Genomic DNA, 111,225 nt, shown 5'->3' with positions numbered 1-111,225 from the left:
TAGGGTATTTATGGCGCCGTCGAGAATGTCGGGATGGTGATCCAGGCCCAGGTACGACGTCGTGCAGAAATGATGAAACGCGCGCCCGTGCTGATCGAGCATTCGGTTGGCACTTTTGATTTCGACGTTAATCCCCGAAATTTTCCCGGCTTCAGCGCTCTCCCAATCGTGATCGGCCAACGCGATGACTTTGCGGTAGTTGGTGTAGCGGTTTGCCGCCTGCGATGTCTGGTCCATATGAAAATGACTTTCCTTGAGTGAAACGATCCATGGAATTGTTGCAGTTCGTGTGTGTTTCCAGACTTTACAGAGCGCGGCGGAGGCTTTGAATCGGCTGTTTCCGGTACGGCTGAGTGTTACAAGAGATTTATGTGTAGGGCGATGCCTCGTGATGTTGTGGGCAATTTGCTTTGCCGAGTCGCGTAGAAACCGGGCTATCCTGCCGACTCAGTCGAACAGAAGTCATCGAGCCCTCCATGCTGGAAAAAAGCCTGATCCGCCGCCTCGACCTGATCACTCTCCAGCTGTTTGTCGCCGTTCATGAGGAGGGCACCCTGACTCGTGCGGCCGCGCGTGAAGCCATCGCCGTGTCGGCGGCCAGCAAGCGATTGATGGAGCTGGAGGAAGCGCTGGGGATCAGCCTGTTCGTTCGCCAGGCCAAAGGCATGACCCTGACGCCGGCCGGTGAAACCTTGTTGCACCATGCGCGGCAGATGCTGTTCAACGTCGAGAAAATGGGCCTCGAACTGGGCGAGCACAGCCACGGTATTCGCGGCTATGTGCGGATGCTCGCCAACCTGTCGGCGATCATTCAGTTTCTGCCCGAAGACCTGCGGGACTTTTCCGAGCGTCATCCTCAGGTCAAGACCGACCTCGAAGAGCGCCCCAGCAGCGGGGTGATTCAGGGTGTGCTGGACGGCGTGGCCGACCTGGGAATCTGCTCCAGTGACAGCGACGTCAAAGGTCTGCACAGCGTGCTTTATCGACAGGACAAACTGGTGGTGTTGATGCTGCCCGATCATCCGTTGGCGAGTCGTTCCAGCCTGGCCTTCGCCGATACGCTGGGCAGCGATTACGTCGGTCTGCATTCCGCCAGTTCGATCAATATGCGTACCCACGCGGCCGCGCGCGAGGCCGGCACAGTGCTCCGGCTACGGATTCATGTGCCGGGGTTCGACGCCATGTGCCGGATGGTCCAGGCCAACATGGGCATCGGCATCCTGCCGCAAAAGGCCTATGAGCTGTTTGGCCGGGCGCTGGGCTTGCACGCGGTGCCGTTGACGGATGACTGGTCGGATCGCGCGTTGGTACTGGTGGTGCGCAATGAAGCGGCGCTGTCGCCGGTGAGCCGGATGTTGTTCGAGCATTTGCGCGGAGCGGATTGAGCGTTCGCGTTTCGCGAACGTTCGTTGCCAACTGAAGGTTGGATTCCAGGCCCCGTGGTCCTCTAGCCTTGGCACATATTCCAAGAACAACATGAGGTACCCCGCGATGACTGCCCCCTTGAGTGCAATCAAAGTGATCGAGATCGGCACGCTGATCGCCGCGCCGTTCGCCGCGCGCATGCTTGCCGAGTTCGGCGCCGAGGTGATCAAGATCGAAGCCATGGGTCAGGGCGATCCGCTGCGCAAATGGCGCAAGCTGCACGAAGGCACGTCGCTGTGGTGGTACCTGCAATCGCGAAACAAGAAGTCCCTTGCACTGAATCTCAAATCACCCGAAGGCATTGAACTGGTCAAGCAACTGGCGACCAGCGCCGACGTGCTGATCGAAAACCTGCGCCCCGGCGCCCTGGAGAAACTCGGCTTGGGCTGGGACGTGTTGCACGCCCTCAACCCTAACCTGACGCTGGTGCGTATATCCGGTTATGGCCAAACCGGTCCGTACCGTGATCGTCCGGGATTCGGTGCGATCGGCGAGGCGATGGGCGGGATTCGCTACACCACCGGCACCCCCGGTTCACCACCGGCCCGGGTGGGCGTCAGCCTCGGTGATTCCCTGGCTTCATTGCATGCGGTGATCGGTGCCTTGATGTCGCTGCTACGGGTCAAGACCGGGCAGGGCGGTGGGCAAGTGGTCGACGTGTCCCTGGCCGAAAGTGTCTTCAACGTCATGGAAAGCCTGGTGCCGGAATACGACATGCTCGGCCATGTTCGTGAGCGCAGCGGCGGCGCCTTGCCGGGCATCGCGCCCTCCAACACTTACCTGACGGCCGATGGCGCCTACGTGGTGATCGCCGGCAACAGCGACCCGATCTACAAGCGCTTGATGGACGTGATTGGTCGCCGTGATCTGGCCGATGCGCCGGAGTTTGCTCATAACGACGGACGTGCCGCCAAGAGCAACGTGCTCGATGCGGCGATCACTCACTGGACCAGTAGCCTGCCGATCGACGATGTGTTGTCGGCACTGGAAGCTGCCGAAGTCCCGGCCGGGCGCATCTATTCAGTCGCCGACATCGTCGCCGATCCGCACTATCAGGCGCGGGACATGCTGCTCAACGCCGACCTACCCGGCGGTGCCACGGTGAAGATGCCCGGCATTGTGCCGAAAATGTCCGAGACGCCCGGTGGCGTGAACTGGTCCGGGCCTGCGCTGGGCCAGCACACCGACGGCATCCTCGCGGGACTGGGCCTTACCGGTTCGGACATCGAACGGCTGAAAGCTCAAGGGGTGGTGCAATGATCACTGATTTTTCCGAGACCCTGATTGTTCAGGAAGTCTCCCCCCGCGACGGCTTGCAGATCGAGCCGACCTGGGTCGAAACCGTCGACAAGATTGCCTTGATCGATCAGCTGTCGCTGGCCGGTTTCAGCCGCATCGAAGCCGGCTCGTTCGTGTCACCCAAGGCGATTCCGGCGCTGCGCGACGGTGAGCTGGTGTTCAAGGGCATCACCCGGCAACCGGGGGTGATTTACGTCGCGCTGATCCCCAACCTGAAAGGCGCGCAACGGGCGCTGGCGACGGGGGCCGACGAGTTGAATCTGGTGATGTCCGCCAGCCAGACCCACAACCTGGCCAACATGCGCATGCGTTGCGAAGCCTCATTGGCCGCGTTCGGCGAGATCGTGCAATACGTTCGCGGGACGACGGTGCGGCTCAACGCCAGCATCGCCACCACCTTCGGCTGCCCGTTTGAAGGCAAGGTCGATGAGGATCGCGTGCTGCAAATCGTCGAGGCTTATCAGGAGCTCGGGATCCAGGGCATTACCCTGGCCGACACCACCGGCATGGCCAATCCGCGGCAGGTTGATCGTCTGGTGCGGCGGGTCTTGCAGCGAGTTTCACCCACTGACTTGACCCTGCATTTTCACAACACTCGCGGCCTCGGTCTGTGCAACGTACTGGCCGCCTATGAGGCCGGTGCCCGACGCTTCGACGCGGCACTGGGCGGGCTCGGCGGTTGCCCGTTCGCGCCGGGTGCCTCCGGCAATATCTGCACCGAAGATTTGGTCAACTTGTGCGATGAAATCGGCATTCACACCGGCATCGATCTGCCGCTGTTGCTGCAATTGTCGCGAGGATTACCCGCACTGCTGGGCCACGAAGTGCCCGGTCAACTGACCAAGGCCGGACGCAATTGCGATCTGCATCCGACGCCGCAATCCATCACAACCTTGTAATCCCACACCAGACAACAAAAACAATCGGACACCCACGTGCAGTCCGCCTGGAGAAACATCATGAGCCTTAATGTACTGGAGGCGGGCGCGAGCCCGTCCGTTAGCCACGACGAAGAAAAAGCCCTGGTCAGCAAAGTTGCCTGGCGCCTGATGCCGTTGATCATGGTCTGCTACCTGTTCGCGTTTTTCGACCGCATCAACATCAGCTTCGCCAAGTTCCAGCTGCAGACCGACCTGAGCCTGAGCGATACCGCTTACGGCCTCGGCGCCGGGCTGTTTGTGGTCGGTTACGTGATCTTTGAAGTGCCGAGCAACATGATGCTCTACAAGGTTGGCGCCCGGCGCTGGATCGCCCGGATAATGATGTCCTGGGGCCTCGCTACTGCGGCCATGGTCTTCGTCAATAGCGAATGGCAGTTCTACGCCCTGCGCTTTGTGATTGGCGCGATGGAGGCCGGTTTTGCGCCGGGTGTGCTGTATTACCTGACGCTGTGGTTCCCGCAAAACTATCGCGGACGCATCACGTCGATGCTGTTTCTGGCGTCGGCGTTTGCCGGTCTGGTGGGTGCACCGTTCTCCGGGCTGGTGTTGCAACACCTCGACGGCTTCCTCGATATGCGCGGCTGGCACTGGTTGTTTCTGCTGGGCGGCGTGCCTTGCATTGGCCTCGGCTTGCTGGTGCTGACGTTGCTCAAGGACCGCATCGAAGACGCCCATTGGCTGACGCCGTCGGAGAAGACGCTGCTGGCCAGCCGTATCGCGCACCATGAACCGCACAAGAGTGGCGGCTCGTTGCTCGCTGCGCTGCGGATTCCGGGTTTCCTGACCCTCGGGCTGATCTACTTCCTGATTCAGGTGGCGTCCTACGGCTTGAACTTCTGGGCCCCGCAACTGATCCGCAGTGCCGGCACCGAGAGCCCGGTGATGATTGGTTTGCTGACGGCCATCCCTTACATCTGCGGCGCCATCAGCATGGTGGTGATCGGACGGTTGTCCGACTCGACCGGTGAGCGACGCAAGTTTGTCGCAGGTTTGGTTGCCGTGGGCGCGGTGGGGTTCTTCTGTGCGGGGATCTTCGCTAACCACACGACCTTCCTGATTGTCGCGCTGGGCTTGCTCGGTGCCGGGATCATCGCGTCCATCCCGAGCTTCTGGACCTTGCCGCCAAAACTGCTGGCCGGTGCTGGCGCAGGGGCTGCTGGCGGGATCGCGGTGATCAACACCCTCGGCCAGTTCGGCGGCATTGTCAGCCCGGTCATGGTCGGGCGAATCAAGGACCTGACCGGCAGCACCACGCCGGCGCTGTATGTCATCGGCGTCGCGGCACTGATCGCCGTTGCGCTGCTGATGTGGGGATTGCCGCAGAAGCTGCGCACGCTCGACAAGTTTTAAAGGTTTCGCAGGCTACGCCAGTTTCTGCATCGACCACGCATCACTGCAGGCGCTGGCGAAGGCTGCGATCAAGACGTTGCTGTTATCGCTTTTTCCAATGTGCCACCGAACTGAATCAACACCACTCCAGCCATTAACAACACCGCCCCAAACACCCGCGGCACTGTCATCTCCCGCTCCACCAACCCAAACCACCCGAAGTGATCCAGCACTAGCGACGCCACCACCTGTCCCGCCAGCGCCAAAGCAATAAACCCCGATGCCCCGAGTTTGGGCAGCAACATCAGCGCCAGCGAGATGAAGCACACCCCAAACGCGCCACCGGCCCACATCCACAGTGGCGCCTTGCTGATGAACGCCAGCGACGGCAACGGCAAACGCAGGGCCAACATAACCGGCAACAACACCACAATACTCACCAACAACGACGCGAGGGTTGCCCATAACGGATGACCCAAGCCGCGACCGAGGTTGGCGTTGATCGCGCTTTGAAAAGGCACCACCGCCCCGGCTATCACGGCCAGTAGCAACAGCCCGGCCCAATGCAACGTACTCATGATGAATCTCCAACAGGTTTTGCTGGACTCTAGAGTATTCGTCGCGCAGATTTAAATTCCAAATAGCTATCAAGAACATGCATCAGATGAATGATCTGCGCCGTGTCGACCTCAATTTGCTGGTGATCCTCGACGCCTTGCTCAGCGAGCAACACGTGACCCGTGCCGCCGAGCGCTTGCACCTGAGTCAGCCGGCCGTCAGTCATGCCTTGGCGCGACTACGTGATCTGCTTGGCGATCCTTTACTGGTGCGGGCGGGCGCAAGTCTTGTACCAACCCCACGAGCCCTGGAGTTGATGGCACCTTTGGCCGAAGCCCTGGCTCAGGTGCAATCGCTGCTGGCACCGAATACTTTCGATCCGGCCACCGCCAAGCGCACGTTTCGACTGGCGATGTCCGACTATGGCGCTGCAATCGTCCTGCCGGGGTTGATACGGACATTGCGCCGGGAAGCGCCGGGCATCGATCTGCAAATCAGCCATGCCAGTCGCGAAGGCATGCTCGAGGGAGTGCTCAACGGCGACATCGACGTGGCGGCAGGCGTCTTTCCAGAATTGCCGAACGAGTTGCGCAGCACTCCGCTGTTCGAAGAGCACTACGCCTGTCTGGTCGACCGCAACAGCCTGCCCACCGATGGCGTGCTCGACCTGCCGACTTACCTCGCCCGCCCCCATGTCCTGCTGGAAATGCGCGGCAGCGGCACCCCGGAAATCGAACGGGCCCTGACAGCCCTGCGTGAACGCCGTCGCGTGGCGATCAGCCTGCCGCACTGGAGCGTCGCCCCGGAGTTCATCAGCGGCACAGACCTGATCCTCACCGTCGCTTCCCGAGGGTTGCTCAATATCGATGAGCAGTCGTTGATCGTGGTCCCGCCGCCGTTTCAGATTCCGTCGTTTACCTTTGTGTTGGTTTGGCACACGCGGCGGGGTGGGGATCAGGCGTTGAACTGGTTGAATGGGCGGATTGAGGAGGGGATTGGACGCGGTTGAGGACGCAATACTGTTCACTTAAACGTGGTATTTCAGGTATGCCTGCATTTGTGGCAGAAAATACCCTTGAGGAAATAAAATTGCTGACAGGCCTTAATCACCTGACCTTCGCCGTCACCAACTTGAACCGCAGCGTGGCGTTCTATCACGATCTGCTGCAACTTCAGCTTGAAGCCACGTGGGACACCGGCGCCTATCTCTCGCTGCCGGGTCTGTGGTTGTGCCTTTCCCTCGATCCACTGCGCAACTCCGAATCCGCCGCCGATTACACCCATTTCGCCTTCGGCATCAGCGCATCGAATTTCCCTTTGTTCGTCGAACGCCTGCGATCCGCCAACGTGCAGGAATGGCGCGACAACCGCAGTGAGGGCGCGTCCTTCTATTTCCTCGACTCGGACGGCCACAAGCTTGAAGCCCATGTCGGTGACCTGACGTCACGGCTGGCAGCCTGTCGTGAGCGTCCGTATGCGGGAATGAGGTTCTTCGACGATCAGTAAGTCGGGTCCCGGAGACCTGAGATAGACTTGCGTGCATTCACCCCAGCTCAACAGGACTCCCCATGACCCCATCGCTGCTAATGGCCGTTCTCGCCTCGGGCTTTATCTATGGCATCACGCCGGGGCCGGGTGTGTTGGCGGTGTTCGGCATCGGTGCGGCGCGTGGTCGGAGGGCCGGTGCGGGATTTCTCTGCGGGCATTTGCTGGGGGATGTGGTCTGGTGCAGCACTGCGCTGATCGCGATTGTCGGTGCACGGGAAATCGGCAGTACCGCGTTCGATGTGCTGGGCGTGCTCAGCGGGCTGTATCTGTTCTGGCTCGGTCTGCGCGCGGTTCGCGCTCGTCGCAGCAGTGTCGAGGCGCCACAGGGGCCGGCGCGGCAGCCGTTCTGGCACGGCATTCTGTTTGGCCTGACCAATCCGAAGGCTTACCCGGTGGCGGTGGCGACGTTTACCGCGCTGCTGTCCAGCCGTGCCGAATTGCTGCATTGGTCGATGCTGCCGTGGTTGATTGTCCTGAGCTTCGTCGGTGGCCTCATGGCCTACGCTATCCTCATTGGCATTGTCGGGGCGCGGCAGGTGCGCATGTTGTACCAGCGCCATGAGCTGTTGATCACACGGTTGTGTGGGGTGATGTTTATCGGATTCGCCATCAATGCTCTGGCGCATGCATTGCCGGGGCTGGTGGCGAACAAGGCGTGAGGCTGATTGCAAGGAGGCGTCAGTTGTACTGATGGGTCAGGGAGGGTTCTTTATTGCTGCATTGGCCGGACACGCTCACCGCACTATGGCAACCAGAAATTCCGCGCCGTTGGCGAGCTTCATCGATCTCTTGCTGGACGCCGTCTGTGCGGTCGACAAACAAGGTCGCTTCGTATTTGTCAGCGCGGCGTGCGAGCGTATTTTCGGTTATACCCCCGAAGAGCTGATCGGCCAGCCGATGATCGACCTGGTGCATCCCGCCGATCGTCAGCGCACCCTCGATGCCGCGCGGGAGATCATGGGCGGCGACCCCAAGCTCAATTTCGAAAACCGCTACCTGCGCAAAGATGGCCGGGTGGTGCATATCCTCTGGTCGGCGCGCTGGTCGGAGGTCGACCAACTGCGCATCGCCGTGGCACGCGACATCACCGAGCGCAAGCAGGCCGAATCCCGGCAAGCGGCGTTGTATGCGATTTCCGAAGCGGCCCACGCGGCGGAAGATTTACTGGCGCTGTTCAAACGCATCCATTTGATCATCGGTGAATGGCTGCCGGCGTTGAATTTCTCCGTGGCGCTGTATGACGAACACTGTGCGCAGCTGAATTTCCCTTATCACGTGGACGACCTGGAGCTGCAACCCGAGCAGCCCGGAACGATCACCGGACGCCTCTGCGCCGAGGTGATTCGCAGCGGCCAGCCGATTCTGCTGACACCTGATCAGGACAATCCACTGGAGGGGTTTGAGGCGCTGGTCGCGGGCCAGCATTCGCCTTGCTGGCTGGGCGTGCCGTTGAGTTCACAAAACGGCACCATCGGTGCGCTGATCGTTAAAAGCGTGCCCGGTGGTGAGCGCTACACCGAACAGGACAAGGAGCTGCTGCAATACGTTTGCGCCCAGGTCGCCACAGCGATTGAGCGCAAGCAGTTGCATGCCAGACTGCAGCGCATGGCCCAGTATGACCAACTGACTCAACTGCCCAACCGCGAGCTGCTCCGTGACCGGCTTAAACACTCACTGACGCTGGCTCGGGCGGAGTCCGGGCGGATGGCATTGCTGTATGTCGACCTCGACCGCTTCAAAGAAGTCAACGACACCCACGGCCATGCAGTCGGCGACATGCTGTTGCAAGCGGTCGCCAATCGGCTAAAGGGTTGCGTGCGTGAAACCGATACCGTGGCGCGCATCGGTGGTGATGAATTTGTGGTGTTGTTGCACAGCATCCACGCCTCGGAAGACGCCGACAGCGTGGCGGGAAAAATCCGACAGGTCCTGGCTCAACCCCTGCGTCTGGATGGGCATAGCGTGAACATCCTGCCGAGTATCGGGGTCGCTCAATACCCCGAGCACGGCACCGAGGAAAAGCAGCTGTTCAGGCATGCCGATGAGGCCATGTATGCCATCAAGCGCGAACATCATCAGCGCCTCGGGGCTTGAAAAATCTGCCACCGTTCGTCGCGGCGATTTCAACTTTTCTAAACCTTTGCGGCGATCGAAATTCTGATTCTATGCGGGCTCCTGCTCGCCGCGCTCATCACCAAGAGGTAGAGAATCATGCCTAATTCAAGAAACTCGAACTCGGGAAACTTCGCCAACGATCGAACGAAGGCGCCTGAAACCGGTCGCAAAGGTGGGAAAACTACCACCACGACTGTCGATAAAGACCCTGCGAAACCCGATATGGGCCGCAAAGGTGGTCAGAAATCGAAGTAGCGGTGAAGGTAGTTTTGATTGAGAGGCGGGAGCGTAAGCTCCCGTTTGAATTTTTTACGAGGAGGGCGAGACCATGAGCCGGATGGCCACCCGATTACGCAATGCCGGTTTTGCCACGTTGCTGGGTCTGTGCGCCAGCAGTGCCTTTGCCCAGTCCCCCGCCGAATTCATCAACGATGCGTCGGCCAAAGGCATGGCAGATATCGAAGCCAGCCGCCTGGCGCACCAGAAAACCGAATCCAAAGAGGTCAAGGACTACACCATCGTCGTCATCAATGACCGCACCACCGCCAACCAGCATCTGGCGAAAATCGCCAAGCAACTGGATTTGCCGGTGGCTCCGCGCGAAGAGGTAGTCGATAAAGCCAAAGCCTTGATGCCGCAAGTGCAGGGCGGCACCAGCTTCGACCAGGCCTACGCGGCCAGTCAGGTGAAAACCACCCAGGAAGCCATCGAACAGCTTCAACAGGCAGCACAGACCACCGACGTGCCTGAAATCAAAGCCTTTGCCGAAGAAACGTTGCCCAAATTGCAGAACCATCTGCAAATGGCCAAGGCGCTGCAAGCCAGTCGATAACTGTCAGGTTGCGCGGGTGACCTCGGGCCGCCCGCGATCCTCCAATTAGCTTTCATTCAAATCCTGCTTACCTTTTTCCTGGACGACGGTACCGTCCAGGGAAATCGTTTCGCCCTCGCCAAGTTTCCGATACTGCTTTCTCAGCGCTTCCAGCTGCTTTAGGTCCAATGCCTCAAGCCCCAGCATCGCGTTCTGCGCCTCCTTCGTCACCCGCAGCAACTCATCGACCTTCAAGTGCAAAATGTCCGTGTCGCGGTTCTGGGTGTTCTGGATCAGAAACACCATCAGGAAGGTGATGATGGTGGTCGACGTATTGATGATCAGTTGCCAGGTGTCGTTGAAGTGAAAAATCGGCCCACTCAGACCCCACAGAAAAATCAGAATGATCGCCCCCATGAACGTCTTGGGGCTGCCCGCCCACAGGGCAAGTTTCTGAGCGACTTTTGCGAATTTCATTGCCGTGTTCCTTATAGGGATGCGCCTGATTTTCAGACAGCACGGGCATGATGAAAATTCTGATTAAATTCTGGATTCAATGAAAAGCCGGTAGCTAGTACCTCGGTATTTTGGAGGAGCTGCCGGGACTACGATCTGGCGATCTTGTAGGACGAATTGAACCGGATATGGATGGAAGAAATCTCTGTTGTTCCCAATTCTTGGTTGGATTCTTTCTTTGTGCCGGTTTGTGTCTAGTATCAAAGGCAATCAATTTGCCAGCATGCAAACACACGGATCGAACCAGATAAGAGGCCACTCATGGAATTCTTCGAAAAGTTAGCAAGCTTAGCCGCCAAAGTTCGTTTGCAAGGCGCTGCCATTAAGACGGAAGAAGCGACCAAGAACGCGTTTGTCATGCCATTTATCAGCACGGTGCTGGGCTACGATGTCTTCGATCCGACGGAAGTAACTCCCGAATTCGTTTGCGATATTGGAACGAAAAAGGGTGAAAAAATTGATTACGCAATCATGAAGGGAGGAGACGTTCAAATCCTCATCGAGTGCAAAAAAATTGGTGAGTCGTTGCACATCAATCACGCCTCTCAATTGTTTCGCTATTTCCACGTCACCAGCGCCCGAATCTCTATCCTTACCAACGGTCAGGTCTACAAGTTTTTCACCGACCTGGATGCGCCCAACAAGATGGACGAGAAGCCATTTCTTGAACTCGACCTTCTGGATATCGACGAGTATTCCGTCCCCGAATTGGTCAAGCTCACCAAGTCAGCCTTCGATGTGGATTCGATCATCAGCGCCGCAGGTGAGCTGAAGTACGTCAGCCAAATCAAAAAGGTCATTGCTTCGCAGGTCAGCAAGCCTGATGACGACTTTGTGAAAGTGTTCGCTTCGCGTGTATACGAAGGTGTGATTACTCAGAAGGTCCGTGAGCAGTTCCATGAGCTAACGAGAAAAGCCGTGGTGCAGTTTCTCAACGACCAAATCAACGACAGGCTCAAGTCGGCCATGAGCGGCGCCATTCAACCCGCGTTGGCCTCTTTACCGGTTTCTTCCAGTGGTGCTGAGCAGCCGGATTTGCGAGACGAGTCAGAGGACAAGGTTCTGACCACCTTGGAAGAGCTGGAGGGATATCACATCGTCCGTGCCGTCGTTCGGTCTGTTGTCGATGCGAAGCGGATTGTTCAGCGCGACACCCAGAGTTACTTCGGAATTTTGCTCGACGACAACAACCGCAAACCGATCTGTCGTCTGCACTTCAATCGTTCACAGAAGTACATCGGTATTTTTGACGAAGAAAAGAATGAAACCCGGCACGCAATAAATTCGATAGACGATATCTACGAATACTCGGATCACTTGAAGAAGACTGTTGGATATTACGACTAACCGAGCTTGCTCGGCGCGAAAAAAAACTGGCCATCGCGGCTAATGCCAGTCAGTTAAGCTGACTGGCATTTTTGTTTTTTATCGGATACTTCGGGGATTTAAGCCTGATAGCCCGGGGATAAACGCGCTCCTCTCGTCGATGAGGCAGAACGTAATGCAGGGCTGAAGCATGCAGCTCGGCCAGGTATGTGGGGATGCTCCCGGAACGGTCGGCCGAGACGCTGTTGATAAAGCCGAGGATCGCCCAGGTGCAGGCGGTAAAACTCATTTCACATGGGTAAATTCCGGGACAATGGCGGCTCATTTCCACCATCTGATAGCGCAACAAGTTGTAGCCCAACAACACACCCCACAACTCCTGCTCGATCATCTCGGGCGTCTTGCTGCGCAGCGTGTAACTGCTGTTGAGCAGTGTCTGTTTCATTTCCAGAAAGCCTAATTCGATCTCCCATCGCTGGCTGTAAAGGTCAACGATTTCGTCGGACGGGAAGCGCAGTGGGTCGACCATCGAGGTCAGTATCTGACACACCTTGCCCTTGACGGTTTTACTTAAGAGTCGTGCGGTCAGGCGCTCCGGCAGCCCCGGCCATTGCTTGCGGGCCTGCGGCGAAGTGCTTAATGAGGAAAACCGGTGTCGCCATGCTGGTTGCTGGCGGAGTCATAGCGCGCCCGATTTTCCGGCGTGTCGGGCGTGCGCCAGACGACGCCATCGACGCCCAACAAACGCAGACCGGCCCAAGTCGGATGACCGGCCGCCTCATGCCAACTTTTCTGGGTCAGATCGAAGACTTGTCGTACAGCTTCGCTGCCTAATCTCTGGCGGGCCTGGACTACGGCGCTGGGGGCGACCAACGGGCGCTGGCCCGGCAGCATGATGTTCATGCGACTGACCACATCCCAGGCCGACATGCGCCGGAAGAACGCCATGGAGATCACGCACCAGAGCATCATTTCCAGCGGCAAACGGCGCTTGCGCAGCGTCGCCACACCGGCCTGTTCAAGCGCCTGCTCGACCAAAGAAGGATCGAGTAAGGAATCCAATCCCTCGATGGCGTTGGGGGTAGAGGCGATGTTGTGGGTCAGTTCCAGTGCCCGAGCGAGACGCATAAAAAATCCGATGCCAGTACAGGCATCGGATTTTGATTTCTTGCGGCCAAAGGTCAAGCGAGAAGGCTTAACTGATCGGCATTAGCCCTTGAGGCCGGTTTTTTAGGCGTCCATTCACTCCGCCAACTTCACGTCCACCGACCAACTGAAGTACCCCAATGCCTCGCAACTTTTATTGATCAACATGAATTTCAGTTCGCACGACGCCACCCCAGCCGCCAATTGCGTGCAGTGCCAGTAATGATCATCGGCCGTATGGCTGCCCGGTTGGGTTGGGTTTTCGGGGTCGGGTGCGGGGACCGTCAGGTCTGTGTGGACCACCAATTCAGGCGGTGAAAGGACCCCGGCATTACCTACATGTATCTCGTAGAACACCACGCTGTGTTCGGCGAGCAAGCTGACGGTCCTGCCACGGATTTGGAAGTTCTTTCCGTTATTGGCGGTAAGCGTCATTAAGCTGTCATTAATTGTACTTTGTGTTGGTTTTGTGCCGCTGATGGCAAAGATGAAGCCTTCTTCAATCTCGGTCGGGTTTTGCGGCTCAAGACTGGGTTGTGGATAACGTGAAAGCAGTGATTCGGCATCGACGATCAGCAGCACATTATTGGCTGGCGCGATACTCGCCGAGGGGGAGGCAATCGGTTCGGAAGTCATCATGGATTCCTTTCATGATGTTGATTCAAGACGGCAGCCGCATCGGTTCAAGCAAGGCATCCCGTCCCGGCCGAAGCGGCAACGAACTCGGTAGACCCCTCGTCGCCAAGGGGCCTGGTCATCGTCAGTTACGGATGGTAATGAACGGATCCCACGAGCAGCAGCCTACGATCCTGCAGTCGCGATCAACGATCAGGAAATGGAAGTGGTAGGTCACGCTACCGCACGAAAGTGTTTCCGAAGACCAGTAATGGTTATCAACTTTCTGGCAGCTTGGAACCGACGGGTTGCTGGTGTTGGGAACGGCAACGCACGCTGTAGCCTTTCGGGGCGTGGGTGTGGAGATCAACTCGTTGCCGACGTTGCCAACAAACTTGTAGAAAATCACTGCAGTCTCGAAACTCTGCGACAGACTGGTTTCACGCCAGCGAATCAAGTCGCCTACCTGGGCTTTCAAGTTGAGTTCGCCACCGGCCTGGCCGCTGACCACGTTGTTCTGATTGGTCACCATGTACACATGATTGACGTCGATTAACGTCGGCGAGGCAGGGTTTTTGCTGATGTTCGGGTAGTTTTTCAGAATGGTTTCAGTGTCGATTGAAACAAGTACATCCGTGACTCGAGACATAGTAAAGCTCCTTGTTCATAGTGAATGCCTGGCATCTTCCAGGCACAACAACGCTTGCTTGCCTTACGGCCGTTGCGAAAACACTACGGGCGGAACCCACCTGTCACGGGCATGAGCTGGCCTTGCTCCTTGCGTGCAAACTAACGGGTTCGGGTTCCTTCCGACGGGCCGCGATTGGACTATAGATGTGAATTTTAGGCTGTCAAAATTGCTTGGCTTCTAGTTCGACGAACGGTCGATTCGGTTATGACTTCAGAAGTTTTTGCGATAAAAAATGTTCATTCAAATCCTCTTTGTACGTTTGGTACTGTGGGGATTGGCAGCGAGGGAGTTGACTGACCGCTTTCGCCATACGTCGGATAGGGTAGAGCGCACCGGTCGAGGTATCGTAGCGAATCGGTTTTCCGCCTCTTGCTACAACAACGCACCGACAGGAGAACGCAATGAGTTGGTCCGCCAAACAATACGTCGCTTTTGAAGATGAACGCACACGTCCCGCCCGTGACCTGCTGGCCGCGATCCCTGCTGTGGACGCGCGCTCGGCAATCGACATCGGTTGCGGCCCCGGCAATTCGACCGAGTTGCTGGTTGAGCGCTTCGCCAATGCCACGGTGCGTGGCTTGGACAGTTCGACCGATATGATCGACGCCGCCCGCAAGCGCTTGCCGCAGGTGCAATTCGATACGGCTGATATTGATACCTGGAACGAAAACGGCCCGTTCGATGTGATTTTCGCTAACGCGGTGTTGCAGTGGCTACCTGATCACGCGAAGTTGCTACCTGCACTGGCGAGTAAACTGGCGCCCGGTGGCAGTCTGGCGATCCAGATGCCGGACAATCTCAACGAACCTTCGCATCGCTTGATGCGCGAAGTTGCAGCCGATGGTCCATGGGTTGGCAAGCTGGCGGGCGCCGCCGGGCAGCGGACGGAGATGGCTGATGCCAGTGGTTATTACTCGATGCTGCGAGCCCACTGTTCCCGTGTCGATGTGTGGCGCACGACTTACCATCATCCACTGGCTGGCGGCGCGTCTGGTGTGGTCGAGTGGTTCAAGGGCAGCGGATTGCGACCGTTTCTTGATCCGCTGGATGAGGCGGAGCAGGCGCAGTATCTCAAGCAGTATCAGGCGGCGATCGAGCTGGCTTATCCGCCGTTGGCCGATGGTTCAGTGCTGCTGCCGTTCCCACGGTTGTTTATCGTTGCAACGCGTTGATGCGTTTATGAAAAAGGGACAGATTCCGCTCTTTTCGTCTGTCCCTTCCGCGTACCAATGGCCGAGAATTCCGTCGTAGCTAGGCGTCAATCAGCTGATCAATCAAAACCGCGTTGCTATAGATCAAGCTTCCATCACTCGCGCGATGCCCGACCAGATGGAACTGACCGCGCTCGTTGTGTATATAGACGCGCATCTGGCAGTCGGACAAGGGGGCGTATCCCTCCGGCAATTGCAATTCCAGTGTGTCCATGTCGACATCCACCATTGCTTCACGCTCATGGGTCTTCTGCAGGCGTTCTTCTGCTTGCTCCAGACCCAGATGGAGGGGGCCATCGACGTAAAAATGGATTTCACCCATCGGGGTCGACTTTTGTTCTCCGTTGACTTTGCACCAGCCTTCGATCGTCAAGGCACTCATGACGAAATCTCCGTTGTGGACGGCTGGACGCTATCGCCCTTGGCCGTCTTGTCTGACCGCTATGCATAGGCGAGGATCTTTGCGGGCGCTTTTGCCGATCTTTGCCTTCCGTAATCAGACCTAATTATAGCTGGCAACCGGGCCTCGCTTGCTCGACGTGTTGTTCCGGCGAGATGTGTTGCTTAATAGTTACAGTTATATATAGCGAATAGATTTCAAGTGATCAAGTTGTTGCTGAAGTTGGAATATCCAGGCAACAGGGCTTTTCAGGAAAAGCGCTTGTTCCTGCCATGAACTATACTTCCTGCGGACTTTGTCACAAAGATAGGTGGTATTTGTCCAGCCTGTTTTGGCGTCAGATTAGTATTGATTTGACGATGTTGTTCTGTGGCGATGCTTAGGCATACCGATGAGTAACAGGAATAGGATGAAAGCAAAATGGCAATGGCAATTATTCTTGTACTAATCGTTATTGCATCTGTGCTGTTCCATATACTTGCGCCTTGGCATGCGACACCGGCAGCTTCCAACTGGGGGTCAATAGACACCACCCTGTTCATCACCCTGATCATTAGCGGAATATTTTTCATCGCCGTCACCCTATTCATGGCGGTGGCCGTGATACGTTTCCGTCACAAGGAAGGTGTCAGGGCGGCCTACCAGCCAGAAAATAAAAAGTTGGAAACATGGTTAATTATCGTGACCTCGGTAGGTATTGCCGCGATGTTGGCGCCAGGTCTGGTTGTTTACAGTGACTTTGTCCGGGTGCCGAATAATGCTTATGAACTTGAAGTGGTCGCCCAGCAGTGGCAGTGGGCCTTTCGTTTTCCCGGCCAGGACGGGAAACTGGGCAAGTCGGATATTAAGTTTGTTGATTCCGTCAATCCCTTTGGCCTTGACCCCAAGGATCCTGTTGGGCAAGACGATGTACTTATAATAAACAATGAAGTTCGCCTTCCGCTCGATAAACCGGTGAAAGTTTTACTGCGTTCTAAAGATGTGCTGCACGATTTCTATGTCCCACAAATGCGCAGCAAGATGGACATGGTGCCAGGGATGGTGTCGTACTTTTGGTTTACACCGACTAAAACCGGAAAGTATGAAGTCCTTTGCGCTGAATATTGTGGCGTAGGTCATTACAACATGCGCGGCCATATGATCGTGGAAGAACAGGATGCCTTCGATCAATGGCTGAACAGCCAACCAACTTTTGCGCAAACATTAACGACAGCTGCCAAACCCAGTCGGGACAGCGTGCTGGAAAAAGGTCGCCTGTTGGTCGAAAAGCTCGGTTGCAGTGCCTGCCATAGCCAGGATGGCAGTGCCAGTCTCGGCCCGGGATGGAAGGGGTTGTACGGCCGCACTGAACAGCTTGCCGATGGCACCAGTGTGCTGGTCGATGAGGCCTACCTGAAAGAGTCGATCCTCGATCCGAAGGCCCGATTGGTACAGGGCTACCCGCCGGTCATGGTGACCTATACTCTCAATGACGATGAATTGGGCGCACTCGTCGCTCTGATCAAATCACTGGGTGCCGCGCAGCAAGACAATGAACCTTCTGCCAGCGAAGCGTCGGGCCCAGGTGATGACTTGGCGTCGCAGGGACAGCGGTTGGCTCAGTCGCTCGGCTGTCTGGCCTGCCACAGTGTCGATGGCAGCAAGGGTATCGGCCCCAGTTGGCAGGGCCTGTATGGCAAGACAGAAACCCTTGCCGACGGTACGAGTATCAAGGCCGATGAGGGCTATATAAAGGATTCGGTTCTAAATCCCAGCGCCAAAATCGTCAAAGGGTATGCAGCCGTCATGCCGGCCTTTACTCCGAGTGATAAGGAGTTGAACGCCCTGATCGCTTTTATCAAATCCAAAGCGATTACCGACGCTGATGCGAGCAAGGCGGAGCCAGGGAAGTAGCCGTAAAGCAGCCAGGAATACACCGAAACTTCGACAGGAGGATGACGTGATGGCCTATGCGGAGCATGCCGAAACAGAAGCACTGCACGAACCCAAAAGTTTCCTGACCAAATATATCTGGAGTCAGGATCACAAGGTCATAGCCATTCAATATTCCTTGACGGCTCTGTTCGTGGGGCTTATCGCCATCGTGTTGTCTGACTTGATGCGCATACAGATAGGCTTCCCCGGTAGTTTGGCGTTCATGGACGCCAGTACTTACTATCAGGCGATGACCATGCACGGCATGATCATGGTCATTTACCTGCTGACGGCCTTGTTCCTGGGGGGCTTCGGCAATTATCTGATCCCGCTGATGGTGGGCGCCCGCGACATGGTCTTCCCCTATGTCAACATGCTGAGTTACTGGTTCTACCTGCTTGCGGTACTCGTGCTGCTCTCCAGTTTCTTTGTCCCTGGCGGCCCCACCGGTGCGGGCTGGACGCTCTATCCGCCACAGTCCATTTCTCAGGGGACACCAGGGGTCGAGTGGGGCATCGTCCTGATGCTCGTCTCACTGGCGATTTTTATTGTCGCAGCCACCATGGGCGGGTTGAACTACGTCACCACGGTGTTGCAGGCGCGCACGCATGGCATGACATTGTTTCGCATGCCGCTCTCCGTATGGGGAATCTTCATGGCCTCGATCATGGCCTTGCTGGCTTTCCCGGCGTTGTTCGTCAGTGCGGTCATGATGCTGTTTGACAAGCTGTTGGGCACCAGTTTCTTTATGCCAGCGATGGTCTCGCTGGGGCAGCAGCTCGATCACCAGGGTGGCAGCCCAATATTGTTCCAGCACTTGTTCTGGTTCTTCGGCCACCCGGAGGTCTACATCGTTGCTCTCCCTGCGTTTGGTCTGGTCTCCGACTTGATCAGCACGCATGCGCGTAAAAATATCTTCGGCTACCGAATGATGGTGTGGGCCATTATTGCGATTGGCGTACTCAGCTTTGTGGTCTGGGCGCACCATATGTATGTCAGCGGAATGAACCCGTACTTTGGCTTTTTCTTCGCCGTCACCACCTTGATCATCGCGGTGCCGACCGCGCTGAAAGTCTACAACTGGGTGCTGACCCTGTGGCGCGGCGACATTCATCTGACCGTGCCGATGCTGTTTGCCCTGGCCTTTATCGTCACTTTCCTGGTCGGCGGTCTGACCGGCTTGTTTCTGGGCAATGTGATCGTGGATATTCCGCTCTCGGACACCTATTTCGTTGTGGCTCATTTTCATATGGTGATGGGTGTCGCACCGGTACTGGTGGTGTTCGGCGGCATTTATCATTGGTTCCCGAAAGTCACCGGGCGTATGTTGAACGACACCCTGGGCAAGCTGCATTTCTGGATTACATTTCTGGGCACCTACGCCATCTTCTTCCCCATGCACTACCTGGGTTTCCAGGGCATGCCACGCCGTTACTACGCCTATGAAAACTACGCGTTCATCCCGCAGTCGGCGCAAGATTTGAATGCCTTCATTACGGTGGTCGCATTGGCCGTCGGCGTTTCCCAGTTGCTGTTCCTGTTTAACCTGGCCTGGAGTGTGTTTAAAGGCAGGCCCGCAGGCAGTAATCCCTGGGGCGCGGCCAGTCTGGAATGGCAAACGCCGAACACCCCGCCGATACACGGTAACTGGGGAGCGAAGCTGCCGGTCGTGCATCGCTGGGCCTATGACTACAGTGTGCCGGGGATAGAACAGGATTTTGTTCCGCAAACAGTCTCCGCCGAGGAGCTGGAGCACATGCGGCAACTGAGTGCCGGAACCAAGATAGCGGACGTTAAAACATGAGCCGAATGCTATTGAGAAACGCCGATGGCGCTGACCCCGGCGGCAGTTGGAGTCGCGATCCTGAAGGTATTCAGGCCGCCGCTGATAGAAGCCAAACTGCAAGAATAGGCCTGCGCTTGTTTCTGGCCGTGGTGAGTTCGTTATTCTTTCTCTTCCTGCTCGCCTTTATCGCCCGCTCACAAATGGCCGACTGGCTACCCCTGACAGACCCCTTGGCGCCGTTAGCCAATCCATGGCCGCTGTGGGTGAATTCGGCTTTTCTGGTATTGAGTTGCATCGCACTGCAGTGGTCGCGCATGGCCGCGCGACAGGCTCGACTGGACGCAACGGTCATTGGCTTTGTATTGGGGGGCGTATTTGCAATTGCCTTTCTGGTGGGACAATTCTGGGTCTGGCAGCAGTTTGTCGCCTGGGGCTACTTTGTCGCCAGCAATCCGGCCAACAGCTTCTTCTACCTGTTGACCGGTGTGCATGGGCTTCACCTGCTGGGCGGATTGATCGCCTGGGGCAGAACTGTCGCCAAATTCCTGCGTCATGTGCCGTTGCCGCAACTCAGCGCCAGCGTAGAACTCTGTACCATCTATTGGCATTACTTACTGGGTCTTTGGTTCGTGCTATTCGCTCTGCTGACCAGCACGCCGCAAACCTATGAAGTGATCGCCAGATTCTGCGGCCTGAGGTGAAAAGCCATGGCATCGCATTCACCCGCCCCAGGCGAGTCCAGTTCATCCAATCCACCCAGCTTGCCGCCTGCAGCAGGATGGCAGGGCATCGCCAGCGACTGGTCCTCGGATAAGGAGGCTTTCAAGCAGGTCCCCTGGGGCAAGGCGATGATGTGGATATTCCTGCTCAGCGATACCTTTATATTCACCTGTTTTTTAACCGGCTACATGTCGGTACGCATGACCATCACCACCGCCTGGCCGAACCCCAGTGAAGTGTTCGCATTGACGATCGGCGGTAGAGAAATCCCGCTTATTCTGATCGCCATCATGACCTTTGTGCTGATCAGCAGCAGCGGCACCATGGCCATGGCAGTCAATTTCGCCTATCGCCGTGATCGTGCGAAAACCACTGCCCTGATGCTGGCGACCGCTGCCTTGGGTGTGACCTTCGTCGGCATGCAGGCATTCGAATGGAGCAAGCTCATCGCAGAAGGGGTGCGTCCTTGGGGGAACCCTATGGGGGCGGCGCAGTTTGGTGCGAGCTTTTTCATGATTACCGGTTTCCACGGACTGCATGTGTCAATCGGCGCCATTTATCTCAGCATTGTGGCGATGAAAGTAATGCGGGGAGATTATGAGCGCTCCGGGAACTATCAGAACGTCGAGATAGCCGGGCTTTACTGGCACTTCGTGGATTTGGTGTGGGTGTTTATTTTTGCTTTCTTCTATTTATGGTAGAGGAGCACGGGTGATGGCACATGCTCAAGGTCAGCAACATCCGATCAGCTTGTACCTTAAAATCTGGGGGCTGTTATTCGTCCTCAGTACGATGTCGTATCTGGTCGACTACTTTCACTTCCATGGTTACCTTCGTTGGGCCCTGATTATCACTTTCATGTTGTTGAAGGCAGGTCTAATTGTCTCCATCTTCATGCACATGGCCTGGGAACGGTTGGCCATGGTCTACGCCATACTGGTGCCACCGTTGTGTTTGCTGGTGCTCATCGGGCTGATGGCTACCGAGGCGGACTATGTTTTCCTCAGCCGGGTCATTTTCTTCGGCCAATGAGCAGCTTCCGGATGGCCTTCAGTCTCCAGCGGCTAACCCGATATCACTCGCTTGAACTGATGCCATTTGTGCTGCCAGGCTACCGCCCAGTGGGGGGCTGCCGCTCCCGTGCCGGCAATCTCCAGCGTTGGGTGATGTCCGATAACCCCGTCCAATACCGACTCCTGATCCGGCTCGACATCTACGAAGAAAATATGTTTTCCCTCCTCTACCACCTGTTTAAAACTGCGGAAGCGAGTGTTTGGCACCTGGATACCAAAAAAACCGCCTTCCCAGATGCAGAACCCACATACAACAATGGCAAGAAAGATAAAAGGCATCCAGCCTGCGGCGGATTCGGTCCAGCCCAGCCAATAGGCGCAGCCAAGAACCAGCGCCGCTAGTGGCACACCGATCACTGCACCAATTTCGCCAGAATGGACAACATCCTGTTCCATTAACGAGTTAACTTCGTGAAGGTGATGTTGTTCAACATCGGCAACGTGTTCACTGAGCACATGAATTTGTTCGGAATTGATGCCGCTGGCTTCCAGCTCATTTTCAACGGCTTCAAGATCGTCGAGATTGTTGCTGATGTAATAGTGTCGATTCATGCCACACCTCCCATCTCGTGCTTGCCGTAGACCTCCTTTGTCTTGCAGCTGCCAGTCGAGATTTGCAGTCGGTATCAGTACCCGTGGGCAAAGTTCCACCCTTCATTCAAGCCATAAAAAAGTATAGCACTGCATATCATTCAGGCATGGGTACGCAAGCTTGCCGTCTGATTTCCCGGTACCCCAAATCCTGGACACAAAAAAACCGGTCACAACGGACCGGTTTTTGTGTTCCTGCATCTCCCGTCAAAACCCTCCTGACGTGAGACTAAATTCGATTGGAGCGGGTGAAGGGAATCGAACCCTCGTTATCAGCTTGGGAAGCTGGAGTAATGCCATTATACGACACCCGCTCAGAGCGGCTGACTTTGTACCAGATGTGGGCGTGGAAATGAAGTTTTTCTTTGCGTGGGACGGCTTTAGCGCAGGTGAAACAAAACACAGACCGGGTGGCGGTCTATCGCGGGCAAGCCTTGCTCCTACAGGAATGCATTCTACACTGTAGGGCGGGGCCTGCTCGCGATGACGCTGTTTCAGATGGCCAATGCATGTTGGTCCTGGACGTAGTGATAACGCGGTCGACTTTCGTGTTGCGAAGGTTTCAGAAAGCCCAGCAATGCGTTGCGGCTGTCTCGGCAAGCAGCTTTGTGTTCCATGTCGAGAAAGTGGCCGGTGGCCTGCAGGGTGGTGAAAGTAGCGTGTTGCACATGGTTGCCGAACAGTTGAGCGCCGTCGGCAGCGGTGTACTCGTCCCATTCGCCGTTCATGAACAGCACCGGCACGTTGATTTTCTCCGCGGCTTTGAAGAAGCACTGGCGATCACTGTGCAGCAGATCGCTGATGTGGAAATGCATCTGCCCGTATTCATGCTCGGCCAGAGAGCTGACGTGCCGATAATTGAAACGCTTGAACAGTGTCGGCAGGTGTTTGCCGATGGTGCTGTTCACCAGGTTGCCGACCCGGTCACCGTCCCGGCTGCCGAGGTAGTCGATGCCGCGCTCCAGGTAATCGAGCATGTGCGCGTTGATCTCCGGAGAGAACGAGCTGATCACGGCTTTTTCGATGCGTCGTGGCTGGTGGGCCAGGGCGACCAGTGTCGCGGCGCCACCCCAGGAAAACGACAGCACGTGTTCGGCGGCGAAGTGGTCGATCAGCTCCAGGAGGATCTGCCCTTCGATTTCCTTGGTCAGCAATTTCTCGTGCAGGTTGTGGGCTTTCGACTTGCCCGCGTAGGGCTGGTCGTAGCAAACCACATTGAACTGCGGGTGAAGGTTTTTCACGGTTTGTGCAAACGACGCAGTCGTGGCCATCGAGCCGTTGACCAGAATAATGGTCTTCTCTGCGGCGTCTGCGCGATAGAACTCCGTGTAAACCCGATACTGACCCTGTATATCCAGCACAGCGATTTCTGGCCTCATGTCATAAGACTCCTGGCAAGCGGGTATGCGTGCAAATCAGATTGCACGAGCTTTGTGACAGGTAGGCATACGCCTGGAATTTGAGAGGCCCATGTCGATCCATTGCAGTCCGGTCGACGGGTATTGTTATTGGCGGGCAGTCTGCCGGGGGAAAGCGGAACCTGAGGGTTCTCTACCGGCAAAAAGTTTCTTGGAAGCATGTTGTGACTAGTCGGTCACATTTCGGCCGACGTCCTGATTCAAGCAGGGGTCACGTCATCGCGCAAGTATCTTTGGCAAATTGTTCGACAACTTCTGCTGAGTGGTCGCCTGCTTAGATCAATTGAATCTCTTCGGTGCGTAATGCGCGGTACTCGCCCGGTTTCAGGGCACTGTCGAGCACCAGCGGGCCCATGCTTTCACGGTGCAGGCGCAGCACCTTGTTGTCGAAATGGCCGAACATCCGTTTCACCTGATGATAACGGCCCTCGACGATGCTCAGTCGTGCGGATGTTGGTCCGAGTACGGCCAGCCCGGCGGGTTGGGTGGTGAGGTCTTCGAAGGCGAAGTACAGGCCTTCGGTGAATTTCAAAGCGTATTCCGGGCCAATCTCTTGCTCGGTCTCTACGTAGTAGACCTTGGGCAGTTTGGTTTGCGGCTGGGTCAGGCGTCGCGACCAGCCGCCATCATTGGTGATCAGCATCAGGCCGGTGGTGTTGAAGTCCAGGCGCCCGGCGATGTGCAGGTCCTCCTTGTCCGGTTCATGGATCAGGTCGAGCACGGTCGGGTGTTGCGTATCGCGGGTGGCGCTGACGCAGCCAGAAGGTTTGTGCAGCATGAAGTAGCGTGCAGGCTTGCCGACTTGCAGCAGCTCATCGTCGACTTCCACGCGGCTGAATTCCAGTACGTCGGCGTGAGGGTCGCTGACGACTTTTCCGTCGATCCTGACGCGCTTTTCCACCAACAACAGACGCACCTGCTTACGGTTGAAGCGCGGCAGGTTGCTGAGGAAACGGTCAATGCGCATGACTAGGGATCGGTAGGAAAGGGGCGCGTATCTTACGTGATCGGTTGTGCGGTTGCTTACAGCTGCGCCTCGACTTGCGCGCAGCGTGGGCACAAACAGGATTTGTCGCGCAGTTCGGGCGGCAGTGCTTCGAGCACCGCCGGGTCGATGCTGACGCCGTAGCACCAGCAGGCCCGATCGGCGGTTCGCGGGTCGGCCAGAGTGCAGTCGTTGGAGGCGCCGCAGGCCGGACAGAAATCTGGCTTATTCATATAGGGTTATTCATAACTGGAGTGAGGCATTTCCACGCAGGTGCGGTTACGACCGGCTTGCTTGGCCCGGTACATCGCATGATCGGCCCTCGAGAGCAGCGTGTGCAAGGTGTCATCGGTCTGCAGGGTGGTCAGGCCGATGCTCACGGTCAGATGCAAGGCCTTATCGTTGTAGGCATAACGCTGTTGCTCGACATGCTGACGAATTTTCTCTGCGATCATCAGACCGGTCTCACCATCAGTGTCCTTGAGCAATACCATAAATTCCTCCCCGCCCCAACGGCAGACGATGTCGGAGTGCCGCAGGCAACTCTCCAGATCCCGTGCAAAGCCGATCAGTACCTGATCGCCGGCAAGGTGACCGTAGGTGTCGTTCAAAACCTTGAAGTGGTCCAGATCCAGCAACAACGCGGTCAGCGGTTTGGGCTCGCGCTGGGCTTCGTGCATGGCTTGCGCCGCCAACAGGTCGAAACCGCGGCGGTTCGGCAATTCGGTCAGGCTGTCGAGGATCGCCTGGGCCTGGATCTTGCCCTGGTAGCGCTTGATCACCCGGTTGAGCAGGGCCAGCACAATCAGCGTGACGATCAGGCAGATCAAGAGGTTGAGGTACAGCGACTGGCGGATTTCACTGAGGGCGCCGTCTTCGCGTTTGTCGACGAACAAGTACCAGTTCAGCTCCGGAATGAAACGCACATTGAGGAAATGTCCCTGGCCCCGGACGGAATATTCGTAGCTACCGCTGTGAGGTTTGGGCAGTTGGCTGACCAGGTCCTTCATGCTGTCGAGCTCGCCGAGGGTCCGACCGATCCGCGCGCCCTCTGGGCCACCCTCGGCGCCCGTCAGTACCAGGCGCCCGAATTTGTCGACGAAAAACACGCTGCGTTGATAACGCTGCTGATACTTGTCGATCAGCTTGATCACCGCATCGACTGTCAGACCGACGCCGGCCGCGCCAATGAAACGGTTGTTGTAGTCGTAGACCTTGTAGTTGATGAAGAAGGTCAGGTTGTCCTTGTTGGCAAGGTCCGGGTCGACATTGATCTCGTAGGGATCGGCCATGTCTCGTACGCGGAAATACCACGCATCGCGGGGTTCAGTGGCTTTGACCTGTTTGAGTACGCCCTTGGCGTGGTAGTAGGTGAGGCTGGTGTTGGAGACGAAAAATGCGGTGTAGGCGCCATAGTGGGTCATGACCTCGTTGAGGTAACGGGTCATTTTATCGGGATCTTGCTCGCCGTTTACCACCCAGTCACGCATGAAGGTGTCGCGGGACATCATTGAGGAAATCAGGATCGGTCTGACGAGGTCTTTCTGGATTTCCGAGTAGACCGTGTCCGACGTCAGCGGCAGTTCGGTGTTGATGATGTTGTCGCGGATCGACGCTCGCGAGGCGTAGTAACTGAGGAAAGACGTGGCGAGAAAACCTGCACCCAGCAGCGCGATCAGCGTGAGGACCAACGAACGTTGCGAATACAGCGGCGAGCGAAGCGGCATGACGATTCCGTTGGCAGTGACCCGATGGCAGGCATTCTAATGGCACCGCCGGGAAATAACTGTTCTATGTGCAGGGCGAATGATCCGTACACACGCCCCACCGAAATAGATCATTGAGCAAGGTAACGCCGCCACCCACCCAAGTGACTGATATCCACCGCTCCCTCCAACCCATACGCCTCACAAATAAACCCACTCTCCCAACGCCCATCCGCCAGTTGCACTTTGCCCAACCCTAGTGGCGCCGCAATACCGGTCAGAAAAGAACCCAGCTCATGGCTCGGCAGTTCCCAAACCTCCACGGCAATCGCCACACCCCCGACCTTCACGCGAACCATCCCGGGACGAAATGGCGGGCCGCCGGCCAGGGCATACAGTTGATAGTCCGGCGAGCTGAACGTCGTCTCGACCAGTCGAGCCCCGCGGTGTTTGAGCTGCCAATTCAGCGCCAACCCATCCAGATGCGCGCCACACACCACCAATCGCGCCCGGTCATTACGTGCGACAGCCGACGGAAGCGGTGTCGCCAAACCTTGCTGACGCTGCAAGGCATGCGCCACACCCAATAAATACTGATCAGTAAACGCCCGTCCGAACAACGTCACGCCCCAAGGCAAACCATTGCCCATGAAACCGCTGGGCACGGCGACGGCGGCGTAATCGAGCAGGTTCATGAAGTTGGTGTAGTAGCCCAGTTCCGAATTGCGCAGCACCGGTTCGGCATCCAGTTCCGCCCGCGTGACGGGGCGGCCGATGGTGGGTGTGAGCACGCAGTCGAGGCCTTCCAGCGCCTGGTCGCACAGGGCTTTCAGCGCTTGCAGCTGGTACTGGGCGCGGAAGGTTTGCACGCCGCTCACTGCCGGTGCCTTGGCCAGCACCGCGCGAATCACCGGCAGTACGGCTTCAGGGTTTTGCTCCATCAATTCGCCGGCGACGCTGTAGCGCTCGGCCACCCACGGCCCTTCATAGAGCAACCGCGCAGCCTCAAGGAACGGCGACAAATCCAGTTCCACGGCTTCACCGCCCAACGCCTTGAGCTGATCGATGGCGTCACCAAACAACAACGGGCCTTCAGGGCAGCCGAAGAACTCCAGATCCTGAGCACGCGGCACGCCAAAGCGAAAGGGGCGAGGTGCACCAAACGCCGAGCCGTCATTCCACAACGGATTACTGCGGCTGTATTCATCGCGGGGATCAAGGTGCGCAGTGAGCGCGAGCAACTGACTGGCTTCCCGAGCAGTCGCGGTGAACGTGGTCACGCAATCGAGGGTGCGGCAGGCCGGAACCACACCCGCTGTAGAGATCAATCCTTTAGTGGCTTTCAACCCCACCAGATTGTTCAGCGCCGCCGGCACACGCCCGGAACCTGCCGTGTCCGTACCCAAGGAAAAACTCGCCACGCCGAGCGCCACCGCCAGCGACGACCCGGCGCTGGAACCGCCCGATGGATATTCCGGCAACACGCTGTTCGGGCACGCGCCATACGGTGAGCGACTGCCATTTAGCCCGGTGGCGAACTGGTCGAGGTTGGTCTTGCCCAACGGAATCGCGCCCAGCGCCAGCAATTGCTCGACGATGGTCGCCGAACGTTCCGGCACGTAGGCAAACGCCGGGCACGCCGCGGTCGTCGGAATGCCCGCCAGGTCGATGTTGTCCTTGATCGCGAACGGCACGCCGAACAGCGGCAAGCTGTCGGGGTCGCGACCGTCGAGCGCGGCAAGGTACGGCTCCAGTTCTTCAACGCTGAGTAAGTGGATGAACAGGTGATAATCCGGGTTCAGCGCCGCGGCTTTGTCGCGCAAGCTCGGCAGCAATTGACGGGGCGTGATGTTACCGATGCGATAAGCGCTGCGCAGGGCGTCGAGTTGCAGATTGATGTTCATGGCTGTAATCCTTTTCAAAATGGGTTCAGTCGATTTCCAGCACCACGACGCGCTGTCCGGCGCGCACCGCCGAACCCGGTTGCACGCGAATCTCGCGCACCACTCCGGCCATGGGTGCGAGCAGCGGGATTTCCATCTTCATTGACTCCAGAATCACCAGCACATCACCGGCGGCGACCCGGCTGCCGGTTTCAACCTGAACCTGCCAAAGGTTGCCGGCGATGTGGCTGTCGACGCTCTGTTGACCGCTGGCCAGCGGTGCGTCTTCGGTCACTTCCGGGACAAGTTCTTCACTGTCGAAATGCGCCTGGCCACTGGCGATCCAGCGCTCGCGTTCGGCGTTGAACGCGCCTTTTTGCTGATCGCGAAACGCGGCAATGCTCTCGGCTTCCTTCGTCAGGAAGGCTTGGTAATCCGCCAGATTCAGCTGACTGTGCTCGATGTTCAGATCGAAGCGCCCGAGTGGGAAATCCCGTCGAATGCGCAGCAGCTCATCGGCACTGACCGGGTAGAAACGGATCTGATCGAAGAAGCGCAGCAGCCACGGTTTGCCATCGAATGCGGCGACCTCGCGATAGCGATTCCACATCTGCAACGTGCGGCCGACGAACTGATAACCACCAGGGCCTTCCATGCCGTACACGCACATGTAGGCGCCACCGATGCCCACCGAGTTTTCCGCGGTCCAGGTGCGGGCAGGGTTGTACTTGGTGGTCACCAGACGATGACGCGGATCGAGCGGCGTGGCGACCGGCGCACCGAGGTAGACGTCGCCCAGGCCCATCACCAGGTAGCTGGCGTCGAACACCGTGCGCTGCACTTCGTCGAGGTTTGGCAGGTCGTTGATGCGGCGGATGAACTCCAAGTTGCTTGGGCACCACGGGGCGTCCTTGCGCACGGTGGTCATGTATTTTTCGATGGCCAGCTGGCAGGCCGGGTCGTCCCAGGACAACGGCAGATGGACGATGCGCGAGGGCACTTGCAGGTCCTTGGCGGCGCACACGGCGTCCCATTCGCCGGCGACGATGCCGAGCAGATCGGCCAGCGGCAGTTGTTCAGGTTGGTAGTGCACTTGCAGCGAGCGGATGCCTGGGGTGAGGTCGATGACGCCGTGCAGGTTTTGGCTTTCCAGTGCTTGCATCAGGGCGTGGGCGCGGAAGCGTAGGACGAGGTCAAGTTCGGGGGCGCCGATTTCCAGCAGCAGATGAGTGTCCCCAGACAATCTCGCCACCAGCCGCGTATCGTCCTGACCCAAATCCAACACCACAGGCGACTCAATCCCCTGTGGGAGTGGCGGTGTGACGATTCGACTTGCTCGCGAAGAGGGCATGTCAGTCGACATTGATGTGTCTGACATACCGCTTTCGCGAGCAAGCCCGCTCCCACAGGGGGTATTCCATTTCAAGGCGAGGTTGCGGGCGGTCTTCAGGTCGACGGGGAGGAACTGCACTTTGTCCCCAGCCTTGAGTTGCCCAAGCTGCCAAAGGTCGGCTTCGATCACCGTCACTGGGCAGACAAAACCGCCGAGGCTAGGGCCATCGGGACCAAGGATTACCGGCATGTCACCGGTGAAATCCACCGCACCAATGGCGTACGGATTGTCATGGATATTCGACGGATGCAGACCCGCTTCGCCACCATCGGCACGCACCCATTCAGGCTTCGGCCCGATCAACCGCACACCCGTTCGGCTGGAGTTGAAATGTACTTCCCACTGGGTGGCGAAGAAGGTGCCGATGTAGTTTTCGGTGAAGTATTCCGGCGCGCCGTGAGGGCCGTAGATCACCCGGATCTGCCGCGCCGCAGGTAGCGCGGTGACCTGTTTTTCTTCCAGTTGTTGACCCGCGCTGCGGTCGCTCAAGGTCGGTATATGCAACACATCACCAGCTCGCAAGGCGCGACCACCATGCCCGCCAAACTGGCCGAGGGTGAAGGTACTTTTGCTGCCCAGATAATCTGGAACCTGAAGGCCACCGCGCAGGCACAGATAGCTGCGGGCGCCTGCACCGGCAATCGTGCCGAGGCTCAATGTCGCCCCCCCCGGAACCCGCAGCGCGGTGTTCATCGGTACGGGTTCACCGTTCAGCGTCAATGGAATCACCGCACCGGTGACCGCCACAACCGCATCGCAATTGAAGCGCAGCAACGGGCCGCTCATGGTGATTTCCAGCGCCGCTGCACCTTCATCGTTGCCCAGCAGACGGTTGCCCGAACGCAACGCACGACTGTCCATCGGCCCCGACGGTGGCACGCCCACTGCCCAGTAACCGAGGCGGCCGGGATAGTCCTGAACGCTGGTCTGAGTGCCGGCGCTGAGCACTTCAAACGTGTTGGCCTGATACACCAAGCCTTCCAGGCAACGGGTCCACGGCTGGCCGCTGGCGAAAGGCACATCGAGCAGAATCTGCCGCAAATAATCGCGGTTGGTTTCCACCCCGTAGAGCTGGGTGTCGCCCAACGCCTGATGCAGATCGGCGCGGGCTTCTTCACGGGTCGGCGCCCAACTGATGACTTTGGCGATCATGGGATCGAAGTACGGTGGAATCTCGCAACCGGCCTCGACCCACGTGTCAATGCGCAGGTGTTTGCCATCGGCGGCTGGGAAGTTCACAGCGGTCAGCAAGCCCGGGCTCGGCTGAAATTCGCGGCCCGGATCTTCCGCATAAAGCCGTGCCTGAATCGCATGGCCGCAGGCTTCCAAACCTTGGCTCAACTCGCTCAACGGCGGCAAATCCCCGGCTCCCAGTTCCACCATCCAGCGCACCAGATCCACGCCCCAGACTTGCTCGGTGACGCCGTGCTCCACCTGCAAACGGGTGTTCACTTCGAGAAAGTAGAAACGCTGATCCTCGCTGTCGAAAACGAATTCAACGGTGCCGGCGCTGCGGTAATTTACCGCTTTCGCCAGTTTGATCGCCGCGGCACACAGCTCCTCAGTCATGCCCTCGGGCAGATTCGGCGCCGGGGTTTCTTCGAGGACTTTCTGGTTGCGGCGCTGCACCGAGCAGTCGCGCACGCCGAGGGCAATCACTTCACCCTGGCCGTCGCCGAACACCTGGACTTCCAGATGTCGGGCGAGCTGGATGTACTTTTCGATGAACACCCCGGCGTCGCTGAAGTTGTTCTGGCCGAGGCGTTTGACGGCTTCAAAGGATTCACTCAATTCGGCAGCGCTGCGGCACACGCGCATGCCGATGCCGCCACCGCCGGCGGTGCTTTTGAGCATCACCGGGTAGCCGACCTGTTCGCCCGCAATCAGCGCCGCGTCGAGGCTGTCGAGCAACTCGGTGCCTTCGAGCATCGGCACGCCGTGTTGCTTGGCCAAGGCGCGCGCGGTGTGTTTGAGGCCGAACACTCGCAGCTGCTCTGGCGTCGGGCCGATGAAGGCGATGTTGGCGGCTTGGCAGGCTTCGGCGAACGCGGCGTTTTCCGAGAGAAAACCGTAGCCGGGATGGATCGCCGTAGCGCCGGTGGATTTGGCGATGGCGAGGATTTTTTCGACGGCCAGATAGGTGCCGGTGGCTGCGCCTTCACCGAGGCTGTGGGCTTCATCGGCTTGCAGGATGTGCAAACTGGCGGCATCGGCTTCGGAGTAAACGGCAACGCCCTGGACCTGCAACTCACGCAGGGTGCGCAGGATGCGACAGGCAATGGCGCCACGGTTGGCAATCAGGATTTTTTCGAACATGGCATAACCCCCGGAGGCGATAGCGCATCAGCCTCGACTTGGGATGCGGGCCGTCCCGCAGTTTTTCGTTAGGCGCCAGGGTCGTCCCCGACGGCAAAAACAGTTCGCTTCAAACCACCGCGTAACCCTGTGGGAGCGGGCTTGCTCGCGAAGGCGGAGTGTCAGTCGACATTAATGTTGAATGTGACGGCCCCTTCGCGAGCAAGCCCGCTCCCACAGTAGATTTAGGGTGTTCTTACTGTTTGATGCACTGGCCTGAACGGGCCTGGCACAGGGCAAACAACCATCTACGTAACCGCACGAATTTCAGTTCCATACCAGCAGCTCCGCAGGGGTGGGGTTATAGGCATTGCATGGATTGTTCAGTTGCGGGCAGTTGGAGATCAGCACGATCACGTCCATCTCGGCCCGCAGGTCGACGTACTTGCCCGGCGCCGAAATCCCGTCTTCAAACGTCAGCCCGCCATCCGCCGTGACCGGTACGTTCATGAAGAAGTTGATGTTCGGCCCGATGTCGCCCTTGCCCAGTCGTCCATCGTGGACGCAGGCGCGCAAGTAGTTATCGCGGCAGCTGTGCATGTAGCGTTTCTCCAACGCGTAACGCACGGTGTTGCTCTCTTGCGCGCAGGCACCGCCGAGGGTGTCGTGACGGCCGCAGGTGTCGGCGACGATGGTCAGCATCGGCTTGCCGAGGTTGGAATAGAGCACGCTGCCGGTGCTCAGGTAGACGCTGTTCTGTCGGCGCAACGTGCGTTGCACGTCGTAGCGCTCCTTTGGGTTGGCAACGCTGTAGAACAAGGTGTCGACGGCCTGATTGCCTTCCTGGTCGAGGATGCGCAAAGTCTGGCCAGACTTGACCTCCATCAGCCACGGTTCACCGGCCGGGATGGTGGCGCGGTAGATCGCGGTTTCGGGCAGCTGTTGAGCGGTAGCGATTGCGAGTGACATGGCAGCGATCCTCAGGCGAACAGACGGGCGGTGTTGATGAAGCCGCGCTCGTTTTCCGGGCGCGAGGTGCGGCAGTGTTCGGCGACGCTGGCATCGGCGTTCATCCAGCTCAACTTCAATGGTTTCGGCGCGTACTCAGGCGAAGGGTCCATCGGATGTTGCAGGGCGGTGAGCACCACCAGCGTGTCCATCGGCGCATACAACTCGATGTAGTCACCGGCCCTGGAATTGCCTTCGACGAAGTGAAAATGCCCGGCCTCATCGACGTTCACCCGGCTGAACAAGTTTAAGGTCATCAGCAAATCGGACAGGCCCAAACCCCACTTGCCCAGCTCCACCAACAGGTTGTCGGTGCCGTTGCGGAAGAAGCCGTTGCGCAGTTCCTGATAGCGGCCCTGGCCGTATTTTTCCGCGACCTCTTCAGCGCAGAGCACACCGCCGAGGCTGTCGCTCCAGCCGCAGGTGTCAGCAGTGATGGCGGCCAGCACGCGGCCCATGTCCGAATACAGGCAATGGCCGGTGGTGAGCTTGGCGGTGTGTTGGCATTTGAGGCTGTCGGGCAGGTTCAGGCGTTCGGTTTTCTCGTTAGCGTTGAGCAGCGTCAGGCTGACGTTGGCACCCCCTTGCAGGTCGGTCAGACGCAGCAATTGACCGCGTTTCAACACGAAAGAACGATGGCCGCCGCCGGGGAGCATTTCTTCGGCGAAGGGCGGGAACAGTTGGGTCGAATCAGTCATGTGCAAAAGTCCTCTTAAGCGGTACGAAGCGTGCCTGCCAGCTCAGCCGGCAAGGCGTCGACGGCGGCGCGATGGGCGCGGCGGTCGCTGTTCAAAGGGATGTCGTAAGTGATGCGGGCGCCATAGGCACCGGGGGCATGCGGGTCGACGCGGACCTTGTCGAACACCAACAGGCGAGTGCCGAGGCTGAAGCCTTCGGACAGGTCGTGGGTGACCATGAACACCGTCAGTTGCGTCTCGCGCCACAGCTCCAGCAGCAAACCGTGCATGTCTTTGCGGATGCCCGGATCGAGCGCGCCGAACGGTTCGTCGAGCAGCAACACGCGCGGCTTCATGATCAGCGCCTGGGCAATCGCCAGTCGTTGTTGCATGCCGCCGGAGAGTTGCGCCGGGTACTTGTCCAGCGAGTGACCGAGACCGACTTTGTGCAGCAACACGGAGGCTTGTTCGCATGCGTCTTTTTTAGCGCTGCCGAACAACCGCCCGAGCAGTGGCGAACGTGGCAGTTCAAGTCCCAGGACGACGTTGTCCAGAACCGTCAGGTGCGGGAACACCGAGTAGCGCTGAAACACCACGCCACGGCTGGCATCCGGCTCGCCGGCCAAGGCCTGGCCGTCGAGCAGAATCTCGCCGCGACTGGCGCGTTCCTGGCCGAGCAACAGCCGCAGGAAGGTCGATTTGCCGCAACCTGATGCGCCGACCAAGGTGCAGAATTCACCCTCGTTGACGTTCAGATTCAGCCCTTCGAGCACCACCTGATCGGCGTATTGCTGCCAGACGTTTTTCACCGTGATGAAGCTCATGCGCGGGCCCCCTCATACCAAGGGAACGCCCGTTGGGTCAGGCGCTTCATGCCCCAATCCATCAGCCAGGCGAGCAGGGTGATCCACACCACGTAGGGCAAAATCACGTCCATCGCCAGGTAACGGCGCACCAGGAAAATCCGGTAACCGAGGCCGTCGGTGGAGGCGATGGCTTCGGCGGCGATCAGGAACAACCACGCCGAGCCAAGCATCAGCCGCAGCGAGATCAACAAGCGTGGCAGCAATTGCGGCAGCACCACACGCAGCATCAGTGTCCAGGTCGAGGCGCCGAGGGTCTGGGCCTTGATCAGCAACTCGACCGGTATTTCCCGGGCGCGTTGCTCCAGATCGCGAGCGAGGCACGGGGTGATGCCGATCACGATCAGCATCACTTTCGACAATTCCCCCAGCCCGAACACGATGAACAGAATCGGCAGAATCGCCAGCGGCGGCACCATCGACAGCACCGTCAGCAACGGCGACAACGGCGCGCCGAACAGCGGCAGCGTACCGGCGGCAATCCCCAGGCACAGCCCGGCCAGCGCGCTGATGCCGAGGCCGATGGCCAGGCGTCGCAGGCTTGAAGCGGTGTCTTGCCACAACACGTATTCACCGGTGCGGGTGTCGGCGGTGAACGCCAGGCGTTTCACCGCGTCGGTCATCTGCACGGCGCTCGGCAACAGCTTGTCATTGGGGTTGTCCGTCAGCCGCTCGGCCGAGCCCATGAAGTAGGCGAACAGCACTAGGGCGAACGGCAGGATCACCAATAGCAGGCGACTCGGGCGATCCGGGTGGCGATTGATCAGGCGCATGGCCAGGTCCTCCTGATTACAGCTTCGCGTCGGCGGCCATCTGCACGTAGGTCGGGTCGAAGCGCAGCTTGAGGTTGGTCTTGTCGCCGCTGGTCACGCCATTGGCGAACGCCATGCCGACCGCGCTGGTGTCCTTGGCGCCTTCACCGAGCAAGCCGTGCTGGAACGAGAACTCAGCCACCTTGCGCATGGTTTCCGGCAGTTGCTTGCTGGTGGAGAACGCCAGGGCTTCTTTGGGGGTGGCGAACAATTTGGTGGTGTCCAGTTGCGACTGGAAACCGGCCAGATCGGTGCCCGAGGCTTTGGCCATGTGTTCGAGCGCGGTTTTGCTGGCGGCGTTTTTGGCGTTCATCAACTCGACCACTTCGAACCAGGCGCCGGTCAATGCTTTGCCCAGCGCCGGGTTGTCTTTGAGGGTCGATGAGTTGACCACCATCATGTCCATGATTTCGCCGGGGATCTGGCTGGAGTTGAACACTTCGGTCACCGCAGGCTTGGCCTTGATGTCCGAAAGCATCGGGTTCCAGGTGGTGACGGCGTTGACCTGATCGGTGTTGAAGGCCGCCGAGATGTCGGCGTCGGAGGTGTTGACCACTTTCAGGTCTTTCTCGGTGAGATCGACCGAATCCAGCGCCCGGGCCAGCAAGTAGTGGGAAACCGAGAGTTCCACCAGATTGACGTCCATGCCTTTGAGGTCGGTGACTTTCTTGCCGTCGCCTTTGAGCACGATGCCGTCGTTGCCATTGGAGAAGTCGCTGACGATCAGCGCGGTGCTGTCGACGCCACCGGCTGCCGGAATGGTCAGCGCGTCCATGTTGGTCATGGTGCAACCGTCGAATTGGCCAGCGGTGTATTGGTTGATGGATTCGACATAGTCATTGAGCTGCACCACATCAATCTTGATGCCGTACTTCTTTGCCCATTTATCGACGATGCCTTGGCTGCCTGCGTACTCCCACGGCATCCAGCCGGCGTAGATGGTCCAGCAAACGCTGAAGTGGTCTTTCTGGGCGGCCTGGGACGAGACGCTCACGAGGGCTGCGAATGCAGCGGCGAGCAGGGCGGGTAAACGAAGCTTGAGCATGGGTGGTTCTCCAGTTGATCAAGGGCGGGCAGGAGTCAACGCGGCACCGCGAACGGTGGCTTGTCTCCCGGGCTTTTGTCCCGCCGTGTAACCTCAACTGGAGGTCGCCAACTCTCGGACCAGCCACTCGCCTTAGCGAGCCGGAACCCTAGTCAGCCATTGCAAATTGTGGTGCCGCGAACCTGTGATGACTCCTGCACGTCTTTGCTAAAGCGAGAGCCGTGCCAAGTCGGCTTGAGCGCTCTAGCGTGGGCGATTACGCAATTGGTGCGTTGGGGAGAGGTGGCGGCGTTGCCTTGTGATGGTGCGTGGGTGCACCGCAATGGATCGGGCCGGCCGCTGATCAGAAGGTCCAGGCGGCTCGGCACTCGGCGCAGCATTGCCAGTCAAAACAGGTGTCAGCCGGCCTGTTCCGGCTGTGGGTCTTTCAGGAGGCCGCCATGTTTCGTCGACTGTTGCTGGGTGTTGTTCTGGGTCTTGGGATATCCGGTGCTACTACGATGCCGGTGGACACGTCATTACGGTGGTGGATATCGCGGTGGCCACCATTAATCAGCAGGTGAATGGATGAAAAACCTTTCATCGACGACTTGTTTCAATCTGTTTCAGGAACGCACCAGATTTGAAAAACGATGTCTGATCTTTCGACAGTCACCGAATAATTGACTGTCGCCTGTCAGCGTCGCTGGTGTGGCTCACTCGCGGTCCAGGAGGCCGCCATGTATCTGCGAATTCTTCTGATTGCTGTATTGGGATTGTCTCTTGGTGCATGTGTGCCTTATTCCGATGGAGGAGCCAGCTACTACAGTTCCGAGGTCTATACCTCGCCAGCCTATTATGATGGCGGACCTTACTATTCAAGCGGCGGCGGTTATTACACGCAACCACGCCGGTACTACGCACCGCCAGCGCGGTATTACCAGCCAACACCGCGGTATTACTACCAGCCGCGGGTTTATCAACCTGCACCACGCTATTACCAGCCGCAACGAGGCGACTATCGGGCCCATCAGAATCAGGGTTGGGACGGCCGTAACCGTGGCGGTTGGAACAACGACTACCGTGGCAATGGTGGACGCAATAATCACGGCGGATGGGGCGACCACAACGGTCGCGGTGATCACGATGGCCGAGGCGGCCACCGTTAAACACTCATAAAAAAAGCGGCGCATGAAGCGCCGCTTTTTTATGCCCGGATTTCAGTATTCCTACAGATCGGCCAGAGGATGCCGGCCTTCCCAGGCCTTGTGGAAATGCGCGTCTACCACTGCATCCGGCAGATTATTGATATCTGGCCAGTGCCAATGAGGTTTTTGATCCTTGTCGATCAACCGTGCGCGCACGCCTTCGCTGAACTCAGGATGACGGCAGCAGTTGAGGCTCATGGTGTATTCCATCTGAAAGACTTGAGCCAGCGACATGTGCCGGGCGCGGGCGATCTGTTCCCACACCAGATGAGCGGTCAGGGGCGAGCCTTCGCTCATGGTTTTCGCAGCACGGCTGAGCAGCAGATCCGTGTTGTCGCGCAGCTGGCTGATGGCTTTCCAGGCGCAGCGCACGTCACTGACATCCAGCAGCTCATCGATCTGCTGGCGTCGCGGTAGCCACTGAGCTTCAGGCATTTGCTCGATCGCTTCCTGCTGCAAGGCCTTGAGCAGGCTGTTCAGTTGCATCGGCGTCTGTTCCTGCCAGTTCAACTGCAGCAGGCCTTCCATCAGCTCTTCCTGCTGTTCATCGAGCAGGAAACGGTCGGCCAGGTCGAGATCGATCGCATCGCGACCGTTCATATGGGCACCGGTCAGGCCGAGAAACAATCCGAGCTTGCCGGGCAGGCGCGACAGAAACCAACTGGCCCCGACATCCGGGTACAAACCGATACTGATCTCCGGCATCGCCAACCGGCTGCTCGGCGTAACAATCCGGATGTTCGACCCTTGCAGCAGCCCCATGCCGCCGCCGAGCACATAGCCATGCCCCCAGCAGATCAGCGGTTTAGGGTAAGTGTGCAGATTGAAGTCCAGACGATATTCCGCCGCAAAGAAATGCGCTGCCAGCGGCGGCACTTCGCCGGGATGGGCGCGACAGGCTTCCACCAGGCTGCGTACTTCACCGCCGGCGCAAAAGGCTTTGGCACCGTTGCCGCGCAGCACGACGCAGACGATTTGCGGTTCTTTGGCCCAGACGTCCAGTTGATCGCGCAAGGCGTTGATCATCGGCAAGGACAGGGCATTGAGGGAGCTTTCGGCATCCAGGCTGGCGACTCCGATGCGTGCGCCGTCGGTGCCAGTGAGTTCTTCGAAGTGCAGATTCATCGTGACCTCGATCGGGAATTTGAGCGTTCAGTATGATCGCTGTACAGGAAAGTGCCGGATCTGCGTCAGATCAATTGACAAGCGTGATGGGCTTTCCTAGGGTTCGCCCCATTGTTTTTGCCGGATGTAACCATGACTGCTGACGACCGTATCAAACTCGAACCGAGCTGGAAGGAGGCACTGCGTGCCGAATTCGACCAGCCCTACATGGCAGAGTTGCGTAACTTCCTGCAAGAGGAGCGTGCGGCCGGCAAGGAAATCTACCCTCCAGGACCGATGATTTTCAACGCGCTCAATTCGACGCCACTGGATAAGGTCAAAGTAGTCATCCTCGGCCAAGACCCGTACCACGGTCCGGGACAGGCCCACGGCTTGTGCTTTTCGGTGCAACCGGGCGTACCGGCGCCGCCGTCGCTGGTGAACATCTATAAAGAGTTGAAACGCGATCTGAATATCGACATCCCGACCCACGGTTGCCTGCAAAGCTGGGCTGACCAGGGCGTGCTGATGATCAACACCACCATGACCGTGGAGCGCGCCAACGCCAATGCCCATGCGGGCAAAGGCTGGCAACACTTTACCGATCGGATTATCGAAGTGGTCAGCGAACACCAGCCACATCTGGTGTTCCTGCTGTGGGGCGCGCATGCCCAGAGCAAGCAGAAACTGATCGATGCCACCAAGCATCTGGTGCTGACGTCGGTGCATCCGTCACCGTTGTCCGCCTATCGAGGCTTCCTCGGGTGCGGGCACTTCAGTCGAACCAATAAGTTTCTGGAGCAGAATGGCGAGACGCCGATCGAGTGGCGGTTGCCGCCAGTCTAAAAAGCATCGCGAGCAAGCTCGCTCCCACAAGGATCACGCGAACCCTGTGTGCGAGCCTGCTCGCGAATGGGGCGACTCGGTCTTTCAGACAGAATCCGGCTGCCGATTCCAATACTTGAACAACGGCTCCGCCAGAAACAACACAAACAACAGCCGCATCACCTGCATCGCCGTCACCAGCGGTACCGACAACTGCAATGTCTCTGCCGTCAGGCTCATTTCCGCAATCCCGCCGGGCATCATGCCGAGCGTCAGCGAACGCAAATCCAAATGCGTCAGCGCACTCAACCCCAATGCTGCCAACGTGGCGATCAACATGGTCAACACGGTGCCAATCAACGTCCGGCCCATGAACGACGGGGCGCGCCGGAAAAACTGCCGATTGAAGTGACACCCCAACCCGCTGCCAATCAGCCATTGCCCGATCTGGCTGCCGCCATTGGGCAAACTGATGTGCAGATCCCAGCCAATGCTCACCGCGGCACTCACCAACAACGGCCCGAACAGCCACGGATTGGGTTGACGCAGACGCTCCCAGAGCCAGGCGGCGAGGGCGCCCGCCGGAAACAGAAGCGCCAGCCAGCGCCAGTCAACGGAAGTGGCATGGGACAGCGGTGCACCATCACCCAACAAATACTTGAACGCCGCCGGCACACACAGCACCACCACCAACACCCGCAGGCTTTGCCCCGCCGCAACACGACTGAGCACCGCGCCGTTACGCGCGCCGAGGTTGACCATCTCCCCGGAGCCGCCCGGCATGCTGGAAAAGAACGCGGTGGCGCGATCTTCACCGGTACGCCGCAGCAACCAGACCCCGACTACCGCCGACAGGCTGGTGACCAACGCACCGAAGAAGATCAGACCGAAGTGGCTCAGGACCTGCTCCATCACCACCGGGGTGAAGTGCAGGCCGATGCCGATGCCGACAATCCACTGGCCGCACTTGCGGCCGCCAGGGATTTCCGCCAATTGCCAGGGTGTCAGGCAACGCACCAGGATGATCGCCAGCAACGAGCCGACCATCCACGGCAGTGGCCAGCCGATCTGGTTGGCCAGGTAACCGCCCAGCAGACCGACCAGCGGAGTTCCCCACCAGGCTTTGAAGGGTGTTCGATCAGACATCGGCGATGGCGCGACGGGCGACCGAACGTTTGCGCCAGATTCGGATGATCGGCATCAGGAGCATGATCGCGGTCAGTACCCAGCAGCCGAAGGTGATCGGGCTCGACCAGAGGATTTCCAGCGCACCATTGGAAATCGACAGGGCGCGACGCAGGTTCTGCTCCATCAGGCCGCCGAGAATGAAGCCCAACAGGACCGGCGATAACGGGAAGTCCAGCTTGCGCAGGATGTAACCGAAGATGCCGATGCCGATCATCAGGAACAGGTCGAAGGTGGTGGCGTGCACCGCGTAGACGCCGATCCCGGTAATGATCGCGATCACCGGCACCAGCGCCCAGTTCGGCACGGCAAGGATGCGGGTGAAGATGCGGATCATCGGGATGTTGAGGATCACCAGCATGATGTTGGCGACGAACAACGAAGCGATCAGGCCCCAGACGATGTCCGGTTGCTGTTGGAACAGCAGCGGACCCGGGGTGATGTTGTACAGCGACAGTGCGCCGATCATCACCGCCGTGGTGCCCGAGCCCGGAACACCGAGGGTCAGCATTGGCACCAGCGCGCCGCAGGCCGCGCCACCGATGGCGGTTTCCGGCGCGGCGAGGCCGCGCATGTCACCCTGACCGAACGTACCCTTGGCGCCAGCGATACGTTTCTCTGTCATGTAGGCCACGGCACTGGCGAGCGTCGCGCCCGCACCCGGCAACACGCCCATGATGAAGCCCAGCACACCGCAACGGATGTTCACTACGAACACCGCCGACGCTTCCTTGAAGTTGAACATCATGCGCCCGGTGGCTTTCACCGCTTCCTGACCGTGATGGGTTTTTTCCAGCAGCAGGAGGATTTCACTGATGGAGAACAGGCCCAGCACCAACACAACGAATTGAATGCCGTCGGTCAGGTGGATGTTGTCCCCGGTGAAACGGTACACGCCGCTGTTGGCATCGATCCCGACGCTCGACAGAAACAACCCGATCAACGCGGCAATAAAGGTCTTCAGCGGTCGGTCACCGGCCATGCCGCCCAGGCAGACAATCGCAAACACCATCAACACGAAATATTCGGCCGGGCCAAAGGCAATCGCCCATTTCGCCAGCAACGGGGCGAACAGCACCATGCCGCAGGTGGCGATGAACGCACCGATAAACGAACTCCACGCCGACAACGACAGCGCTACACCGGCCAGACCTTTGCGGGCCATCGGGTAGCCGTCGAGGGTGGTCATCACGGTGGAGGCTTCGCCGGGAATGTTCAGCAGGATCGAGCTGATCCGGCCGCCGTATTCACAACCCAGGTACACCGCCGCCAGCAGAATCAGCGCCGACTCCGGTGGCAGACCGAGGGCGAACGCGATCGGGATCAGCAGCGCCACGCCGTTGATCGGGCCCAGGCCCGGCAACAGGCCGACCACGGTGCCGATGAGGGTGCCGCAGAGCGCAGTCACCAGGTTGTACGGGGTCAGCGCAACGCCAAACCCTTGTCCCAAATAGCCAAGAGTATCCATATCAGTTCTCCAGAACGTCGAGCACGCCCAACGGCAGTGGCACGTCCATCACCTTGTCGAACAGCAAGTAAAGGCCGACAGCCATCAGGCTGATGATCACCACACTGGGCAACCAGCGGCCGCCGTACAGGCGCGCCATCGGGATACCGATCAGGATGCTCGCGACAATGAAACCAAGGGGTTCGAAGGTACCCGCGAACACCAGCAACAACACCACGCAGATGCCGATTTTGGTCAGGGTTTCGCGGTCCATCGGCGGTTCGTCAGGGTTGTGCTTGATCGGTGCGGGACGAAACACCATGTACAAAAGCGCCAGGCCCATCAGTCCGAGCATCAACAGCGGGAAGGCCCGAGGCCCCACCGGTTCGTAGGAAAAAGCCGCTTGGTACGGCCACGCCATCAGCGCGAGGCCAACACAGGCCAGTAACAGCACCGAAGCAAAAATGCGTTGTAAGAGCATGGGAAACTCCTGTGCCGCAGCCCCGCGCAAACGGGGCCGCAGCCGCTAGACAGAGGCGATCACTGGATCAGGCCGAACTCTTTGGCCAGCACTTTGTAGTCCGCGACCTGCTTCTTCACGTAGGTGTCCAGCTCCGGGCCGGTCATGGCGAACGGGAACAGTTCACGCTGATCGCGAAGCTTGGCGAAGTCCTCGGAGGCGAGCAGTTTGTCGAAAGCGTCTTTCCACCAGGCGTAGTCTTCGTCGCTGACCTTTGGCCCGAGGTAGAAGCCCCGAACCACTGGCCAGACGATGTCGTAGCCTTGTTCTTTGGCGGTCGGAATGTCTTTCATTTCCGGCTCGTCCAGACGCTTCTCGGAGAACACAGCCAGCAGGCGCATGTCACCGCTCTGGATGTGCGGCATGGAGTCGGAGATGTCGGTGCTGCCGACCTGGATGTGGCCGCCGAGCAGGGCGGTGGCGATTTCACCGCCGCCTTCGAGGGCGACGTAACGCAGGTCGCGCGGGTTGATCCCGGCAGCCTTGGCGATCAGCGCGGTCTGCATCCAGTCCTGGCTGCCGACGGTGCCGCCGGAACCGATCACCACTTTGCTTGGATCTTTCTTCAGCGCTTGAACGAGATCGTCCAGGTTCTTGTAAGGCGAATCGCTTTTCACCGCGATGGCGCCATAGCTGGTGCCGACGGCGGCCAGCCAGCGCACGGCGTTTTCATCGAAACGACCGAACTTACCTTGGGCCAGGTTCAACAGCGAACCGCTGGACCATGCCACCAGCGTGCCAGCGTCGGCTGGACGCTGAGCGACCACCGCGTTGTACGCCACCGCGCCGACACCGCCGGGCATGTAGGTCACGCGCATCGGTTTGGTCAGCAGTTTCTGGTTCACCAGCGCGCTTTGCGCCAGTTTGCAGGTCAAGTCGAAACCGCCGCCGGGGGCGGCCGGGGCGATGCACTCCGGGCGCTTGGGCTCGGCCATCAGTTGGCCGGCGAACAGCAGGGCGCTGGCGGTGATAGCAACTTTACGTAGTGACAAATTCATTGGATTCTCCACGGTTTTTTTGTTGTAAGGATGTGTAGGAGCTGCCGAAGGCTGCGATCTTTTTTGGTTTCGGCATTTCAATCAATTACCAAAGGGCAACGCTATAGCTCACCAGCAGACGCACTTCATCGGCATCGCGAGCGGAGTAGTTGGAACGGTAAGTGGCATTACGCAGGCGCACGGCGACATCCTTGAGCGCGCCGCTTTGTACGACGTATTTGATTTCGGTGTTGCGTTCCCACTCTTTGCCTTCGTCACCGTTCTTGAGCTTGATGTTGTCACCGCTCACGTAACGGCTCATGAAACTCAGGCCGGGGATGCCGAGTTTGGCGAAGTCGTAGTCGTAGCGTGCCTGCCAGGAATGTTCTTCGGCGCCGGCAAAGTCGTTGATCTGAACGAAGTTGACCAGATACGGGTCACTGCCATCGACATAAGGGAACGCGCTGTCGCCGGACATGTGCTGATAGCCGGCGCTGAATTTATGCCCGCTCAAGGCGTAGCTCACCAAGCCGTTGAGGGATTTGTTGTCGATCTTGCCGCCACGGGCCGCACCCTGATCGTCACTGATGGCCAGGCGCAGATCTGTGCCGAAAGTGCCGGGGCCAAATTTTTCCGATGCCACCATGCCGAGGAAGTGCTGGTTATAGACTTCATCGAGTTGTGCAAAGTGGTAACTGCCGGTGATCTTGTCGGTGAACTTGTAGTCCACGCCGCCAAAGTCGAAATGGTTGCCGGCTGCGGTGCCAGCGAAGCGGCTGTTCTTGTTGTTGAGGGCGATGTCCTCGAAGTCGGTGCTGTCGCGGTCCTTGGCTTTCTCCAGGCGCCCGCCGGTGAAGGTCAGGTTCTTGATCTCTTTAGAGGTGAGCATGCCGCCTTCGAAGGTCTGCGGCAGGATGCGTCCGTCGTTGGACTTGAGGATCGGCAGTTCCGGAATCAGGCTGCCGATTTTAAGTTCCGTGGCGGAGATTTTCACTTTGCCGGTCAGGCCAAGCTTGGAGTATTCATCGGCGGCGCGACCGTCATCGTGGGTCGGCAGCAGGCCGGTGCCGGTGCGGTCGGGGCTCGAATCGAGCTTGACCCCCAGCATGCCCAACGCATCGACACCAAACCCCACGGTGCCGTCGGTGTAGCCCGATTGCAGATTGAGCATAAAGCCCTGGGCCCACTCGTCACGCTTGGATTGTTGGGCGCTGGTGCCGCTGCGAAAGTCGCGGTTGAAATACATGTTGCGGGTTTCAAGGGTCGCCGTACTGTCTTCGAAGAAGGCAGCCTGGCTCAACGGCGAAAAGCCGGCGAGGGCGGCGGCACTGGCAAGGGCGGTGTGGCTGAGGCGGGAAAAGCGAGCAGGCGGGCAAGCCTGAAGCTGCATGGACAGCATCTTGAAGTACTCCGATTATTGTTCTTATTGGCGAAAACGCTTCGAGGCGTTTTTCGTATCGCTAGATGTGCGCTAGCGCCGGGCAGCCGAAACTGTCCGTGGCTGGACTCTAACCGGCCAACCTTTCGCTAACCTTTCAGAAGACTTTCACGGCTTTCGGGCTTCACAGCGGCGGTTGCGGCTGTAAACTCCGCGCCAAAGAATGGCGTCGACCTTTCCTGAACGAGGTAAAAATCCATGCGTGTTCTGCTCGTCGAAGATCATCTGCAGCTCGCCGAAAGTGTCGCCCAGGCGCTCAAGAGCACCGGGCTGACCGTGGATGTGCTGCACGACGGCGTGGCGGCGGACCTGGCGTTGAGCAGCGAGGAATACGCCATGGCGATCCTCGACGTCGGCCTGCCGCGCATGGATGGCTTCGAAGTGCTGGCGCGCCTGCGGGCGCGGGGCAAGAACCTGCCAGTGTTGATGTTGACCGCTCGCAGCGACGTCAAGGATCGGGTCCACGGCCTGAACCTTGGCGCTGACGATTACCTGGCCAAACCATTCGAACTGACTGAACTCGAAGCCCGGGTCAAAGCCTTGCTGCGCCGCAGTGTGCTCGGCGGTGAACGCCTGCAGCGCTGCGGTGTGCTGGCCTATGACCTGGACACTCGGCGCTTCACCCTCGGCGAAGAGTTGCTGACCCTGACCTCCCGCGAGCAGGCGGTGCTCGAAGCCCTGATTGCCCGTCCCGGTCGGGTGATGAGCAAAGAGCAGTTGGCCTCGCAAGTCTTCGGACTGGACGAAGAAGCCAGCCCCGACGCCATCGAGATTTATGTCCATCGCCTGCGCAAAAAGCTAGACGGCCAACCGGTGGTCATCGTGACCTTCCGCGGTCTCGGCTACTTGCTGGAAAGCCGCGATGCATAAGCCCAGCAGCCTGCGCTGGCGGTTGCTGTGGAATCTGGCGCTGTTGCTGGTGGTGTTGATGTTGGCCAGTGGTTTGAGCGCTTACTGGAACGGTCGCGAAGCGGCCGACACCGCCTATGACCGGACCTTGCTGGCCTCTGCGAGGACCATCGCTGCGGGCGTCTCCCAGCGTGACGGCACGCTGAGCGCCGACGTACCGTACGTTGCCCTTGACACCTTCGCCTACGACAGCGCAGGACGGATTTTTTACCTGGTCAACGACATCAATCAGAAGCTGATCTCCGGTTACGAAAACCTTCCGCCACCGCCGCTGGGAACGCCGCGCACCGATGACTATCCGGCACTGGCGCGTTTCTATAACGCCAAATACCAAGGGCAGAACGTACGTGTGGTGAGCCTGCTCAAACCCGTGAGCGAGCCGAACATGAACGGCATGGCGGAAATCCGCGTGGCGGAAACCGATGAGGCGCGGGTCAGCATGGCCCGCAGCCTCGCGGCGGACACGTTGTTGCGTCTGGGCATGCTGGCGGTGGGTGCGTTGTTGTTGGTGTGGTTTGCGGTCAGCGCCGCGTTGCGTCCGCTGGAACGCTTGCGCACCGCGGTGGAAGAGCGGCAGTCGGACGATCTGCGGCCATTACCGTTGGTGGAAGTTCAGCACGAATTATGGCCACTGGTGCGCGCGCTCAATCACTTTACCGAGCGCTTGCGCGGGCAGTTCGAGCGTCAGGCGCAGTTCATCGCCGATGCCGCCCATGAGCTACGTACTCCCCTGGCGGCGTTGAAGGCACGACTGGAACTGGGCTTGCGCTCGACCGAACCTGAAACCTGGCGCAGTACATTGGAAGCCGCCGCCCAAGGCACGGACCGATTAACCCACCTTGCCAATCAATTGCTCTCGCTGGCACGGGTCGAAAATGGTGCCCGGGCCATCGCCGAGGGCGGCGCGCAGTTGCTTGATCTCAGTCAGCTGGCTCGCGAACTCGGCATGGCCATGGCACCGCTGGCCCATGCTCGCGGTGTGGCGCTGGCGCTGGAAGCGGATGAGCCGGTGTGGTTGCGCGGCGAGCCAACGCTGTTGAACGAACTGTTGAGTAATCTGGTGGACAACGCGCTGGCCCATACACCGTCGGGTGGCAACGTCATTCTCCGGGTCACGGCACCAGCCGTGTTGGAGGTCGAGGACGACGGCCCAGGCATTCCTCTTGAAGAGCGCGATCGGGTGTTCGAGCGCTTTTACCGGCGTAACCAGCAGGTGGCCGGTTCGGGGTTGGGGCTGGCGATTGTCGGCGAGATCTGCCGCGCGCACCTGGCTCAAATCAGCCTGCACGATGGCCAACAGGCCGGGTTGAAGGTGCGGGTGAGTTTTATTGCGGGGTAGTTTTTTGGTGTCTGGGCTGACCCCTTCGCGAGCAAGGCCGCTCCCACATTTGATCGCATTTTTCCATGAAGAACTCGGTCAAGTGTGGGAGCGGGCTTGCTCGCGAAGGGCGCGCTACGGTCTCGACTAATAAAACATCGACCGCGATTCTTCCAGATCCCGACACATCGCCTCGTTCTCCGGATCAATCCCCAGCTTTTTGAACGCCGGCACGCTGAATGCGTCGATGCGGGCGAGGGGATGGTCGGTGTCCTTGTGGCAATACAGGCTGGCCACTTGCACCAGATCGACATAGTCGACCCGCTCGGACTGTCGATTGAAGTCCAGATAAAGCCCCGGCAGCTGTACCAGCATTTCCGGAAATTCCCAGACCCTGAGCAGTTTATCGCCGAGCAGTGGATGAATGTGATCGATCACATGGTTGAGGCTGACCGGGTCAGCCAGCAGTTCATAGTGATCTTCAGCGTAGGTCAGGATCGGCAGCACACCGATCTGGTGCACCAGTCCGCCAAGGGCTGCCTGATCGGGTTTTAGTTGGGTGTAGCGGCGGCACAGGGCGTAGCTGACTCCGGCGATTTCCAGGCTTTTGCGCCAGACTTCTCGCATTTTCTGCTCCACCACCTCGGAGCGGGCATGGAAAATCTGCTCCATGACCAGGCCGATGGCCAGGTTGCTGCTGTAATTGACACCCAGTCGAGTGATCGCCGTGTGCAGATCAGTGACTTCCTGGGTAGCGCGCAACAGCGGGCTATTGACCACTTTGATCAGGCGTGCCGACAGCGCGGTATCCCGGCCGATCACCTTGCTCAAGGTGCTGACACTGATTTCCGGGTCTTCAGCGGCCTTGCGAATCTGCAGGGCCACTTCCGGTAACGTTGGCAGAACCAGGTCATCGTTATCGATGGCCTCAACCAAATCCTGTTGGACCTTTTCCGCCAGCTCGCTCATTTCGTTTCTCTAGGTGTTGCGACAAGTGCTGCTGTTAGCGCTGGATTTCGCGATCGCGATCCAGTGGGTACGGCAGGTCGAGCAGGTGCAGGGCTGGCCCTTCGAGCGCGCCCAGATGGATATCACCCCCTTCTGCTGCTTCGGCTTGCAGCACGGCCAGGAGTTCAATGTTTTGTTCGGCGCGGGCGGCCAGCACCACTTCACCGATGGAACTGCCATGGGTCGGGGAGAACAGTGGCGTACCAGGTTCAGGCAACTCGTTGGCATCCAGTTTCAGGCGATACAAGCGGCGCTTGAGTTTGCCCAGGTACTGCATGCGCGCGACGATTTCCTGGCCGGTGTAGCAACCTTTCTTGAAGCTCACGCCACCTACGGCTTGCAGATTGAGCATTTGCGGGATGAACAGTTCGCGGGTGCTCGGCATGACCTGGCCGATCCCTGCACGGATCTGGCCCAACAGCCATTGATTCAGATCGCCTTCGGCCAATACGGCGGACAGCTTGCCCTTGATAAGGGCGGCCTTGTCAGCGGCGACCCAGAGTTCGGCGCGGTTCGGCGAGACGCGAATGGCGATCAAGCCGTCATTGCGCACGACGCTGTCGGTGTCAGCCGGAAGATCAAGACCGAGGCTGATCAGTGCCGTATCGCCGTGGTCGATGCCGAAGCGGACCCAGGCGGCGCTTTCATCGGTCAGTTTGGACTTGGAAAATACCGCGTACTTTTTCAGGTCCGCCAGTTGCGGTTCCAGCAGTTCGGTGGCCATGGCCAGCAGAACGCCGTCGCCTTCCAGCAGGATGCGGAAACTCGACTGCATCCGGCCCTTCTGCGTGCAGCGGGCGCCGAGGCTGGCCTGGGTGTCACTCAGGTAATTGAGGTTGCAGGTCAATTGGCCTTGCAGGAATTTACTGGCATCCGCGCCGCGTACTGCGAGAACGCCTTCGTGAGACAGGGTGCAGAAAAAAGCAGAATCGGCCATGGGTCATCGCAGGGTAAAGAGTCTGGGGGACATCATAAGGGGGCGCTCTTGAAATGGGTAGTTCACAAAGGATCGTTGGTGGCCGACCAAAGCCGAGTGTTCGACTCTGTCTGGGGCTGTATACTTGCCGCCTATTTGAGGAGCGCTCCATGGTCGAAGATGTTGAACTGAATCGCCTCTACTGGCACAGCCGCCGCGGCATGCTTGAACTTGACGTGTTGCTGGTACCGTTCGTCAAAGAGGTCTATCCGCACCTTAATGATGTCGACCGCGATTGCTACCGCAAGCTGCTCGAATGCGAAGATCAGGACATGTTCGGCTGGTTCATGGAGCGCGCCGAATCGGAAGATCCGGAGCTTCAACGCATGGTTCGCATGATCCTGGATCGTGTCCAGCCCAAGTAATGCGTTCGAATGCCGCTGGCATGCCTCACGGCAATTGCTGGCGGCGTATTTTCTGGCCCAGCTGTTCGCGCTGGGCTCGCTGTTCCTTCTCTCTATTCCGGTCTGGGCTTGTCTGCTCGGCGCTTTTTGCTGTCTGGCTCACGGCGCTTGGGCGTTACCGCGACAGATTCTGCTGACGCACCCAAGGGCATTTCGCGGCTTGCGTCGAAATGCCGATGGCTGGCAGTTGTGGAATCAGGAGGAAGGTTGGCAATCGGTGCAGCTACGACCGGACAGCCTGGCGCTACCTTTGCTCGTTGTGCTGCGTTTTCGTTTGCGGGGTGAGTGGCGGGTCAGGGCGGTTTGTGTTCCCCGCGACTCGCAGGCGGCGGAACTGCACCGGCGCCTGCGGGTTCGGCTCACGTTCAGTCGACGTAGGTGGGCGGCACCAGAATAGTGTCCAGGGCAACCGGCAGCATGTTCGGATAGTCGAGGGTGTAATGCAGGCCGCGACTCTCCTTGCGTTCCATGGCTGACTGGATCATCAGCTCGGCCACTTGGGCAAGGTTACGCAGTTCGATCAAATCCCGACTGACCTTGTAGTTGCTGTAGAACTCGTCGATTTCATCCAGCAACAGACGCACGCGGTGCTGTGCCCGTTGCAAGCGCTTGTTGGTGCGCACAATACCGACGTAGTCCCACATGAATCGCCGCAGCTCGTCCCAGTTGTGCGCAATGATCACGTCCTCATCGGAGTCGGTGACCTGGCTCGCATCCCAGACGGGCAGGGCGATCGGAAGCGAAACCTGCGGCAGTTGCTCAAGAATGTCGGCCGCCGCGGAACGCGCGTAAACGAAACACTCGAGTAACGAGTTGCTGGCCATGCGGTTGGCACCGTGCAGGCCGGTGAAGCTGGTTTCGCCAATGGCATATAGCCCCGGCACGTCGGTGCGACCCTGCTGGTCGACCATCACGCCACCGCACGTGTAGTGCGCCGCGGGAACCACTGGAATCGGTTGCTTGGTGATGTCGATGGAGAATTCGAGGCAGCGTTCGTACACCGTCGGGAAGTGAGTCTTGATGAACGCTTCCGGCTTGTGGCTGATGTCCAGATAGACACAATCGACGCCCAGGCGCTTCATTTCATGGTCGATGGCCCGGGCGACGATGTCGCGCGGGGCCAGCTCGGCGCGAGGGTCGAAGCGTTGCATGAAGCGTTCGCCGTTGGGCAGCTTCAGGTGTGCGCCTTCGCCGCGTAGGGCTTCAGTGATCAGGAAACTCTTGGCTTGCGGGTGATACAGGCAAGTGGGGTGGAACTGGTTGAACTCCAGATTCGCCACCCGGCAGCCCGAACGCCAGGCCATGGCAATGCCATCACCGCAGGCGCCATCGGGGTTGCTGGTATAGAGATAGACTTTTGCTGCGCCGCCCGATGCGAGGATCACAAAGCGAGCGCCGTAGGTGTCGACTTCACCGGTCCCGCGATTGAGGACGTAGGCGCCGAGGCAGCGATCACCTTCAAGGCCCAAGCGCTTTTCGGTGATCAGGTCGACCGCGACCCGCTGCTCCAGCAGTTCGATGTTCGGTCGTTGCCTGGCCTTGTCGAGCAAGGTTCTGAAAATCGCTGCGCCCGTGGCATCGGCGGCATGGATGATGCGCCGATGGCTGTGACCGCCTTCGCGGGTCAGGTGGAACTCGAATCCGCCATCTTCGGCGCCGGACTGTTCATCGCGCGTGAAGGGCACACCTTGGTCGATCAGCCATTGAATCGCCTCTTTACTGTGCTCGACGGTAAAGCGCACGGCGTCTTCGTGGCACAGGCCGCCGCCAGCATTGAGGGTGTCATCGACATGTGATTCAACGGTGTCGGTGTCATCCAGGACGGCAGCGACGCCACCCTGGGCCCAGAAAGTCGAGCCATTGGCGAGGTCGCCTTTGCTCAATACGGCGATGCGCAAATGACCGGGCAAGGTCAGCGCAAGGCTCAAGCCGGCAGCACCGCTGCCAATTACCAGAACATCGTGTTGAAACTGTTGGCTCATTTCAGGATTCCGCTCAAAGCGACCCGGGTCGGGGTTGGCGCAAGACACCTGGATCGGCGAGTCAAGACAGCCACACAGCCCACTAGTATATAGAGGGGGGGAGCGGCACAATAGCGAGCACACATGGCATTGTGAAACTACTGTGACGGAAAATACCTGACGCTTCGTCGGATGGTTTTTCGGCCGGTTCGGCGACAAGACGACTGTATCAACGATTTAACAGTCTTTTTCTATTCGCGGTTGCACAATGTCGGTCTTGCGCAGCTATAAATATTTGGAACTTTTGCCAGAGGCCCAACATCAATAGACCGTTGCCTGATTCAAGGGACAGTGTCGGCTTCAGCGCGGGATCTGTGATTTGATCCTTGCCAGCGAATCCGATGACAAGATTATTCGCGCAGCCGGGTTGACCCGCGCTGCGCTTTTCGTGCGTGCCAAATCAGAGCCCGCAGGAAACTTGCTTGAGGGGGAGAACTTTTGCGAAAAGCCCGAGTCTATGTTTGCAAGTCTGGTCGTTTAGTTATGCAAGCCTCCTCCGAGCTTATCGAGGAGTGTTCATGCTAACCCAGGAAGAGGATCAGCAGCTGGTCGAGCGCGTTCAGCGCGGCGACAAGCGAGCTTTCGATCTGCTAGTGCTGAAATACCAGCACAAAATTCTCGGGTTGATCGTGCGTTTCGTGCACGACACCCATGAAGCCCAGGATGTGGCGCAGGAAGCCTTTATCAAGGCGTACCGTGCACTTGGAAATTTTCGCGGGGACAGCGCGTTTTATACGTGGCTTTACCGCATCGCCATCAACACGGCGAAAAACTATCTGGTTTCACGCGGCCGTCGGCCGCCGGATAGCGATGTCAGTTCCGAGGATGCAGAGTTCTACGATGGCGATCATGGCCTCAAGGATCTCGAGTCGCCAGAGCGTGCATTGCTGCGGGATGAGATCGAAGGCACCGTCCATCGAACCATTCAGCAACTGCCAGAAGATTTGCGTACGGCTTTAACTTTACGTGAATTCGATGGTCTGAGTTACGAGGACATTGCGGCCGTCATGCAGTGTCCGGTGGGTACCGTGCGCTCCCGGATTTTCCGCGCTCGGGAAGCCATCGATAAAGCCCTGCAGCCGTTGTTGCAGGAAAACTGAGACAGCGGCGACAGCCAAGAGAGGAACGCCATGAGTCGTGAAGCCCTGCAGGAATCGCTGTCCGCAGTGATGGATAACGAAGCGGACGAATTGGAATTGCGTCGGGTATTGAATGCCTTTGACGATGTTGAAACCCGTGATACCTGGGCTCGTTATCAAATCGCTCGGGCAGTTATGCACAAGGATTTGCTGCTTCCTCGTCTGGATATCGCTGCGGCAGTCTCTGCTGCGCTGGCTGACGAAGCTGTACCTGCAAAAGCCTCCCGTGGTCCATGGCGCAGCCTGGGTCGTCTGGCGGTCGCTGCTTCGGTAACCCTCGCCGTACTGGCAGGTGTTCGTCTGTATAACCAGGACGAGATCGCCGGGGTCGAACTGGCTCAACAATCCAGTCAACCAGGTCTGGCCGTTCCTCAGGTCAAGGGTCCAGCTGTATTAGCAGGCTACAATGAGAGTTCGGAAGCCACTGGCCCTATGGCCAACGGCGTATTGCAAGGTCAGCCAGGCTGGCACGATCAGCGTCTGCCAGGCTACTTGCGCCAACATGCTCAACAGGCTGCACTGAAAGGTACTGAGAGCGCTCTGCCTTACGCTCGTGCAGCAAGTCTGGAAAACCGTTAAGGAGGATCATGCGCGCCATCCCTCTACTTACGCTTCTGCTCGGTGGCTGGTTTGTTGTTCCAGCCCATGCTGATGAAGCCCAGGACTGGTTGACCCGTCTGGGCCAAGCCGAGCAACAGCAAAGCTTTCACGGTACATTCGTCTACGAGCGTAACGGTAGTTTTTCTACCCATAACATCTGGCACCGCGTCCAGGATGGCAAGGTCCGCGAGCGGTTACTCCAGCTCGACGGCTCGGCACAGGAAGTCGTGCGCATTGATGGGCGTACTCAATGCGTCAGCGGCATTCTGATAGCAGGGCTTGGAGATTCCCCCAGCTCCTCTGTTCGTGCACTCGATCCACAAAAGCTAAAGAATTGGTATGACCTTGCCGTCATTGGCAAGTCGCGTGTGGCCGGGCGTGCGGCGGTGATCGTTTCACTGACGCCTCGCGATCAACACCGCTACGGTTTTGAATTGCATCTGGATAAAGAAACCGGCCTGCCTCTCAAATCATTGCTTCTGAATGAGCGAGGGCAGTTGTTGGAGCGATTCCAGTTCACGCAACTGGATACCGCCGACATTCCGTCCGACAGCGACTTGCAGCCTGGCGCCGATTGCAAAACTGTTGCCCTGGGCAGTGACAAGGCGTCTGCAATCAAGGCAGCGCAAGTATGGCGTTCGGACTGGTTACCACCTGGTTTCGAGCTGACCAGCAGTACCTCCCGCAAGGATCCAGAGACCAAAACCCAAGTCAACAGTCTGATGTATGACGATGGTCTGGCCCGTTTCTCGGTTTTCCTTGAGCCGTTGAATGGCGCAACAATTACTGACACTCGTACCCAGTTGGGGCCGACCGTTGCAGTTTCCCGACGCTTGACTACCCCGCAAGGCGAGATGATGGTGACCGTGGTCGGTGAGATTCCGATTGGCACCGCCGAACGGATTGCGCTATCCATGCGCAGCGATGCCACTGCAACCAAGTAGTGAGCTGAAATCGAAATGTTTGGTGAGCATTTCAACTTGCAAATATTCCCGATTTTTTCTATAGGTCAGAGCCTCTCGGCTCTGGCCTTGTTTTTTGTTCCCGGAACAAAAATACCGGCGTATCGTTCCCGGTGTTCCTTGCTCCATATCGCTTAACCATGCTCGTCGTAACGGGAGCCGTATGTCGATACCACGCTTGAAATCTTATCTCTCTATTTTTGCCACCGTGCTGGTGCTTGGTCAGGCGGTCGCAGTTCAGGCGGCCGAGTTGCCTGACTTTACTCAGTTGGTCGAGCAGGCCTCGCCCGCGGTGGTAAACATCAGTACCACGCAGAAACTGCCGGACCGCAAAGTGTCGAGCGAGCAGATGCCTGACCTTGAAGGCTTGCCGCCAATGCTGCGCGAGTTCTTCGAACGCGGCATGCCACAGCCGCGTACGCCTCGCGGTGATCGTCAGCGTGAAGCCCAATCCTTGGGTTCGGGCTTCATCATTTCGCCTGATGGCTACATCCTGACCAATAACCATGTGATTGCCGATGCCGACGAAATTCTCGTTCGTCTCGCCGACCGCAGCGAATTGAAGGCCAAGCTGATCGGTACCGATCCACGTTCCGACGTGGCGCTTTTGAAAATCGAAGGCAAGGATCTGCCGGTCCTGAAACTGGGCAAATCCCAGGATCTGAAAGCCGGCCAGTGGGTCGTGGCGATTGGCTCGCCATTCGGCTTCGACCATACCGTGACCCAAGGTATCGTCAGCGCCATTGGTCGCAGCCTGCCGAACGAAAACTATGTGCCGTTCATCCAGACCGACGTGCCGATCAACCCGGGTAACTCGGGTGGTCCGCTGTTCAACCTGGCCGGTGAAGTGGTCGGCATCAACTCGCAGATCTACACCCGTTCCGGCGGCTTCATGGGCGTGTCGTTCGCGATCCCTATCGATGTCGCGATGGACGTTTCCAATCAGCTCAAAAGCGGCGGCAAAGTCAGCCGTGGCTGGTTGGGTGTGGTGATTCAGGAAGTGAACAAGGACCTGGCCGAGTCGTTCGGTCTGGATAAGCCAGCCGGTGCGCTGGTGGCTCAGATCCAGGATGACGGCCCGGCTGCCAAGGGTGGCCTGCAAGTAGGTGACGTGATCCTGAGCATGAACGGCCAACCGATCGTCATGTCCGCCGATCTGCCACACCTGGTGGGCGCGCTGAAGGCCGGCTCGAAAGCTGATCTGGAAGTGATTCGTGAAGGTAAGCGCAAGAATGTCGAGTTGACAGTCGGCGCTATCCCGGAAGAAGGCAAAGAGCTGGATGCGTTGCCGAAATCTACCACTGAGCGCAGCAGCAACCGGCTGGGTGTTTCCGTAGTCGAGTTGACTGATGAACAGAAGAAAACCTACGACCTCAAAGGCGGCGTCGTGATCAAGGAAGTCCAGGACGGTCCTGCTTCTCTGATTGGTCTGCAGCCAGGCGATGTGATCACTCACCTGAATAATCAGGCAATCGGTTCCACCAAGGAGTTCACGGACATCGCCAAGGCGCTGCCGAAAAACCGCTCGGTGTCGATGCGGGTTCTGCGTCAAGGACGCGCCAGCTTCATCACCTTCAAACTGGCCGAATAATCCGGTAGTTGGCTGAATAAAAAACCGCCTCGAAAGAGGCGGTTTTTTTATGCCTGAAATTTTTCTGACGAGCGTCAGCCCATCATGTCCTTGATCATGCGCTCTTCCTCCATCAGCTCACGTTGCCGTGCGTCGATCCGCGACGACAGCGGGAAATTGGTACCTGCCTTGCGCTTGGCGAAATCCAATTGCTGAATAGCCTGACGGTAATCCCCGACCAGGGCGAAATACTCGGCGCGGGCCTGATGCAGGCCAATAATGTTGCCTGACAGACCGCGAGTCTCGGCCACCATGTACCAGACGTCCGGATCGTCCGGACGGCTCTTGAGCAGATTCTCCAGTGCTTTTTCCGCGTCGGGCGCACGGTTCTGCTTGAGCAGCAGATCAACACGCACCGAATTCAGCGGATAGTTGCCAGGATATTGCGTCAACATTCGGTCAACTCGGGACTGGGCGTCCGGCAGACGATTGTTGGTGATGTCCAGATCGACCTGTGCCAGGTTGTAGATGATCTCGTTCGGCGACTTGGCCAGCAGCAACTTGAGGTTTTCCCGTGCTTCATTCAGCTGGCCGCCCTTGATCTGGGCGATGGCCAGGCCATAGCGAGCGACATCATTTTTCGGGTTTTCATCAAGCTGGGCGCGAAAGCGTTTGGCGCCCAGGCCAGGGGTTTCTTCATAGATCAACTGGACCCGTGCACGAATCAGCTGATAACGCATAGTGTCTTCGATGCCGCCGGGTTTTGCCTGTTCGGCGCGGTTGCGCGTGTCAGCGATCCGCGACTCGGTCACCGGGTGAGTCAGCAGAAATTCCGGTGGCTTGGCGTCGAAGCGGTACTGGCGCGCCAATCGCTCGAACATGGTCGGCATCGAGCGCGGGTCGTAACCGGCCTTTTCCAGATTGAGGATGCCGATGCGGTCTGCTTCCTGTTCGTTCTGGCGAGAGAAGCGCCGTTGTTCCTGAACGGCTGCCGCCTGCGTGCCCGCAATGGCCGCGATCCCGGCATCGCCGGCGCCGGCTGCGGCAATCACGATCCCGGCCAGCAGCGCGGCCATCATCGGCACCTGCATGCGCTGTTGGGCTTCGACGCCACGGGCGAAGTGGCGCTGCGACAAGTGAGCCAATTCGTGAGCGAGTACGGAGGCGTATTCGCCTTCGGTCTGGGCATTGAGGAACAAGCCGCCGTTGACCCCGACAATACCGCCCGGTGCGGCGAAGGCGTTGAGTTGCGGGCTGTTGATCAGGATGAACTCCAGGCGCCGGTCATTGACCTGGCTGGTCTCTACCAGCCTGTAGACGCTGGATTCGACGTAGTCCTTGAGCTGTGGATCGTTGAGCTGCGAAACCTGGCTGCGCAACAGCGCCAGCCAGGCACGGCCCAACTGATGTTCCTGTTGCGGCGAGACGATGGCAGAACTGGCGTCGCCGAGTGACGGCAGGTCGTCGGCGAAGCCCGGTGAGGCGAGCAAGCAAGCGAGCGTCAGCAGGGTAGGGCGCAAAAAAGTCATGCACAAAGCCTTAGTCGACAAAGACCTTACTGTAGCCGGACACTACGCTTGGGACCAGATATTCTAGCCGCTCAACCACCTGAACCGGAGTGATGCAATGACCGACGCTGTAGCCCATGACGCCGAGCTCGACGCCAGCGGCCTGAATTGCCCCTTGCCGTTGCTCAAGGCCAAGCTGGAACTCAATCGACTGGCCAGCGGCGCAGTGCTGAAGGTAATTGCCACCGATGCGGGCTCGCAGCGCGATTTTCGCACCTTTGCCCGATTGGCCGGTCATACGCTGCTTCGTGAAGAAGATGAAGCGGGTGTTTACCGCTACTGGTTGAAAAAAGCCTGAATTCTGCTGCGTTCGTTTCTAAGGATTATTGATGTTCAAAGTGTTACGCGACTGGATTCAGCGCTACTTCTCCGATGAAGAGGCCGTTGTGTTGGCGGTCCTGCTGTTTCTGGCGTTTACCGCCGTGCTAACGCTGGGCGGCATGCTTGCGCCAGTGCTGGCCGGGATGGTGCTGGCGTATCTGATGCAAGGGTTGGTCGTCACGCTCGAACGCCTGCGCATGCCGGGCGGGGTGGCGGTGGGGTTGGTCTTTGCGTTGTTCATGGGGCTATTGCTGGTGTTCATCGTGGTTGTGGTGCCGTTGCTTTGGCATCAGTTAATTACGTTGTTCAACGAGTTACCCGGCATGCTCGCCAAATGGCAGTCGCTGTTATTGCTGCTGCCCGAACGCTACCCGCATCTGGTATCCGACGAGCAGGTGCTGCAGGCCATCGATGTGGCGCGGGGCGAGATTGGCAAGTTCGGTCAGTGGGCGCTGACGTTCTCGCTGTCGAGTCTGCCGCTGCTGGTGAACATCATGATCTACCTGGTGCTGGTGCCGATCCTGGTGTTTTTCTTTCTCAAGGACCGGGAGATGATCGGTCGGTGGGTGCGTGGTTACCTGCCCCGTGAGCGGGCGCTGATCACCCGAGTCGCCCATGAGATGAACCGGCAGATCGCCAATTACATTCGCGGCAAGGTCATCGAGATTTTCATTTGCGGTGGTGTGACCTACATCGGTTTCGTTGTTCTGGGCCTCAACTACGCGGCGCTGCTGGCATTACTGGTGGGCGTGTCGGTGGTAGTGCCTTACGTCGGCGCTGTGGTGGTGACCGTGCCGGTCATGCTGATTGCGCTGTTCCAGTGGGGCTGGAGCGATCAGTTCATCTATTTGATGGCGGTCTACGGGATCATCCAGACGCTGGACGGCAACGTGTTGGTGCCGCTGCTGTTCTCGGAAGCGGTCAATCTGCATCCGGTGGCGATCATCTGCGCGGTGTTGTTGTTTGGAGGGCTGTGGGGTTTTTGGGGCGTGTTCTTTGCGATTCCGCTGGCAACCCTGTTCAAGGCCGTACTGGACGCGTGGCCGCGCAAAGAGCCGGTGGTGGCACCGCTGTTGTAAGCGGTCTGCGGGAGCGAGCGGGCTCCCACAGCATTCAACGATCAGGCCTTGTTCAGCGCTTGAGCTGCAGCCAACACCGCATCCACATGCCCCGGCACCTTCACACCACGCCATTCCTGACGCAGCACACCTTCCTTGTCGATCAGGAACGTGCTGCGATCAACGCCCATATATTCTTTGCCATAGTGCTTTTTCAGCTTGATCACGTCGAACTGCTGGCAGAGCGCTTCTTCCTTGTCGCTGATCAGCTCGAAGGTGAACGCCTGCTTGGCCTTGAAGTTTTCGTGTGATTTAAGGCTGTCGCGGGACACACCAAAGACTTCGGTATTGGCGGCTTTAAAGGCGTCGAGCTGGTCACGAAAGCCCTGACCCTGAGTGGTGCAGCCTGGCGTGCTGTCCTTCGGATAGAAGTAAATCACCACCTGCTTGCCTTTGAGGCTCGCGAGGCTGACGGTCTGCCCGCTGGTGGCGGGTGCTTCGAAGTCGGCAACCGGTTGGTCGATGGCAACGGCCATGAAAGCTTCCTTACATTGGGTTTTGTGGGCGCCACGGTTCGATCAGGGCATCCAGGTTCAGCGCGTCGGCGAAATCCAGGAACTGATCGCGCAGCCAGCTGATTTGCACACCGGCCGGCAAGGTCACGGTAAACGTGGCATTGAGCATGGTGCCGCCGGTTTGCGGAGCCTGATAGGTGTCGCAGGTCAGGCTTTCGAGCTCGACGTTGTGGTCCATGAAGAACTGGCACAGCTCGTTGATGATGTCCGAGCGGTAAGCCGAGCTGACATAGGCGACGTATGGCAGGGCCTGAGGACGATTCTCCAGCGCCGCGCTGCGCACCACGTTGACCGTAAAGGCGTGCTTCTTGGCGAGGCTCGGCAGGCTGCCTTCAAGGCGCGCCAAGGCGTCCCAGCTGCCGGAGATCTCGAGGATCAACGCACTGCACTCGCCATGACGCGTCAGGCGAGAGGTGACCACGGCGCAGCGGTTTTCATGGCTGGCGCGGCACAGGACGTTAGTCAGCTCCATGGGGTTGGCGCCGAGGGCACTGATGACAAGGAATTGTTCGCGAACTGTGGGGGTGGACATGCAGCATTCCTAAAGCGATGAGCGGTCGATACTTCTACGGGCTTTTTTTACCGGGAGCGAGCCTGCGGATGCGAATTCAAAAAACCCGAGCCGCAAGGTTGCAACGTGCTCCAGAGTGGCAAGAGCGAGGGGTGGCAACGCTGGATCGGGGCTTGTGATGCCGAAAATGGAGGCTGGAACCCGGCGTACGAGCTTATCAGTACCGATCAAAGTCTGAAGGGTAGCGAAAAGCAGCGCCAAGGGGAATGGCAGCAGCGCAGTACTTCGCTTGTACAAGCATCTTGGCGCCAGTACCATTACCGCTCTCTTTTTCCGGCAGGAGCGGTTGCATGATTGCGGGCAGTATGGTGGCACTGGTCACACCCATGGATGCACAAGGTCGTCTCGACTGGGACAGCCTGAGCAAACTGGTGGACTTTCACCTGCAAAACGGCACCCACGCCATCGTGGCGGTCGGCACCACAGGTGAATCGGCCACCCTTGACGTGAACGAGCACATCGAAGTGATTCGTTACGTGGTGAAGCAGGTTGCAGGGCGCATTCCGGTGATCGCCGGTACCGGCGCCAACTCGACGCGCGAAGCCATCGAGCTGACCACCAATGCGAAGACCGCTGGTGCCGATGCTTGCCTGCTGGTGACGCCGTATTACAACAAGCCGACCCAGGAAGGCTTGTACCAGCACTTCAAGGCCATCGCCGAAGCCGTCGACATCCCGCAGATCCTTTATAACGTGCCCGGCCGTACGGCGTGCGACATGCTGGCCGAAACCGTGATCCGCCTATCGACCGTGAAAAACATCATTGGCATCAAGGAAGCCACCGGCGACCTGGCCCGTGCCAAGGCCATCATCGACGGCGTGAGCAAAGACTTCCTGGTGATCTCCGGTGACGATGCCACCGCAGTCGAACTGATCCTGCTTGGCGGCAAGGGCAACATCTCGGTCACCGCCAACGTCGCCCCGCGCGACATGGCCGACCTGTGCAACGCTGCACTGAAAGGCGACGCCGTGACGGCCCGCGCGATTCACGAAAAGCTGATGCCGCTCAATAAAACCCTGTTTATCGAATCCAACCCTATCCCCGTGAAATGGGCACTGCATGAAATGGGCTTGATGCCGGACGGTATCCGTCTGCCGCTCACCTGGCTCAGTGCTGCCTGTCACGAACCGCTGCGGCAGGCCATGCGCCAGTCCGGCGTCCTGGTTTAATTGAGGAAGTACTACGCATGAAGCGATTGGCCGGACTTTCCGCACTTGCCTTGATCATCTCCAGCACCAGTGGCTGCGGATGGGTCTGGGGCCCGGAAGGTTATTTCCGTGACCGCGGTAGCGATTACCTGGAAGCGCAACAGACTGCACCCATGCAATTGCCGTCGGATGTCAGCACCGCCAAACGTCTGGATCCGCTGTTGCCGATCCCGCGCAACGTGGCCGATGACACCGTCAAGGGCGAGTACATCGTTCCTCGCCCGCAGCCGTTGTCGGCAGCGGCAGACGCCAGCGCCTACTCCCTGCAAAAGACCGGTGATTCGCGTTGGATCGTCGCCCAGAACCCGCCGGCCGAAGTCTGGCCAGTGGCCGTGCAGTTCTTCCAGGACAACGGTTTCCGTCTGGACGAACAGCGTCCGCAAACCGGCGAATTCACCACCACCTGGCAGCATTCCGACGAACTGTCCGCCGCGATGGCCAAGCGCCTGAGCGCAGCCGGTGTCGGCGCCGACAGCGAAACCCGCGTGCGGGTCCGCATCGAGCCAGGCGTGCAGCGCAACACCAGTGAAGTCTACGTGGTCAGCGCCGAGCGTCCTGCCGGTAGCACCTCCGACGTGGCCTTCACCAACCGTTCGGTCAACACCGGTCTGGACGCGGCACTGGTCGACGACATGCTCGCGAGCATGAGCCGCACCTCGGAGAAGGGCGGTTCAGTCTCCATGCTGGCTTCGCGTGACTCCGATACGCCAGGTCGTGTCAGTCTGAGCGAAGACGGCAGCGGTAACCCTGTCCTGAACGTCGGCACCGACCTGGATCGTGCCTGGTCGAGCGTCGGTCGTGCGTTGGAACAGGGCGAATGGCGCGTTGAAGACATCAACCGCAGCCTGGGTCTGTACTACATCAACCTGGCCGAAAAAGCCGAGAAGAAGGACGAGAAGCCAGGTTTCTTCAGTGGTCTGTTCGGCAGCAAGCCGGACAAGGAAGCAGTTGAAGCCCGTGCCGAGCGTTATCAGGTTCGCCTGAGCAAGGTTGGCGACAACGTCCAGGTCACCGTCGAGAAAAACATCAACACCGTGGCGCCGGCAGATGTGGCGCGCAAGGTATTGAGCGTGATTCAGGACAACCTGGGCTGATCACATGCGTTTTGCCGTTCTCGGCAGCGGTAGCCAAGGGAACGGCACGCTGATAGCCAGCGCTGACACGTATGTGCTGGTGGATTGTGGTTTCTCCCTGCGGGAAACCGAAAAACGCCTGCTGCGCCTGGGTGTGAACCCTGCGCAGCTGAGCGCGATACTCGTGACCCACGAACATGCCGACCACGTGCATGGCGTGGGTTTACTGTCTCGGCGCTACAATCTGCCTGTCTACCTCAGTCGCGGCACCCTGCGCGGGATGCGCAAACCAATTGAACCGGCTGGCCTTCTGGCCGGCGGCGAGCAACTGCAGATCGGCGCACTGAGCATCGGCGTCATTGCCGTGGCCCATGATGCACAGGAGCCGACGCAATACGTCTTCAGTGACGGTGAGCGGCGTTTCGGCCTGTTGACCGACCTGGGCTCGTATTGCAACAAGGTGCTGGACGGCTATCGGGATCTCGATGCGTTGATGATCGAGTCCAACCATTGCCGTGACATGCTGGCTCGCGGTCACTACCCGTACTTTCTCAAGCAACGGGTAGGCGGTGAACTGGGGCATTTGAACAACCATCAGGCGGCATTCCTGGTGTCCGAGTTGGGCTGGCAAGGCCTGCAACACCTGGTCCTGGCCCATCTGAGCAGCAAGAACAACCTGCCGCAGCTGGCCCGGCAATGTTTTGTCGACACCCTCGGGTGCGACCCGGACTGGCTGCAACTGGCCGATCAAGATTCAGGGCTCGACTGGCGACACATCGCCTAGCCCACCTACTTAGCAAGCGGAGCCCATCATGGAAAAACGTGAAGAACTCTACCGCGGCAAAGCCAAATCGGTTTTCAAGACCGACGACGCTGACCGCTTGATCCTGCTGTTTCGCAACGACACTTCGGCGTTCGACGGCAAGCGCATCGAGCAGCTCGACCGCAAAGGCATGGTGAACAACAAGTTCAACGCCTTCATCATGCAGAAACTCGAAGCAGCCGGCGTGCCGACCCAATTCGACAAACTGCTGGGTGACAATGAATGTCTGGTGAAGAAGCTCGACATGATCCCGGTCGAGTGCGTCGTGCGTAACTACGCCGCCGGCAGCCTGGTCAAGCGTCTGGGCGTCGAAGAAGGCATGAAGCTCAACCCTTACACCTTCGAACTGTTTCTGAAGGACGACGCCAAGGGCGACCCGTTCATCAACGAATCCCACGTCGTGGCATTCGGTTGGGGCACCGCCGAGCAACTGGTTCGCATGAAAGAACTGTCGCTCAAGGTCAACGAAGTCCTGAGCAAACTGTTCGACGACGCCGGCCTGCTGCTGGTCGACTTCAAACTGGAATTCGGCGTGTTCTCCGACGGCTCCATCGTCCTGGGCGACGAATTCAGCCCGGACGGCTGCCGTCTGTGGGACAAGGCCACCGGCAAAAAAATGGACAAGGACCGCTTCCGTCAGGGCCTCGGTGACGTCATCGAAGCCTACGAAGAAGTCGCCAATCGTCTGGGCGTACCGCTTTAATCGACGCAAGCATCTGATAGCACGGAAAAATTTCGCTTAGGGGGTTCGCTTCCGGCAAAAGTGTTGTTATGATGCGCGCCGTTGGAGAGATGCCAGAGTGGCCGAATGGGACGGATTCGAAATCCGTTGTACCTTCACCGGTACCTAGGGTTCGAATCCCTATCTCTCCGCCATACAAATAAAAACCCCGTAAATCAATGATTTACGGGGTTTTTTGTTTTCGGGTTGTACTACTCATTTGTACTACTATTTAAGTCCTTCTCAGCCCTTCTAGTCCCCCCTCTGAGCCGTGTATACCGGCTCGCCCAGCCCATCCATGTCATCGCGGAATCTCATCTCTGGCGACTTTCCAAGGCCTTCTGTGATGAGTCTTGTGATTATTCATCGTGTGGGATCCACCTTGTGGCGACCTTAAGCATCATGGTGAGCTTTTGGAGAATTGCAGGGGTAAAATTCAGACATCCATATTTAAAAAAATACTGTATGTATTCACAGTGTCGCGAAAGCTCAGTACACTGATGCAAATCGTTCAAGGCAAGATAAACTAGCGGTTTGCCAGTATCGAGTGCAATAGAATGAATGACATCAGTGCAACGCAGGAAGCCGCAGAGCTGGTTGATGGAATTGAAGGGGTGGGGACTGTGGGCGATACGTCAGAACCCTTAACGATCTTCAATGCCGTGGTTCAGAAAGTTGACTGTAAAGGCCAAGTCCTTGGCTCTCCGTTCTATCGTACGAATGAAAAGGACATCAAAACTTATCTGACAGGTGTCATCAGAAGCGTGGTGAACATTCCACGCAGCCAAAGATTTCAGTTCTGTGCTACTGGTTTTGATTCGAAATCTACAATAGAGGTGTTGGCTAGTACGACATTCAAAGTAGAAGCACTCGCGCTGACAGAACGACTACTTCAATGTGAGATCGTGGCCCAAAAGAAAATTGCAGGTTTGAACGAGTTGAGGGAAGGTAGCCTTCTTTGCGCACATTTCCAGCTAGGTGAAGAGGAATGCGTGATCTTGGTCAAGATTGACCACGCAGGATACCTTGATGAGCTGACACTTCAACGTACGTCCGGCTTGCCGGAAAAACAAAGAGCTCAGAAATGTGCGACGTTTTCAATCGTTGCAGGCAAGGTCGACCCAACTGTCGTAATCAGCGACAGTAACAGTTCGCTTACTGAGTACTGGTGGGGCGGATTCCTAAATCTCGAATCGCTTTCCAACCCACAGCAGAACACCCTCAGGGCGTTCAAAGCTATTGAAGGTTTGCTCAAAACAAAGGTTGAGAAAAAGTCGCCAAGCGATTATTGGACGTTACGTAATGCGTTTGTAAGCTATTTCACCACACGGCCAGACTGCATCTTTGATCAAATGATTGACGACATCATGAGCGGTTACCCCGCCCATGATCCAGATTTAGACATGGCCGGGCTTGTGGTCGAAGCAAAAGAACTACCAAAAAAGAAAAATTTCGACTCGCACTTTTCAATCGCACCGGATGTAATAAGCAACAAAATCAAACGGCAGATTCGTCTTGGTCAGAATCTAGATCTAAGAATTACAGGGGAGATTTCTGATTTTGATAAGACCTTTGATACCGGCGATGACGACGGCCGAAAGTATCTAAAAATCTACTCCGACGAAGGTTACGCCGCATTCAATAAAGGTGACGGCCATGATGATATTCAAAAGCATAATTGAATCACTGGCTAGGTCAATAGTTCATCTTCACACGGAAGAAACTAATACCACAGTTATAGAGAAGTTTCGCGTTGGCGAACTGGGCATAAATCGGGAAGCCTTGGCGCGGTCACTCTCTTGCATATATCTACGAGACAGCTTTGTTGTTTCACTCGCTTATTCAGATAGTGATCAAGTAGACAGCTTGGTTAGACACGACAATGCTAGCATCGAGGCTTTCTGCGACCGTCTAAAACTACAGATTGACGAAGAGAGCACGATCACCGGAATATTGACCATAACGATAACAAAGGGGTTTGCAGGGCGAACATGCTCCATCTACTCATTGGATCTGATTGAACAGTACTGGCGAACCGGTGGGGTCGCTCAATCGGCCACGAAGCTGCGGGCCCTATCCGAACGGTCATACATCATAGAGTCTTCTGAAATTTCGAGCACATTCAGCTCCGGACTTTTTGTTTTTCGCCCATCCGGACAAACCCTTTTCAATATTACCAATCCAGAGACAGCGAACAAGGAAAAACTGCTAGTTGCACGTGACAAGTGCTGCCTATTCTATGAAAGCAAAAACTATCAATTCATACCACAAGATTTTAATTTAAGCCCGGCTTTCGAACATCTAGGGATTCGTGAGTTATTCAATACGCTAAAACTTATCTTTTCGATAATATTTTTGGCTGATGTCAGCTCCCTGGATAGCAAGATCCTTACAGCGACCATAAAGGGTTACAGGCATGTAACTGGAACGATTCAATTTGACAGTTTCAAAGACGGAGATGTTGCGACCGCATATTATGAAATTTATCTTTGGGCGTATACGGATGGGAGCGTCACCGACAAACTTGGAATTGCAAGAAACCTGCTTTCTATCCACATTGATGGCAATGATTTTAGGGCGTTACGCGATGGTGGCATGCCTGCAATTATATCCAATTACAGCATCTATCTTAAGGATAATGTAAAGCAATACATCGACATAAAAAATAAACTTTCAGATCAGATCCAAAAGCAATCCGAAAAAGCTTCTGAAATGGTGAAATCAATAGGTACATACCTAAGAACATCTATATTTTCTGTCTATTCCTTCGTGATTACGACGTTTATCATCCGCTCAATGTCCAAGGCGTCGACGGACGTAGTTTTTAGCGATGGTATTTATGTCATCTTTATAATGTTTATCACGCTTTCAATCGGGACATTGATTTACGCATATAAGGAAGCTGAGGCAGAACTCAATCGGTTCGAATCCATTTATGATGCATTCAAATCAAGATTTGATGATTTGCTATCTAAAAGTGATAGGGAGAGGATTTTGCAAAATGATCAGGAATATAAGCGCGACGTTGAATACGTAAAAAACTCTCGAAAAAGGGCTGTTTGCCTATGGCTGGCATGTCTCTTACTGGTTTTCTTGTTTGTTACCGTCATAAAACTTCTCAAATACTAAATGTTACTCTTGTTTGGTATCGTCATCTCGGCATCTTGGGATGCGTCGTACCAAGCGAACAACCCATAGCCGCACACGCCCTACAGGATCGCTTGGTGAGCGGCTTAAACAGGCTTGCAGTCCCCATGACGCAAGGCTCGAAGCTAATGGTACCTGTCGTACGATGTTTTGGTATGCACATCGCAATATCACTTTAAAAAATTATTTTTTCAAAGTGTTTAGAATAGGGTAGGCCAGGCTGTATAATGGATCGTATACCATCCCCAAAGTGCGTAATATCTAGCTTTCCGTTGGGGTGGTCGCGCTCCCGGCAAATAATTTTATAAAATGCAAAAGCGCTATTTTTCCGTACCCCGCTTTCGATCTAAACAAGCTTGACTTGCAAACACTTAAATATCCTCCAAGGCCGCGTACTATCGGGCATTGGCTATATTCTATGGGTGGGATCTTTACTTCTCTGTAGTAATATAGAGTGGCGAAGTTGAATGCAGGGTTGGTTAGCTTGGCGGTATACAATTTTAAGGTGCTCTTTCATCCATCCAACTAGGAAATAGGTTTAATCGAAAGTAGTCATGTCAAAAAAAGAAAATCATTACTTCCAAGATAGCTTTATGGGAGTTCCAATCAAGTGTGACCCGGCATACCCATCATTAATCAAGATTATAGAAGCGTTGTATGTGATGGTATATGGGGGTGTCAAAGTCTACCCAAGACCACGCGGTTATCATGTCAGACTTAGGTTTACAAAGAGAATGACTAGCCGCACATTCAGTGCTCGTCTTTCTACTTTTTTCCAAAGAAAGTCTGGTTACGTACCACTACGTTTAACGGTTGTGGAGTGCGATGAAGACGATGAAGGCTTGCATCATCACTTTGCTATCATACTGAATGATAGGTTAGATCGGAGATCAAGTTTACAGCATTTTATGGCACAGCTCTTGGTTGGCGGCTTTCTAGCCAACTACCAAGTCATCTGTCCTCATAATGATGCATTTGGGCATCATCTTCGGACCACTGAAGAAAAAGATAGCTATTTTGAATGGATGACCTATCTGGCGAAGGTCGCAACCAAGGCCGATACTGGCCAAGTTTGGAGTCCGTGTCGCGTTGTCAGTCGTGCGTTGAAAGAATGGAGGCTCGCTGGCAAGCCTGATTTAAGAAAACAACTATTCTACCAGCATCCGAAAGATAGCATCGCGACTATCGATGTTTTTGATCTCATGCAATTGTCTGATGTGTCACCCATAGTTATGGCATCGCCCACAGCCTCTAACATGCTTTGTGGGGTGACTTGAGCGGATGCCCTTTGGGGTTGTACTGGTATTTTGGTGCAACCTCTTAACGGAGCTTGCAGGCTCTTATAGGTGCATCCTAAACTAACACTGATTATATCTGTATTACTTCTATGTTGTCATGCTGCGATTACCACTGACTGTTGGCAAAAATCAATGAGGTGTTTTGGATTGACAAGACATCGTCAGTAACTGCGAAACTTTCTTTACGGGCATTATGACATCATCATATGCTAACCGCATCATCAACCCATCAATACTTCGGTAGCGACATGAAAGTAAAAAAAATATTTTCTGTGTGCATCATTGGAATGACCTTGGCGACAAACTCATTTGCTGACATCGCCAATACGTCTACCCAATTCGATGCATCCCCTAGCCGACTCTACCTCGCCCAAGCACAGCTAGATACATCAGAAGCTGAAGCGAGGCGACTGGCCGAACATGATGCCAAGGCTAAGGCAGCAGAAGCCGCCAAGGCTAAGGCCGAAGAATATGCCAAGGTCCTGGCAGCAGAAGATGCCAAGGCCAAGATGGCTGCTGCTATTCAGCTAAAGTCGATAGAAAATGCCAATAATTTGAAGTATTCGGGGGGGCTATCCGAAGCACTACAAAACAACAAAGATAAGGGGTTGGACTGGTTCAAAAACAAGCTCTTCAAACTAGACAAAGCCTCTGCCATCACTATGTGTGATCCAGGCATATGCTACGTTGTTGCATTTAATGGGTTATCGGGTCTTGGGATAACTTCAGAAAGTGGAGACTTCAACGGTCGCCAACTGCAAGGGCAATTTGTTCGTGTTATTGGCACAGACCGATTCGGAAATATTGTGGTCACCAGATTGACCACAAATGATAAACCCTCGCAAAAATCACGTCCAAACACGCAGGAGAAACCAGCACAACAGCCAAGTCTAGCTAGTCCTATAACTTCAAATTACGCTGAGATAGTGAGTAGCATTGATGATTTGATCATAGAGCGAGTAGTTGAAAACTGGGCTCGCCCACCGTCGGCGCGAAATGGCATGGTGGTCGTTGTACAGGTTGAGATGGCGCAAGACGGAACGATGAGATCAGTCAATGTCGCCAAGTCCAGTGGAGATGTTCCTTACGATAACTCGGTGGTAGCGGCAGTCAAAAGTATCGGTCGCTTGTCGGAAATGCAGGAACTCAAGCCAAGTGATTTCCAGCCATACCGTTCATTCAAGCTAACATTCTCACCCGAAGATCTAGCCTTATGATCAATGGCGCCCGGCATGCGCGTAGGGTGCGTCGACGATTGGCCGTACATGCGTCTTCCTTGATGGTGGAAGTCACCATAGGCAAATAACCACTGACGGGCCCCTAGCGTTATTCCGCAGGGGCTTGGACTATCAAAACTCTGCTTGTTCGATAATTCCGGCAGCCAACATTCCATCACCACCCACTCAAGGATGACCACCATGCCAAACAATACAGAGGCCAACATCGCCACAGCGGACGTACTGACCTTGCTACTGCACAACCAACACGCGTTAGCCGCCGCAATTGAAGAAGTCGCTTTGTGGACAAGGTCAACTGGCTCGCCCGAAGAACATGACAACGCCATCACGGCGCTGGATGTCCTCGACACAAATGCCTCGGCCATCACGGCGCTGGATGTCCTCGACACAAATGCCTCGGCCATCACCGCTGGTATTCTGAAGTTGAGGCAATAACCGCTATCAAAGAAGTCTACTTTATTGGTAGGACGATAAGCTGTGCGTGCCATCTATCAAAAACCATTTGCAGATAGCTATATGATAGATTTATCATAGGTCTATCGAAATTAACTATAAAGGATAATCATCGAATGAAAGCTCATCTTTACCTTCGAGCCAGCACCAAAGACCAAGATGCTCTGCGAGCAAAAGCGAGTTTAGAATCATTCTCAAGCGAGAAAGGGCTCACCATTGCCGGTATCTACTCCGAACACATCAGTGGTACTACGCTAGATCGACCGCAGTTGATGCAGTTGCTGAATGCAGCGCAACCCGGTGAATGCATTGTCTGTGAGAGCGTTGACCGTCTAAGCCGTCTGTCCCAAGCGGATTGGGAAACACTGAAAGCCAAGATAAAAGCAAAGGGTCTACGCCTTGTTATTGCAGACCTGCCTACAAGTCACATGTTGATCGAGGACAGGGGAATCACAGGTCAGATTATGGAAGTCATCAATAGTATGCTGTTGGACTTAATGGCTACAATGTCGCGCTTAGACCAAGAAAAGAGGGTAGAACGGATCAAGCAAGGCTTGGAAAACAAACGTATTGCAGACCCGGCTTGGACACCAAAGGGCAAGGGTAAGAATGTCGAAAAATGGGCAAAGATTCAGTCGTTAATAGCCAAGCATCCCGGAATGTCGGCAGACGACATTGCCAAACTTGCTGATGTGGGCGTTGCAACGGTTTATCGTGTCAAGCAGCAGATCCAAGCAGCAGCCCCCCAGTACTAAAGGGGGCGGGGGAGGAATTTCATAGGTACCATACAGTAACCGGTAGCTACTAGTAGGTACATGTACCTGGTTCCGTTGTATGGGACGAAGGAAACCGGGCGCCCGAAATCTCTACTGTGCGTAATTGCATGCCTCTACGGTGATTGAATCGTGTCGCTTTGATTCGTCCATAGCTTCAATCGTGGTAGTTTTGAAATGGCTTTTAGTTTCTGCTCTGGGCTTGCCCCTCCGTCATACACATCAAAGGTCACCGTACCTGTCTCATGCCCCACGATCTCTGCAATTAGAGTCCCCTTTACGTTGGCCCTTTGCAGTTGGGTAACCACGGTCGCTCGAATACTGTGAAATACCTGAGTTCTTCCGAAACCGTGTGCAGTCTTGAGTCTGCCAAAAGCTTTCGAATATGGGTCCGACCGGATGCCATACTGATTTCGGCTTTTGGATGGAATCAAAAATCCATCCTCCTTCGATTCGTTAATTAGCCGACTAACGATTTTTTTGAGGGCGGGGTGGACTGGAACTGAGCGGATGCCCGCCACTGTTTTGCTGTCAATGACATCGAAACACTGCACGCCTTCGATTGTAACGACGTTATCCTTCGTCAATTGGCATATCTCTTCAATACGGGCACCCGTGTATAACCCGAATAAAATTAGGTCGGCGAGTATAGGTTGACCACGTTTGATTGCTGCGTCGTGCAGCAGAGACAAGCTTTCGAGGCTGAAATCCTTCCGTTTGCTGGCAGCCCTTTCCTTGGCACGCATCTTAGGTAACTCATGATGTTCAAACGGATTTGCTCTGTCCTTGTAGTCGATCCGCCACCTTTCATCGTTCCGAGTGGCCCACTTCCAGAACATACTTCCTGCTAGTAGATACTGGGTGAGTGTTTTGCTCTTCAACTGAAGTGAATTCAACCAAGCCGATATCGTATCGAATTCGAGAGGTCGCTGATTACTAGTCAGGAAGTCAGATAGCTTTTCAAGTTTTGATTCTTGTTGGTCAATCGTCTTTGGGGAGATTTTCTGGTTAACCCTGTGGGTTCGAAAGCTTGCCAGTCTTGCCTTCGTGATCGGTGATTTCACTTTGTGGTTGGATGGGTCTGTGACCAGTGAAGCCAATTCTTGACGTTGATCCAATGTGAACGGGTGCTTCGTCGTAATGGCTTTTTGCAGGAGGGTTTTGAACGCTCTGTTCAAGCTGTCTTGAAGCTCCAGTTCACCCGCTATACCTTTTTCCAGCTGGCTATCAACCACAAATCCAATGTATTCGTACAGCTCGGGGTGGTCGTGTTTGAATTTTTCTACCTCGGAAGCGGGTATCGATGATGGGGGCACCGTTTCGCCAATGATTGCCCGCTTACGGGTTTTGATTAATGCATCCACTTCCAATGTGGCTGCAATGACATTTTCCTGCCAACCTTCGGGAAGCTGCTTCTCCCTCCGCGCAGCTTGGATCTGGGCTCGCCAGATAGCCAAATGTGTGTGACTGGCATGCACTGCTTCGGTGCGTGATGCGGTCTTGAGTGATTGGACGAAAACCTTTTTTCCAATGGTTTTTTGCACATCCTCAGGCACTGCCAGTCGTGCATACCAAATTGATTCGTTTTTCTTGCGGAAGATGAAATCAGCCATAACGTCACCAAAAGCCTAATCCTTAGATTGTACTACTCACTTGTACTACTTTGCACCATGGAGGCCCCGTATTTAGGTGTTTTCTGGGGGTGATGTCTGTAAATTTCGAGTCCCTATCTCTCCGCCATTATTGAATAAGACTAAGCCCCTGAAATCGTTGAAGATTTCAGGGGCTTTTTCGTTTCTTGCATTTCGTTTTAGGGCAAATTTACCGCCTGTTTTCTCGGCGAGCGGTACGACTGTCTCGCGAAACACAGGCGGTATCGCGCTTTGCTATCGAACCTGAACTCTCGCCTGGATCACCCACAATCCCAGCAAAGACAGAACAGCAAAGCCCCCTCCCATCAAGAAAGTGCCCTGGAAGCCTACCGTGTCCCACAACGCCCCAGCGGTGACACTGGCCAGCAGCAAGGCTAACCCAGTCAACAGATTGAACATGCCAAATGCCGTCCCGCGCAGTTCAGCCGGCGCGCAATCGGCGATCAGGGCGGCGAATATCCCTTGGGTAAGCCCCATGTGCAGCCCCCATAGAACGACGCCGATGACCAGGCCATCGATACCTGGCGCGAACGCCAGAGTCAGGTCGGCAGCAATCAGCAATATCAGACCGACGCCGAGCACCGCCAGGCGGCTGACACGATCAGACAAGGCCCCGGCGGGATAGGCTGACACTGAATACGCCACCCCCATCAGCACAAGTACTGCTGGCGCCCACATCGGCGCCAGCCCGACGGCCTGACCGCGCAGAATCAGAAAGGCTTCGCTGAAGCGCGCCAGGGTGAACACCGCAGCGACACCCACCACCCACCAGTAGCCAGCGCCCAGTCGGGCTAATTCCCGTCGGCTCAAAGGCGCACGCACCCGGTGCGTCTCTTCCGCTTGTTTGGGCTCATGAACGAACACAAGCAGCACCGCGACGGCAAGGAAGGCCGGGATGACGGCCACCCAGAACACAGTCTGGAAGTGGTTCGCGGTTAGCCACATCAATCCGATCGCCAGCAACGGTCCCAGGAATGCACCAACGGTATCCAGACTTTGCCGCAGGCCGAAAGCTGCCCCCCGTATCGCTGGCGGTGTGATGTCGGCCACCAAAGCATCGCGCGGAGCGCCGCGAATACCTTTGCCAATACGGTCGATAAAGCGAGCCCCGATCAGCCAGTCCAGCGAGCCCGCCAAAGGAAAGATCGGTTTGGACAGCGCCCCCAGCCCATACCCCAGCGCCGCGAGCAGTTTGCGCTTGCCCAATCGATCACTGAGTGCCCCGGAGAATACCTTGGTGATCGAGGCCGTAGCTTCGGCTATGCCTTCGATGAGACCCACGGCCAAAACGGAGGTACCCAGTACGGTGACCATATAGAGCGGCAACAACGCATGGATCATTTCTGAGGAGATGTCCATCAGCATCGAGACGAAGCCCAACGCCCAGATGCCGCCAGGCATGGTGCGCCAGACGTTGCCGGTTGACATCTTCTTGATTGGCGCAGTAACCGAAGTGCCACCTGACTTGTCAGTGGTTTTCATCATGAGCCTCGAAACCTGTTTGCATAAGGCAGCTTATAGCGCCTCGCGATTCCACATCAGCATTTTCTGGCTTTCGGTGTAACCCTGGTCATTAGCTATCATGCAATACAGAGCAAATCACCGGATGACGGGGGAATGCATGAACAGATGGCGAAAGCTTTGGGTGTTTGTGAAGCTGGTGGCAGCATTTGCAGCCTGCCTGGCCGTTGCTGTTCAGGCTTTTAACTACATGTTGGAAAGTCCCGATGCAGCGCAGATGCACCCTTTGAGCATTGTGGTTGTTGGACTGATCTTTGGCTTCATCACCTATGGAATCCTTTCACTGATTGAAAGGGCTATACGGGGTTTCCTGCCCCATCCTGACCCAGTCACCACCACGGTAGCGGCTCAACCTCAAACAGAACTTGAGGAAGATGCCGTGCTGGCGGAAGAACAGCCTTTGGCCCTGTCAACTGACGATTCAACTCAGCAGAAAAATCAGTGAACAGTCTGTATGGCATGTATTACTGGGCGATCATCAAAGGCTCGAATCAGAGTTTTTGCGTCGGACCAGACAGCATCGCAGCGTAAGAAAAATATGCCTCTTCAACGGAAAAGTTACTTAGCGCAGTCGCCCAATTTACCGCCCCCCGAATCTGTTGGTCGTCCCGACAGTCAAGGCTGTATCTGCGAAACATCCCCTGACATTGAAAGACCCTGCTGCAAAAAATCCTCATCTACTCTCGTTTCGCAGATCACTGATCTGCCGTCATCAGCAATCGCAAGGAGCGAGCAATGTATTTTGAGATTTACAGGCAAACCCGTGGCATCGCACAGACCGGCAAAGGTCAATGGCGGTGGCGTTTGAGGGCGGGAAACCATGAAACGATTGCCAGCGGGGAGGCTTACGTCAACAAGTCTGATTGTGTGCATGCCATCAGTTTGATCAAAGGGACCCACGATCAGACCCCGGTCAAGGAAATCTAGGCTTCAGGTGGTGAAGCTGCTCAGTCAGAGCAGCTTCGTTTCAACGGGAGGTCTTACGGTTGTGAGTGGCCCAGTTTTCGTTTGATCAGGTCGTAGACGTCCGTGTGGGTGGAGTTGTGCAGGGTATTACTCTTGCAGGCCAATTTGAGAAACGTTTTAACCTCTTCTTTGGCGTGAGGGTAAAGGCCGGCGACATAGTCGGCTTCATGGTCCTGAGTGCAGTTGAAGTGTTTGTCGTCTTTCGCTTTATCTCTAGCCATTGATGGGCTCCTTTGAGTTCAAATGGTTGGGTGGTCAGGGCTGTTTTGCCCTAAACGTTGCTGAGCTTAGAGACGCAATCGCTTCCCGCCAGATGAACAAAGAAATCAGGAAGAGGATGTAAGACCAAGCCGTTGCCTGAATCTGGATTAAACGCAAACTGTTTGAGTCGCATAGACGCCGATTGCGGCACCTACCTAAACTGTCATCAGATCTGGGAGCAGGGTCAGTGGATGAATCGTAACGAACTACGCAAGGCCGACATCAACCTGATGGTGGTGTTTGAAACGCTGATGCTTGAACGCAACGTCACCCGGGTGGCGGAGAAATTGTTTCTCGGCCAGCCGACCATCAGTTCGGCGCTCAATCGCTTGCGCACGATGTTCAATGACCCGCTGTTCATACGTGTCGGGCATCGTATGGAGCCAACGGCGCGGGCCGAGGAGATTATTCTGCACCTGTCGCCGGCGCTGGATTCGTTGTCGGTGGCGTTGAGCCTGACCCATGATTTCGACCCCGCCAGCAGTACCATGACCTTTCGTATCGGGCTTTCGGACGATGTCGAGTTTGGCCTGCTGCCGCCGTTGCTGCGTGCCTTGCGCCATGAAGCACCAAAGGTGGTGTTCGTGGTGCAGCATGTCGATTACTGGCGGATTCCGGATTTGCTGGCGTCCGGCGATATCACCGTTGGTATCAGCCAGACTCGCGGGCTGCCGGCCAACGCCAAGCGCAAGTTGTTGCGGCACATCCTGCCCTGCATTTTGCGCGCGGACGCATCGGACACACCGTTGACGCTCGATGAGTATTGCGCGCGACCGCACGTGCTGGTTTCCCACACCGCCAATGTCAGTGGTTACGCCGATGAGTGGCTGGCGGAGATTGGTCGTACGCGCCAAGTCGTCCTTTCCGTGCCGCAATACAGCTCGCTACCGGCCTTGCTAGCCGGGACCGATCTGATCGCCAGTCTGCCGGACTACGCCGCCGGAGCGATGGCTGCGTCCGGCCAGCTGTTCAAGGAGCCGTTCCCGTTCAAGGTGCCGACCCTGGATCTGTCGATGGTCTGGCTCAGCCATGTCGATACCGACCCGGCCGAGCGCTGGTTGAGGTCGCGGCTGGAGGCGTTCATGAGTGAACGCGCGGTTTTACCGCCCCAGTGAGTAGGGCGATGCTGTGTTATATGTACGACCTTTCTGCCAACTTTCAGGAGCTCAGTCATGCCTCACCTGCACATGGAATACACCGCCAACCTGCCCGAGCTCAATGCCGACGTGGCGTTGATCCGGCTCAACAATGCGTTGGTGGCTTCCGGTCAGTTTGCTGCCGAATACGACATCAAGAGCCGAGCGGTGAAGGTTGAGACATTCAAGGTCGGCACGGGGTTAGGTGAACGGGCCTTCGTGCATGTGAAACTGTCACTGTTGAGCGGTCGCTCACCGCAGATCAAGAAGCAGTTGTCCGAAAGTTTGCTGGCCGTGGTGCAGGAGCTGTGTGATTGGCCGACGGACATTGACGTCCAACTGGCTGTGGAAATCCTCGACATCGATAGAGAGTCCTACACCAAGATCGCCATCAGCCACTGAGTTTCAGGCCATTTCCTGCTCGGTGCAGGCCTTGACCACTTGCTCGCGCAGCCATGTGTTAGCACTGTCCTGATCGACATTCTGGCTCCACTGCATGTCGAGGCTGAAACCCGGCAAGCCGTTGGGCGCTTCGCAATGATTGAAGATCGCGTCGTTGGCCAGCAATTGCTGGATACGCCGAGGCAGGGTCAGGATGAAGTCGGTGCCGGTGATCATCTTCAGTGCCGCGCTGTAGCTGTTGGAACGCGCGACGATCTGCCGTTTTTGTGCCTGCTGCGCCAGCCAGCCGTCGACCATGTTGGTGGTGGAGGTCCAGGGTGTCGGGAACACGTGCCGACGTTCGACGAAGGCTTGCAGGCTTAAACGCGGCTCCGGCGGTGTGGCACGTTTATCGAAGACACAGACCAGGTCGTCCTCCAGCAGCAGCCGGGATTTGAAATCGCCGTGACTGCGATGAAAGTTCGGGCCGAAGCAAATCACCAGGTCGAGGCTGCCATCGCGCAGTTCTTCGGCCGGGATGTCGGTTTCGAACTTGTGCATGTTGACCATCACCGGCAGGTCAGCGAAATCGAAGCTTTTCAATAGACGTGGCAGGATCAACTGCTCGAAGTATTCCGGTGCGCAGATATTGAAGGTGACTGGTTGCAGGGTGGGGTCGAACGCTGGCGCACCGGCGTGACACAGGTTGATGCTTTCCAGGATCTTGAGCACGTGGGCGTACATCGTGCTGGCTTTGTAGGTGGGGCGCATACCCGCGCGGGTATTGATGAACAGCTCGTCTTCGAAACTGGTACGCAGTTTTTTCAGGCAGTAACTCACGGTGGACTGGCTGACGCAGAGCGCCTCGGATACACCGGTGACGCTGCTTTGCTCATACACGGCGATAAATACCATGAGGTCCTGCATATCGAGCTTTCTAAGCAAGTTACTGTTCAGCATCCGTTTCGTCTCGCTGTGCTCCTTGCGCTGACTGTGCGCAAACTTGTACGAGTGATCCTAACGGAACGATGGTGCCAGGAGAATGCTTTGTAGGAGTTTTCATGGAAGGTTGTGGGGCAGTTCCAGAGACCTTCAGCCCTGAACGGCTGCAGGCACCCCGCGGCGGCTGGACATCAGCAGTGCCCACATACCGGCTCCCACCAGCAGCACGCCGATGATTTCCAGCGGCAATGGCGACTGACGTAACCAGAACCAGTGAAACAATGTGAGGAACAGCGTGCTCAGGTAAATGTAGGAAATGACCGAGGAAGGGGGGATAACGCCAATGGCCCGATGCAGCAGCCAGAAGGTCGCCAGCGTGGCGAACACCGCCAGGTAAATCAGCCACCAGAAATCGCTCACGGTCAGCAATGACGCCGATCGCCAGCCGCCGCTGAACCCACAGAATGCCAGCAGAAACAGCGCCCCGAACAGCATGTTCCAGAAAGTCATGCCCACCGGGCCGCGATTCTTGAGGCTGCTGGCCTTGAGCCGTTGACTCAGGGGCGAGTAGAGCGCCATCGCCAGGCAACCGACGCCATACACCGACACTGCATACAGCGAAGGCAGCTCACCAAGGCCTGCGCCTTTCAAAACCAGCAACACGGCCCCGGCAGCGGCAATCAGCATCGGCAGCACCCGTTGTTTCAGGTTGCTGTCGGGCATCAAAACGGCTTCGAACAGCAATGTCAGCAAAGGCACCAAGGTGAACATCGTCCCGGTGTTGACCGACGAGGTATAGCGCAGTGCCTCGAACAGCGAGCCGAAATACACCGCCAGCAGCAAGCCGAGCACGGCATGGCCGAACAGTCCGCGGGCGGTCATGGCGGTATCGCCTTTGAACAGCAGCAGCGGCAAAAATACCAGGGCGCAGAACAACAGGCGCAAACCGGTCAGCAGGATCGGGTCGATGGCCTGGCTGACCTGTGCTGCCGCAGAAAACGATGCAGCGATCAACAGTGCCCAGAGCAGCATGCCGACGTGAGCGGCGGCGAAACCGGTGTGTTTCATGATGTGAGTTCCTGGGTCAGCGAATGTGTTGGGCGTAATGCCGCGGATCGAAGCGCAAGACCATCAGGATCATCAGTGCCATGACGCCGGTCAGTGACCACCAGGCCCATTCGAAGCTGCCGAGCTGATCGCGGATCAACCCGGCAATCAGCGGTGAGAGACCGGCGATCAGGTAGCCGATGCCTTGCACGAACGCGGTCAGGCCGCCGGCACGCTGGGGATTGTCCAGATGATCCAGGGACACAATCAGGCTCATCGGGAACAGTCCGCCGATGCGAGCCCAAAGAACATCGCCAGCCCCATCGCCATCACCGGCAGCATGGTCAACAGCGAGGCCAGCTATCGGACCTTGAATGACAAGGAGTCGATTAGGCGCGCGAGGCCTGCTGGCAGCAAATCAGAAAGTCCGGAATGGTATTTAGAAATTAAATAAGACTCCGTTCACCCACTCCCTATGCCGTGGTGCTACTCAATTGTTTAGCCAGCCCAGAACCAAAGTTCTTCAAATCCTGATTTAACGACTTATCTACCCGTGTGACGCTGCGGCTCATCTGTTTCCTCTGGTTTTTTCTATGGACGGTTCTCCCGTCGCACTTCCCTCCGAATTAGCTTTTTGGGCGCTGTGGCACTGCCGTCACGCGCGCCCACCGGATTCCTGCATTTCCCGTTGATTGTTCCTACAGGTCCCGCGCTATACGCCGGGATCAAAGCGGCGGCGCCTGTGCGTTTGCCTGACGCGGAAATAAGAGAATTCCCATGAGTGTTGCCACGACATCTTTCGCCTCCAAGCAAGAAGCCCTGACCTTTCTGGAACAGAACCCGGATATCGAGATGTTCGAGTTGTTCATCCTCGACAACAACGGTGTACCTCGGGGCAAGTTGCTGCACCGCGATGAATTGCTGGCGGTGTACGAAAGCGGGCGGCCATTGCCGAGCACCATTCTTGGCCTGACCATCAACGGCGATGACGTGGAAAACTCCGGCCTGGTCTGGGACGTTGGCGATATCGACTGCCGGGCGTACCCGATCAGCGGCAGTTTGGCGCGCTTGCCGTGGCGGCTGATGCCTACGGCGGCGGTGCAGGTCAGCATGCACCCGAAGGAGGGGATGCCCGCGACGATTGCCGATCCACGGCATCTGCTGGCGAAAGTCATCGAAGGCTTGCAGGCCGACGGCTATTACCCGGTGATGGCGGCGGAGCTGGAGTTCTATCTGCTGGATCAGCAGCGCGACAGCAATGGTCGGCCGCAACCGGCGCGGAATGTCGATGGTGGACGACCGCGAGGCACTCAGGTTTATGGCTTGCGTGAGCTGGAGCAAATCGAACCATTTCTGGCCGATCTCTACAGCGCCTGCAAACTCCAGGGCATTCCGGCGCGCACGGCGATTTCCGAATACGCGCCGGGGCAAGTGGAAATCACCCTCGAACACCGCACCGACGCCTTGCAGGCGATGGACGAAGCGGTGCGCTACAAACGACTGGTCAAGGGCGTGGCGCACAAGCACGGGATGACGGCGTGCTTCATGGCGAAACCGTTTGATGACTTGGCGGGTACAGGCATGCACATGCACGTCAGCCTGGCGGACAAGGAGGGCAACAACCTGTTCGCCAGCGAAGCCCCGGACGGCACGCCACTGCTCAAACAGGCGGTCGGCGGGATGCTCAGTACGTTGCTCGATTCATTGCTGCTGTTCTGTCCGAACGCCAACTCTTACCGTCGCTTCCAGACCAACAGCTATGCGCCGCTGGCGGCCACGTGGGGCGTGGACAATCGCACCGTGAGTTTGCGCGTGCCCGGCGGGCCGGCGTTCTCACGGCATATTGAGCACCGAATCTGTGGCGCCGACGCCAATCCATATCTGGCGGCTGCGGCGATTCTGGCCGGGATCCATCGCGGTATACGCGAACAACTCGATCCTGGTGTGCCGGTGGAGGGCAATGGCTACGCGCAGGCCACGGAACTGTTGCCGACTGACTGGTTGACTACGTTACGAGCGCTGGAAGGTTCGATCTGGGCTCGGGAAGCGTTCGGCGGTGAGTTCCTCGGCGTGTACCTGGCGGTAAAACGTGCCGAGTATCGACAGTTCATGGGCGAGGTCGGCGAACAGGACTGGCGTTGGTATTTGAATCAAGCCTGAACAGAACCTGAAGCATTCTCAAATAAGTTGACCGTTTTTGCCTCTTGCCATGAGCCAACTAATCGTTGGCTTCTTTTTCACAAAAAATTGATGGTTGGCAGCCTAAACTTAGTGATGTTACGGCCAATGAAATTTTCACATTTGGCGAAGGCACTTTTATTCAGGAACAGCCGATCATCATGTTGAAGATTAAAGCCGTGCGCCCCGAGTGGGTGACACTGATTTCCAGCGCCTTTCTATTGGCAGGATTCAATTTCGTTCTCTGGCAACACCTGTTTGAAATCACGGCCTCTGACGGTCAAGGCATCGTCATGCGTGTGGCATTCGGGGCGATGATCCTTGCTGCTTTCAACATTGTGCTGACCCTGCTGGCGTTCCGGCCGGTAATGAAGCCCGTTTTGACGCTGATCTTTATGGTCAGTGCCAGCGTCGCGTACTTCATGGGTCAATATGGCGTGCTGATTGACACCGGCATGTTGCGTAACTTTGCGCAAACTAATGCGACGGAAGTGCGTGACTTGCTGTCGTTGAAGTTGCTTGTTTATATCCTTGTGCTGGGTGTTTTGCCGTCGTTGTTGTTGTGGCAGATCCCGGTTAATTACCGCCGCTGGCACCGTGAGCTATTAAGTAAAGCACTGGTAACTGTCGCGTCGGTTGCCGTGATTGGTGGCGTTGCACTGGTTAACTATCAGGGCCTGTCTTCGTTGTTTCGCAATCATCATGAATTGCGCCTGATGGTCGTGCCAAGCAATTACATCGGTGCCTCTTTCGGCTTTCTTCGTGAGCAGGTTGCATCTGCGCAGCAGCCCTTTGTCAAATTGGGTGAAGATGCCCAGCGAAATCCCGCCTGGCAAACCCATGAGCGCAAATCCCTGACTGTGCTGGTGGTGGGCGAAAGTGCCCGGGCCGAGAACTTCGGCATCCTGGGGTATAACCGTGACACCACACCCAAACTGAGTAAAGAGGCCGGCCTGATCGCGTTCACCGACGTGCATTCCTGCGGGACGGAAACAGCGGTGTCGGTGCCGTGCATGTTCTCCGACATGGGCCGCAAGAATTACAACGCCAGCAAGGCGAAGAACCAGGAAGGCCTGCTGGACGTACTCAAACGCGCGGGTCTCGACGTGATCTGGCGCGATAACCAATCGGGCTGCAAAGGCACTTGCGATAGGGTTACCGTCGACGACGTCAGTAACCTGAAAGACCCGGTGCTGTGTGCCAATAGCGAATGCCGCGATGAAATCCTGCTGCAGGGTTTGCAGCACTTCATCGATACCCTGGATAAAGACACGGTACTGGTGTTGCACCAGATGGGCAGTCACGGTCCGGAATACTTCAAGCGTTACCCGAAAGAGTACGAGCGCTTCACCCCGGTTTGTGAAAGTAACGCCCTGAACAATTGCAGTCGCGAAAGTATTGTTAATGGCTACGACAACACCCTGGTGTATACCGACCACGTGCTGTCCACCCTGATCGATTTGTTGCGTAGCAATCAGGACAAAGTCGATACCGCGATGCTCTATCTATCGGACCACGGCGAATCCCTGGGCGAGTACAACTTGTTCCTGCACGGGACGCCTTACATGCTCGCGCCGGAACAACAAAAACATGTCGCGATGCTGGCCTGGTTTTCCGACAGCTATCAAAAGTCGTTCTCGGTGGACGCTAATTGCCTGCAACTGAATCGCGAAAAGCCCTTGAGTCAGGACAACCTGTTCCATTCGATGCTCGGTTTGCTGGAGGTCAAGACCACGGTGTACAAGCAGAATCTGGATATGTTTGCCGGATGTCGTGGTGCGGTAAACGACGGTGTGTTGGCCAAAAAGTGAGTACCTCAACCTTTTTTCATGCACCGGCCGCTAACCTGTGGCCGGTAGAGTATCCCCCGAGAGCCATTGCACATGTCCGCTCAACCCCCATCTGCCATCGAGCTTGAGATCGCCCGGCGCTACGATCAGGAGCACGCCCGCGTCTGTCTTCAGCCGCGACCGCGTGGCCTGGCCGGGCGGTTGACGTTCTGGCGTGACGAGCAATTGGTGCGCAACGCGCTCAAGGCTGCCGGCGAGCCGGGCCTGATTCTCGATTTGGCCTGCGGTGTCGGGCGCTTCTGGCCGGTACTGGCCGAGCATGCAAACCGGGTCATTCTCGCGGCCGACCCGTCGCAGGACATACTCGATCATGCCCGCACCCACCATCCGCAGAGCCTGCTGAAACGGGTCAAGACCTTTCAGAGTTCAGCGTTCACCATCGGCTTGTCGGCGAATGCGGTTGACTGCATTTTTTGCATGCAGCTGTTTCAACACATCGCCTGCCCCGAGCATCGCTTGGCCATGCTTAAGGAGTTCCATCGGGTCAGTCGCGATACGGTGATTGTGGGGGTTCGGGTCGATGCTCATTTCAAAGGCCGGCGCACGGATGCACAGGGCGTTCCGGCCCGACCGTTGGCCAGCAAGGCCGACGTGGAAGCCGAGTTCAAGCTCGCAGGTTTGCGCGTTCTCAGTCATCAGGACTTTCTGCCCGGCTTTGCGCGGATGCGCGTCTACGTACTGCGTAAGGCCGGCTAGTCTCCGCTTGTCAGACATTTCTTGCTGTTTGGCAGGCATTTTCGCTAAAGCTCTTGTTCAGTGGAGGCGCGGAAATCGCCGGGGGCGATATATACTGCGCGCCATTCTTCAAGGGAGAGCCGTGTGGCCATCGATATTCACTGGATTCGCGACAACGATAGCCTCGGTCAGTTTTGCGCCGAGTGGCAGCAGCTGCCATTCGTTGCCCTCGACACCGAATTCATGCGGGTCGACACCTTTTATCCGATTGCAGGCCTGCTGCAGATCGGCGATGGCGTACGCGCTTACCTGATTGACCCACTGAGCATCGACAACTGGCAGCCTCTGGCCGCGTTGCTGGAAAACCCCGCCGTGGTCAAAGTCGTCCATGCGTGCAGCGAAGACCTCGAAGTCCTGCTGCGCCTGACCGGCAGCCTGCCGGCGCCGCTGTTCGACACCCAGTTGGCCGCTGCTTACCTGAACCTGGGTTTCTCCATGGGGTATTCGCGGCTGGTGCAAGAAGTGCTGGGCATCGACCTGCCCAAGGGCGAGACCCGTTCCGACTGGCTGCAACGTCCGCTTTCCGACACCCAAATCAGCTACGCCGCCGAAGATGCTTTGCACTTGGCGGAAGTTTTCGTACAGCTTCGTCCGAAGCTTTCTGACGACAAGTACGCCTGGGTCCTGGAAGACGGCGCCGAGCTGGTGGCCAACCTGCGCCGCGAAGTTGATCCGTATGAGGTCTATCGCGAAGCCAAGCTGGCCTGGAAGCTCTCCCGTGCCCAGCTCGTCGTATTACGTGAACTGTGCGCCTGGCGCGAGCGCGAAGCCCGCGCCCGTGATCTGCCGCGTAACCGCATCGTGCGTGAGCATTCCCTGTGGCCGCTGGCGCGGACTCAGCCGGACAACCTCGGCGCGTTGGCGAAAATCGAAGACATGCACCCGCGTACCGTGCGTCAGGACGGCGAATTTCTGCTTGATCTGATCAAACGCTCTGGCAGTGTGTCGCCTGATCAATGGCCGCCGGCAGTGCCGGAGCCTTTGCCGGTGGACGCTGCCACGCTGGTCAAACAGCTGCGTGCTATCGGCCAGGCCGAAGCCGAGCGCCTGAACATTGCGCCGGAACTGATGCTGCGCAAGAAAACCCTGGAAGCGCTGCTCAAGAGCGGCTATCCCAACGGTCCTTACCAATTGCCTGATTCGCTGCGTGGCTGGCGCCGCGAATTGATGGGCCAGGCGCTGCTCGACAGCCTGGCCACCGCCGGAGAACAGCCTTGAAACGTATTTGCTCCATTTATCGAAGCTTGAAGAAAAACGAGATGTACCTCTATGTGCTCAAAAGCGATGCACTGGAGCGCGTCCCGGAAAGTCTGATGGTCGCCTTCGGCAAACCGCATCACGCCTTCGACCTGGTGCTGACCCCCGAGCGCAAACTGTCGCGCGAGGACATCACCGTGGTGCTGGAAAACCTTGAGAAGCAGGGTTACCACTTGCAAATGCCGCCGGCTGAAGATGAGTACATCGAACACTTGCCGGAAGAATTGCTGCGCCGCAACGACCCGATGTGATCGGCAGACAGGCTCTGTTCAGAGCCTTTATGAAACACTGGAATGATTTTGGCGAGGGCCAGGGCGATGGAGCGTTACTCCATCGGCGGCCGTCAGCACTGTTTTTGAAAGGTTTGAACCATGCGCGTTCTGATTGCTGAACACGACCACCCGGTGTACGCCCAGCTGTTGCGTCAAGCAGCGCCCGACCTGGAAGTGCTGACCAGCGGCGACTCTGCCGAACTGGCCAGCCAGGCCGCTGATTGTCCGATCTGGCTCGGTCAGCCGGACCTGCTGGCGACCTTGCTGCGTCAGGGCCACGAGCCACAATGGCTGCAATCGACCTGGGCGGGCATTACGCCGCTACTGGCCGACGGCTTGCCTCGGCACTATCGCCTGACTCGGGCGGTAGGGATTTTCGGTCAGGTCATGGCCGAATACGTGCTGACCTACATGCTCGGCCACGAGCGCGAAGTGCTGCCGCGGCTGGTCAGCCAGGTCGAGCGCAAGTGGGACAGTCGCCAGGGCCAAAGTCTGGCTGGGCGCAAAGTATTGATCGTCGGCACCGGTGACATCGGCCAGACCGTGGCGCAGTTCCTTCTGCCGTTTGGCGTCGAGTTGTACGGCATCGCCAGCGAAGCCCGTGAGCAGGCACCGTTTACTGAAGTCGGGGCGCTGGCTGATTTGCCGCGTCTGGTCGGTGAGGTGGATTACGTGATCAATCTGCTGCCGAATACGCCGAACACCCATGACCTGTACGACGCGGCGCTGTTCAAGCAGTTCAAGCCGACCGGGTTGTTCATCAACGTCGGGCGCGGCGTGGCAGTGGTCGATGCGGACTTGGTGGAAGCCTTGAAAGAAGGGCATCTGGCCGGTGCTGTGATTGACGTCTGCCGCCAGGAACCGCTGCCGCAACGTCATCCGTTCTGGACCGCGTGGGGCTTGCTGCTGACTGGCCACAGCTCGGCACCGACCTCGCCATCGATGATGGTGAATCTGTTTGTCGAGAACCTGCGGGCGTATCAAGCGGGTGAGGCGTTGCGCGGGGAAGTGGATTTCAATCGCGGTTATTGACTTCACCGCAATCAAAATGTGGGAGCGGGCTTGCTCGCGAAGAGGCCGGCACATCCAACATCAATGTTGACTGACAGACCGCTTTCGCGAGCAAGCCCTCTCCCACATTGGATCTTCATTGTTGGTTAGAGGGTGAAGTCACCTTCAGCAGCGAGTTCGCTCAGCGGACGACGCGGGCTCGGTTCTTCACGTGCTTGCAGGTAATCCGCCAGCGTCGACTTGTCGCCCAGTTTGCCCACCGCTACCGCAGCGTGCAGCGCATAACCTTCTGGAATGTTCAGCTCCTTGCGGGTCAGGTCCTGGTCGAAACCGGCCATGCCGTGGGTGTGCCAGCCGCTGATGCTCGCTTGCAGCGCCAGATGGCCCCAAGCGGAACCCGTGTCGAAGGTGTGCCACAAGGCCGGGGTCTCTTCGGTGGCGCCAGGCACCGCGAAGGTGGTTTTCGAGATAACGATTACCAGTGCCGAGGCGTGTTGCGCCCAGCTGCGGTTGAATTCGTTCAGCAGCCCCAGATAGCGCTCCCAGTTTGGCGTGTCGCGACGCGCATACAGAAACCGCCAAGGCTGCGAGTTGTAGGCCGATGGCGCCCAACGTGCAGCTTCGAAGAAGCTCAGCAGAGTTTCTTCGGAGATCGCTTCGCCGGTGAAGGCGCGGGGCGACCAGCGGTCGGTGAACTGAGGGTGGATGGCATAGTCGGCAACGCGTGGATTAGCACTCATCAAGAGATTCCTTGCTACGTTTGAAGGTGAGGGGCGACGCAAAACCCTACTGGGCGGCACAATAACTGACAAGCTCGTTTTTACCGGCAGTCGCCAACGCTTGGCCCACAAGGGCCTTGGCACTAGACTGGCGGCCTTTTCACCACCTGATGTTGATGCTTGAGCCATGGCCGCCAAAGTCGAACCGTTCTGGATACGCAAAACCCTCGATCAACTCGATCAAGAGGAATGGGAATCGCTGTGCGACGGCTGTGGCCTGTGCTGCCTGCAAAAGCTCGAAGATGAAGACGACAACAGCGTCTATTACACGCGCATCGCCTGCAAATTGCTGGACCTGAAAACCTGTCAGTGCACCGATTACCCGAACCGCCGCGATTTCGTCCCCGACTGCATCCAGCTCACACCGGGCAAGGCTGACGAATTCAAATGGTTGCCACCGACCTGCGGCTATCGACTGGTCAGCGAAGGCAAGGACCTGCCGCTCTGGCACCATCTGGTGTGCGGTGATCGCGATGCGGTGCACCACGAGCGAATTTCCCAGTCCGGGCGCATGCTCGCCGAAGGCAGCGTGGCCGAAGACGATTGGGAAGACCATCTGATTTTCCGGGCGGGTTAAACGCCAAGCGTATTAACGTTTCACGAAGGAGTGTGTATGGCTGTGGGATTGCGGCTGGCGTTGACCCTTGGACTATTAGTCCTGGGGTCGCCCGCGTGGGCGGCGAAGAAGGTTGATCTGGATTACCACGTGCGCCTGTTGCCGCAAAGCGATCAGGCCGAAGTGCGGATGACTCTGGCTCAGGGTTCGGCGGTGCGCAGTCTGGATTTCGACCTGGGCGATGGCAGCCACTACAGCGATTTCAACGCCGATGGCCAATGGCAGCTCACGCCGGGCAAGCAGGCCCGTGGTGTCTGGCGTCCGGCCGCCGACAAGGCCAGCCTGACCTACCGCGTACGCATCAGCCACGGGCGCAAGAGCGGCAGCTTCGATACGCGCATGACGCCAACTTGGGCGCTGATGCGCGGCGACGATCTGGTACCGGCGGCCAAACTCGATCAGCAGGACGGCATTGAGCTGGTTTCACGCCTTGAATTCGAATTGCCCACCGGCTGGAAAAGCGTCGAAACTGCCTGGCCGCGAATCGGCAAGAACAAATTCCGGGTCGATAACGTTTCTCGCTTGTTCGACCGGCCCACGGGCTGGATGCTCGCCGGCCACCTCGGTAGCCGTCGCACGCGGCTTGGGGAAACCGAGGTCACCGTCGCCTCACCGCAGGGCCAGGGCATGCGCCGCATGGATGTGCTGACGCTGCTGACCTTTGTCTGGCCGCAAGTGCAGGCGGTGTATCCTCGTCATCCCGTCAAACTGCTGATTGTCGGCGCCAACGACCCGATGTGGCGTGGCAGTCTGGGCGCGCGCGAATCGATCTATCTGAACACGCGTCTGCCGCTGGTCAGCGAAAGCGGTACCAGTGCGCTGGTGCGGGAATTGGCGCAGGTGTTCGGGCGGATCAACGACCAGCAGCGCAGTGACTGGATCAGCGAAGGGTTTGCCGAGTATTACGCCATCGAACTGGTGCGCCGCGCTGGCGGCATGAGTGATGAGCGGTATGAGAGTTTGCAGAAGAAGTTGGCCAAGGACAGCCAGAAAGTCACGACCTTGCGCGCTGAGCAGGTCAGTCCGGCGCAGGTGTCGAAAGCGGTCGTGTTATTGCAGGAACTGGATCGCGAGATTCGCCTGAAGACCCGCAACAAGCGTTCGCTGGATGATGTGTTGCTGGGGGCGATGCATTTGGAGAGCGTGGATACCAAGGAGTTTGTTCAGCTTGCGGAAAGCATCATTGGCGAGTCTTCCAAAGTCCTTGAAAGCTCGCTCTTGAACTGATCGTTCCCACAGAGTGTGGGAACGATCATCGTATGGGTTAAACCCCGGTTTTCGGCGACTTCAAAGAATCATTGCCCGTCACCGTAGCGGTATTGGTCGCCGCTTCCGCATTAGCCTTCAATTGGTTCAACTCTTCCCCGGCCCGCTGAATCTTCGCCCGCACGTTGTTCATGTCCTGACGGCTTTTCTCCAGGAGGCTTTTCGCCGAGCTGTGCCCGGTAATACCACGCGCCAGGGCCACACCGCCGATCGCCACTTGAATCAACCCGAATACACCACCGCGACGCAGGCCCTTGCCGACCATCACCACGCCGCCGACCAGGGAACCGATACGTTCCCAACCCTGCACGTTCTGCTCCGTGTGAGTCTGGAACGGGGTGGATTCGATGCGTTCTACGTGTTTGAGTTCGCTCATGATCTGTCTCCAGTCGGGAATAGCTGCTTCAGGAATAGATACTTAAGCTGACTGCCGAGGCGGACGGCTTGTTCCATTGGATGTGGGGTGAATCAGCGAAATTTCGCCCCGGATCGGGTGTTGAGTCCTTTGGACATGCGGTCATAGAGCACGACATTGACGGTGGCCGCCAGGTTCATGCAGCCGGTGGTCGGGATGTAGACCACGTCTTCGCACCAGTCGCGAATCTCTTTATCCAGGGAGCCGTCTTCCGGGCCGAAGATGTACAGGGCGCGGTCCGGGTGCGTGTATTCCGGCAGCGAACGCGCGCCGTCCACCAGTTCCACAGCGACCGGAACGCAGCCCAGCGGCAGGATTTTTTTCAGGTCGTCGATGCCGATCAGCGGAATGTCGTAGTGGACGCGCTTGGTGTCGGTGACGAAGTCGGCGGCGCGTTCATAACGTTTGCCGGTGTAGAACACGGACGCCACGCCATAGCAGCCAGCGGCGCGCATCACCGAACCGACGTTCTCCGGTGATTTGGGGTTATACAAACCAATGCAGCTGTACCGTTTGTCTGCCACGAGCGGGTGCCTTCGGGGAAAAAACGGCGATTATACGGGGATTGGGGGAGGGGTGTTCGGTTTGGAGATTGGTGGTGTCTGGTCGGCCGTCTTCGCGAGCAAGCCCGCTCCCACATGGATCCTGAGTGTTCACAAATGTTGTGTTCACAGAAGATCCCCTGTGGGAGCGAGCTTGCTCGCGATGAGGCCAGGTGAGGCGCTGAAAATATTACTCTTCTTTCTTCATCAGGCCGGCCAACGCGGCAAACGGGTTATGCGTCGCCTTGGCGATTTTCGGCGAGCTCAGCGAGCCTTCACCGAAATACTGTTGATCGGTGTACCGCGAGTGTTCGTTGTCGTGGCAATACAGGCACAACAATTCCCAGTTCGAGCCGTCCTGAGGGTTGTTGTCGTGGTTATGGTCGCGGTGGTGCACGGTCAGTTCGCTCAGGCGCTTGCCGGAAAACTCACGGGCGCAGCGGCCGCACACGTGCGGGTACATTTTCAGGGCCTTGTCGCGGTAACCCATTTCCTTGTCGCGCTGGTTGTCGGCAAGGATGCGGTCCAGTTTCGACGTGTTGGTCGGAGGCGTTGACGAACTCATGGGTTCACCTTTGTAAGAAGACTAATGACGGTATTGATCGCAGTTTAGCTCAGCCCTTGAGCTTCTCGGCAATCCAGATGGTGTGGCGGGTGCCTTTGTTGCCGTGGGCGAAGACCTGGACTTCCTCGGCCTTGAAGCCGGCCTTCTTCAGTTTGTCGGAAAACTGTCGGTCAGCGCTCGCGGACCAGACGGCCAGCACGCCTTTGGGCCGCAGGGCCTTGGCACAGGCGCTCAGGCCGCCGGCGGAGTAGAGCCAGCTGTTGGCCTTCTGGGTCAGGCCTTCGGGGCCGTTGTCGACGTCGAGCATGATCGCGTCAAAACCTTGCGGCTCTGCCTGCAGGACTTTGGCCACGTCGTCCATGCGAATGACGGTGCGCGGGTCGAGCAGCGGGTTCCCGGCTTTCTCACCCAACGGTCCACGGTTCCACTCCACCACACCCGGCACCAGTTCGGCGACCACAACTTCAGCGGTCTTGCCCAAGTTCTTGAGGGCCGAGGCGAGGGTGAAGCCCATGCCCAGGCCGCCGATCAGCACGCGCGAATTCGGCCGGCCGGCCACTTTACGGCACGGAATCTCCGCCAGAGCATCTTCGGATCCGTGCATACGGGTGTTCATCAGTTGCCCACCGTCGCCGCCCTGGATCTTGATGACGAAATCCTCGCCGTATTCGAACAGGCACAAGGCACCGCCATTTTCAGGAATTGGAGTGGTGTCGAGCAGAACGAAACGTTTCATGGGGCTCACTTGAGGAGAAATTGGCATAAGAGGGGGAAGGCAAACACGCGCCGTTGGGAGTAGCCTGCAAAAAGACAACAAGGCCAACGGAGCCATTGATGAAGCGCACCATTCTAACGGTCATTGCCTTGGCCGCGCTCTCGATAACTGCAGTGCAGGCCCAGCAGTTGCAAACCATTCCGACCAGCCCTGCGCCGCTGCCCGGTTCGCCCGGCACCGCGACCCCCACGCCGTACCCGCAAATCACCCCGACCAGCGCGCCCAGGGTCGGCCCCGGCAGTGGCGGTCCGCCGTTGGTGCCCATTGAAATGCCTAGCCCGCCCACCAAGGACCAGCCACTGCCGGGGCTGGAGCAAAACCCGTCGAAAGCCAAGTCACCCAGCGGTTAAACCTGCTGCGAGAGCAGTTGCCCATCGGCCATGCGCAAGCGTTTGGAGAGGGAGATGGCGAGGGCACGGATGATTTTGGCGGCGATTTTCGGCGCATCGTTGAGCATCTTTTCCAACGAGTCCTTGCCCAGATTGAGCAACTGGCAATTGCTCGCGGCCACGCAACTAGCCGAGCGCCGTTCGCCGTCGAGTACGGCCATTTCGCCGAACGCCCGACCGCTGCGTAACGTTGCCATGGTCACCATGTGCCCGTCGCTGTTGGTTTTCTGCACCGCCACCTGGCCGGTGTGGATGATGCACATGAAGCTGCCGACATCACCCTCATGGAAAATCTCTTCGCCCTGAGCAATGGTGCTGATGCTGAAGTAGCCCGAGGCCGTGGCAAAGTCCGCCGGCAGCAGTTGGTCGAACAGGCCACAGTCCATCAGCCAGTCGCGGATTTCGTTGTTCAGTAAGGTCGGTTCTGACATGTCGTCACGGTCTTTTTCTTGTGTCTGTTGCTGTTCCGGTCTGGCGAGAATGTCGCGATTCTCTGTAGCAGCGTCAGCCCGGTGTTCGGTGTTAAGACCGACACACCGGGCCAAGTTCCTCAGGCGATGCCCAAAACCTTGAAAACAAATGCGTATTCGAGTGCTACGTCACGCAATCCCTGATAACGACCGCTCATCCCGCCATGCCCGGCACCCAATTCGGTCTTGAGCAGCAGGGGATTTGTGTCGGTTTTGGTCGCGCGCAATTTCGCCACCCACTTTGCCGCTTCCCAGTACTGCACGCGACTGTCGTTGTAGCCGGCGATCACCAGGGTCGCCGGATAAGCTTGTGCGGTGACGTTTTCGTACGGGGCATAGGCCTTGATCCGCTCATAGACGTCCGGTTCTTCAGGATTGCCCCACTCGTCGTACTCGGTGACGGTCAACGGCAGATCCGGGTCGAGCATGGTGTTCAGCACGTCGACGAACGGCACTTCGGCGATCGCCGCGCCGAACAGCTCCGGCCGCTGATTGAGCACCGCGCCGATCAGCAGACCGCCGGCGCTGCCACCGCTGATCGCCAATTGCCGAGAAGCAGTGAAACCGTTGGCGATCAGGTGTTCGGCGCAGGCGATGAAGTCGCTGAAGGTGTTGTGTTTGTGTTCCTGCTTGCCGGCGCGATACCAGGCTTCGCCCAGTTCACCGCCGCCACGCACGTGAGCGATGGCGAACGCCACGCCACGATCCAGCAGACTCAAGCGGGCGTGGGAGAACCACGGGTCGAGGCTTTCGCCGTAAGCGCCATAGCCATACAGATAAAGTGGCGTCGGCTTGCCGAGGGCTTCGCGTTTGACGACGAGGCTGATCGGCACTTTCGTACCGTCCGGTGCGGTCGCCCACAGGCGCTGACTGACGTAGGCATCGGCGTCGAACTTGCCGAGCACCGGGGTTTCCTTGAGAACTTTCTGCTCGCCGCTGTCCAGCTCCAGCTGACGGATTTGTGCCGGACGGTTCAACGCTTCGTATCGCAGGCGGATCCTGTCGCTGACGAATTCCAGGCTGTTCTGCACATGAAGGCTGTAGGCCGCATCCGGCAATTGCACGCGGTAGCTCGGGAGGTCTTGCGGATGAACTTCGATGATCGGCAAGCCGCCCTCACGCAGGCTCAGGGTCATGGCCCCGGCATTCAGGCTCATGCCTTCGATCATCACCGTGTCGTTGTGGGGGATCAGGTTCTGCCAGTCGGCCTCGGTCGGCGCCACGCCGGTGTCTACGGCGAGGTACAGGGCAAAGTTGATGCCGTCGCGATTGGTGCGAATGAACCAGGTCCAGTGACCGTCGAGTGCGCCGTGGTCGACGTCGTACTCATGGTCTTCAACCCTCGGTGCGATGCAGGTAAAAGCCTGCTGCGGCTGGAACGCGTCAAGCACCCAGACTTCGCTGGTGGTCTTGCTGCCCAGGGACAGCAGCAATTGCTGCTCGGAACTCGAGCGGTAGCAATGCATGAAGAATCGACCGTCCGGCTCATGGAACACTTCTTCAGCCGCCGTACCGTCCAGCCGATAGCGGAACAGTTTGTGCGGGCGATGGGTGTCGTCCAGTTCGCCGAAGAACAGCGTCAGGCTGTCATTGGCCCAGGTCATGCTGCCGTCGCAATCCTGGAATTCCAGTTCGCTGACACGTCCGTTGGACAATTCCTTCACGAACAGCGTGTAAATCTCATCGCCCGTGGCGTCGATGCTGTAGGCCAGCCGCTGGTGGTCCGGGCTGATACTGAACGCGCCCAACGAAAAGAAACCGCCTTTGGCCAGTTCGTTCGGGTCCAGCAGCAGTTGTTCCTGGCTTTCGTCGAGCTGCAGGCTGTCATCGGCAGGGCGGGGGCAGCGGTAGTGACGGGCGTATTCATCACCGGCCGTGGTGCGCGTGTAATACAGGTACGGACCCCAAGGGGAGGGCAAGGACAGGTCGGTTTCGAGAATCCGGGCCTTGATCTCTTCGAACAGGGTTTCACGCAACCCGGCCTGATCGGCGGTTTGCGCCTCTTGATAGCGGTTTTCAGCTTTCAGGTAGTCGAGCACCGCGTCGGTGTCGCGCTCCTGCAACCAGGCATACGGGTCGTCGCCTTCGGCCTTGTGGGCAATCGGGGCGCTGGTGACGTTGGCGGTTAAGGGCATGAAGGGCTCTCGGACGATGTACGGAATAAGGGTTTTTCAGGTCTTGATGCCGCTGCAGACCCCTGTGGGAGCGGGCTTGCTCGCGAAAGCGGTGTATCAGACAACAATGATGTCGACTGACACTCCCTCTTCGCGAGCAAGCCCGCTCCCACAGGGGTTAGGCATAACGGCCCGGCATTGGGGCAAGCCTGACGTGCGAAAAGTCGTTACTATAAGCGCCTCTTTGCCTGCCTTGCCATGGACACCATGACCGAGAACGACTATCTGATCGCTTGGGGCCTCTACGCCTTTGCCGCTTTGGGCTGCCTGTTGGTGTGGATGCGCTTGACCCGCTGGATGTGGCGCTGGCTGCGTGAGCCGCTGCGGCTATTGGTTGCCGTGTTGCTGTTCAGCCCCACCATCATCGACCCGGTAAAGGAAAAGGTCGCTCCGGCCATCGCCATTACTGCCCTTGATCTATTGTTCAAGGTCGGCAACAACGTCTGGCGGGCGGTTTCCGACCTGTTCATGTACGGCATGATCGCCTTCGGCATTTACCTGGTATTCGTGGCGATCCGTTTCCCTATCGAACGGGCGTCCAACGCTCGCAAGGAACAGGCTGCCGCTGCCAAGGCTGCAGCCCGGGCCGATGACCCTGAAGAGGATCATCCTTTCGGCGGTGCGGGCGATGATCGTTACGGTCGTCCACCGGTGCCGAGCAACCCTCAGCGATTGCGGGTCGAACCGCGTCTGTAACCTTGCCCCTGCCTTACAGCGAGAATCCGAGCATGTGTGAGTTATTGGGCATGAGCGCCAATGTGCCGACCGATATCGTGTTCAGCTTCACCGGGCTGATGCAGCGCGGCGGCCGCACCGGTCCGCACCGTGACGGCTGGGGCATCGCTTTTTACGAGGGCCGTGGCCTGCGCCTGTTTCAGGACCCGGCGGCGAGCTGCGAATCCGAAGTCGCGAATCTGGTGCAACGCTATCCGATCAAGAGCGAAGTGGTGATCGGGCACATCCGTCAGGCCAACGTCGGCAAGGTCTGCCTGTCCAATACCCATCCTTTTGTACGTGAGCTGTGGGGCCGTAACTGGTGTTTCGCCCACAACGGCCAACTCGCGGAGTTTCAACCGATCAAGAGTTTTTACCGCCCAGTCGGCGATACCGACAGCGAAGCGGCGTTCTGCGATTTGCTCAATCGCGTGCGCGCAGCGTTCCCGGAACCGGTAGAGGTCGAAGAACTGCTGCCAGACCTGGTGGCCGCCTGCGCCGAATACCGTAGCAAAGGCGTGTTCAACTGCCTGCTCAGCGATGGCGATTGGTTGTTCTGTTATTGCTCGACCAAATTGGCGCAAATCACCCGTCGCGCGCCATTCGGCCCGGCGCGCTTGAAGGATGTCGATGTGATCGTCGATTTTCAGGCCGAAACCACGCCCAACGACGTGGTCACGGTGATCGCCACCGAACCCTTGACCGAAAACGAAACCTGGACCCGCTACGAACCGGGCCAATGGAGCCTCTGGCGACGCGGTGAATGCGTCAGTCAGGGCAAGACCGAATAAGGATGTCCCTTCATGTTGCTCAGTTATCTACGGCTGGTATTGTTTGCAGCGGGCCTGTTGATCGGTGTCCAGGTGCCCGGGTTCATCAGCGATTACGCCAAACGGGTCGAAGCGCATCTGATTGAGGCGCAGACCGGTCTGAGCGGTTTTCAGGGCACGGCGAATCAGTTCTTCAAGGGTGACATGCAGGCGTTGGTGGCCCATTACCGCGCCAGCGAAGATCCGATTTTTCGCAGCGATGCCGACAGCCTGAGCACCTTGCTGAGCCGTCAATTGGCCCTCGATAAACAGTTTCAGGCCATGCAGGGCCCGTGGTACATCCGCTTTCTGCAAGTGGCATTGGCCGCCGATCCGGATATTCGCAAGGAAACCTGGAACGGCTACAGCTACCAGATCCTGCTGACGCCGGAAGCGATGATCTGGGGCATGAGCGGGGCGTTGCTGTTGTCGTTCGGCATCGAATGCCTGTTCCGTCTGATCGACTGGGTGGTACTGGGCGGAAAGCGCCTGCGCCAGAGCCGGCCGATCGAAGATCGGGATGTGCGCGGTCTTTGAGTCGATGATGGTTCCCACGCAGAGCGTGGGAACGATCAACAGGGAACGATCAGCGCGCGAGGACGATGTAATCCTCGCCCACCTTCTTCGCATACCCGTCCAGCACCTGCTGACATAACGAAACAATCTCCTCGACCCATTCCACGCCAACCCGCCACGACACCACCACCTGCAAGTTCGGTGGCCGTTGATCGATGGCCAGCAAGGTCAATTCCCCCCGCGCCAGCTCTTCGGCCACCAGCACCGGTGGCAGCGCGCCAATACCGAAACCGTCCCGCAGCAACCGGGTGATCGCTGATACCGAATTCACACAGTTCAATCGTGGCGTCATGATGCCGTTGGCCTGCATCAGGGCGAGAATTTCCTGATGCGGGTGAGAGTTTTTCGAGTAGGTAATGATCCGTTCCCGCGCCAGGTCGGCAATCCCTGAATACTCGCGGTTGTAGATCGAGTTAGTCGCCACAATCCAGCCCATCGGGTGACTGGCCAGCTCAAGGCTGCGCACGCTTTCCTGACGCAACAGGTCGGTTTGCAGGATCAGATCGAGAAAGCCTTTTTGCAGCTGATCGCAGAGGTTGAGCGCGGTATCGGCCACCAACTCGATTTCCACCAGCGGATAGTGATCCATCATTTGCGCCACCAACGGGCTCAGCCAGGTATGGATGACCGTGTCCATCACGCCGATGCGAACCCGTCCGACCTTGCTCGAAAGGGTTTCGATCGACTGCTTGAGGGCTTGCATGGTGTCCATCATTTGCTCGGCGTACTCGAGCACTTTCAAGCCTTCGGGCGTCAGGCTCACGCCACGTGAATCGCGCAGGAACAGCTTCACTCCGAGCTCGCCTTCGAGCACGGCAATGCGGCTGGATATCGACGCCTGGGTGGTGAAGAGCTTGTCTGCCGTCAGGCGAAAACTCTTGAGCCGGGCGACCCAGACAAAGGTCTCGAGAAACTTCAGGTTCATTGGGTCAGCTCTTGCGACAAAGTTTTCTTATGTCTAGGGCGGGTTTTTATTAGTTGGACGTAACAGGGCCGGCAGCCCAAAAATCAGGCCATCCGGTTCCCACGATAGGCGTCGTCGGGGCTCAGAACAATACCAATAAAAATTAGCGCGGAGATTTGCCATGAGTGCGCCCGACACGCTCGACATCCCAAAAGCCACGGTTCGCCCAGGACCTTTCGACTGGTACCGCAACATCAACAAGCAGGAACGCCGCACGTTCTGGAGCTGCAAGATCGGCTATGGCCTGGACGGCATGGACACCCAGATGCTCAGCTTCGTGGTGCCGACCCTGATTGCGATGTGGGGCATCACCACCGGCCAGGCCGGGCTGATTCACACCAGCACCCTGATCGCCTCGGCCATCGGCGGTTGGGTAGCGGGGATTTTGTCCGACCGCATCGGTCGCGTACGCACTCTGCAACTGACCGTTCTGTGGTTCGCATTCTTCACCTTCCTCTGCGGTTTCGCCCAAAACTACGAACAATTGCTGATCAGCCGCACGCTGATGGGCTTCGGTTTCGGTGGCGAATGGACCGCTGGCGCGGTGCTGATGGGTGAAGTGATTCGCGCCAAGGACCGCGGCAAGGCTGTTGGCATGGTGCAATCCGGCTGGGCATTGGGTTGGGGGCTGACGGCGATCCTGTATGCGCTGCTGTTCTCGGTGCTGCCACCGGAAGACGCCTGGCGCGCACTGTTCATCCTTGGCATCGTGCCGGCGATTTTTGTGATCTTCGTCCGTCGCCTGGTCAAGGACCCGGAAATTTATCGCGAAGCCAAGGCTAAGCAAGAACCCAGCAATCCGGCAAAATTCTACGAGATATTCGCTCCCGGCATCCTCTTCACCACGATTCGCGCTTCGGTGCTGACCACAGGAGCTCTGGGCGGTTACTACGCGATCACCTCCTGGTTGCCGACTTTTCTGAAGAACGAACGCGGTTTGAGCGTACTCGGTACCGGCGGTTATCTGGCGATGGTGATCGTCGGTTCCTACGTCGGTTACGTCATCAGCGCGTATTTGACTGACATCCTCGGGCGTAAAAAGAACTTCATTCTGTTCGCGGTCGGCTCGTTCACCATTGTTCTGCTCTACACCCAATTGCCGGTCAGCAATGGCGTGATGCTCTGGCTGGGCTTTCCTCTGGGCTTCTTCGCCTCGGGGATCTTCAGCGGCATGGGCGCGTTTTTGACCGAGCTGTTTCCAACGCGGATTCGCGGTTCGGGTCAGGGCTTTTGCTACAACATCGGCCGGGCGCTGGCGGCGTTGTTCCCGCTGTTGATCGGCTTGATGAGCCAGAAGGTGCCATTGAGTGTGGGAATCGGTGCCTTTGCGGCGGTGTCCTACGGGGTGGTGATCCTTGCGGCCCTGAGCTTGCCGGAAACCCGTGGCAAGCAACTCGAAGCCCAATAACTTAATTGCCCAGCAACTGATAATCTGCGGGCAAATGCCTTACAGATAGAAAAGAATAAAACCTACAGGAGTGTTCACCGTGAGCCGCCTGCTATTGAACTGCGACATCGGCGAGAGTTTCGGCAACTGGACCATGGGTCTGGACGCCGAGGTCATGCCCTTCATCGATTGCGCCAACATCGCCTGCGGCTTCCATGCCGGCGACCCGAGCATCATGCGCAAGACCGTCAGTCTGGCTTTGAGCAACGGCGTGCAGATCGGTGCTCATCCGGCCTATCAGGACCTTGTAGGGTTCGGCCGTCGTTCCATGGCTTATACCGCCCAGGAACTTCAGGACATTGTGCATTACCAGATCGGCGCCCTCGACGGCATTTGCCGGGCCCAGGGCGGGCGGGTGAGTTACGTCAAACCGCACGGCGCGATGTACAACGACATGATGGCCAACCCGGCGCAATTGCGCGCGGTGCTTCAGGCTGTGGCGTCCTATGATCGTGAGTTGCCGCTGATGTTGATGGCCACTCGCGACAACAGCGCCGCCCAGCAATTGGGCGACGAATACGGCGTGACCCTGTGGTTCGAAGCTTTTGCCGATCGCGCTTACGACAGCGCGGGAATGCTGGTCTCGCGGCAACTGCCGGGCGCGGTGCATCACGATCCCGAAACAATCATCGAGCAGGCGTTGACCATTGCCCGCGGTGGCAACCTTACGGCCAGCGATGGCAGTGCCTTGCACTTGCAAGCCAACACCCTCTGCGTACACGGCGACAATGCCAGTTCGGTAGCCGCCGTGCGGCGTATTCGCGAAGCACTTGATCAGCAGAGCGCGCCATGAACCTGCGGGTAGAAGTGGTGGCGCTGGATTGCTTGATGGTCCGTCTGTTTGATGAGATCAGCGAGGCCAACATGCCGTGGATGCTCGCAGCCAGTGAAAGTCTGCGTGCTGCGTTCGCCGGGCATCTGATCGATCTGGTGCCGTCCTATACGACGTTGATGGTGCATTACGATCTAACCGCGTTGAATCCGGCCCAGGCTCGGGAGCTGATCGCCGAGGCCTTGATCGATCTGTCGCCCAACGCCCCCACCCGCGGCAAATGTCATGTGCTGCCGGTCTGGTATGACTTGAGCGTTGGCCCGGAGTTGAGCCTGTTGTCCCAGCGCAGCGGATTGGCCGTGGATGAAGTGATCCGCCGCCACAGCGAGCGCGAATATCAGGTGTTTGCTTTGGGTTTCGCGCCGGGTTTCGCCTTCATGGGGCTGGTGGAAGAAGCGCTGGCGGCGCCGCGTCTGAATACCCCGCGTAAAAAGGTGGCTGCGGGCAGCGTCGGCATCGCCGAACGCCAAACGGCCGCTTACCCGGTGGTGTCCCCCGGTGGCTGGAATCTGATCGGCCGCACCCCGGCCAAATTGTTCGACCACGAACGCGAAGGCTACAGCCTGATGCAACCAGGCGACACGGTGCGTTTCGAAGCCGTCAGCCATGCCGAATTCATTAATCTGGGCGGTGATGACACGCCGTTGGAGGCGCAGGCATGAGCCGTCTATCAATAGAAGCGAGTACACCGCTGTGCCTGTTGCAGGACGCTGGCCGTTTCGGCGTGCGGCATCTGGGCGTGACCCAGGGCGGGGCGGCGGATTGGCGATCGATGTCGTGGGCTAATTGGTTGTTGGGAAATGGCCTGGATGCACCGGTGATTGAAATCACCCTCGGCGGGTTCACCGTCGTGGCCGAAGTGGATTGCGTGCTGGCGTTGGCCGGGGCGGATCTGGGGGCGCAGGTGGATGGCGAGGCGTTGGCGCCGTGGCGCAGTTTCAGGCTGAACAAAGGTCAGCAATTGCGATTCACCCAGCCGCTGCTTGGCGCCCGGGCTTACTTGGCGGCCCCGGGCGGATTTGATGCGCCAAAGGTGTTGGGCAGCAGCGCAACGGTGGTCCGTGAGGAACTCGGCGGGCTGGATGGCATGGGCCGGGCGTTGGCCAAAGATGCGCAGTTGAGCTACTCGGGCAGCTCGCTGCTCCTGCTGCGGGAATTGGCGCGCGAACAGGTGCCGGATTTCAAACTCAACGCGCCACTGGACCTGGTGCTCGGTGCCCAGATCGGAGAGTTCAGTGGGCAGAGTTTGTTCGATGCGTTCAACAGCGTCTGGACCCTCGACAGCCGTGCCGACCGGATGGGCATACGCTTGCTGGGAACGGCGTTGCAGTATCAGGGTAAGCCGATGATTTCCGAAGGCATCCCGCTGGGTGCGGTTCAGGTGCCGCCAGACGGGCAGCCGATTGTGTTGCTCAATGATCGACAGACCATTGGCGGCTATCCGCGATTGGGGGCGTTGACGCCGTTGGCATTGGCACGGCTGGCGCAGTGTCAGCCGGGAGCAACGGTAAGGTTGAGGCCGGTGGTGCAGGATGTCGCGCATCGGGAGCAGGTCGAATATCTACGCCGGTTTGCCTCACGCTGATCGTTCCCACGCAGAGCGGGAACGATCAGTGCTCTATTTGGAAAGAAACCGCATCCCTTCTTCAAGCCCTCGCAACGTCAGCGGGTACATCTGGTCGTTAATCAAATCCCGCACGATGTTGGTCGAAGACGTATAGCCCCACGTATCTTTCGGATACGGGTTGATCCAGATGACCTTCTTGTACTTCTCCATGAACCGCTGCATCCACACATAACCCGCTTCTTCGTTCCAGTGCTCGACGCTGCCGCCGGCCTGGGTGATTTCATACGGCGCCATGGCGGCGTCACCGATGAAGATCACTTTGTAGTCTGCGCCGTATTTGTGCAGCAGATCCTGGGTCGAGGTGCGCTCGGAAGTGCGGCGCATGTTGTTCTTCCACACCGATTCATAAATGAAGTTGTGGAAGTAGAAATACTCCAGGTGCTTGAACTCGGTCTTGCAGGCCGAAAACAGCTCTTCGCAGATCTTCACGTGGGCGTCCATCGAGCCGCCGATGTCGAACAGCAGCAACAACTTGACGGTGTTGCGCCGCTCCGGACGCATCTGGATGTTCAGCAGCCCGGCATCGCGCGCGGTGTGGTCGATGGTGCCATCGATGTCCAGCTCTTCCGCCGCGCCCTGGCGCGCGAATTTGCGCAACCGGCGCAGGGCGACCTTGATGTTGCGCGTGCCCAGCTCTACCGAATCGTCGAGGTTCTTGTACTCGCGCTGATCCCAGACCTTGACCGCTTTGCCCTGGCGCTTGCCGGCATCGCCGACCCGAATACCTTCCGGGTTGAAGCCCCCTGAGCCGAACGGACTGGTGCCGCCCGTGCCGATCCACTTGTTACCGCCGGCATGGCGTTCTTTCTGTTCTTCGAGGCGTTTCTTGAACTCTTCGATCAGCTTGTCCAGTCCGCCGAGGGACTGGATCGCCGCCCGCTCTTCGTCGGTCAGCGAACGCTCGAATTCTTTGCGTAACCAGTCCTCCGGGATCAAGGCCTGAAGGTGATCGTCGAGTTTTTCCAGGCCATTGAAGTAAGCACCGAACGCCCGGTCGAATTTGTCGAAATGCTTTTCGTCCTTCACCAGAATCGCCCGGGACAAGTAATAAAACTCGTCCATGTCGGCGAAGGTCACGCGCTGTTTCAGCGCGTTGATCAGGTCCAGCAGCTCCCGTACCGAGACCGGTACTTTGGCTGCGCGCATTTCATTGAACAGGTTAAGCAGCATGGCTATCGCCCTCTATCTTGTTAAACAGAGGGATCAGCGAGTGCCGCGACGGCTCATGAACGCCAGACGTTCAAGCAATTGTACGTCCTGTTCGTTCTTCACCAAAGCGCCTGCCAGCGGCGGAATAGCCTTGGTCGGATCGCGCTCGCGCAGTACCGCTTCGCCGATGTTGTCGGCCATCAGCAGCTTCAGCCAGTCCACCAGTTCGGAGGTCGATGGCTTCTTCTTCAGACCCGGCACTTTGCGCACGTCGAAAAACACGTCCAGCGCTTCGCTGACCAGGTCCTTCTTGATGTTTGGGTAGTGCACGTCGACGATCCTCTGCATGGTGATGCGATCCGGGAAGGCGATGTAGTGGAAGAAGCAGCGGCGCAGGAAGGCGTCCGGCAGTTCTTTCTCGTTGTTGGAGGTAATGATGATGATCGGGCGCTTCTTGGCCTTGATGGTTTCGTCGATCTCGTAAACGTAGAACTCCATCTTGTCGAGTTCTTGCAGCAGGTCGTTCGGGAATTCGATGTCGGCCTTGTCGATTTCATCGATCAGCAGGATCACCCGCTCTTCGGATTCGAAGGCTTCCCACAGCTTGCCCTTTTTCAGGTAGTTGCGAACGTCGTGAACCTTTTCCGTGCCCAGTTGCGAGTCGCGCAGACGGCTGACCGCGTCGTACTCGTACAGGCCCTGATGCGCCTTGGTGGTGGATTTGATGTGCCAGGTGATCAATTTGGCGCCGAAGGACTCGGCCAGTTGTTCGGCGAGCATGGTTTTACCCGTGCCCGGCTCGCCCTTGACCAGCAGCGGGCGCTCCAGAGTGATGGCGGCGTTGACCGCCAGCTTCAGGTCATCGGTGGCGACGTAGGCCGGGGTGCCTTCGAACTTCATCTGCTAATCCTCGAACGGTAACGCCGACCTGAACGAGACAGGGCGGGGCGCAATAATTGTAGTACCCGACTATAACGCGGTGCCCGGTCGACTGTGAACGCAGACGGCTTATTCAGTCTCTGAATGGGGCGTCACATCTTGACTCAGTCTCGGCTGCTGGCCAGTATTGAGCTATCGCCATTTTGGCGATAGCTTGCGGGGCATGTCTACTAAATACCGATTTCGCGATACGTACCGCATTCAGTTGCGCGAGAAGGATCATCCGCCGCCCCATGTCCACCTGACAGGTGGCGGGCTGGACGTCATGCTCAGCCTTGAAACCGTCGAAGTGATGATGGGCAAGGCGCCGCCGCTGATTATCAAGGAAGCGCTGGAGTGGGTCAGGGCCCATCAGGTGCAATTGCTGGAGGATTGGAAACGATGTTACCCATGAAACGACCACGGCTGTCGTCCGTGAAGGCGTTGCCGGATCACCGCCTTATGCTGACCTTTATCGACGGTCAGCAACTGAACCTCGATTTGAGTCGGGACCTGCGTGCCTACCCTGGGTTGCAGCCATTGCTGGAGGTAGTCGCTTTCGAAAAGGCAACCCTGGGTGATGAAGGCTGGAGCGTTGAGTGGCCCGAACAGGACATCCAGATCGGCGCAGACACCCTTTATCTGGATGCTCTCGCACAAAATGCATCGGACGAAAACACCCGGATCTTCATCGACTGGCGCGCTCGCACCGGGTTGCCGCTCAATCAGGCGGCCGAAGCGTTGGGGGTTAGTGCCCGCAGCATCACGCGCTACAGCAGTGGACGCGAAGCCGTACCGCGATCGCTGGCACTGGCCTGCCTGGGCTGGGACTTCTTGCAGAGGCAATCGAACCCGGCACGGGCGGCGGAAGAAACCGGTCGCTATACCGTCACACGCAAGCCTTAACCGGCATCCGGTTTCGGCCGTTCATACCGGGCATTGAACGCTTGAATGAAGCCATTGCGTAATATCTGCAAAAACGCTTGGAACGCACTGATATCTCGGCGATGCACATTGCCGCTCAGTTCCACGCGAGTCGCAAACTGGTTCTTGCCCTGGTTTTTCAGCACCGTTTCGGAGCCGCCGACGATGGCCTCCCAGACGGAACGGAAAATCCCTTTGTCCTTGTTCTCGACGTCCTGCTGCCAATTGAACACGTCTACGTCCTTCAGCAGCGGTTTGATGTAGCCCGTTAATTGAGCTTTTTTAGCCTCGGCTTCAATGACCACATCACCGTGACCGGCATTGAAGTCGAACTTGCCATAGGCTGAGGCGAAGTCGTTCATGCGTTTGAGTTCGATGTCTTTGGCCCGCAGGCGGAACTTGAAATCTTCAAAGTTACTAAAAGGGTCGAAGGTTGCAGTGGTTTCCAGTGGCGCATGCCCTAACAGCAGCGCCTTGGCTTCGAAGCGAGCATCGCGCTTGCCTTTGGTGTCGACCACGTTGGTCAGGTTGTAAATGCTGGCGTTGACCTGGGTGGCGTTCATATTCACGGGGGGCTTGGAATTGAAGTTGCGGAAACTGATCTTGCCATCGTTGATCCGCACTTCGTTCAAGGTAATGGGTGTCAGTTTGCTCAACTGCGCACGCCAGTCGGTGCCCTGACCGGTCTGGGAGTTTTGCTTGTTGGCGCCGCCATCGACGAAGTTCACCTCGGGTTTGAAGAACTGCACCTCGGCCACGACGGCGTGGTCGTACAAGAGCGAGTGCCAGCTGACGGCAAGGTCGATCAGCGGCGCGTTGACGAAAGGCACCGGGACCTTGCCGTCGACCTTGACGATTTTCAGCCCGTTGATTTTGTACGCACCGCGCCACAGGGCCAGGTCCACATCAGTGATCTGGCCACGGTAGTCGCCCATGTCCGCCAGCTTGTCATTCAGGTAGTCGCGCACCATATAGGGCAGGGCGATGTGCAAGGCAATCAGCAACACAACGAAGCCGGCGAGGGTCCACAGGGGCCAACTGTATCTGCGTTTCATGATGGCAAATCTCTGGCGATGTAAAGCCATTGACTACTACGGTTACGGGACGTTCGACTGACTGGACGATCAAGGGCAACAGGCATACCTTGGAGAGCTTATTTAACGCTGTATAAGGACCCAGCCATGAGCCGTATCTACGCTGACAACGCCCATTCCATCGGTAATACACCGCTGGTCCAGATCAACCGTATCGCCCCGCGCGGCGTGACCATCCTGGCGAAGATCGAAGGGCGTAACCCCGGTTACTCGGTCAAGTGCCGGATCGGTGCGAGCATGATCTGGGACGCCGAAAGCACCGGCAAACTGAAGCCTGGCATGACCATCGTCGAACCGACCTCAGGCAATACCGGTATTGGCCTGGCGTTCGTTGCGGCGGCTCGCGGTTACAAGCTGATGCTGACCATGCCGGCGTCCATGAGTATCGAGCGACGCAAAGTGCTCAAGGCTTTGGGGGCCGAACTGGTACTGACCGAACCGGCCAAGGGCATGAAAGGAGCGATCGAAAAGGCTGCTGAAATTGTCGCCAGCGACCCGGCTGCCTACTTCATGCCGTCGCAGTTTGAAAACCCGGCCAACCCGGCCATCCACGAAAAAACGACCGGTCCGGAAATCTGGAACGACACCGACGGTGCAGTCGACGTACTGGTGGCAGGCGTGGGAACGGGTGGAACCATTACCGGGGTTTCGCGGTATATCAAGAATACCCAGGGCAAACCGATTATCTCGGTGGCGGTGGAGCCAGCGGTGTCGCCGGTTATCACCCAGGCAATGGCCGGTGAAGAGATCAAGCCGAGCCCTCACAAGATTCAGGGTATTGGTGCCGGTTTTGTGCCGAAGAATCTTGATCTGTCGATGGTCGATCGGGTTGAGTTGGTCAGCGATGAAGAATCCAAGGCGATGGCCCTGCGCCTGATGCAGGAAGAAGGGATTTTGAGTGGCATTTCCTGCGGCGCCGCCATGGCGGTGGCCGTCCGTCTGGCGGAAACCCCGGAAATGCAGGGCAAGACCATCGTGGTGATCCTGCCGGATTCCGGTGAACGCTACCTGTCGAGCATGCTGTTCAGTGATCTGTTTACCGATCAGGAGAATCAGCAATAGGCGTTGCGATTTTTTGATCCAGTCGGAGGGGGGGTGATTCAGGTCAGCCCCCGTTCAGGAACCTTATGTTAAGAAGTGCTTTATTGCGCAATTCTTAATACTGAATGTTGGGATACACGGGTTCTTCCCGAGGCCAGTAGTGTTTATCATGGCCGGCTGCCATGTCGGGTAAATGGCGTTGCGCAGAGTTGTCTACTATCAAGGAGTTGTTGATGACCTTTTCCCTTGCCGCGAAAGCGTCGCTGTTGCTTCTGTTCCTCGGCAGCACTCTCTATGTGCATTTGCGCGGCACGGCACGATTGCCGGTCCTGCGTCAGTTCGTCAACCATTCAGCGTTGTTCGCGCCTTATAACGCTTTGATGTACCTGTTCTCCGGTGTGCCGTCCAAACCCTATCTGGACCGCAGCAAGTTCCCGGAACTGGACCTGCTCAAGGACAACTGGGAAGTCATCCGCGACGAAGCGATGCACCTGTTCGACGAGGGCTATATTCGCGCCGCCGAAAGGAACAACGACGCCGGTTTCGGATCGTTCTTCAAAAAAGGCTGGAAGCGTTTCTACCTCAAGTGGTACGACAAACCACTGCCATCGGCTGAAGCCTTGTGCCCGAAAACCGTGGCCTTGGTCAGCAGCATTCCCAACGTCAAAGGCGCCATGTTCGCGTTGCTGCCAGGAGGCAGCCACCTCAACCCGCACCGTGATCCATTCGCTGGTTCCCTGCGTTATCACTTGGGTCTGTCGACACCGAACTCCGACGATTGCCGGATTTTCGTCGATGGTCAGGTCTACGCCTGGCGTGATGGCGAAGACGTGATGTTCGACGAAACCTACGTGCATTGGGTCAAGAACGAAACGGACAAGACTCGGGTCATCCTGTTCTGCGACATCGAACGACCGCTGAGCAATCGCCTGATGACCCGCATCAACCGCTGGATCAGCGGCCTGCTCGGTCGCGCGACTGCACCGCAGAACCTTGATGATGAACGTGTTGGCGGGATTAACCAGGCTTACGCCTGGAGCAAGAACTCCAGCGACAAGTTCAGCGGTGTGGTCAAACGGTGGAAGCGTCGCAATCCCAAGGCCTACCGCGTGCTGCGACCGGTGTTGGCGGTGGTGGTGCTGACGTTGTTGGGGTATTGGTTGTTTGGCTGATACCGATTCCTGAATGAAAAAAACCGCTCCTTGGGAGCGTTTTTTTTATGCACCTGTTCGCCACTGGGATTGGTGTAAGACTCTTGCTTATTGGTTCTTCAGCCAAGTCATTGCAATCCATCTCACACGCTGGTTATAGTCGGCGCTCGGCGGTTTTCCAACCTGCCTTTCTACACTTCAAAAAAGATCAGCCCATGCCAGCTTCCCTCGTCCAAGCGGTAGTCGATTCAGCGGTCAACGCTGGCGTCGTGCCGTGCGGGAATCAGCAGCCTGCGCAGATCAGTCATTACCCCCCACCTGTCAGTAGCTCACCGGTGTGCGCAGTCGTATCACCGCCAGGCGTTGGCTTCTCGGGCTGATCAGCTTTTTTCTGCTGTTTCCATGCCCGTCTAAAAAGTGCCCGCCTGAAAAAAACTACTGAATTTCAGCTTCGGCTGAGTTGGCTTTTTGCCTGACTACAGGTGGTATTCATGTTTGTCCTTTCGAAACAATCCGCGCTCGCGACGGCGTCCACGAGCCTGTTCGTCCTGCTGTGGAGCAGCGGGGCGATCTTCTCCAAATGGGGCCTGGCCCACGCGTCACCCTTTGCTTTTCTGTTGATTCGCTTCGCTATCGCAATCTGCGGATTGGTGCTGCTGGTGCCGTTACTCAAGCTGAAACTGCCCAAGGGCGGCAGGCCGATGTTGTATGCGATGGCCACGGGCGTGGTGTTGCTGGGGGCTTATCAGATTTTCTATCTGCTGGCCCTGGACCTGAAAGTCACCCCGGGAGTGATGGCGACGATCATGGGTGTGCAGCCCATTCTTACCGTGGTCATCATGGAGCGTCAGCGATCAACCAGCAGAATGTTTGGTCTGACGTTGGGTTTGGCCGGGTTGATAATGGTGGTCTATCAGGGCATTGGTCTGGCCGGTATGTCATTGGCCGGTATGCTCTTCGGATTGCTGGCGCTGGCGAGCATGACGTTCGGCTCGATCATGCAGAAGCGCATCACCGACAATCCCCTCGGCACGCTGCCAGTGCAATACCTGGCGGGGCTGTTGCTCTGCGGAGTCTTTGTGCCATTCCAACCCTTTCATTTCGAACACAGCACCGGTTTCATCGTGCCGGTGTTGTGGATGGGATTGGTGGTGTCGGTGCTGGCGACGTTGCTACTGTATCGGCTGATCGCCCGGGGTAACCTGGTGAATGTCACCAGTCTGTTTTACCTGGTGCCGGCGGTGACGGCTGTCATGGACTACCTGATTTTCGGCAATAAACTGGCAGCGTTGAGCATGCTTGGCATGTTGCTGATCATCATCGGTCTGGTGTTCGTATTCCGTAAAAACGCTTGAAGCAAAACAAGGCCTGGGGCATGAGTTCCAGGCCTTTTTATTTGGCCAGCGCATGCTCGGCCCGCACCGAATTCACATTGGCCGCACCACAAAACTACCTGGCAACCACCTCTTTCGACTTCACCACCGTCGTCTTCAACACCAACCACAACGCCGCCGCAATCAACACCCCGCCATAGATGTGCGCCATCGACAACGGCTCATCCAGCAACAGCGCTCCCCACAACACCCCGAACGGCGGGATCAGAAAGGTCGTGGTCATCGACTTGACCGGCCCGACCGAGCTGAGCAGGCGGAAGTAAATAATGTACGCAAGCGCCGTACACACCAGCCCCAACCCCAGCAACGACAACCAGACATTCCAGCCGCCCCAGCTCTCCGGTGGCTGGCTGATCACGCTGTAACCGAACAGCGGCAACAGAAACAACGTCGCGCCCAGCATGCTGCCCACCGCCGAAAGGCGGCTGTCGAGACCACCGGCCTGATCAAGCCAGCGGCGCGCGAGGAATCCGGCGAAACCGTAGCAGGTCGTGGCGAGCAGGCAGGCGAGGGCGCCCATCAGCAGTTCCATGTCGAACGCCACCGGACCGGCTCGGGTCAGGATGCCCACACCCAACAGTCCGAGGAACACGCCGCCAAGTTTGGCGGCTGTGAGTTTTTCATGGAAGAACAGACCGCCGATCAGCACGCCCATCAGTGGCGTGGTGGCGTTGAAAATCGCCGAATAACCGGCCGGCAGCACTTGGGCCGCCACGGAATAAAGGGTCGCCGGAATCCCGGAGTTGATCACTCCGAGCAGCATCACGGTTTTGAGTTTTCCTTTGAAATCCCAGCTGATGCGCATCAGCCCGAGAATCACCAACAGGCCGACCGCGGCAATCGACACGCGGAAAAAAGCAGTGGGGATTGTGCCAATCACCGGGGCAATGATGCGCATGAACAGAAAGCTCGCGCCCCAAATGGCGGCAAGCGACAACAAACGCAGAGTATCGACGGGGTTCACAGCGCGTTCCTTCCTTGATTGGCGCGCAAGTGTCGCGCCAGTCAGGGCGCAAGGCAATGGTTGCGTTGCGTAACAAAGGGCCACTAAGCTCAGGCCCCACGATAAGCATCAGCCGCCGAGGTTTTACCTATGCCGCAGCAATGGCCAGCCGCCGACATCGCCCGAATGATCCTCGATGGCTTTGACGATTACCGCGAGCATTTCCGCCAGATCACCGACGGCGCCCGGGCTCGCTTCGAGCAGGCCAAGTGGCAGGAGACGCAAACGGCGTCGGCCGCGCGGATCAATCTCTACGAAGAAAAAGTCAGCGAAACGGTGGGGCGGCTGCACATCGCTTTCGACGCTGACACGCTGGATGTCAGTTGCTGGCCGCTGGTCAAAAGCGCTTACATCACGCTGATCGACCTGCGCTTCGACGATGAACTGTCCGAAACCTGGTACAACTCGATTTTTTGCGGGCTGTTCAGCCACGACCTGATCAGCGACGGCTGCATGTTTATCCACACCACCCGACCAAGTCTGCGCCGGGCCCGCGCCGCACAAACCCGTACGTACAAGCCCCAAGGCCAGTTGTCCGGGATGCTCGCGAGCATTTTTGCCGACTACCGTTTCAGCGAGGATTACGCCAACCTGGCGGGCGACCTGAGTCGTCTCGAAGGACAATTGCGCGAGAACCTGCCGGACTGGGTCTGCAAGGACCCGGAGCTGAGCGTCGAACTGTTTTCCTCGGTGCTTTACCGCAACAAAGGCGCGTACCTGGTCGGGCGCATCTACACCCAGGACGAACAATGGCCGCTGGTGATTCCGCTGCTGCACCGCGAAGGTCGCGGGATTCAGATCGATGCGCTGATCACCGATGAAGCGGACGTGTCGATCATCTTCTCGTTCACTCGTTCGTATTTCATGGTCGACGTGCCGGTGCCGGCGGAGTTCATCGGTTTCCTCAAACGCATCCTGCCGGGCAAGCACATCGCCGAGCTGTACACCTCGATCGGCTTTTACAAACACGGAAAATCCGAGTTCTACCGGGCGCTGATCAATCACCTGGCCAACACTGACGACCAGTTCATCATGGCCCCGGGCGTGCGTGGCATGGTGATGAGCGTGTTTACCCTGCCGGGCTTCAACACCGTATTCAAAATCATCAAGGACCGCTTTTCGCCGTCAAAGAACGTCGACCGCGCCACGGTGATCGAGAAGTACCGTTTGGTGAAGAGCGTCGACCGGGTCGGGCGCCTGGCCGACACCCAGGAATTTGCCGACTTCCGTTTCCCATTGAGCAAGTTCGACCCGGCCTGTCTGGAAGAATTGCTCGAAGTGGCCGCGTCCACCGTGTCGGTAGAGGATGACACCGTGCTGATCCGCCACTGCTGGACCGAACGGCGGATGACGCCGTTGAACCTGTATCTGGAGAACGCCAACGACGCTCAGGTCCGCGAGGCGCTGGAAGATTACGGGCTGGCGATCAAGCAACTGGCGGCGGCGAACATTTTTCCCGGCGATATGCTGCTGAAGAACTTCGGCGTCACGCGTCACGGGCGGGTGGTGTTTTATGACTATGACGAGATCTGCTTCCTGACCGAGGCCAACTTCCGGCATATCCCGCAACCGCGGACGCCGGAAGACGAGATGGCGTCGGAGCCGTGGTATTCGATTGGACCGCTGGATGTGTTTCCTGAAGAGTTTCCACCGTTTTTGTTTGCTGATTCGGGGCAGCGCAAGTTGTTTGATCAGTTGCATGGTGAGCTTTACAACGCCGATTACTGGAAAAGCCTTCAGGAAGCCATTCGCGCCGGGAAGGTGATTGATGTGTTTCCTTATCGACGCAAGGGCCTGGATAACGAATAGCCGGATTTGCAAGACCTGTTGTAGCAGCTGTCGAGCCGCAGCGAGGCTGCGTTGAG

General features: G+C 57.6%; 111 protein-coding genes, 2 tRNA genes, 3 pseudogenes and 1 riboswitch (1 of these 117 only partly in view). Of the genes and pseudogenes, 66 read left to right on the top strand and 50 right to left on the bottom strand.

Going from position 1 to position 111,225, the window contains the following annotated elements; all coding sequences use genetic code 11:
- Nucleotides 1-237 carry the 5' portion of an aminotransferase class I/II-fold pyridoxal phosphate-dependent enzyme gene (locus FQ187_RS07720; RefSeq protein WP_149629007.1) on the bottom strand. The gene continues 999 nt to the left of window position 1, outside the view, so only the first 237 of its 1,236 coding nucleotides appear in the window; the start codon lies at nt 235-237; its stop codon lies off the left edge, out of view.
- Nucleotides 238-476: 239 nt separating this feature from the next.
- Here FQ187_RS07720 and FQ187_RS07715 point away from each other — a divergent pair, with 239 nt between their 5' ends.
- The 4 genes from FQ187_RS07715 to FQ187_RS07700 all read left to right on the top strand — a co-directional run bounded on the left by FQ187_RS07715 (nt 477) and on the right by FQ187_RS07700 (nt 5,015).
- Nucleotides 477-1,385 (top strand): LysR family transcriptional regulator, encoded by a 909-nt coding sequence (locus FQ187_RS07715; protein ID WP_149629006.1) that lies wholly within the window; start codon nt 477-479, stop codon nt 1,383-1,385.
- A 106-nt stretch (nt 1,386-1,491) separates the two neighbouring features.
- Complete coding sequence (locus tag FQ187_RS07710) at nt 1,492-2,685, top strand: CaiB/BaiF CoA-transferase family protein (protein WP_149629005.1); 1,194 nt, start codon at nt 1,492-1,494, stop codon at nt 2,683-2,685.
- The gene (locus tag FQ187_RS07705; RefSeq protein ID WP_149629004.1) at nt 2,682-3,623 is read left to right on the top strand and encodes a hydroxymethylglutaryl-CoA lyase; all 942 of its coding nucleotides are present in this window, start codon (nt 2,682-2,684) and stop codon (nt 3,621-3,623) included. Before FQ187_RS07710 ends, FQ187_RS07705 begins: the two co-directional genes overlap by 4 nt.
- A gap of 60 nt (nt 3,624-3,683) precedes the next feature.
- On the top strand, nt 3,684-5,015 hold the full coding sequence (locus FQ187_RS07700; RefSeq protein ID WP_149629003.1) for an MFS transporter: 1,332 nt from the start codon (nt 3,684-3,686) through the stop codon (nt 5,013-5,015).
- Nucleotides 5,016-5,083: 68 nt separating this feature from the next.
- Here FQ187_RS07700 and FQ187_RS07695 read toward each other — a convergent pair whose 3' ends face one another.
- Entirely contained in the window at nt 5,084-5,572 is a 489-nt protein-coding gene (locus FQ187_RS07695) for a DMT family transporter (RefSeq protein WP_129441881.1), read from the bottom strand.
- Nucleotides 5,573-5,649: 77 nt separating this feature from the next.
- Between FQ187_RS07695 and FQ187_RS07690 the strand changes: the two genes are divergently transcribed.
- The 6 genes from FQ187_RS07690 to FQ187_RS07665 all read left to right on the top strand — a co-directional run bounded on the left by FQ187_RS07690 (nt 5,650) and on the right by FQ187_RS07665 (nt 10,047).
- Nucleotides 5,650-6,561 (top strand): LysR substrate-binding domain-containing protein, encoded by a 912-nt coding sequence (locus FQ187_RS07690; protein ID WP_149629002.1) that lies wholly within the window; start codon nt 5,650-5,652, stop codon nt 6,559-6,561.
- An 80-nt stretch (nt 6,562-6,641) separates the two neighbouring features.
- The gene (fos, locus tag FQ187_RS07685; RefSeq protein ID WP_149629001.1) at nt 6,642-7,058 is read left to right on the top strand and encodes a fosfomycin resistance glutathione transferase; all 417 of its coding nucleotides are present in this window, start codon (nt 6,642-6,644) and stop codon (nt 7,056-7,058) included.
- 62 nt (nt 7,059-7,120) lie between these two features.
- Nucleotides 7,121-7,759: a LysE family translocator gene (locus FQ187_RS07680; RefSeq protein WP_149629000.1), complete on the top strand. Its 639-nt coding sequence runs from the start codon at nt 7,121-7,123 to the stop codon at nt 7,757-7,759.
- 85 nt (nt 7,760-7,844) lie between these two features.
- Nucleotides 7,845-9,194: a diguanylate cyclase domain-containing protein gene (locus FQ187_RS07675; RefSeq protein WP_149628999.1), complete on the top strand. Its 1,350-nt coding sequence runs from the start codon at nt 7,845-7,847 to the stop codon at nt 9,192-9,194.
- Nucleotides 9,195-9,311: 117 nt separating this feature from the next.
- Nucleotides 9,312-9,470 carry a stress protein gene (locus FQ187_RS30265; RefSeq protein WP_149628998.1) on the top strand — a complete coding sequence of 53 codons (159 nt, stop codon included), beginning with the start codon at nt 9,312-9,314 and terminating at the stop codon, nt 9,468-9,470.
- Nucleotides 9,471-9,543: 73 nt separating this feature from the next.
- Entirely contained in the window at nt 9,544-10,047 is a 504-nt protein-coding gene (locus FQ187_RS07665; RefSeq protein WP_149628997.1) for a DUF4142 domain-containing protein, read from the top strand.
- A gap of 45 nt (nt 10,048-10,092) precedes the next feature.
- Here the strand turns inward: FQ187_RS07665 and FQ187_RS07660 are convergent, their stop codons facing one another.
- Nucleotides 10,093-10,503 carry a low affinity iron permease family protein gene (locus FQ187_RS07660; RefSeq protein WP_134418853.1) on the bottom strand — a complete coding sequence of 137 codons (411 nt, stop codon included), beginning with the start codon at nt 10,501-10,503 and terminating at the stop codon, nt 10,093-10,095.
- A 300-nt stretch (nt 10,504-10,803) separates the two neighbouring features.
- On the opposite strand from FQ187_RS07660, the gene FQ187_RS07655 reads away from it, so the two are divergent.
- Nucleotides 10,804-11,889, top strand: a complete 1,086-nt coding sequence (locus tag FQ187_RS07655) for a type I restriction endonuclease (RefSeq protein WP_129441888.1) — start codon at nt 10,804-10,806, stop codon at nt 11,887-11,889.
- A 49-nt stretch (nt 11,890-11,938) separates the two neighbouring features.
- On the opposite strand, the pseudogene FQ187_RS07650 reads toward FQ187_RS07655, so the two are convergent.
- The 3 genes and pseudogenes from FQ187_RS07650 to FQ187_RS07640 form a co-directional block, all read right to left on the bottom strand.
- A pseudogene (locus FQ187_RS07650) lies at nt 11,939-12,996 on the bottom strand (transposase domain-containing protein).
- Nucleotides 12,997-13,110: 114 nt separating this feature from the next.
- Nucleotides 13,111-13,650 carry an AidA/PixA family protein gene (locus FQ187_RS07645; protein ID WP_129441889.1) on the bottom strand — a complete coding sequence of 180 codons (540 nt, stop codon included), beginning with the start codon at nt 13,648-13,650 and terminating at the stop codon, nt 13,111-13,113.
- A gap of 124 nt (nt 13,651-13,774) precedes the next feature.
- A complete protein-coding gene (locus tag FQ187_RS07640) occupies nt 13,775-14,278 on the bottom strand; it encodes an inclusion body family protein (protein WP_149628996.1) in 504 nt (167 codons plus the stop codon).
- 443 nt (nt 14,279-14,721) lie between these two features.
- Between FQ187_RS07640 and tam the strand changes: the two genes are divergently transcribed.
- Nucleotides 14,722-15,492, top strand: coding sequence for a trans-aconitate 2-methyltransferase (gene tam / locus FQ187_RS07635; protein WP_149628995.1), 771 nt, complete (start codon nt 14,722-14,724; stop codon nt 15,490-15,492).
- A gap of 79 nt (nt 15,493-15,571) precedes the next feature.
- Here tam and FQ187_RS07630 read toward each other — a convergent pair whose 3' ends face one another.
- Nucleotides 15,572-15,913 (bottom strand): hypothetical protein, encoded by a 342-nt coding sequence (locus tag FQ187_RS07630; RefSeq protein ID WP_129441891.1) that lies wholly within the window; start codon nt 15,911-15,913, stop codon nt 15,572-15,574.
- Nucleotides 15,914-16,351: 438 nt separating this feature from the next.
- Between FQ187_RS07630 and FQ187_RS07625 the strand changes: the two genes are divergently transcribed.
- The 5 genes from FQ187_RS07625 to FQ187_RS07605 are packed head-to-tail and all read left to right on the top strand — an operon-like array spanning nt 16,352 to nt 21,383.
- On the top strand, nt 16,352-17,824 hold the full coding sequence (locus FQ187_RS07625; protein ID WP_149628994.1) for a cytochrome c oxidase subunit II: 1,473 nt from the start codon (nt 16,352-16,354) through the stop codon (nt 17,822-17,824).
- Between the two features lie 49 nt (nt 17,825-17,873).
- Nucleotides 17,874-19,649 (top strand): cytochrome c oxidase subunit I, encoded by a 1,776-nt coding sequence (gene ctaD / locus FQ187_RS07620; RefSeq protein ID WP_149629067.1) that lies wholly within the window; start codon nt 17,874-17,876, stop codon nt 19,647-19,649.
- Nucleotides 19,646-20,332 (top strand): cytochrome c oxidase subunit 3, encoded by a 687-nt coding sequence (locus FQ187_RS07615; protein ID WP_149628993.1) that lies wholly within the window; start codon nt 19,646-19,648, stop codon nt 20,330-20,332. Before ctaD ends, FQ187_RS07615 begins: the two co-directional genes overlap by 4 nt.
- A gap of 6 nt (nt 20,333-20,338) precedes the next feature.
- A complete protein-coding gene (locus FQ187_RS07610) occupies nt 20,339-21,052 on the top strand; it encodes a heme-copper oxidase subunit III family protein (RefSeq protein ID WP_149628992.1) in 714 nt (237 codons plus the stop codon).
- 13 nt (nt 21,053-21,065) lie between these two features.
- Complete coding sequence (locus FQ187_RS07605; RefSeq protein WP_149628991.1) at nt 21,066-21,383, top strand: cytochrome C oxidase subunit IV family protein; 318 nt, start codon at nt 21,066-21,068, stop codon at nt 21,381-21,383.
- A gap of 32 nt (nt 21,384-21,415) precedes the next feature.
- On the opposite strand, the gene FQ187_RS07600 is transcribed toward FQ187_RS07605, so the two are convergent.
- The 13 genes from FQ187_RS07600 to FQ187_RS07540 form a co-directional block, all read right to left on the bottom strand.
- On the bottom strand, nt 21,416-21,976 hold the full coding sequence (locus tag FQ187_RS07600) for a magnesium transporter (RefSeq protein ID WP_149628990.1): 561 nt from the start codon (nt 21,974-21,976) through the stop codon (nt 21,416-21,418).
- A gap of 279 nt (nt 21,977-22,255) precedes the next feature.
- Nucleotides 22,256-22,329 (bottom strand) — tRNA-Gly (locus FQ187_RS07595).
- 180 nt (nt 22,330-22,509) lie between these two features.
- On the bottom strand, nt 22,510-23,394 hold the full coding sequence (locus FQ187_RS07590) for an alpha/beta fold hydrolase (RefSeq protein WP_149628989.1): 885 nt from the start codon (nt 23,392-23,394) through the stop codon (nt 22,510-22,512).
- A 313-nt stretch (nt 23,395-23,707) separates the two neighbouring features.
- Nucleotides 23,708-24,400: a pseudouridine synthase gene (locus FQ187_RS07585; protein ID WP_149628988.1), complete on the bottom strand. Its 693-nt coding sequence runs from the start codon at nt 24,398-24,400 to the stop codon at nt 23,708-23,710.
- A 56-nt stretch (nt 24,401-24,456) separates the two neighbouring features.
- Nucleotides 24,457-24,651, bottom strand: a complete 195-nt coding sequence (locus FQ187_RS07580; RefSeq protein WP_008153014.1) for a cysteine-rich CWC family protein — start codon at nt 24,649-24,651, stop codon at nt 24,457-24,459.
- A gap of 6 nt (nt 24,652-24,657) precedes the next feature.
- Nucleotides 24,658-26,145: a sensor domain-containing diguanylate cyclase gene (locus tag FQ187_RS07575; RefSeq protein WP_149628987.1), complete on the bottom strand. Its 1,488-nt coding sequence runs from the start codon at nt 26,143-26,145 to the stop codon at nt 24,658-24,660.
- A 110-nt stretch (nt 26,146-26,255) separates the two neighbouring features.
- Complete coding sequence (gene atzF / locus FQ187_RS07570; protein ID WP_149628986.1) at nt 26,256-28,028, bottom strand: allophanate hydrolase; 1,773 nt, start codon at nt 28,026-28,028, stop codon at nt 26,256-26,258.
- A gap of 25 nt (nt 28,029-28,053) precedes the next feature.
- Complete coding sequence (uca, locus tag FQ187_RS07565) at nt 28,054-31,716, bottom strand: urea carboxylase (RefSeq protein WP_149628985.1); 3,663 nt, start codon at nt 31,714-31,716, stop codon at nt 28,054-28,056.
- A 306-nt stretch (nt 31,717-32,022) separates the two neighbouring features.
- Complete coding sequence (locus FQ187_RS07560; RefSeq protein WP_149628984.1) at nt 32,023-32,664, bottom strand: urea amidolyase associated protein UAAP2; 642 nt, start codon at nt 32,662-32,664, stop codon at nt 32,023-32,025.
- An 11-nt stretch (nt 32,665-32,675) separates the two neighbouring features.
- The gene (locus tag FQ187_RS07555; protein ID WP_149628983.1) at nt 32,676-33,401 is read right to left on the bottom strand and encodes an urea amidolyase associated protein UAAP1; all 726 of its coding nucleotides are present in this window, start codon (nt 33,399-33,401) and stop codon (nt 32,676-32,678) included.
- A 14-nt stretch (nt 33,402-33,415) separates the two neighbouring features.
- A complete protein-coding gene (locus tag FQ187_RS07550) occupies nt 33,416-34,204 on the bottom strand; it encodes an ABC transporter ATP-binding protein (RefSeq protein ID WP_149628982.1) in 789 nt (262 codons plus the stop codon).
- A complete protein-coding gene (locus FQ187_RS07545) occupies nt 34,201-35,016 on the bottom strand; it encodes an ABC transporter permease (protein ID WP_149628981.1) in 816 nt (271 codons plus the stop codon). Before FQ187_RS07545 ends, FQ187_RS07550 begins: the two co-directional genes overlap by 4 nt.
- Before the next feature lie 16 nt (nt 35,017-35,032).
- Nucleotides 35,033-36,100, bottom strand: a complete 1,068-nt coding sequence (locus FQ187_RS07540) for a putative urea ABC transporter substrate-binding protein (protein ID WP_149628980.1) — start codon at nt 36,098-36,100, stop codon at nt 35,033-35,035.
- A gap of 62 nt (nt 36,101-36,162) precedes the next feature.
- Nucleotides 36,163-36,263: riboswitch (guanidine-I (ykkC/yxkD leader) on the bottom strand.
- A 556-nt stretch (nt 36,264-36,819) separates the two neighbouring features.
- On the opposite strand from FQ187_RS07540, the gene FQ187_RS07530 reads away from it, so the two are divergent.
- Nucleotides 36,820-37,248 (top strand): hypothetical protein, encoded by a 429-nt coding sequence (locus FQ187_RS07530; RefSeq protein WP_149628979.1) that lies wholly within the window; start codon nt 36,820-36,822, stop codon nt 37,246-37,248.
- Nucleotides 37,249-37,308: 60 nt separating this feature from the next.
- Here the strand turns inward: FQ187_RS07530 and FQ187_RS07525 are convergent, their stop codons facing one another.
- Nucleotides 37,309-38,412, bottom strand: a complete 1,104-nt coding sequence (locus tag FQ187_RS07525) for an enoyl-CoA hydratase/isomerase family protein (RefSeq protein ID WP_149628978.1) — start codon at nt 38,410-38,412, stop codon at nt 37,309-37,311.
- Nucleotides 38,413-38,544: 132 nt separating this feature from the next.
- On the opposite strand from FQ187_RS07525, the gene ung reads away from it, so the two are divergent.
- The gene (gene ung, locus FQ187_RS07520) at nt 38,545-39,237 is read left to right on the top strand and encodes a uracil-DNA glycosylase (protein WP_111450846.1); all 693 of its coding nucleotides are present in this window, start codon (nt 38,545-38,547) and stop codon (nt 39,235-39,237) included.
- Nucleotides 39,238-39,321: 84 nt separating this feature from the next.
- Here ung and FQ187_RS07515 read toward each other — a convergent pair whose 3' ends face one another.
- From FQ187_RS07515 to FQ187_RS07495, 5 genes are all read right to left on the bottom strand, one after another.
- Entirely contained in the window at nt 39,322-40,362 is a 1,041-nt protein-coding gene (locus FQ187_RS07515; protein WP_149628977.1) for an AbrB family transcriptional regulator, read from the bottom strand.
- The gene (locus FQ187_RS07510) at nt 40,355-41,869 is read right to left on the bottom strand and encodes a tripartite tricarboxylate transporter permease (protein WP_149628976.1); all 1,515 of its coding nucleotides are present in this window, start codon (nt 41,867-41,869) and stop codon (nt 40,355-40,357) included. The genes FQ187_RS07515 and FQ187_RS07510 overlap by 8 nt, the downstream gene beginning before the upstream one ends.
- A gap of 1 nt (nt 41,870) precedes the next feature.
- Nucleotides 41,871-42,329 (bottom strand): tripartite tricarboxylate transporter TctB family protein, encoded by a 459-nt coding sequence (locus FQ187_RS07505; RefSeq protein ID WP_149628975.1) that lies wholly within the window; start codon nt 42,327-42,329, stop codon nt 41,871-41,873.
- 59 nt (nt 42,330-42,388) lie between these two features.
- On the bottom strand, nt 42,389-43,366 hold the full coding sequence (locus FQ187_RS07500; protein ID WP_149628974.1) for a tripartite tricarboxylate transporter substrate binding protein: 978 nt from the start codon (nt 43,364-43,366) through the stop codon (nt 42,389-42,391).
- 85 nt (nt 43,367-43,451) lie between these two features.
- Nucleotides 43,452-44,744 carry an OprD family porin gene (locus tag FQ187_RS07495; protein ID WP_149628973.1) on the bottom strand — a complete coding sequence of 431 codons (1,293 nt, stop codon included), beginning with the start codon at nt 44,742-44,744 and terminating at the stop codon, nt 43,452-43,454.
- A gap of 237 nt (nt 44,745-44,981) precedes the next feature.
- Between FQ187_RS07495 and FQ187_RS07490 the strand changes: the two genes are divergently transcribed.
- Nucleotides 44,982-45,653: a response regulator gene (locus FQ187_RS07490; protein ID WP_008153060.1), complete on the top strand. Its 672-nt coding sequence runs from the start codon at nt 44,982-44,984 to the stop codon at nt 45,651-45,653.
- Complete coding sequence (locus FQ187_RS07485) at nt 45,646-47,031, top strand: sensor histidine kinase (protein ID WP_149628972.1); 1,386 nt, start codon at nt 45,646-45,648, stop codon at nt 47,029-47,031. Before FQ187_RS07490 ends, FQ187_RS07485 begins: the two co-directional genes overlap by 8 nt.
- Before the next feature lie 126 nt (nt 47,032-47,157).
- Here the strand turns inward: FQ187_RS07485 and FQ187_RS07480 are convergent, their stop codons facing one another.
- On the bottom strand, nt 47,158-47,979 hold the full coding sequence (locus FQ187_RS07480; RefSeq protein ID WP_149628971.1) for an HDOD domain-containing protein: 822 nt from the start codon (nt 47,977-47,979) through the stop codon (nt 47,158-47,160).
- Between the two features lie 34 nt (nt 47,980-48,013).
- On the bottom strand, nt 48,014-48,955 hold the full coding sequence (locus FQ187_RS07475) for a folate-binding protein YgfZ (RefSeq protein ID WP_149628970.1): 942 nt from the start codon (nt 48,953-48,955) through the stop codon (nt 48,014-48,016).
- Between the two features lie 149 nt (nt 48,956-49,104).
- Here FQ187_RS07475 and FQ187_RS07470 point away from each other — a divergent pair, with 149 nt between their 5' ends.
- Complete coding sequence (locus tag FQ187_RS07470; protein WP_007944081.1) at nt 49,105-49,359, top strand: succinate dehydrogenase assembly factor 2; 255 nt, start codon at nt 49,105-49,107, stop codon at nt 49,357-49,359.
- The gene (locus FQ187_RS07465; RefSeq protein WP_149628969.1) at nt 49,343-49,795 is read left to right on the top strand and encodes a protein YgfX; all 453 of its coding nucleotides are present in this window, start codon (nt 49,343-49,345) and stop codon (nt 49,793-49,795) included. The genes FQ187_RS07470 and FQ187_RS07465 overlap by 17 nt, the downstream gene beginning before the upstream one ends.
- Here the strand turns inward: FQ187_RS07465 and nadB are convergent.
- Entirely contained in the window at nt 49,764-51,380 is a 1,617-nt protein-coding gene (gene nadB / locus FQ187_RS07460; protein ID WP_149628968.1) for an L-aspartate oxidase, read from the bottom strand. The two genes, FQ187_RS07465 and nadB, sit on opposite strands and share 32 nt — an antisense overlap.
- 557 nt (nt 51,381-51,937) lie before the next feature.
- Between nadB and rpoE the strand changes: the two genes are divergently transcribed.
- The 4 genes from rpoE to FQ187_RS07435 all read left to right on the top strand — a co-directional run bounded on the left by rpoE (nt 51,938) and on the right by FQ187_RS07435 (nt 55,711).
- The gene (gene rpoE, locus FQ187_RS07455; RefSeq protein ID WP_007944079.1) at nt 51,938-52,519 is read left to right on the top strand and encodes an RNA polymerase sigma factor RpoE; all 582 of its coding nucleotides are present in this window, start codon (nt 51,938-51,940) and stop codon (nt 52,517-52,519) included.
- 30 nt (nt 52,520-52,549) lie between these two features.
- Nucleotides 52,550-53,137 (top strand): sigma-E factor negative regulatory protein, encoded by a 588-nt coding sequence (locus FQ187_RS07450; RefSeq protein ID WP_033054066.1) that lies wholly within the window; start codon nt 52,550-52,552, stop codon nt 53,135-53,137.
- A gap of 8 nt (nt 53,138-53,145) precedes the next feature.
- The gene (locus FQ187_RS07445; protein ID WP_149628967.1) at nt 53,146-54,102 is read left to right on the top strand and encodes a MucB/RseB C-terminal domain-containing protein; all 957 of its coding nucleotides are present in this window, start codon (nt 53,146-53,148) and stop codon (nt 54,100-54,102) included.
- Between the two features lie 181 nt (nt 54,103-54,283).
- The gene (locus FQ187_RS07435; RefSeq protein WP_149628965.1) at nt 54,284-55,711 is read left to right on the top strand and encodes a DegQ family serine endoprotease; all 1,428 of its coding nucleotides are present in this window, start codon (nt 54,284-54,286) and stop codon (nt 55,709-55,711) included.
- A 74-nt stretch (nt 55,712-55,785) separates the two neighbouring features.
- Here the strand turns inward: FQ187_RS07435 and FQ187_RS07430 are convergent, their stop codons facing one another.
- Nucleotides 55,786-57,219, bottom strand: coding sequence for a M48 family metalloprotease (locus FQ187_RS07430; protein WP_046055716.1), 1,434 nt, complete (start codon nt 57,217-57,219; stop codon nt 55,786-55,788).
- A gap of 97 nt (nt 57,220-57,316) precedes the next feature.
- Here FQ187_RS07430 and FQ187_RS07425 point away from each other — a divergent pair, with 97 nt between their 5' ends.
- Complete coding sequence (locus FQ187_RS07425; RefSeq protein WP_020300476.1) at nt 57,317-57,556, top strand: sulfurtransferase TusA family protein; 240 nt, start codon at nt 57,317-57,319, stop codon at nt 57,554-57,556.
- Between the two features lie 31 nt (nt 57,557-57,587).
- Nucleotides 57,588-58,658, top strand: coding sequence for an AI-2E family transporter (locus FQ187_RS07420; RefSeq protein WP_149628964.1), 1,071 nt, complete (start codon nt 57,588-57,590; stop codon nt 58,656-58,658).
- A 41-nt stretch (nt 58,659-58,699) separates the two neighbouring features.
- Here the strand turns inward: FQ187_RS07420 and FQ187_RS07415 are convergent, their stop codons facing one another.
- Together FQ187_RS07415 and FQ187_RS07410 are read right to left on the bottom strand one after the other, a co-directional pair.
- A complete protein-coding gene (locus FQ187_RS07415; protein WP_149628963.1) occupies nt 58,700-59,173 on the bottom strand; it encodes a peroxiredoxin in 474 nt (157 codons plus the stop codon).
- A gap of 10 nt (nt 59,174-59,183) precedes the next feature.
- Nucleotides 59,184-59,744, bottom strand: coding sequence for a glycine cleavage system protein R (locus FQ187_RS07410; protein ID WP_149628962.1), 561 nt, complete (start codon nt 59,742-59,744; stop codon nt 59,184-59,186).
- A gap of 329 nt (nt 59,745-60,073) precedes the next feature.
- Between FQ187_RS07410 and dapA the strand changes: the two genes are divergently transcribed.
- From dapA to FQ187_RS07350, 11 genes and pseudogenes are all read left to right on the top strand, one after another.
- On the top strand, nt 60,074-60,952 hold the full coding sequence (gene dapA, locus FQ187_RS07400) for a 4-hydroxy-tetrahydrodipicolinate synthase (protein ID WP_149628961.1): 879 nt from the start codon (nt 60,074-60,076) through the stop codon (nt 60,950-60,952).
- A 17-nt stretch (nt 60,953-60,969) separates the two neighbouring features.
- Nucleotides 60,970-62,085, top strand: coding sequence for an outer membrane protein assembly factor BamC (bamC, locus tag FQ187_RS07395; protein ID WP_149628960.1), 1,116 nt, complete (start codon nt 60,970-60,972; stop codon nt 62,083-62,085).
- A gap of 4 nt (nt 62,086-62,089) precedes the next feature.
- On the top strand, nt 62,090-62,848 hold the full coding sequence (locus FQ187_RS07390) for an MBL fold metallo-hydrolase (protein ID WP_008153089.1): 759 nt from the start codon (nt 62,090-62,092) through the stop codon (nt 62,846-62,848).
- A gap of 28 nt (nt 62,849-62,876) precedes the next feature.
- Nucleotides 62,877-63,590 carry a phosphoribosylaminoimidazolesuccinocarboxamide synthase gene (gene purC, locus FQ187_RS07385; protein WP_008034929.1) on the top strand — a complete coding sequence of 238 codons (714 nt, stop codon included), beginning with the start codon at nt 62,877-62,879 and terminating at the stop codon, nt 63,588-63,590.
- 83 nt (nt 63,591-63,673) lie between these two features.
- Nucleotides 63,674-63,763 (top strand) — tRNA-Ser (locus tag FQ187_RS07380).
- 402 nt (nt 63,764-64,165) lie between these two features.
- Nucleotides 64,166-65,290 (top strand): nucleoid-associated protein, encoded by a 1,125-nt coding sequence (locus FQ187_RS07375; protein WP_149628959.1) that lies wholly within the window; start codon nt 64,166-64,168, stop codon nt 65,288-65,290.
- On the top strand, nt 65,265-66,737 hold the full coding sequence (locus FQ187_RS07370; protein ID WP_149628958.1) for a hypothetical protein: 1,473 nt from the start codon (nt 65,265-65,267) through the stop codon (nt 66,735-66,737). The genes FQ187_RS07375 and FQ187_RS07370 overlap by 26 nt, the downstream gene beginning before the upstream one ends.
- A 572-nt stretch (nt 66,738-67,309) precedes the next feature.
- Nucleotides 67,310-68,032 (top strand): hypothetical protein, encoded by a 723-nt coding sequence (locus FQ187_RS07365; protein ID WP_149628957.1) that lies wholly within the window; start codon nt 67,310-67,312, stop codon nt 68,030-68,032.
- Between the two features lie 950 nt (nt 68,033-68,982).
- A pseudogene (locus FQ187_RS30855) lies at nt 68,983-69,270 on the top strand (cell envelope integrity protein TolA); the annotation flags it as partial.
- Nucleotides 69,271-69,471: 201 nt separating this feature from the next.
- Complete coding sequence (locus tag FQ187_RS07355) at nt 69,472-69,726, top strand: hypothetical protein (RefSeq protein WP_149628956.1); 255 nt, start codon at nt 69,472-69,474, stop codon at nt 69,724-69,726.
- A 134-nt stretch (nt 69,727-69,860) separates the two neighbouring features.
- The gene (locus FQ187_RS07350) at nt 69,861-70,499 is read left to right on the top strand and encodes a recombinase family protein (RefSeq protein ID WP_149628955.1); all 639 of its coding nucleotides are present in this window, start codon (nt 69,861-69,863) and stop codon (nt 70,497-70,499) included.
- Between the two features lie 134 nt (nt 70,500-70,633).
- On the opposite strand, the gene FQ187_RS07345 is transcribed toward FQ187_RS07350, so the two are convergent.
- Nucleotides 70,634-72,130 carry a tyrosine-type recombinase/integrase gene (locus tag FQ187_RS07345; RefSeq protein WP_149628954.1) on the bottom strand — a complete coding sequence of 499 codons (1,497 nt, stop codon included), beginning with the start codon at nt 72,128-72,130 and terminating at the stop codon, nt 70,634-70,636.
- A 273-nt stretch (nt 72,131-72,403) separates the two neighbouring features.
- A complete protein-coding gene (locus FQ187_RS07340) occupies nt 72,404-73,597 on the bottom strand; it encodes an MFS transporter (protein WP_149629065.1) in 1,194 nt (397 codons plus the stop codon).
- Between the two features lie 193 nt (nt 73,598-73,790).
- Between FQ187_RS07340 and FQ187_RS07335 the strand changes: the two genes are divergently transcribed.
- Together FQ187_RS07335 and FQ187_RS07330 are read left to right on the top strand one after the other, a co-directional pair.
- Nucleotides 73,791-74,135, top strand: a complete 345-nt coding sequence (locus FQ187_RS07335; protein ID WP_178122686.1) for a hypothetical protein — start codon at nt 73,791-73,793, stop codon at nt 74,133-74,135.
- Between the two features lie 290 nt (nt 74,136-74,425).
- Nucleotides 74,426-74,617 (top strand): DUF1508 domain-containing protein, encoded by a 192-nt coding sequence (locus FQ187_RS07330; RefSeq protein WP_008074435.1) that lies wholly within the window; start codon nt 74,426-74,428, stop codon nt 74,615-74,617.
- Between the two features lie 53 nt (nt 74,618-74,670).
- Here FQ187_RS07330 and FQ187_RS07325 read toward each other — a convergent pair whose 3' ends face one another.
- Nucleotides 74,671-74,877: a hypothetical protein gene (locus FQ187_RS07325; protein WP_149628953.1), complete on the bottom strand. Its 207-nt coding sequence runs from the start codon at nt 74,875-74,877 to the stop codon at nt 74,671-74,673.
- 231 nt (nt 74,878-75,108) lie between these two features.
- On the opposite strand from FQ187_RS07325, the gene FQ187_RS07320 reads away from it, so the two are divergent.
- Nucleotides 75,109-76,032: a LysR substrate-binding domain-containing protein gene (locus tag FQ187_RS07320; RefSeq protein WP_149628952.1), complete on the top strand. Its 924-nt coding sequence runs from the start codon at nt 75,109-75,111 to the stop codon at nt 76,030-76,032.
- Between the two features lie 57 nt (nt 76,033-76,089).
- Entirely contained in the window at nt 76,090-76,455 is a 366-nt protein-coding gene (locus FQ187_RS07315; RefSeq protein ID WP_149628951.1) for a 5-carboxymethyl-2-hydroxymuconate Delta-isomerase, read from the top strand.
- Nucleotides 76,456-76,458: 3 nt separating this feature from the next.
- Here the strand turns inward: FQ187_RS07315 and FQ187_RS07310 are convergent, their stop codons facing one another.
- The 3 genes and pseudogenes from FQ187_RS07310 to FQ187_RS07300 form a co-directional block, all read right to left on the bottom strand.
- Nucleotides 76,459-77,394, bottom strand: a complete 936-nt coding sequence (locus tag FQ187_RS07310; protein ID WP_149628950.1) for a LysR family transcriptional regulator — start codon at nt 77,392-77,394, stop codon at nt 76,459-76,461.
- Nucleotides 77,395-77,526: 132 nt separating this feature from the next.
- Nucleotides 77,527-78,444, bottom strand: a complete 918-nt coding sequence (locus tag FQ187_RS07305; protein ID WP_149628949.1) for a DMT family transporter — start codon at nt 78,442-78,444, stop codon at nt 77,527-77,529.
- A gap of 16 nt (nt 78,445-78,460) precedes the next feature.
- Nucleotides 78,461-78,740: pseudogene (locus FQ187_RS07300) on the bottom strand (MFS transporter); the annotation flags it as partial.
- Nucleotides 78,741-79,200: 460 nt separating this feature from the next.
- Here FQ187_RS07300 and FQ187_RS07295 point away from each other — a divergent pair.
- The 6 genes from FQ187_RS07295 (at nt 79,201) to FQ187_RS07270 (ending at nt 85,747) form a co-directional block, all read left to right on the top strand.
- Nucleotides 79,201-80,583 (top strand): glutamine synthetase family protein, encoded by a 1,383-nt coding sequence (locus FQ187_RS07295; protein ID WP_149628948.1) that lies wholly within the window; start codon nt 79,201-79,203, stop codon nt 80,581-80,583.
- A 179-nt stretch (nt 80,584-80,762) separates the two neighbouring features.
- Nucleotides 80,763-82,412 carry a phosphoethanolamine transferase gene (locus FQ187_RS07290; RefSeq protein WP_149628947.1) on the top strand — a complete coding sequence of 550 codons (1,650 nt, stop codon included), beginning with the start codon at nt 80,763-80,765 and terminating at the stop codon, nt 82,410-82,412.
- A gap of 72 nt (nt 82,413-82,484) precedes the next feature.
- Nucleotides 82,485-83,147, top strand: coding sequence for a class I SAM-dependent methyltransferase (locus tag FQ187_RS07285; protein ID WP_149628946.1), 663 nt, complete (start codon nt 82,485-82,487; stop codon nt 83,145-83,147).
- A gap of 123 nt (nt 83,148-83,270) precedes the next feature.
- A complete protein-coding gene (gene rnd, locus FQ187_RS07280) occupies nt 83,271-84,404 on the top strand; it encodes a ribonuclease D (RefSeq protein ID WP_129441972.1) in 1,134 nt (377 codons plus the stop codon).
- Nucleotides 84,401-84,694 (top strand): YcgL domain-containing protein, encoded by a 294-nt coding sequence (locus FQ187_RS07275; RefSeq protein WP_149628945.1) that lies wholly within the window; start codon nt 84,401-84,403, stop codon nt 84,692-84,694. The genes rnd and FQ187_RS07275 overlap by 4 nt, the downstream gene beginning before the upstream one ends.
- Before the next feature lie 120 nt (nt 84,695-84,814).
- Nucleotides 84,815-85,747: a D-2-hydroxyacid dehydrogenase gene (locus tag FQ187_RS07270; RefSeq protein WP_149628944.1), complete on the top strand. Its 933-nt coding sequence runs from the start codon at nt 84,815-84,817 to the stop codon at nt 85,745-85,747.
- Between the two features lie 125 nt (nt 85,748-85,872).
- On the opposite strand, the gene FQ187_RS07260 is transcribed toward FQ187_RS07270, so the two are convergent.
- A complete protein-coding gene (locus FQ187_RS07260; protein ID WP_129441976.1) occupies nt 85,873-86,466 on the bottom strand; it encodes a nitroreductase family protein in 594 nt (197 codons plus the stop codon).
- A 166-nt stretch (nt 86,467-86,632) separates the two neighbouring features.
- Here FQ187_RS07260 and FQ187_RS07255 point away from each other — a divergent pair, with 166 nt between their 5' ends.
- Together FQ187_RS07255 and FQ187_RS07250 are read left to right on the top strand one after the other, a co-directional pair.
- Nucleotides 86,633-87,082 (top strand): YcgN family cysteine cluster protein, encoded by a 450-nt coding sequence (locus FQ187_RS07255; protein ID WP_007898698.1) that lies wholly within the window; start codon nt 86,633-86,635, stop codon nt 87,080-87,082.
- A gap of 36 nt (nt 87,083-87,118) precedes the next feature.
- Complete coding sequence (locus FQ187_RS07250) at nt 87,119-88,348, top strand: hypothetical protein (protein ID WP_149628943.1); 1,230 nt, start codon at nt 87,119-87,121, stop codon at nt 88,346-88,348.
- Nucleotides 88,349-88,385: 37 nt separating this feature from the next.
- Here FQ187_RS07250 and FQ187_RS07245 read toward each other — a convergent pair whose 3' ends face one another.
- From FQ187_RS07245 to FQ187_RS07230, 4 genes are all read right to left on the bottom strand, one after another.
- Entirely contained in the window at nt 88,386-88,763 is a 378-nt protein-coding gene (locus FQ187_RS07245; protein ID WP_149628942.1) for a YgaP-like transmembrane domain, read from the bottom strand.
- Nucleotides 88,764-88,855: 92 nt separating this feature from the next.
- Entirely contained in the window at nt 88,856-89,326 is a 471-nt protein-coding gene (locus tag FQ187_RS07240; protein WP_007944014.1) for an RNA methyltransferase, read from the bottom strand.
- Nucleotides 89,327-89,534: 208 nt separating this feature from the next.
- Nucleotides 89,535-89,909: a YajD family HNH nuclease gene (locus FQ187_RS07235; protein ID WP_149628941.1), complete on the bottom strand. Its 375-nt coding sequence runs from the start codon at nt 89,907-89,909 to the stop codon at nt 89,535-89,537.
- 49 nt (nt 89,910-89,958) lie between these two features.
- Nucleotides 89,959-90,645, bottom strand: coding sequence for a spermidine synthase (locus FQ187_RS07230; protein WP_149628940.1), 687 nt, complete (start codon nt 90,643-90,645; stop codon nt 89,959-89,961).
- A gap of 98 nt (nt 90,646-90,743) precedes the next feature.
- Between FQ187_RS07230 and FQ187_RS07225 the strand changes: the two genes are divergently transcribed.
- Entirely contained in the window at nt 90,744-91,034 is a 291-nt protein-coding gene (locus FQ187_RS07225) for a hypothetical protein (protein WP_149628939.1), read from the top strand.
- Here the strand turns inward: FQ187_RS07225 and FQ187_RS07220 are convergent.
- The gene (locus tag FQ187_RS07220; protein WP_149628938.1) at nt 91,031-91,504 is read right to left on the bottom strand and encodes a cyclic nucleotide-binding domain-containing protein; all 474 of its coding nucleotides are present in this window, start codon (nt 91,502-91,504) and stop codon (nt 91,031-91,033) included. The two genes, FQ187_RS07225 and FQ187_RS07220, sit on opposite strands and share 4 nt — an antisense overlap.
- 119 nt (nt 91,505-91,623) lie before the next feature.
- A complete protein-coding gene (locus tag FQ187_RS07215) occupies nt 91,624-93,678 on the bottom strand; it encodes a S9 family peptidase (protein WP_149628937.1) in 2,055 nt (684 codons plus the stop codon).
- Nucleotides 93,679-93,915: 237 nt separating this feature from the next.
- Between FQ187_RS07215 and FQ187_RS07205 the strand changes: the two genes are divergently transcribed.
- From FQ187_RS07205 to FQ187_RS07195, 3 genes are read left to right on the top strand one after another with little or no spacing between them, the layout of a single operon-like run.
- Complete coding sequence (locus FQ187_RS07205) at nt 93,916-94,413, top strand: MFS transporter (RefSeq protein WP_149628936.1); 498 nt, start codon at nt 93,916-93,918, stop codon at nt 94,411-94,413.
- Between the two features lie 32 nt (nt 94,414-94,445).
- Nucleotides 94,446-95,222 carry a class II glutamine amidotransferase gene (locus tag FQ187_RS07200; protein WP_046046095.1) on the top strand — a complete coding sequence of 259 codons (777 nt, stop codon included), beginning with the start codon at nt 94,446-94,448 and terminating at the stop codon, nt 95,220-95,222.
- Between the two features lie 12 nt (nt 95,223-95,234).
- Nucleotides 95,235-95,777 (top strand): DUF2937 family protein, encoded by a 543-nt coding sequence (locus FQ187_RS07195; protein ID WP_149628935.1) that lies wholly within the window; start codon nt 95,235-95,237, stop codon nt 95,775-95,777.
- A gap of 49 nt (nt 95,778-95,826) precedes the next feature.
- Here FQ187_RS07195 and FQ187_RS07190 read toward each other — a convergent pair whose 3' ends face one another.
- Nucleotides 95,827-96,741, bottom strand: a complete 915-nt coding sequence (locus FQ187_RS07190; protein ID WP_149628934.1) for a LysR family transcriptional regulator — start codon at nt 96,739-96,741, stop codon at nt 95,827-95,829.
- Between the two features lie 160 nt (nt 96,742-96,901).
- Here FQ187_RS07190 and FQ187_RS07185 point away from each other — a divergent pair, with 160 nt between their 5' ends.
- From FQ187_RS07185 to FQ187_RS07170, 4 genes are all read left to right on the top strand, one after another.
- Complete coding sequence (locus tag FQ187_RS07185; RefSeq protein ID WP_149628933.1) at nt 96,902-98,188, top strand: MFS transporter; 1,287 nt, start codon at nt 96,902-96,904, stop codon at nt 98,186-98,188.
- Nucleotides 98,189-98,267: 79 nt separating this feature from the next.
- Nucleotides 98,268-99,020 carry a 5-oxoprolinase subunit PxpA gene (locus FQ187_RS07180; protein ID WP_129442002.1) on the top strand — a complete coding sequence of 251 codons (753 nt, stop codon included), beginning with the start codon at nt 98,268-98,270 and terminating at the stop codon, nt 99,018-99,020.
- Nucleotides 99,017-99,721, top strand: a complete 705-nt coding sequence (locus FQ187_RS07175) for an allophanate hydrolase subunit 1 (RefSeq protein WP_149628932.1) — start codon at nt 99,017-99,019, stop codon at nt 99,719-99,721. Before FQ187_RS07180 ends, FQ187_RS07175 begins: the two co-directional genes overlap by 4 nt.
- A complete protein-coding gene (locus FQ187_RS07170) occupies nt 99,718-100,644 on the top strand; it encodes a biotin-dependent carboxyltransferase family protein (RefSeq protein WP_149628931.1) in 927 nt (308 codons plus the stop codon). The genes FQ187_RS07175 and FQ187_RS07170 overlap by 4 nt, the downstream gene beginning before the upstream one ends.
- 33 nt (nt 100,645-100,677) lie before the next feature.
- On the opposite strand, the gene FQ187_RS07165 is transcribed toward FQ187_RS07170, so the two are convergent.
- On the bottom strand, nt 100,678-101,856 hold the full coding sequence (locus tag FQ187_RS07165; RefSeq protein WP_046046088.1) for a VWA domain-containing protein: 1,179 nt from the start codon (nt 101,854-101,856) through the stop codon (nt 100,678-100,680).
- Between the two features lie 33 nt (nt 101,857-101,889).
- On the bottom strand, nt 101,890-102,735 hold the full coding sequence (locus tag FQ187_RS07160; RefSeq protein ID WP_149628930.1) for a MoxR family ATPase: 846 nt from the start codon (nt 102,733-102,735) through the stop codon (nt 101,890-101,892).
- A gap of 202 nt (nt 102,736-102,937) precedes the next feature.
- Between FQ187_RS07160 and FQ187_RS07155 the strand changes: the two genes are divergently transcribed.
- Both FQ187_RS07155 and FQ187_RS07150 read left to right on the top strand, forming a co-directional pair.
- Complete coding sequence (locus FQ187_RS07155; protein WP_116262268.1) at nt 102,938-103,168, top strand: DUF4160 domain-containing protein; 231 nt, start codon at nt 102,938-102,940, stop codon at nt 103,166-103,168.
- On the top strand, nt 103,156-103,659 hold the full coding sequence (locus FQ187_RS07150; RefSeq protein WP_149628928.1) for a DUF2442 domain-containing protein: 504 nt from the start codon (nt 103,156-103,158) through the stop codon (nt 103,657-103,659). Before FQ187_RS07155 ends, FQ187_RS07150 begins: the two co-directional genes overlap by 13 nt.
- Here FQ187_RS07150 and FQ187_RS07145 read toward each other — a convergent pair.
- Nucleotides 103,656-104,732, bottom strand: coding sequence for a DUF748 domain-containing protein (locus FQ187_RS07145; RefSeq protein ID WP_149628927.1), 1,077 nt, complete (start codon nt 104,730-104,732; stop codon nt 103,656-103,658). The genes FQ187_RS07150 and FQ187_RS07145 overlap by 4 nt on opposite strands.
- A 126-nt stretch (nt 104,733-104,858) precedes the next feature.
- Here FQ187_RS07145 and cysK point away from each other — a divergent pair, with 126 nt between their 5' ends.
- The 3 genes from cysK to FQ187_RS07130 all read left to right on the top strand — a co-directional run bounded on the left by cysK (nt 104,859) and on the right by FQ187_RS07130 (nt 108,318).
- Entirely contained in the window at nt 104,859-105,833 is a 975-nt protein-coding gene (gene cysK / locus FQ187_RS07140) for a cysteine synthase A (protein ID WP_149628926.1), read from the top strand.
- A 212-nt stretch (nt 105,834-106,045) separates the two neighbouring features.
- Nucleotides 106,046-106,984, top strand: a complete 939-nt coding sequence (locus tag FQ187_RS07135; RefSeq protein ID WP_149628925.1) for an aspartyl/asparaginyl beta-hydroxylase domain-containing protein — start codon at nt 106,046-106,048, stop codon at nt 106,982-106,984.
- Between the two features lie 470 nt (nt 106,985-107,454).
- Nucleotides 107,455-108,318 carry a DMT family transporter gene (locus FQ187_RS07130; protein WP_149628924.1) on the top strand — a complete coding sequence of 288 codons (864 nt, stop codon included), beginning with the start codon at nt 107,455-107,457 and terminating at the stop codon, nt 108,316-108,318.
- Between the two features lie 94 nt (nt 108,319-108,412).
- Here FQ187_RS07130 and FQ187_RS07125 read toward each other — a convergent pair whose 3' ends face one another.
- Entirely contained in the window at nt 108,413-109,321 is a 909-nt protein-coding gene (locus FQ187_RS07125) for a DMT family transporter (RefSeq protein ID WP_149628923.1), read from the bottom strand.
- Between the two features lie 129 nt (nt 109,322-109,450).
- Between FQ187_RS07125 and aceK the strand changes: the two genes are divergently transcribed.
- The gene (gene aceK / locus FQ187_RS07120) at nt 109,451-111,169 is read left to right on the top strand and encodes a bifunctional isocitrate dehydrogenase kinase/phosphatase (RefSeq protein ID WP_149628922.1); all 1,719 of its coding nucleotides are present in this window, start codon (nt 109,451-109,453) and stop codon (nt 111,167-111,169) included.
- Nucleotides 111,170-111,225: the final 56 nt, after the last annotated feature.

The sequence above is a fragment of the Pseudomonas sp. ANT_J28 genome (assembly GCF_008370005.1).
Lineage (GTDB): Bacteria > Pseudomonadota > Gammaproteobacteria > Pseudomonadales > Pseudomonadaceae > Aquipseudomonas > Aquipseudomonas frigoris.
This window is presented reverse-complemented; position numbering and strand designations above follow the sequence as displayed.

Coding starts and splice junctions, on each gene's coding strand:
- FQ187_RS07715 (WP_149629006.1), top strand. CDS start 477: ATGCTGGAAAAAAGCCTGATCCGCCGCCTCGACCTGATCACTCTCCAG.
- FQ187_RS07710 (WP_149629005.1), top strand. CDS start 1,492: ATGACTGCCCCCTTGAGTGCAATCAAAGTGATCGAGATCGGCACGCTG.
- FQ187_RS07705 (WP_149629004.1), top strand. CDS start 2,682: ATGATCACTGATTTTTCCGAGACCCTGATTGTTCAGGAAGTCTCCCCC.
- FQ187_RS07700 (WP_149629003.1), top strand. CDS start 3,684: ATGAGCCTTAATGTACTGGAGGCGGGCGCGAGCCCGTCCGTTAGCCAC.
- FQ187_RS07695 (WP_129441881.1), bottom strand. CDS start 5,572: ATGAGTACGTTGCATTGGGCCGGGCTGTTGCTACTGGCCGTGATAGCC.
- FQ187_RS07690 (WP_149629002.1), top strand. CDS start 5,650: ATGCATCAGATGAATGATCTGCGCCGTGTCGACCTCAATTTGCTGGTG.
- FQ187_RS07680 (WP_149629000.1), top strand. CDS start 7,121: ATGACCCCATCGCTGCTAATGGCCGTTCTCGCCTCGGGCTTTATCTAT.
- FQ187_RS07675 (WP_149628999.1), top strand. CDS start 7,845: ATGGCAACCAGAAATTCCGCGCCGTTGGCGAGCTTCATCGATCTCTTG.
- FQ187_RS30265 (WP_149628998.1), top strand. CDS start 9,312: ATGCCTAATTCAAGAAACTCGAACTCGGGAAACTTCGCCAACGATCGA.
- FQ187_RS07665 (WP_149628997.1), top strand. CDS start 9,544: ATGAGCCGGATGGCCACCCGATTACGCAATGCCGGTTTTGCCACGTTG.
- FQ187_RS07660 (WP_134418853.1), bottom strand. CDS start 10,503: ATGAAATTCGCAAAAGTCGCTCAGAAACTTGCCCTGTGGGCGGGCAGC.
- FQ187_RS07655 (WP_129441888.1), top strand. CDS start 10,804: ATGGAATTCTTCGAAAAGTTAGCAAGCTTAGCCGCCAAAGTTCGTTTG.
- FQ187_RS07645 (WP_129441889.1), bottom strand. CDS start 13,650: ATGACTTCCGAACCGATTGCCTCCCCCTCGGCGAGTATCGCGCCAGCC.
- FQ187_RS07640 (WP_149628996.1), bottom strand. CDS start 14,278: ATGTCTCGAGTCACGGATGTACTTGTTTCAATCGACACTGAAACCATT.
- tam (WP_149628995.1), top strand. CDS start 14,722: ATGAGTTGGTCCGCCAAACAATACGTCGCTTTTGAAGATGAACGCACA.
- FQ187_RS07630 (WP_129441891.1), bottom strand. CDS start 15,913: ATGAGTGCCTTGACGATCGAAGGCTGGTGCAAAGTCAACGGAGAACAA.
- FQ187_RS07625 (WP_149628994.1), top strand. CDS start 16,352: ATGGCAATGGCAATTATTCTTGTACTAATCGTTATTGCATCTGTGCTG.
- ctaD (WP_149629067.1), top strand. CDS start 17,874: ATGGCCTATGCGGAGCATGCCGAAACAGAAGCACTGCACGAACCCAAA.
- FQ187_RS07615 (WP_149628993.1), top strand. CDS start 19,646: ATGAGCCGAATGCTATTGAGAAACGCCGATGGCGCTGACCCCGGCGGC.
- FQ187_RS07610 (WP_149628992.1), top strand. CDS start 20,339: ATGGCATCGCATTCACCCGCCCCAGGCGAGTCCAGTTCATCCAATCCA.
- FQ187_RS07605 (WP_149628991.1), top strand. CDS start 21,066: ATGGCACATGCTCAAGGTCAGCAACATCCGATCAGCTTGTACCTTAAA.
- FQ187_RS07600 (WP_149628990.1), bottom strand. CDS start 21,976: ATGAATCGACACTATTACATCAGCAACAATCTCGACGATCTTGAAGCC.
- FQ187_RS07590 (WP_149628989.1), bottom strand. CDS start 23,394: ATGAGGCCAGAAATCGCTGTGCTGGATATACAGGGTCAGTATCGGGTT.
- FQ187_RS07585 (WP_149628988.1), bottom strand. CDS start 24,400: ATGCGCATTGACCGTTTCCTCAGCAACCTGCCGCGCTTCAACCGTAAG.
- FQ187_RS07580 (WP_008153014.1), bottom strand. CDS start 24,651: ATGAATAAGCCAGATTTCTGTCCGGCCTGCGGCGCCTCCAACGACTGC.
- FQ187_RS07575 (WP_149628987.1), bottom strand. CDS start 26,145: ATGCCGCTTCGCTCGCCGCTGTATTCGCAACGTTCGTTGGTCCTCACG.
- atzF (WP_149628986.1), bottom strand. CDS start 28,028: ATGAACATCAATCTGCAACTCGACGCCCTGCGCAGCGCTTATCGCATC.
- uca (WP_149628985.1), bottom strand. CDS start 31,716: ATGTTCGAAAAAATCCTGATTGCCAACCGTGGCGCCATTGCCTGTCGC.
- FQ187_RS07560 (WP_149628984.1), bottom strand. CDS start 32,664: ATGTCACTCGCAATCGCTACCGCTCAACAGCTGCCCGAAACCGCGATC.
- FQ187_RS07555 (WP_149628983.1), bottom strand. CDS start 33,401: ATGACTGATTCGACCCAACTGTTCCCGCCCTTCGCCGAAGAAATGCTC.
- FQ187_RS07550 (WP_149628982.1), bottom strand. CDS start 34,204: ATGAGCTTCATCACGGTGAAAAACGTCTGGCAGCAATACGCCGATCAG.
- FQ187_RS07545 (WP_149628981.1), bottom strand. CDS start 35,016: ATGCGCCTGATCAATCGCCACCCGGATCGCCCGAGTCGCCTGCTATTG.
- FQ187_RS07540 (WP_149628980.1), bottom strand. CDS start 36,100: ATGCTCAAGCTTCGTTTACCCGCCCTGCTCGCCGCTGCATTCGCAGCC.
- FQ187_RS07530 (WP_149628979.1), top strand. CDS start 36,820: ATGTATCTGCGAATTCTTCTGATTGCTGTATTGGGATTGTCTCTTGGT.
- FQ187_RS07525 (WP_149628978.1), bottom strand. CDS start 38,412: ATGAATCTGCACTTCGAAGAACTCACTGGCACCGACGGCGCACGCATC.
- ung (WP_111450846.1), top strand. CDS start 38,545: ATGACTGCTGACGACCGTATCAAACTCGAACCGAGCTGGAAGGAGGCA.
- FQ187_RS07515 (WP_149628977.1), bottom strand. CDS start 40,362: ATGTCTGATCGAACACCCTTCAAAGCCTGGTGGGGAACTCCGCTGGTC.
- FQ187_RS07510 (WP_149628976.1), bottom strand. CDS start 41,869: ATGGATACTCTTGGCTATTTGGGACAAGGGTTTGGCGTTGCGCTGACC.
- FQ187_RS07505 (WP_149628975.1), bottom strand. CDS start 42,329: ATGCTCTTACAACGCATTTTTGCTTCGGTGCTGTTACTGGCCTGTGTT.
- FQ187_RS07500 (WP_149628974.1), bottom strand. CDS start 43,366: ATGAATTTGTCACTACGTAAAGTTGCTATCACCGCCAGCGCCCTGCTG.
- FQ187_RS07495 (WP_149628973.1), bottom strand. CDS start 44,744: ATGCTGTCCATGCAGCTTCAGGCTTGCCCGCCTGCTCGCTTTTCCCGC.
- FQ187_RS07490 (WP_008153060.1), top strand. CDS start 44,982: ATGCGTGTTCTGCTCGTCGAAGATCATCTGCAGCTCGCCGAAAGTGTC.
- FQ187_RS07485 (WP_149628972.1), top strand. CDS start 45,646: ATGCATAAGCCCAGCAGCCTGCGCTGGCGGTTGCTGTGGAATCTGGCG.
- FQ187_RS07480 (WP_149628971.1), bottom strand. CDS start 47,979: ATGAGCGAGCTGGCGGAAAAGGTCCAACAGGATTTGGTTGAGGCCATC.
- FQ187_RS07475 (WP_149628970.1), bottom strand. CDS start 48,955: ATGGCCGATTCTGCTTTTTTCTGCACCCTGTCTCACGAAGGCGTTCTC.
- FQ187_RS07470 (WP_007944081.1), top strand. CDS start 49,105: ATGGTCGAAGATGTTGAACTGAATCGCCTCTACTGGCACAGCCGCCGC.
- nadB (WP_149628968.1), bottom strand. CDS start 51,380: ATGAGCCAACAGTTTCAACACGATGTTCTGGTAATTGGCAGCGGTGCT.
- rpoE (WP_007944079.1), top strand. CDS start 51,938: ATGCTAACCCAGGAAGAGGATCAGCAGCTGGTCGAGCGCGTTCAGCGC.
- FQ187_RS07450 (WP_033054066.1), top strand. CDS start 52,550: ATGAGTCGTGAAGCCCTGCAGGAATCGCTGTCCGCAGTGATGGATAAC.
- FQ187_RS07445 (WP_149628967.1), top strand. CDS start 53,146: ATGCGCGCCATCCCTCTACTTACGCTTCTGCTCGGTGGCTGGTTTGTT.
- FQ187_RS07435 (WP_149628965.1), top strand. CDS start 54,284: ATGTCGATACCACGCTTGAAATCTTATCTCTCTATTTTTGCCACCGTG.
- FQ187_RS07430 (WP_046055716.1), bottom strand. CDS start 57,219: ATGACTTTTTTGCGCCCTACCCTGCTGACGCTCGCTTGCTTGCTCGCC.
- FQ187_RS07425 (WP_020300476.1), top strand. CDS start 57,317: ATGACCGACGCTGTAGCCCATGACGCCGAGCTCGACGCCAGCGGCCTG.
- FQ187_RS07420 (WP_149628964.1), top strand. CDS start 57,588: ATGTTCAAAGTGTTACGCGACTGGATTCAGCGCTACTTCTCCGATGAA.
- FQ187_RS07415 (WP_149628963.1), bottom strand. CDS start 59,173: ATGGCCGTTGCCATCGACCAACCGGTTGCCGACTTCGAAGCACCCGCC.
- FQ187_RS07410 (WP_149628962.1), bottom strand. CDS start 59,744: ATGTCCACCCCCACAGTTCGCGAACAATTCCTTGTCATCAGTGCCCTC.
- dapA (WP_149628961.1), top strand. CDS start 60,074: ATGATTGCGGGCAGTATGGTGGCACTGGTCACACCCATGGATGCACAA.
- bamC (WP_149628960.1), top strand. CDS start 60,970: ATGAAGCGATTGGCCGGACTTTCCGCACTTGCCTTGATCATCTCCAGC.
- FQ187_RS07390 (WP_008153089.1), top strand. CDS start 62,090: ATGCGTTTTGCCGTTCTCGGCAGCGGTAGCCAAGGGAACGGCACGCTG.
- purC (WP_008034929.1), top strand. CDS start 62,877: ATGGAAAAACGTGAAGAACTCTACCGCGGCAAAGCCAAATCGGTTTTC.
- FQ187_RS07375 (WP_149628959.1), top strand. CDS start 64,166: ATGAATGACATCAGTGCAACGCAGGAAGCCGCAGAGCTGGTTGATGGA.
- FQ187_RS07370 (WP_149628958.1), top strand. CDS start 65,265: ATGATGATATTCAAAAGCATAATTGAATCACTGGCTAGGTCAATAGTT.
- FQ187_RS07365 (WP_149628957.1), top strand. CDS start 67,310: ATGTCAAAAAAAGAAAATCATTACTTCCAAGATAGCTTTATGGGAGTT.
- FQ187_RS07355 (WP_149628956.1), top strand. CDS start 69,472: ATGCCAAACAATACAGAGGCCAACATCGCCACAGCGGACGTACTGACC.
- FQ187_RS07350 (WP_149628955.1), top strand. CDS start 69,861: ATGAAAGCTCATCTTTACCTTCGAGCCAGCACCAAAGACCAAGATGCT.
- FQ187_RS07345 (WP_149628954.1), bottom strand. CDS start 72,130: ATGGCTGATTTCATCTTCCGCAAGAAAAACGAATCAATTTGGTATGCA.
- FQ187_RS07340 (WP_149629065.1), bottom strand. CDS start 73,597: ATGTCAACCGGCAACGTCTGGCGCACCATGCCTGGCGGCATCTGGGCG.
- FQ187_RS07335 (WP_178122686.1), top strand. CDS start 73,791: ATGAACAGATGGCGAAAGCTTTGGGTGTTTGTGAAGCTGGTGGCAGCA.
- FQ187_RS07330 (WP_008074435.1), top strand. CDS start 74,426: ATGTATTTTGAGATTTACAGGCAAACCCGTGGCATCGCACAGACCGGC.
- FQ187_RS07325 (WP_149628953.1), bottom strand. CDS start 74,877: ATGGCTAGAGATAAAGCGAAAGACGACAAACACTTCAACTGCACTCAG.
- FQ187_RS07320 (WP_149628952.1), top strand. CDS start 75,109: ATGAATCGTAACGAACTACGCAAGGCCGACATCAACCTGATGGTGGTG.
- FQ187_RS07315 (WP_149628951.1), top strand. CDS start 76,090: ATGCCTCACCTGCACATGGAATACACCGCCAACCTGCCCGAGCTCAAT.
- FQ187_RS07310 (WP_149628950.1), bottom strand. CDS start 77,394: ATGCTGAACAGTAACTTGCTTAGAAAGCTCGATATGCAGGACCTCATG.
- FQ187_RS07305 (WP_149628949.1), bottom strand. CDS start 78,444: ATGAAACACACCGGTTTCGCCGCCGCTCACGTCGGCATGCTGCTCTGG.
- FQ187_RS07295 (WP_149628948.1), top strand. CDS start 79,201: ATGAGTGTTGCCACGACATCTTTCGCCTCCAAGCAAGAAGCCCTGACC.
- FQ187_RS07290 (WP_149628947.1), top strand. CDS start 80,763: ATGTTGAAGATTAAAGCCGTGCGCCCCGAGTGGGTGACACTGATTTCC.
- FQ187_RS07285 (WP_149628946.1), top strand. CDS start 82,485: ATGTCCGCTCAACCCCCATCTGCCATCGAGCTTGAGATCGCCCGGCGC.
- FQ187_RS07270 (WP_149628944.1), top strand. CDS start 84,815: ATGCGCGTTCTGATTGCTGAACACGACCACCCGGTGTACGCCCAGCTG.
- FQ187_RS07260 (WP_129441976.1), bottom strand. CDS start 86,466: ATGAGTGCTAATCCACGCGTTGCCGACTATGCCATCCACCCTCAGTTC.
- FQ187_RS07255 (WP_007898698.1), top strand. CDS start 86,633: ATGGCCGCCAAAGTCGAACCGTTCTGGATACGCAAAACCCTCGATCAA.
- FQ187_RS07250 (WP_149628943.1), top strand. CDS start 87,119: ATGGCTGTGGGATTGCGGCTGGCGTTGACCCTTGGACTATTAGTCCTG.
- FQ187_RS07245 (WP_149628942.1), bottom strand. CDS start 88,763: ATGAGCGAACTCAAACACGTAGAACGCATCGAATCCACCCCGTTCCAG.
- FQ187_RS07235 (WP_149628941.1), bottom strand. CDS start 89,909: ATGAGTTCGTCAACGCCTCCGACCAACACGTCGAAACTGGACCGCATC.
- FQ187_RS07230 (WP_149628940.1), bottom strand. CDS start 90,645: ATGAAACGTTTCGTTCTGCTCGACACCACTCCAATTCCTGAAAATGGC.
- FQ187_RS07225 (WP_149628939.1), top strand. CDS start 90,744: ATGAAGCGCACCATTCTAACGGTCATTGCCTTGGCCGCGCTCTCGATA.
- FQ187_RS07220 (WP_149628938.1), bottom strand. CDS start 91,504: ATGTCAGAACCGACCTTACTGAACAACGAAATCCGCGACTGGCTGATG.
- FQ187_RS07215 (WP_149628937.1), bottom strand. CDS start 93,678: ATGCCCTTAACCGCCAACGTCACCAGCGCCCCGATTGCCCACAAGGCC.
- FQ187_RS07205 (WP_149628936.1), top strand. CDS start 93,916: ATGGACACCATGACCGAGAACGACTATCTGATCGCTTGGGGCCTCTAC.
- FQ187_RS07200 (WP_046046095.1), top strand. CDS start 94,446: ATGTGTGAGTTATTGGGCATGAGCGCCAATGTGCCGACCGATATCGTG.
- FQ187_RS07195 (WP_149628935.1), top strand. CDS start 95,235: ATGTTGCTCAGTTATCTACGGCTGGTATTGTTTGCAGCGGGCCTGTTG.
- FQ187_RS07190 (WP_149628934.1), bottom strand. CDS start 96,741: ATGAACCTGAAGTTTCTCGAGACCTTTGTCTGGGTCGCCCGGCTCAAG.
- FQ187_RS07185 (WP_149628933.1), top strand. CDS start 96,902: ATGAGTGCGCCCGACACGCTCGACATCCCAAAAGCCACGGTTCGCCCA.
- FQ187_RS07175 (WP_149628932.1), top strand. CDS start 99,017: ATGAACCTGCGGGTAGAAGTGGTGGCGCTGGATTGCTTGATGGTCCGT.
- FQ187_RS07170 (WP_149628931.1), top strand. CDS start 99,718: ATGAGCCGTCTATCAATAGAAGCGAGTACACCGCTGTGCCTGTTGCAG.
- FQ187_RS07165 (WP_046046088.1), bottom strand. CDS start 101,856: ATGCTGCTTAACCTGTTCAATGAAATGCGCGCAGCCAAAGTACCGGTC.
- FQ187_RS07160 (WP_149628930.1), bottom strand. CDS start 102,735: ATGAAGTTCGAAGGCACCCCGGCCTACGTCGCCACCGATGACCTGAAG.
- FQ187_RS07155 (WP_116262268.1), top strand. CDS start 102,938: ATGTCTACTAAATACCGATTTCGCGATACGTACCGCATTCAGTTGCGC.
- FQ187_RS07150 (WP_149628928.1), top strand. CDS start 103,156: ATGTTACCCATGAAACGACCACGGCTGTCGTCCGTGAAGGCGTTGCCG.
- FQ187_RS07145 (WP_149628927.1), bottom strand. CDS start 104,732: ATGAAACGCAGATACAGTTGGCCCCTGTGGACCCTCGCCGGCTTCGTT.
- cysK (WP_149628926.1), top strand. CDS start 104,859: ATGAGCCGTATCTACGCTGACAACGCCCATTCCATCGGTAATACACCG.
- FQ187_RS07135 (WP_149628925.1), top strand. CDS start 106,046: ATGACCTTTTCCCTTGCCGCGAAAGCGTCGCTGTTGCTTCTGTTCCTC.
- FQ187_RS07130 (WP_149628924.1), top strand. CDS start 107,455: ATGTTTGTCCTTTCGAAACAATCCGCGCTCGCGACGGCGTCCACGAGC.
- aceK (WP_149628922.1), top strand. CDS start 109,451: ATGCCGCAGCAATGGCCAGCCGCCGACATCGCCCGAATGATCCTCGAT.